Source organism: Micromonospora aridisoli (assembly GCF_056150025.1).
Genome location: NZ_JAXCFK010000001.1, coordinates 518358 through 631636, shown reverse-complemented (window position 1 = coordinate 631636; position 113279 = coordinate 518358). Strand labels below are relative to the sequence as shown.

At 71.7% G+C, this 113279-nt stretch carries 110 protein-coding genes and 1 pseudogene (2 of these 111 cut by a window edge); 40 read left to right on the top strand and 71 right to left on the bottom strand.

Annotation, left to right across the window (positions count from 1 at the left end; genetic code table 11):
- The 7 genes from SM447_RS02895 to SM447_RS02865 form a co-directional block, all read right to left on the bottom strand.
- Positions 1 to 1407, bottom strand: the 5' portion of a protein-coding gene (locus SM447_RS02895; RefSeq protein WP_474571119.1) for a permease family protein. The gene continues 252 nt to the left of window position 1, outside the view; 1407 of the gene's 1659 nt are visible here — the first part of the coding sequence; its start codon is at positions 1405 to 1407; its stop codon lies beyond the left edge, outside the window.
- 12 nt (positions 1408 to 1419) lie between these two features.
- Positions 1420 to 2112, bottom strand: coding sequence for a cysteine hydrolase family protein (locus SM447_RS02890; protein ID WP_474571118.1), 693 nt, complete (start codon positions 2110 to 2112; stop codon positions 1420 to 1422).
- 8 nt (positions 2113 to 2120) lie between these two features.
- Complete coding sequence (gene biuH, locus SM447_RS02885; protein WP_474571117.1) at positions 2121 to 2810, bottom strand: biuret amidohydrolase; 690 nt, start codon at positions 2808 to 2810, stop codon at positions 2121 to 2123.
- A gap of 18 nt (positions 2811 to 2828) precedes the next feature.
- On the bottom strand, positions 2829 to 4772 hold the full coding sequence (gene atzF, locus SM447_RS02880) for an allophanate hydrolase (RefSeq protein WP_474571116.1): 1944 nt from the start codon (positions 4770 to 4772) through the stop codon (positions 2829 to 2831).
- Positions 4773 to 4847: 75 nt separating this feature from the next.
- Complete coding sequence (locus SM447_RS02875; protein ID WP_474571115.1) at positions 4848 to 5513, bottom strand: GntR family transcriptional regulator; 666 nt, start codon at positions 5511 to 5513, stop codon at positions 4848 to 4850.
- A gap of 45 nt (positions 5514 to 5558) precedes the next feature.
- Positions 5559 to 7439: a DUF6311 domain-containing protein gene (locus tag SM447_RS02870; protein ID WP_474571114.1), complete on the bottom strand. Its 1881-nt coding sequence runs from the start codon at positions 7437 to 7439 to the stop codon at positions 5559 to 5561.
- On the bottom strand, positions 7439 to 9253 hold the full coding sequence (locus tag SM447_RS02865) for a DUF6311 domain-containing protein (RefSeq protein WP_474571256.1): 1815 nt from the start codon (positions 9251 to 9253) through the stop codon (positions 7439 to 7441). Before SM447_RS02865 ends, SM447_RS02870 begins: the two co-directional genes overlap by 1 nt.
- 443 nt (positions 9254 to 9696) lie before the next feature.
- On the opposite strand from SM447_RS02865, the gene SM447_RS02860 reads away from it, so the two are divergent.
- Positions 9697 to 10899 carry a hypothetical protein gene (locus SM447_RS02860; RefSeq protein ID WP_474571113.1) on the top strand — a complete coding sequence of 401 codons (1203 nt, stop codon included), beginning with the start codon at positions 9697 to 9699 and terminating at the stop codon, positions 10897 to 10899.
- Positions 10900 to 11025: 126 nt separating this feature from the next.
- Here SM447_RS02860 and dxs read toward each other — a convergent pair whose 3' ends face one another.
- From dxs to SM447_RS02845, 3 genes are all read right to left on the bottom strand, one after another.
- The gene (gene dxs, locus SM447_RS02855) at positions 11026 to 12978 is read right to left on the bottom strand and encodes a 1-deoxy-D-xylulose-5-phosphate synthase (RefSeq protein ID WP_474571112.1); all 1953 of its coding nucleotides are present in this window, start codon (positions 12976 to 12978) and stop codon (positions 11026 to 11028) included.
- 108 nt (positions 12979 to 13086) lie between these two features.
- Entirely contained in the window at positions 13087 to 14307 is a 1221-nt protein-coding gene (locus SM447_RS02850; RefSeq protein ID WP_474571255.1) for a class I SAM-dependent RNA methyltransferase, read from the bottom strand.
- 65 nt (positions 14308 to 14372) lie between these two features.
- Positions 14373 to 16430, bottom strand: coding sequence for an APC family permease (locus SM447_RS02845; protein ID WP_474571111.1), 2058 nt, complete (start codon positions 16428 to 16430; stop codon positions 14373 to 14375).
- 152 nt (positions 16431 to 16582) lie between these two features.
- On the opposite strand from SM447_RS02845, the gene SM447_RS02840 reads away from it, so the two are divergent.
- Complete coding sequence (locus SM447_RS02840) at positions 16583 to 17245, top strand: potassium channel family protein (RefSeq protein ID WP_474571110.1); 663 nt, start codon at positions 16583 to 16585, stop codon at positions 17243 to 17245.
- Positions 17246 to 17247: 2 nt separating this feature from the next.
- Positions 17248 to 17937, top strand: coding sequence for a potassium channel family protein (locus SM447_RS02835; protein ID WP_474571109.1), 690 nt, complete (start codon positions 17248 to 17250; stop codon positions 17935 to 17937).
- Positions 17938 to 18006: 69 nt separating this feature from the next.
- On the opposite strand, the gene SM447_RS02830 is transcribed toward SM447_RS02835, so the two are convergent.
- From SM447_RS02830 to dut, 4 genes are all read right to left on the bottom strand, one after another.
- Entirely contained in the window at positions 18007 to 18729 is a 723-nt protein-coding gene (locus SM447_RS02830) for a DUF3159 domain-containing protein (RefSeq protein ID WP_474571108.1), read from the bottom strand.
- 31 nt (positions 18730 to 18760) lie between these two features.
- Positions 18761 to 19141 (bottom strand): OB-fold nucleic acid binding domain-containing protein, encoded by a 381-nt coding sequence (locus SM447_RS02825; protein ID WP_474571107.1) that lies wholly within the window; start codon positions 19139 to 19141, stop codon positions 18761 to 18763.
- Positions 19142 to 19302: 161 nt separating this feature from the next.
- Positions 19303 to 19986 carry a DUF3710 domain-containing protein gene (locus SM447_RS02820; protein ID WP_474571106.1) on the bottom strand — a complete coding sequence of 228 codons (684 nt, stop codon included), beginning with the start codon at positions 19984 to 19986 and terminating at the stop codon, positions 19303 to 19305.
- Complete coding sequence (gene dut, locus SM447_RS02815) at positions 19983 to 20513, bottom strand: dUTP diphosphatase (RefSeq protein WP_474571105.1); 531 nt, start codon at positions 20511 to 20513, stop codon at positions 19983 to 19985. The genes SM447_RS02820 and dut overlap by 4 nt, the downstream gene beginning before the upstream one ends.
- Positions 20514 to 20590: 77 nt before the next feature.
- Here dut and SM447_RS02810 point away from each other — a divergent pair, with 77 nt between their 5' ends.
- Positions 20591 to 21091, top strand: a complete 501-nt coding sequence (locus tag SM447_RS02810) for a DUF3093 domain-containing protein (RefSeq protein ID WP_474571254.1) — start codon at positions 20591 to 20593, stop codon at positions 21089 to 21091.
- Positions 21092 to 21197: 106 nt separating this feature from the next.
- Here SM447_RS02810 and SM447_RS02805 read toward each other — a convergent pair whose 3' ends face one another.
- Positions 21198 to 21995: a hypothetical protein gene (locus tag SM447_RS02805; RefSeq protein WP_474571104.1), complete on the bottom strand. Its 798-nt coding sequence runs from the start codon at positions 21993 to 21995 to the stop codon at positions 21198 to 21200.
- 102 nt (positions 21996 to 22097) lie between these two features.
- Positions 22098 to 22394: a DUF4193 domain-containing protein gene (locus tag SM447_RS02800; RefSeq protein WP_007075406.1), complete on the bottom strand. Its 297-nt coding sequence runs from the start codon at positions 22392 to 22394 to the stop codon at positions 22098 to 22100.
- Between the two features lie 428 nt (positions 22395 to 22822).
- On the opposite strand from SM447_RS02800, the gene SM447_RS02795 reads away from it, so the two are divergent.
- Positions 22823 to 23338, top strand: coding sequence for a LytR C-terminal domain-containing protein (locus SM447_RS02795; protein ID WP_474571253.1), 516 nt, complete (start codon positions 22823 to 22825; stop codon positions 23336 to 23338).
- Between the two features lie 53 nt (positions 23339 to 23391).
- Here SM447_RS02795 and SM447_RS02790 read toward each other — a convergent pair whose 3' ends face one another.
- On the bottom strand, positions 23392 to 24213 hold the full coding sequence (locus SM447_RS02790) for an inositol monophosphatase family protein (protein WP_474571103.1): 822 nt from the start codon (positions 24211 to 24213) through the stop codon (positions 23392 to 23394).
- Positions 24214 to 24500: 287 nt separating this feature from the next.
- On the opposite strand from SM447_RS02790, the gene SM447_RS02785 reads away from it, so the two are divergent.
- The gene (locus SM447_RS02785; RefSeq protein WP_474571102.1) at positions 24501 to 26114 is read left to right on the top strand and encodes an RNA polymerase sigma factor; all 1614 of its coding nucleotides are present in this window, start codon (positions 24501 to 24503) and stop codon (positions 26112 to 26114) included.
- Between the two features lie 244 nt (positions 26115 to 26358).
- Positions 26359 to 26592 carry a DUF7455 domain-containing protein gene (locus SM447_RS02780; protein ID WP_145775696.1) on the top strand — a complete coding sequence of 78 codons (234 nt, stop codon included), beginning with the start codon at positions 26359 to 26361 and terminating at the stop codon, positions 26590 to 26592.
- A 214-nt stretch (positions 26593 to 26806) separates the two neighbouring features.
- On the opposite strand, the gene SM447_RS02775 is transcribed toward SM447_RS02780, so the two are convergent.
- The 3 genes from SM447_RS02775 to SM447_RS02765 all read right to left on the bottom strand — a co-directional run bounded on the left by SM447_RS02775 (position 26807) and on the right by SM447_RS02765 (position 29636).
- The gene (locus tag SM447_RS02775) at positions 26807 to 28534 is read right to left on the bottom strand and encodes a DEAD/DEAH box helicase (protein ID WP_474571101.1); all 1728 of its coding nucleotides are present in this window, start codon (positions 28532 to 28534) and stop codon (positions 26807 to 26809) included.
- Between the two features lie 190 nt (positions 28535 to 28724).
- Positions 28725 to 29378 carry a trimeric intracellular cation channel family protein gene (locus tag SM447_RS02770; RefSeq protein ID WP_474571100.1) on the bottom strand — a complete coding sequence of 218 codons (654 nt, stop codon included), beginning with the start codon at positions 29376 to 29378 and terminating at the stop codon, positions 28725 to 28727.
- Positions 29379 to 29417: 39 nt separating this feature from the next.
- Positions 29418 to 29636, bottom strand: coding sequence for a DUF3039 domain-containing protein (locus SM447_RS02765; RefSeq protein WP_474571099.1), 219 nt, complete (start codon positions 29634 to 29636; stop codon positions 29418 to 29420).
- Positions 29637 to 29724: 88 nt separating this feature from the next.
- Between SM447_RS02765 and SM447_RS02760 the strand changes: the two genes are divergently transcribed.
- Positions 29725 to 30660, top strand: coding sequence for a pseudouridine-5'-phosphate glycosidase (locus SM447_RS02760; protein WP_474571098.1), 936 nt, complete (start codon positions 29725 to 29727; stop codon positions 30658 to 30660).
- 100 nt (positions 30661 to 30760) lie between these two features.
- Positions 30761 to 31639 (top strand): carbohydrate kinase family protein, encoded by an 879-nt coding sequence (locus SM447_RS02755; RefSeq protein WP_474571252.1) that lies wholly within the window; start codon positions 30761 to 30763, stop codon positions 31637 to 31639.
- A gap of 17 nt (positions 31640 to 31656) precedes the next feature.
- Here the strand turns inward: SM447_RS02755 and SM447_RS02750 are convergent, their stop codons facing one another.
- Entirely contained in the window at positions 31657 to 32019 is a 363-nt protein-coding gene (locus SM447_RS02750) for a DUF3099 domain-containing protein (protein WP_474571097.1), read from the bottom strand.
- 110 nt (positions 32020 to 32129) lie between these two features.
- Between SM447_RS02750 and SM447_RS02745 the strand changes: the two genes are divergently transcribed.
- A complete protein-coding gene (locus SM447_RS02745; protein WP_474571096.1) occupies positions 32130 to 32429 on the top strand; it encodes a hypothetical protein in 300 nt (99 codons plus the stop codon).
- 2 nt (positions 32430 to 32431) lie between these two features.
- Entirely contained in the window at positions 32432 to 32743 is a 312-nt protein-coding gene (locus tag SM447_RS02740; protein ID WP_474571251.1) for a hypothetical protein, read from the top strand.
- Positions 32744 to 32789: 46 nt separating this feature from the next.
- Here SM447_RS02740 and SM447_RS02735 read toward each other — a convergent pair whose 3' ends face one another.
- Positions 32790 to 34019, bottom strand: coding sequence for a low temperature requirement protein A (locus tag SM447_RS02735; protein WP_474571095.1), 1230 nt, complete (start codon positions 34017 to 34019; stop codon positions 32790 to 32792).
- A 37-nt stretch (positions 34020 to 34056) separates the two neighbouring features.
- Complete coding sequence (locus tag SM447_RS02730) at positions 34057 to 34632, bottom strand: HhH-GPD-type base excision DNA repair protein (RefSeq protein WP_474571094.1); 576 nt, start codon at positions 34630 to 34632, stop codon at positions 34057 to 34059.
- Between the two features lie 119 nt (positions 34633 to 34751).
- Here SM447_RS02730 and SM447_RS02725 point away from each other — a divergent pair, with 119 nt between their 5' ends.
- The 3 genes from SM447_RS02725 (at position 34752) to SM447_RS02715 (ending at position 38489) form a co-directional block, all read left to right on the top strand.
- Complete coding sequence (locus SM447_RS02725; RefSeq protein ID WP_474571093.1) at positions 34752 to 35804, top strand: iron ABC transporter substrate-binding protein; 1053 nt, start codon at positions 34752 to 34754, stop codon at positions 35802 to 35804.
- Between the two features lie 62 nt (positions 35805 to 35866).
- The gene (locus SM447_RS02720; protein WP_474571250.1) at positions 35867 to 37402 is read left to right on the top strand and encodes an ABC transporter permease; all 1536 of its coding nucleotides are present in this window, start codon (positions 35867 to 35869) and stop codon (positions 37400 to 37402) included.
- Between the two features lie 13 nt (positions 37403 to 37415).
- Complete coding sequence (locus SM447_RS02715; RefSeq protein ID WP_474571092.1) at positions 37416 to 38489, top strand: ABC transporter ATP-binding protein; 1074 nt, start codon at positions 37416 to 37418, stop codon at positions 38487 to 38489.
- Between the two features lie 71 nt (positions 38490 to 38560).
- Here SM447_RS02715 and SM447_RS02710 read toward each other — a convergent pair whose 3' ends face one another.
- Positions 38561 to 39781, bottom strand: a complete 1221-nt coding sequence (locus tag SM447_RS02710; RefSeq protein ID WP_474571091.1) for a S8 family peptidase — start codon at positions 39779 to 39781, stop codon at positions 38561 to 38563.
- Positions 39782 to 39958: 177 nt separating this feature from the next.
- Here SM447_RS02710 and SM447_RS02705 point away from each other — a divergent pair, with 177 nt between their 5' ends.
- The 5 genes from SM447_RS02705 (at position 39959) to SM447_RS02685 (ending at position 43273) form a co-directional block, all read left to right on the top strand.
- Entirely contained in the window at positions 39959 to 41443 is a 1485-nt protein-coding gene (locus SM447_RS02705) for a DUF7782 domain-containing protein (protein ID WP_474571090.1), read from the top strand.
- Entirely contained in the window at positions 41443 to 41865 is a 423-nt protein-coding gene (gene dtd / locus SM447_RS02700; RefSeq protein WP_474571089.1) for a D-aminoacyl-tRNA deacylase, read from the top strand. The genes SM447_RS02705 and dtd overlap by 1 nt, the downstream gene beginning before the upstream one ends.
- A 78-nt stretch (positions 41866 to 41943) precedes the next feature.
- Positions 41944 to 42408, top strand: coding sequence for an SRPBCC family protein (locus SM447_RS02695; protein WP_474571088.1), 465 nt, complete (start codon positions 41944 to 41946; stop codon positions 42406 to 42408).
- The gene (locus SM447_RS02690) at positions 42405 to 42743 is read left to right on the top strand and encodes an ArsR/SmtB family transcription factor (RefSeq protein WP_474571087.1); all 339 of its coding nucleotides are present in this window, start codon (positions 42405 to 42407) and stop codon (positions 42741 to 42743) included. Before SM447_RS02695 ends, SM447_RS02690 begins: the two co-directional genes overlap by 4 nt.
- 89 nt (positions 42744 to 42832) lie before the next feature.
- Positions 42833 to 43273, top strand: coding sequence for an SRPBCC family protein (locus SM447_RS02685; protein ID WP_474571086.1), 441 nt, complete (start codon positions 42833 to 42835; stop codon positions 43271 to 43273).
- Positions 43274 to 43296: 23 nt separating this feature from the next.
- Here the strand turns inward: SM447_RS02685 and SM447_RS02680 are convergent, their stop codons facing one another.
- A complete protein-coding gene (locus SM447_RS02680; protein WP_474571085.1) occupies positions 43297 to 44085 on the bottom strand; it encodes a sporulation protein in 789 nt (262 codons plus the stop codon).
- A 267-nt stretch (positions 44086 to 44352) separates the two neighbouring features.
- Between SM447_RS02680 and sigB the strand changes: the two genes are divergently transcribed.
- The 4 genes from sigB to SM447_RS02660 all read left to right on the top strand — a co-directional run bounded on the left by sigB (position 44353) and on the right by SM447_RS02660 (position 46731).
- Positions 44353 to 45363 (top strand): RNA polymerase sigma factor SigB, encoded by a 1011-nt coding sequence (sigB, locus tag SM447_RS02675; RefSeq protein ID WP_474571084.1) that lies wholly within the window; start codon positions 44353 to 44355, stop codon positions 45361 to 45363.
- 116 nt (positions 45364 to 45479) lie between these two features.
- The gene (locus tag SM447_RS02670; RefSeq protein ID WP_474571083.1) at positions 45480 to 45839 is read left to right on the top strand and encodes an ArsR/SmtB family transcription factor; all 360 of its coding nucleotides are present in this window, start codon (positions 45480 to 45482) and stop codon (positions 45837 to 45839) included.
- Entirely contained in the window at positions 45836 to 46327 is a 492-nt protein-coding gene (locus SM447_RS02665; RefSeq protein ID WP_474571082.1) for an SRPBCC family protein, read from the top strand. The genes SM447_RS02670 and SM447_RS02665 overlap by 4 nt, the downstream gene beginning before the upstream one ends.
- The gene (locus tag SM447_RS02660; protein ID WP_363917280.1) at positions 46324 to 46731 is read left to right on the top strand and encodes a VOC family protein; all 408 of its coding nucleotides are present in this window, start codon (positions 46324 to 46326) and stop codon (positions 46729 to 46731) included. Before SM447_RS02665 ends, SM447_RS02660 begins: the two co-directional genes overlap by 4 nt.
- A gap of 69 nt (positions 46732 to 46800) precedes the next feature.
- Here the strand turns inward: SM447_RS02660 and SM447_RS02655 are convergent, their stop codons facing one another.
- The 3 genes from SM447_RS02655 to SM447_RS02645 all read right to left on the bottom strand — a co-directional run bounded on the left by SM447_RS02655 (position 46801) and on the right by SM447_RS02645 (position 51503).
- Positions 46801 to 49359, bottom strand: coding sequence for a bifunctional acetate--CoA ligase family protein/GNAT family N-acetyltransferase (locus SM447_RS02655; RefSeq protein WP_474571081.1), 2559 nt, complete (start codon positions 49357 to 49359; stop codon positions 46801 to 46803).
- A gap of 28 nt (positions 49360 to 49387) precedes the next feature.
- On the bottom strand, positions 49388 to 50569 hold the full coding sequence (locus tag SM447_RS02650; protein WP_474571080.1) for an acetoin utilization protein AcuC: 1182 nt from the start codon (positions 50567 to 50569) through the stop codon (positions 49388 to 49390).
- 70 nt (positions 50570 to 50639) lie between these two features.
- A complete protein-coding gene (locus tag SM447_RS02645; protein ID WP_474571079.1) occupies positions 50640 to 51503 on the bottom strand; it encodes a sulfurtransferase in 864 nt (287 codons plus the stop codon).
- A gap of 99 nt (positions 51504 to 51602) precedes the next feature.
- On the opposite strand from SM447_RS02645, the gene SM447_RS02640 reads away from it, so the two are divergent.
- A complete protein-coding gene (locus tag SM447_RS02640; RefSeq protein ID WP_474571078.1) occupies positions 51603 to 52292 on the top strand; it encodes an iron-dependent transcriptional repressor DtxR in 690 nt (229 codons plus the stop codon).
- A gap of 55 nt (positions 52293 to 52347) precedes the next feature.
- Here the strand turns inward: SM447_RS02640 and SM447_RS02635 are convergent, their stop codons facing one another.
- Positions 52348 to 52587 carry a DUF5522 domain-containing protein gene (locus SM447_RS02635; protein ID WP_474571077.1) on the bottom strand — a complete coding sequence of 80 codons (240 nt, stop codon included), beginning with the start codon at positions 52585 to 52587 and terminating at the stop codon, positions 52348 to 52350.
- Between the two features lie 94 nt (positions 52588 to 52681).
- Here SM447_RS02635 and SM447_RS02630 point away from each other — a divergent pair, with 94 nt between their 5' ends.
- Entirely contained in the window at positions 52682 to 53023 is a 342-nt protein-coding gene (locus tag SM447_RS02630; protein ID WP_474571249.1) for a YciI family protein, read from the top strand.
- Positions 53024 to 53109: 86 nt separating this feature from the next.
- Positions 53110 to 54291: an RNA polymerase sigma factor gene (locus SM447_RS02625; protein ID WP_474571248.1), complete on the top strand. Its 1182-nt coding sequence runs from the start codon at positions 53110 to 53112 to the stop codon at positions 54289 to 54291.
- An 86-nt stretch (positions 54292 to 54377) separates the two neighbouring features.
- Here SM447_RS02625 and SM447_RS02620 read toward each other — a convergent pair whose 3' ends face one another.
- Together SM447_RS02620 and SM447_RS02615 are read right to left on the bottom strand one after the other, a co-directional pair.
- On the bottom strand, positions 54378 to 55649 hold the full coding sequence (locus SM447_RS02620) for a BtrH N-terminal domain-containing protein (protein WP_474571076.1): 1272 nt from the start codon (positions 55647 to 55649) through the stop codon (positions 54378 to 54380).
- A 218-nt stretch (positions 55650 to 55867) separates the two neighbouring features.
- The gene (locus SM447_RS02615) at positions 55868 to 56851 is read right to left on the bottom strand and encodes a GlxA family transcriptional regulator (protein WP_474571075.1); all 984 of its coding nucleotides are present in this window, start codon (positions 56849 to 56851) and stop codon (positions 55868 to 55870) included.
- Positions 56852 to 56934: 83 nt separating this feature from the next.
- On the opposite strand from SM447_RS02615, the gene SM447_RS02610 reads away from it, so the two are divergent.
- Complete coding sequence (locus SM447_RS02610; RefSeq protein ID WP_474571074.1) at positions 56935 to 57354, top strand: DUF6010 family protein; 420 nt, start codon at positions 56935 to 56937, stop codon at positions 57352 to 57354.
- Here the strand turns inward: SM447_RS02610 and SM447_RS02605 are convergent.
- The 5 genes from SM447_RS02605 to nrdR form a co-directional block, all read right to left on the bottom strand.
- Positions 57338 to 58288 carry a DUF2332 family protein gene (locus tag SM447_RS02605; RefSeq protein WP_474571073.1) on the bottom strand — a complete coding sequence of 317 codons (951 nt, stop codon included), beginning with the start codon at positions 58286 to 58288 and terminating at the stop codon, positions 57338 to 57340. The two genes, SM447_RS02610 and SM447_RS02605, sit on opposite strands and share 17 nt — an antisense overlap.
- Before the next feature lie 57 nt (positions 58289 to 58345).
- On the bottom strand, positions 58346 to 58780 hold the full coding sequence (locus SM447_RS02600; RefSeq protein ID WP_474571072.1) for a PIN domain-containing protein: 435 nt from the start codon (positions 58778 to 58780) through the stop codon (positions 58346 to 58348).
- Entirely contained in the window at positions 58765 to 59172 is a 408-nt protein-coding gene (locus tag SM447_RS02595) for a hypothetical protein (RefSeq protein WP_474571071.1), read from the bottom strand. Before SM447_RS02595 ends, SM447_RS02600 begins: the two co-directional genes overlap by 16 nt.
- Positions 59173 to 59659: 487 nt before the next feature.
- Positions 59660 to 62536 (bottom strand): vitamin B12-dependent ribonucleotide reductase, encoded by a 2877-nt coding sequence (locus tag SM447_RS02590; RefSeq protein ID WP_474571070.1) that lies wholly within the window; start codon positions 62534 to 62536, stop codon positions 59660 to 59662.
- 66 nt (positions 62537 to 62602) lie between these two features.
- Positions 62603 to 63103 (bottom strand): transcriptional regulator NrdR, encoded by a 501-nt coding sequence (nrdR, locus tag SM447_RS02585; protein WP_474571069.1) that lies wholly within the window; start codon positions 63101 to 63103, stop codon positions 62603 to 62605.
- A gap of 550 nt (positions 63104 to 63653) precedes the next feature.
- On the opposite strand from nrdR, the gene lexA reads away from it, so the two are divergent.
- The gene (gene lexA / locus SM447_RS02580) at positions 63654 to 64436 is read left to right on the top strand and encodes a transcriptional repressor LexA (protein ID WP_474571068.1); all 783 of its coding nucleotides are present in this window, start codon (positions 63654 to 63656) and stop codon (positions 64434 to 64436) included.
- 30 nt (positions 64437 to 64466) lie between these two features.
- Here lexA and SM447_RS02575 read toward each other — a convergent pair whose 3' ends face one another.
- Together SM447_RS02575 and hflX are read right to left on the bottom strand one after the other, a co-directional pair.
- Entirely contained in the window at positions 64467 to 66176 is a 1710-nt protein-coding gene (locus SM447_RS02575; protein WP_474571067.1) for an SMP-30/gluconolactonase/LRE family protein, read from the bottom strand.
- A 51-nt stretch (positions 66177 to 66227) separates the two neighbouring features.
- A complete protein-coding gene (gene hflX, locus SM447_RS02570) occupies positions 66228 to 67676 on the bottom strand; it encodes a GTPase HflX (RefSeq protein ID WP_474571066.1) in 1449 nt (482 codons plus the stop codon).
- A gap of 175 nt (positions 67677 to 67851) precedes the next feature.
- On the opposite strand from hflX, the gene SM447_RS02565 reads away from it, so the two are divergent.
- Entirely contained in the window at positions 67852 to 69324 is a 1473-nt protein-coding gene (locus tag SM447_RS02565; protein WP_474571065.1) for an NAD-dependent malic enzyme, read from the top strand.
- Between the two features lie 46 nt (positions 69325 to 69370).
- Here SM447_RS02565 and dapF read toward each other — a convergent pair whose 3' ends face one another.
- The 4 genes from dapF to SM447_RS02545 all read right to left on the bottom strand — a co-directional run bounded on the left by dapF (position 69371) and on the right by SM447_RS02545 (position 72412).
- Complete coding sequence (gene dapF, locus SM447_RS02560) at positions 69371 to 70216, bottom strand: diaminopimelate epimerase (protein WP_474571064.1); 846 nt, start codon at positions 70214 to 70216, stop codon at positions 69371 to 69373.
- 7 nt (positions 70217 to 70223) lie between these two features.
- Positions 70224 to 71141 carry a tRNA (adenosine(37)-N6)-dimethylallyltransferase MiaA gene (miaA, locus tag SM447_RS02555; protein ID WP_474571063.1) on the bottom strand — a complete coding sequence of 306 codons (918 nt, stop codon included), beginning with the start codon at positions 71139 to 71141 and terminating at the stop codon, positions 70224 to 70226.
- Entirely contained in the window at positions 71138 to 71869 is a 732-nt protein-coding gene (locus SM447_RS02550) for a class III extradiol dioxygenase subunit B-like domain-containing protein (RefSeq protein WP_474571062.1), read from the bottom strand. The genes miaA and SM447_RS02550 overlap by 4 nt, the downstream gene beginning before the upstream one ends.
- Before the next feature lie 93 nt (positions 71870 to 71962).
- Positions 71963 to 72412, bottom strand: coding sequence for a hypothetical protein (locus SM447_RS02545; protein WP_474571061.1), 450 nt, complete (start codon positions 72410 to 72412; stop codon positions 71963 to 71965).
- A gap of 247 nt (positions 72413 to 72659) precedes the next feature.
- Here SM447_RS02545 and SM447_RS02540 point away from each other — a divergent pair, with 247 nt between their 5' ends.
- From SM447_RS02540 to SM447_RS02530, 3 genes and pseudogenes are all read left to right on the top strand, one after another.
- Positions 72660 to 73868, top strand: coding sequence for a DUF349 domain-containing protein (locus SM447_RS02540; protein ID WP_474571060.1), 1209 nt, complete (start codon positions 72660 to 72662; stop codon positions 73866 to 73868).
- 458 nt (positions 73869 to 74326) lie between these two features.
- A pseudogene (locus SM447_RS02535) lies at positions 74327 to 74653 on the top strand (RICIN domain-containing protein); the annotation flags it as partial.
- A gap of 33 nt (positions 74654 to 74686) precedes the next feature.
- Positions 74687 to 75592 (top strand): pectate lyase family protein, encoded by a 906-nt coding sequence (locus SM447_RS02530; RefSeq protein WP_474571247.1) that lies wholly within the window; start codon positions 74687 to 74689, stop codon positions 75590 to 75592.
- A 262-nt stretch (positions 75593 to 75854) separates the two neighbouring features.
- Here SM447_RS02530 and SM447_RS02525 read toward each other — a convergent pair whose 3' ends face one another.
- The 3 genes from SM447_RS02525 to SM447_RS02515 form a co-directional block, all read right to left on the bottom strand.
- Positions 75855 to 76220, bottom strand: a complete 366-nt coding sequence (locus SM447_RS02525; protein ID WP_474571059.1) for a hypothetical protein — start codon at positions 76218 to 76220, stop codon at positions 75855 to 75857.
- Positions 76221 to 76515: 295 nt separating this feature from the next.
- Positions 76516 to 77661: a helix-turn-helix domain-containing protein gene (locus SM447_RS02520; protein WP_474571058.1), complete on the bottom strand. Its 1146-nt coding sequence runs from the start codon at positions 77659 to 77661 to the stop codon at positions 76516 to 76518.
- A gap of 373 nt (positions 77662 to 78034) precedes the next feature.
- Positions 78035 to 78841 (bottom strand): GntR family transcriptional regulator, encoded by an 807-nt coding sequence (locus SM447_RS02515; RefSeq protein ID WP_474571057.1) that lies wholly within the window; start codon positions 78839 to 78841, stop codon positions 78035 to 78037.
- 222 nt (positions 78842 to 79063) lie between these two features.
- On the opposite strand from SM447_RS02515, the gene SM447_RS02510 reads away from it, so the two are divergent.
- Positions 79064 to 79252 (top strand): DUF397 domain-containing protein, encoded by a 189-nt coding sequence (locus tag SM447_RS02510; protein ID WP_474571056.1) that lies wholly within the window; start codon positions 79064 to 79066, stop codon positions 79250 to 79252.
- Positions 79253 to 79309: 57 nt separating this feature from the next.
- On the opposite strand, the gene SM447_RS02505 is transcribed toward SM447_RS02510, so the two are convergent.
- The 5 genes from SM447_RS02505 to miaB all read right to left on the bottom strand — a co-directional run bounded on the left by SM447_RS02505 (position 79310) and on the right by miaB (position 86040).
- Positions 79310 to 80518 carry a tetratricopeptide repeat protein gene (locus SM447_RS02505; protein WP_474571055.1) on the bottom strand — a complete coding sequence of 403 codons (1209 nt, stop codon included), beginning with the start codon at positions 80516 to 80518 and terminating at the stop codon, positions 79310 to 79312.
- Positions 80515 to 82782: a CHAT domain-containing protein gene (locus SM447_RS02500; protein ID WP_474571054.1), complete on the bottom strand. Its 2268-nt coding sequence runs from the start codon at positions 82780 to 82782 to the stop codon at positions 80515 to 80517. The genes SM447_RS02505 and SM447_RS02500 overlap by 4 nt, the downstream gene beginning before the upstream one ends.
- Positions 82775 to 83125 (bottom strand): hypothetical protein, encoded by a 351-nt coding sequence (locus SM447_RS02495; protein WP_474571053.1) that lies wholly within the window; start codon positions 83123 to 83125, stop codon positions 82775 to 82777. The genes SM447_RS02500 and SM447_RS02495 overlap by 8 nt, the downstream gene beginning before the upstream one ends.
- On the bottom strand, positions 83106 to 84374 hold the full coding sequence (locus tag SM447_RS02490) for a tetratricopeptide repeat protein (RefSeq protein WP_474571246.1): 1269 nt from the start codon (positions 84372 to 84374) through the stop codon (positions 83106 to 83108). The genes SM447_RS02495 and SM447_RS02490 overlap by 20 nt, the downstream gene beginning before the upstream one ends.
- A gap of 163 nt (positions 84375 to 84537) precedes the next feature.
- A complete protein-coding gene (gene miaB, locus SM447_RS02485; protein ID WP_474571052.1) occupies positions 84538 to 86040 on the bottom strand; it encodes a tRNA (N6-isopentenyl adenosine(37)-C2)-methylthiotransferase MiaB in 1503 nt (500 codons plus the stop codon).
- Positions 86041 to 86092: 52 nt separating this feature from the next.
- Between miaB and SM447_RS02480 the strand changes: the two genes are divergently transcribed.
- Complete coding sequence (locus tag SM447_RS02480; protein WP_474571051.1) at positions 86093 to 86311, top strand: DUF2277 domain-containing protein; 219 nt, start codon at positions 86093 to 86095, stop codon at positions 86309 to 86311.
- A 126-nt stretch (positions 86312 to 86437) separates the two neighbouring features.
- Here the strand turns inward: SM447_RS02480 and SM447_RS02475 are convergent, their stop codons facing one another.
- Both SM447_RS02475 and selD read right to left on the bottom strand, forming a co-directional pair.
- A complete protein-coding gene (locus tag SM447_RS02475; protein ID WP_357590439.1) occupies positions 86438 to 86917 on the bottom strand; it encodes a hypothetical protein in 480 nt (159 codons plus the stop codon).
- 218 nt (positions 86918 to 87135) lie between these two features.
- Complete coding sequence (gene selD, locus SM447_RS02470; RefSeq protein WP_474571050.1) at positions 87136 to 88125, bottom strand: selenide, water dikinase SelD; 990 nt, start codon at positions 88123 to 88125, stop codon at positions 87136 to 87138.
- Between the two features lie 187 nt (positions 88126 to 88312).
- On the opposite strand from selD, the gene SM447_RS02465 reads away from it, so the two are divergent.
- The 4 genes from SM447_RS02465 (at position 88313) to SM447_RS02450 (ending at position 91629) form a co-directional block, all read left to right on the top strand.
- Positions 88313 to 89059 carry an amino acid ABC transporter ATP-binding protein gene (locus SM447_RS02465; protein ID WP_474571049.1) on the top strand — a complete coding sequence of 249 codons (747 nt, stop codon included), beginning with the start codon at positions 88313 to 88315 and terminating at the stop codon, positions 89057 to 89059.
- A gap of 60 nt (positions 89060 to 89119) precedes the next feature.
- Positions 89120 to 89977 (top strand): glutamate ABC transporter substrate-binding protein, encoded by an 858-nt coding sequence (locus SM447_RS02460; protein ID WP_474571048.1) that lies wholly within the window; start codon positions 89120 to 89122, stop codon positions 89975 to 89977.
- An 81-nt stretch (positions 89978 to 90058) separates the two neighbouring features.
- A complete protein-coding gene (locus tag SM447_RS02455; RefSeq protein WP_474571047.1) occupies positions 90059 to 90733 on the top strand; it encodes an amino acid ABC transporter permease in 675 nt (224 codons plus the stop codon).
- A complete protein-coding gene (locus tag SM447_RS02450; RefSeq protein ID WP_474571046.1) occupies positions 90733 to 91629 on the top strand; it encodes an amino acid ABC transporter permease in 897 nt (298 codons plus the stop codon). The genes SM447_RS02455 and SM447_RS02450 overlap by 1 nt, the downstream gene beginning before the upstream one ends.
- 54 nt (positions 91630 to 91683) lie before the next feature.
- Here the strand turns inward: SM447_RS02450 and rny are convergent, their stop codons facing one another.
- The 9 genes from rny to SM447_RS02405 all read right to left on the bottom strand — a co-directional run bounded on the left by rny (position 91684) and on the right by SM447_RS02405 (position 101372).
- Positions 91684 to 93450 (bottom strand): ribonuclease Y, encoded by a 1767-nt coding sequence (rny, locus tag SM447_RS02445; RefSeq protein ID WP_474571045.1) that lies wholly within the window; start codon positions 93448 to 93450, stop codon positions 91684 to 91686.
- Positions 93447 to 93593, bottom strand: a complete 147-nt coding sequence (locus SM447_RS02440) for a hypothetical protein (RefSeq protein WP_474571044.1) — start codon at positions 93591 to 93593, stop codon at positions 93447 to 93449. The genes rny and SM447_RS02440 overlap by 4 nt, the downstream gene beginning before the upstream one ends.
- A 563-nt stretch (positions 93594 to 94156) precedes the next feature.
- Positions 94157 to 94891, bottom strand: coding sequence for a regulatory protein RecX (locus SM447_RS02435; protein ID WP_474571043.1), 735 nt, complete (start codon positions 94889 to 94891; stop codon positions 94157 to 94159).
- Positions 94892 to 94900: 9 nt separating this feature from the next.
- Positions 94901 to 95947 carry a recombinase RecA gene (recA, locus tag SM447_RS02430; protein WP_474571042.1) on the bottom strand — a complete coding sequence of 349 codons (1047 nt, stop codon included), beginning with the start codon at positions 95945 to 95947 and terminating at the stop codon, positions 94901 to 94903.
- 185 nt (positions 95948 to 96132) lie between these two features.
- Positions 96133 to 96333 (bottom strand): DUF3046 domain-containing protein, encoded by a 201-nt coding sequence (locus SM447_RS02425; RefSeq protein WP_474571041.1) that lies wholly within the window; start codon positions 96331 to 96333, stop codon positions 96133 to 96135.
- Between the two features lie 4 nt (positions 96334 to 96337).
- Positions 96338 to 97723, bottom strand: coding sequence for an MFS transporter (locus SM447_RS02420; protein ID WP_474571040.1), 1386 nt, complete (start codon positions 97721 to 97723; stop codon positions 96338 to 96340).
- Between the two features lie 66 nt (positions 97724 to 97789).
- Positions 97790 to 98929: an acyl-CoA dehydrogenase family protein gene (locus tag SM447_RS02415; RefSeq protein ID WP_474571039.1), complete on the bottom strand. Its 1140-nt coding sequence runs from the start codon at positions 98927 to 98929 to the stop codon at positions 97790 to 97792.
- Between the two features lie 186 nt (positions 98930 to 99115).
- Entirely contained in the window at positions 99116 to 99817 is a 702-nt protein-coding gene (locus SM447_RS02410) for a UdgX family uracil-DNA binding protein (protein WP_474571038.1), read from the bottom strand.
- 214 nt (positions 99818 to 100031) lie between these two features.
- A complete protein-coding gene (locus tag SM447_RS02405; RefSeq protein WP_474571037.1) occupies positions 100032 to 101372 on the bottom strand; it encodes an aminotransferase class I/II-fold pyridoxal phosphate-dependent enzyme in 1341 nt (446 codons plus the stop codon).
- Positions 101373 to 101406: 34 nt separating this feature from the next.
- On the opposite strand from SM447_RS02405, the gene SM447_RS02400 reads away from it, so the two are divergent.
- Positions 101407 to 102651: a bifunctional pyridoxamine 5'-phosphate oxidase family protein/GNAT family N-acetyltransferase gene (locus SM447_RS02400; RefSeq protein WP_474571036.1), complete on the top strand. Its 1245-nt coding sequence runs from the start codon at positions 101407 to 101409 to the stop codon at positions 102649 to 102651.
- Positions 102648 to 103310 carry a leucine efflux protein LeuE gene (leuE, locus tag SM447_RS02395; protein ID WP_474571035.1) on the top strand — a complete coding sequence of 221 codons (663 nt, stop codon included), beginning with the start codon at positions 102648 to 102650 and terminating at the stop codon, positions 103308 to 103310. The genes SM447_RS02400 and leuE overlap by 4 nt, the downstream gene beginning before the upstream one ends.
- A 48-nt stretch (positions 103311 to 103358) precedes the next feature.
- Here leuE and SM447_RS02390 read toward each other — a convergent pair whose 3' ends face one another.
- The 10 genes from SM447_RS02390 to SM447_RS02345 all read right to left on the bottom strand — a co-directional run.
- A complete protein-coding gene (locus tag SM447_RS02390) occupies positions 103359 to 104300 on the bottom strand; it encodes a sporulation protein (protein WP_474571034.1) in 942 nt (313 codons plus the stop codon).
- A gap of 9 nt (positions 104301 to 104309) precedes the next feature.
- Positions 104310 to 105377 carry a hemolysin family protein gene (locus tag SM447_RS02385; RefSeq protein ID WP_474571033.1) on the bottom strand — a complete coding sequence of 356 codons (1068 nt, stop codon included), beginning with the start codon at positions 105375 to 105377 and terminating at the stop codon, positions 104310 to 104312.
- Positions 105374 to 106726 (bottom strand): hemolysin family protein, encoded by a 1353-nt coding sequence (locus SM447_RS02380; protein ID WP_474571032.1) that lies wholly within the window; start codon positions 106724 to 106726, stop codon positions 105374 to 105376. Before SM447_RS02380 ends, SM447_RS02385 begins: the two co-directional genes overlap by 4 nt.
- Before the next feature lie 154 nt (positions 106727 to 106880).
- Entirely contained in the window at positions 106881 to 107216 is a 336-nt protein-coding gene (gene mnhG / locus SM447_RS02375) for a monovalent cation/H(+) antiporter subunit G (protein WP_474571031.1), read from the bottom strand.
- Positions 107213 to 107476, bottom strand: a complete 264-nt coding sequence (locus SM447_RS02370) for an MrpF/PhaF family protein (RefSeq protein ID WP_474571030.1) — start codon at positions 107474 to 107476, stop codon at positions 107213 to 107215. Before SM447_RS02370 ends, mnhG begins: the two co-directional genes overlap by 4 nt.
- Positions 107473 to 108057 (bottom strand): Na+/H+ antiporter subunit E, encoded by a 585-nt coding sequence (locus SM447_RS02365; protein WP_474571029.1) that lies wholly within the window; start codon positions 108055 to 108057, stop codon positions 107473 to 107475. The genes SM447_RS02370 and SM447_RS02365 overlap by 4 nt, the downstream gene beginning before the upstream one ends.
- Positions 108054 to 109556, bottom strand: a complete 1503-nt coding sequence (locus SM447_RS02360; RefSeq protein WP_474571028.1) for a Na+/H+ antiporter subunit D — start codon at positions 109554 to 109556, stop codon at positions 108054 to 108056. The genes SM447_RS02365 and SM447_RS02360 overlap by 4 nt, the downstream gene beginning before the upstream one ends.
- A gap of 37 nt (positions 109557 to 109593) precedes the next feature.
- Entirely contained in the window at positions 109594 to 110058 is a 465-nt protein-coding gene (locus tag SM447_RS02355; RefSeq protein WP_474571027.1) for a Na(+)/H(+) antiporter subunit C, read from the bottom strand.
- A complete protein-coding gene (locus SM447_RS02350; protein WP_474571026.1) occupies positions 110055 to 112889 on the bottom strand; it encodes a Na+/H+ antiporter subunit A in 2835 nt (944 codons plus the stop codon). The genes SM447_RS02355 and SM447_RS02350 overlap by 4 nt, the downstream gene beginning before the upstream one ends.
- Before the next feature lie 149 nt (positions 112890 to 113038).
- Positions 113039 to 113279 carry the 3' portion of a hypothetical protein gene (locus SM447_RS02345; protein ID WP_474571025.1) on the bottom strand. Its footprint extends 137 nt past the window's final position, so the window shows 241 of its 378 coding nt (coding positions 138-378); the start codon falls outside the window, past its right edge; its stop codon occupies positions 113039 to 113041.

Genomic DNA, 113279 nt, shown 5'->3' with positions numbered 1-113279 from the left:
GAACGCGAGCACCGCGCCCGAGGCGGCGAAGACGGCGGCCTGGACGAAGCGTTTGTCGATGATGAAGGCGACGATCGCACCGAGCACCAGACCGGCGAGGATGGCCCCCTCCCCGAGGATCCGCAGGCCGTCGTAGACGACCCCGGCGCCGGCCAGGGCCTCGTCGCCGACCTCGGCGGCGGTGGTGCCGGCCGCCGCCAGGGCGTTGTTCATCTGCCCGGTCGCCCACGCCGCGATGTTGGGTATCAGGGCCGCCACCACCGCCGCCGCATGCGCCCGGGGCGTCGCCTGGAACGCCTGGGCGCCGATCAGCAATCCGATGTAGAGCAGGATCGGCACGATCGCGGCGGTCGGGAAGATCGCACCGAGCAGCGAGAACATCCCCAGGAAGCAGAGCAGCGCGATGACGATCCCGGTCGCCATCGAGTAGCCGGTACGCCCACCGGCGGCCTTCCAACCGGGGTGACCGACGTAGACGGCCGGCGGGAACGGTGAGCCGAGCGCGGAGCCGATGACCGCGCCGGCCCCGTCGGCGAGCAGCACACTGCGTAGGTTGTAGTTGTCCCCGGCGGTGGCCGCGCTCTCCACGTTGGTCATCGCCTCGGTGAAGTTGTACACGCCGAGCGGGATCGCGGTCGCCAACAGCGGCGCCATGTCCGAGAGCCCACGCAGCAGCAGGTCGAGCTGGAAGGTGGGGAAGGCGAACGCGATGTCCCGGGCCGCAGCCGTGACGTCCGGCACCGACATGGCCCCGCCGAGCCAGCCGATCGCGGTGCCGAGCAGCAGGGCGGCCAACCCGATCGGGAAGTTGAACGGCAGCTTGACGTCGGTGAGCAGGCCGATCAGCAGCAGGGCCAGCACCGGCAGGGCGATCCAGGCCAGCCGCCACATCTGGCCGGCCGGGTTCATCGAGATGAACGTGATGGAGATGCCGGCGAGGGTGCCGAGCAGCGCCGCGCGTGGTGTGTAGCGGCGGATGTACGGGCCGACGAACGCGCCGATCAGCACGATCACGCCGATGATGAAGGCCCACGCCAGGCCCGCCTCCCAGGCGCGCACCGGGTCACCGGTGCTGAGGTAGATGGGCAGCATGATGACGAAGATGACGATGAACATGTGCGGCACGCTCGGCCCGTACGGCAGGGCGGTCACGTCCGAGCGGTTCTCCCGCCGCGCCAGCCGCCGGGCCAGGTGGGTGTAGTAGATGTTGCCCGCGACCAGGGCGATACCGAGCGCCGGCAGGATCGTGCCGAACACCTCCCGCTCGGGCAGGTTCACCACGAAGAGGCAGAGCCCGGTCAGGGTGAGCACGTTGACGAGGACGTTGACGCCGAAGCCGAAGAACGCGTTGGTGTCGCCACGCACCCAGTACGGCAGGGACACGGCGGAGGGTCGGGTGGTGACCATGGCTGCTCCCGATCAGGAGGAGGGCTGCAACACGGGGCTGGTCGGCAGCACGGCGAGCACGTCCGCCGAGTCGGCGACCCAACCGAAGATGCCGCCCTGGGCGGCGATCATGTCGAGTCCCACCCGGTGGAACTCCGGGAAGTAGGACCCGACGCAGTCGGCGAGCACGAGGCACTCGTACCCGCGGTCGTTGGCCTCCCGGACCGTGGTGTGCACACACACCTCGGTGGTGACCCCGGTGACCAGCAGGCTCTGGATCTTCCGCTCGCCGAGCAGGGCCGCCAGCCCGGTGGCGTGGAAGGCACCCTTGCCCGGCTTGTCGACGACCGGTTCGCCGGGCAGGGGTGCCAGCTCGTCGACGATGTCGTGGCCGTACTCGCCCCGGACGAGGATCCGGCCCTTGGGCCCGGGGTCACCGATCCGCTTGCTCGGCAGCCCCCGGTTGAGCTTGGCCGGCGGGCAGTCGGAGAGGTCGGGCAGGTGCCCCTCCCGGGTGTGCACCACGGTCAGTCCGGCGGCGCGGACGGCGGCCAGCAGCGCCGCCAGCGGCGCGATGGTCCGCCGCAGTTGCCCGACGTCGTTGCCCAGGCTCTCACCGAACCCGCCGGGTTCGAGGAAGTCGCGCTGCATGTCGATGACGAGCAGCGCGGTGGTCGCGGGATCGAAGGTGTACGGGAAGGGCCGCGCGGTGGCGACGGTCAACATGGCTCACCTCACCTGGTCGTGGCGGCGATGACGTCGTCGGAGGTGGCGACGCAGCCGAAGACGCCGCCCTGCATGGTCACCATGTGCAGCGCGGCGTCGTGGTTGTCCTTGTCGGTGGCTCCGGTGCAGTCGGAGAGGATCAGGCACTCGTAGCCCCGGTCGTTCGCCTCGCGCATCGTGGTGTGCACGCAGACGTCGGTGGTGATGCCGGTGAGGATCAGGTGGGTGATGCCCCGGGTACGCAGCACCAGGTCGAGGTTGGTGGCGTAGAAGGCGCCCTTGCCGGGTTTGTCGACGATCACCTCGCCGGGTGCCGGCGCGACCTCGGGCACGATCTCCCAGCCGGGCTCCCCCTTGACCAGGATCCGGCCGCACGGGCCGGCCGCGCCGATCTCCGCGCCGATCTGCGCCGACCGCCAGCGCTTGTTCGCCGGCAGGTCGGACAGGTCGGGGTCGTGACCCTCCCGGGTGTGCACGACCAGCATCCCGAGTGATCGGACGTGGTCCAGCAGCCGGGCGGTGGCCGGCAGGCCGGCGCGGGTGAGGCCGATGTCGTAGCCCATCGCGTCGACGTAGCCACCAGGCCCGCAGAAGTCGGTCTGCCAGTCGATGCAGAGCAGTGCGGTACGCGCGGTGTCGGCCGCGCCGTCGTACGGCCACGGGTAGGGGTTCGCCGTTACCGGCCCGATCCGGCCCATCCTCTCCTCCTCCGTCCGTCAACTTCGGTGTGCCGTGGCCCGGCGGTAGGCCCGCCAGCCGCCGGCGGCGCTGATGTCCTCGGCCCCCGATTCGACGGCGTACGCCTCGCAGAGGAAGCCGAGCACGTCCCGTCCGTCGTGCAGCCGCACCCAGCCCAGCGAGAGCGGGGCCGGCACCCCGACCAGCAGCTCACCGACGGCGGCCACCGGCAGCCGCCAGAGCTCGACCTCGATCGGGTGTCCGTCCGGGTCCTCGGGTGCGACCCGGACCAGGCCGGGCAGCCCGTCACCATCCGCCGTCTCCAGCCGGTAGAGCCGGTATCGCGGCGCGGTACGCGCGGCACCGGCGAGGGTGGCTCCCCGCTCGGTCAGCTCCGCGTTGCGGGACTCGCCGGTCAGGTGCCGCCCGACGACGGCGATCAGCACCCGCGCGGACGCGGGCGCCGGGTTGGTGGGTACCGTCGTCGGGCTGACGCCCGCCGTGGCCGGCGCCGCCGCGTAGTCGGAGGCGGGTGGATCGGTGGCGGGGCCGGCCTTGTCGGCGGCGGCGTCGGGAGCGGCTGGAAAGGTGGCGACGTCGATGGCCGCGGTGACCGCCGCTTCGGCGGTGGCCCGGGTCGCGGCGGTGAAGGCGGCGGCGATCCCGGCCAGGGTGGTGTCGCTGAACGCCGGGCCGAGCAGGGTCAGGCTCGCCGGCCGGCCCGCAGCGGTGAACCCGTTGGGCACGGTCACCGCCGCCAGGTCGAGCAGGTTGGCGAACTGGGTGTAGCGGCCGAGCGTGGTGTTGCGGCGGATCGGGTCCTCGGCAATCTCGTCGAGCGTGAACGTGGTGCCGACGGTGGGCACGACCAGCGCGTCGATGTCGCTCCACAGCCCGTCGACCCGGGCCCGTAGCTCGCGCAACCGGTGCTGGGCTCGGAAGACGTCGATCGCGTCGTAGCGCCGACCGGTCTCCAGCACGGTCCGGGTGACCGCCAGGACGGCCTCGGGGTGTTCCCGCAGGAAACCGTCGAGCGCGGCGAGCCGCTCAGCTACCCACGGCCCCTGGTAGAGCAGGTCCCCGGCCTCGAAGAAGCTGCGCACCGGCACCGTCCTGGTCTGACCGACCAGACCTCGCAGCGCCTGCACGCCGGCGGCGAACCGGACCGTCTGCCCGGCGTCGCCGAAGAACTCGAGGTCTTCTGCGCGGGGCACCCCGAGGCGTAGCGTCCCGGGCATGCGGGCCACGACCCGCTCCGCCGGCAGCGGACGCCCCCAGGGGTCGGCCGCCGAGACGCCACGCGCGGCGTGCAGCACCTCCACCGCATCGGCGACGTCGGTGGCGAAGACGGAGACGCAGTCGAGCGAGCGGCAGGCCGGCACCACCCCGGCCGTGCTGAGCAGGCCACGGCTGGGCTTGAGACCGACGATCCCGTTCAGCGCCGCCGGTACCCGACCCGAGCCGGCGGTGTCCGTACCCAGCGCGAAACTCACCTGGCCCGCGGCGACCGCGACCGCGGAGCCGGAACTGGAGCCACCGGCGATCAGCCCACCACCGAAGACGCTCTCACAACTGCCGTACGGGGACCGTGACCCGGTCAGTCCCGTGGCGAACTGGTCGAGGTTGGTCTTGCCGACGAGCAGCGCACCGGCGTCGAGCAGCCGGCGCACCACCGGGGCGTCCTCGGCGGCGGGGTACCCGAAGTCGGGACAGCCGGCCGTGGTGATCATGTCGGCGACGTCGATGTTGTCCTTGACCGCGAACGGGATCCCGTACAGCGACAGGGTGGCGGGGTCGGCGGTGGCCGCGAGCTGTTCGGCGCGGGCGAGCAGCCGCCCGGCCGGCACGGTGCTGATCCAGACCGGCCCGCCGTCGGCTCCCGCCAGTCCGGAGAGGACGCGTTCCGCAACGTCGACGGGGGTCAGGCCGCCGTTCCGGTACGCCGACCGCAGCTCCGCAACCGATCCGATCCGCTCTGGCATACAGTCGATTGTCGACTGTTCTGTTACGACGAACGACGCGGTACGTAACGACGCCATGACGGGCGGCGGGTGGGCCTACCCGAGATACGACCGGGCGCCGTGGTCGGACAGCACGGCGAGAACCACCTCCGGATCACCGGCGGCGACCGCTTCGAAGAGGCGCTCGTGCCGGTGGACCCCGTCGGCGGGACGCGCCGCCTCCGCCTCGCGGCGCAGGTTGATCGCCATGTAGAGCTGCAACTTCACCAGGATCGAGTCGTACACCGCGGAGAGCTGCCGGTTGCCGGCCAGCGCCACCAGCGCGACGTGGAACGCCCGGTGCGACTCGGCGACCGCCAGCCGGTCCCCGGTCCGGTTCGCCTCGCGCATCTGGTCCAGCGCCGCCCGCAGCCCGGCCAGGTCGCTCTCCCGCCGCACCGGGATCGCCGACCGCACCGCGAAACGTTCCAGCACGTCGCGCAGTTCGTACAGCTCCCGGACGTCGCGGTCCGACAGGGTGGCGACCCGAACCCCCCGGCGTGGCACATGCTCGACCAGGCCCCGCTGCGCCAGCAGCCGCAGTGCCTCGCGCAGCGGCGCCCGACTGATCCCGAGCCGTCGGGTCAGCTGCTCCTCCACCAGCCGTTCACCCGGGTCGCTCCGGCCGCTGAGGATCTCGCGGGTCAGCCGGGCGACGGCCAGCTCCACCAGACTGACACTCTCCAGCTCGCCCTCTGCCGGCGATGCGGCCACGTCGCTCACGCCGACGAGTCTGCCACCTGTCCCCGTGGCACCCTTTCGGACGCGTCAGCTCGCGAGTTGCCGGACGTCCCAGACGAGCGCGCCGTCGACCTCCCGGGGCGGACCGAGCAGGGCCTCGACCGTACGGCGCACCGGGTCGGCGTGGTGCAGTCCACCCTGGACCACCACGGCGGCGCGCCAGTGCCGCAGGTCGGTCGCCGCCTGCCGACGGTCGGCGTCGCTGATCGGCGGCACCTCGCCGGTGTCGGCCACCCGGCGCAGCAGCAGCGACGTGGGTCGGTCCGGCGCGCCCCAGCGCGCCGCCGGATCGTCCGGGGATCGGGGGCCGATGAAGAAGCCGCCCGGGGCGGTGAAGGCCAACCCGGTCCGGGCGGACCAGAGCATCGCCGGACTGCGACCCGCGTTGGTCACCGGCGGCACCGGCACCAGCGTCCGCCCCGGCGGCACGTACGCCCGCCAGGTCCCCTCCGCCACGAACGCCGGAACCGGCCAGCTCGGGACGGTGCGGATAGGTGTCGGCACCAGCGGCAGCAGCGCGGCGGCCACCGCGCCGGCCCACAGCAGCCGCACCGGCACCGCGTCCGGTTCCGCTGCGCCAACGGTGACCGGGTGCCGGCGTACCCGGTCCAGCGAGAGGGCGACCAGGATGCCCAGCACCGGTACGCACACCAGCGAGAACCGGGCCGGCACCACGTGGTCGAGCAGTGGCAGCTCGGCGATGAGCCGGTACGGTCCGGGCAGGTCGGTGAGCACGCCGTCGAGGCGTACCCGCGCACCGAGGGAGAGCAGGGCGAACACCACCCCGCAGGCGGCGAGTGCCCGGACCAACGGTCGCCGCCACAGCCAGATCGTGACGACCAGCGCCAGTACCAGCAGCCCCGGCCCGAAGAAGGAGTTCTCCTCGGTCGGGTTGGGTGCCAGCAGGCCGGGCAGGCGATGGTCGCCGAGGACGGTCTGCCGGGCCGTGGCGGTGAACGAGGCGACGTCCAGCTGATAGCCGTACGCATGGAACGGCATCCCCCGGTAGTGCCCGGGACCGAAGAACTGGAACCACAGCGGATAGGCCAGCAGGGCCACCGCCACCAGCGCGCCGACGGCGATCCGACCGGCCGTGGCCGGGGCCAGCCGGCGGGCGGTGGCCCGATCGGCCAGCGCGTACCCGAGGACGAAGACGCCAGCGGCCAGCGCCACGAAGAGCAGCAGTTCCTCACCGAGGAAGACCTGGTACGTCACGACCAGACCGAGCAGCACGCCCCGGCGCCACACGCGCGACCCGACGCCCGACCGTGCCCCGACGCCCCACCGTGCCCCGACGCCCAACCGTGCCCCGACGCCCGACGGTGCCCCGGCCGGCCCGGACCGGTCGGGCACGAACACCAGCGCCAGGATCACCGGCACCAGGAACTGGGCGGCCATGTGCAGGTGTGACCCGGCCTGGGCGACCATGCCGGGGGCGAAGCCGCAGACCACACCGCCCACCGCGGCGGCCGCCCGGGACCGCACCAGCCGGCGACGCAGCAGCACGTACCAGGCGGTGGCCGTGCCGGCGAGGCACCCGACCACCGCGACCCCGAACGCCACCTGGGAGCCGAAGAGCAGCGTCACCGGGGTCAACGGGACGCCCAGCCCGAGCACCGAGGTGTTGGCCATCAGGTTCACCCCGCCGGGCGCGTTCAGCGCGTCGCTCCACAGCGGGTTCTCCAGGCCGACCACGGCCCGGGCGGCGTGGGCCAGCATCCATTCGAAGAGGATCTGGTCGCCGGCCTGGTGGAAGAGCCGGTCCGGTCGACCCCACTGCCGGCTGGTCAGCCACGTCGCCAGCGCCAGGTAGCCGGCCACCACCGCCAGGTCCGGGGTACCCGCAAGAAGCCGCCCGCGACGGCGGTCGGTGACCTCGACTTCCCGCTCGGCCGTACCGACCGACATCAGGCCCGGCGGTCGGTGAGTGACCGTACGTCCCACACCCAGACGTCCAGTTCGAGCCGGGCCGGGCCGACCAGTTGCTCGACGGTCTGCCGCAGCGGCTCGGAGTGCGGCTGCCGGACCGGCAGCACCAGCACCGCCGCCCGCCAGTGCCGCAGTTCGTCCAGGGAACGGCGCCGCTGCCGGTCGTCCAGTTCGGGCGTACGACCGGTGGTGGCGACCTCCTCCAGCAGCTTCCCGACACCGCTGGGCCGGCCGCCGAAGCGGCCCGGGTCGCCGGTGTTGCCGTTGCGTGGGGCGAGGAAGTAGCCGCCGGGAATCTTGAAGTCGAGGTTGGTGGAGGCGGCCCAGCGCATGCCGTGGGTGTTCCCCATGCTCGGCACCGGGATCGGCACCAACGTCTGGTCCGGTCCGACGTAGGCGCGCCACCGGTCGGAGGTGATGAACTCCGGCACCGGCGGACGGGAGGTCATCGGCAACGGCATCGGGGTGATCGGCAGCAGCGCGAGCACCAGGCCGGCGACGGTGAGCGTGCGCACGGTCCGCTTGTCCATGGACAACGTGCGGGTCCGCTCGATGGCCAGGGCCAGCAGCACCGCCACCACCACGCTGGTGATCATTCCGAACCGCGTCGGCACCACCGCGTCCAGCAGCGGCAGCCGGACCAGCCATTCCCACGGGCCGACGACCAGTTCCCGGTCCCACCAGGTGATCCGCTCACCGAGGGAGAGGACCGTGTAGAAGACGGCGGTCGCGGCGAGTGCCCGGACCAGCACCTCCCGCCGCAACCAGAGGACGATGCCGACCGCGATCAACGCCAGGCTCCACCCGAAGAAGGCGTTCTCCTCCGAGTAGTTCGGGGCGAGGTTGACGTTGGCCCGCTGGTTGCCGCCGATGGTCGGCGAACCGGGGGCGAAGTACGCGGCGATGTCGTTGCCGTAGTCACGCACGGCGTCGCTGAGCCCGTGGTACGCCATCGGCCCGGCGAACTGGATGTACAGCGGGTACGCCAGCAGCGAACCAGCGATCACCGTGCAGGTGGCCAGCGCCTTGGCCAACGGCCGCCAGGCCGCCGACCAGAGCCCGGGCCGCTGGACGACCACCGCGATCAGGAAGATCCCGCAGCCCATCGCGGTGAAGAGCAGGATCTCCTCGTTGATGAACGCCTGCACGCTGACCAGCAGGGCCAGCACGGCACCGTCGCGGTACGGGCGGGTCGACCGGGTGATCACCATGACGCGCCAGACGATGAACGGCAGCAGGAACTGGCTGATGATGTTCGGGTGCCAGCTGGCGTGCGACAGCATCGCCGGCGAGAAGCCGCAGAACCAGCCGCCCACCACGGCGGCGAGCCGGTTGCTCACCACGTGCCGGGACAGCACGTAGTACCAGGCCGAGGCGGTTCCGGCGAGGCCGAGCGTCACCAGCAGCACGAAGGTCACGGCCGGCCCGAAGAGCAGGGTCACCGGCACCATCGGGATGCCCAGGGCGAGGATGGCCGTGTTGGCCATCAGGTTGACCCCGTCCGGGTAGTTGAACTGCTCGGTGAAGAACGGGAACTCCCCGTGCAGCACCACCCGCACCGAGTGGGCGAGGAAGAACTGCACCTGGGCCGGGTCGCTGCTGTAGAGCGAGGCCACCCGCCCGGCCGGGTCCACCCAGATCTGGCTGGTCACCCAGAGCGCGGTCAGCAGGAACCCGCCGAAGACCGCGAGATCGCGGCGACGGCGCGTCCAACGGAACCGGCGTCGGCGGGCCGGCGCGGCAACGCCGGTGTCGGTTCCCCGCGTACCGTCCGCCGGTCCGGCGTCGGTCAGCTGCCGGGTCGTCCCGGCCTCGGTCGCCGGGGCCTCGGTCGCGGGTGCCGGGGCCTCGGTCGCGGGTGCCGGGGCCTCGGTCGCGGGTGCCGGGGCCTCGGTCGCGGGTGCCGGGGCCTCGGTCGCGGGTGCCGCCCCGTCGACCGTCGGTGCCTCCGGCGCGGTCCGGACAGCACCGTTCCCCCCGTCACCCACGGTGACGACTTCGGACGGAGAGTCGGCGACGTCGGCAGATCTCGGCGGCGCGGCGGCGCGGGTCTCAGCAGGCGTCACAGTCGGCGGAGTCTACCCGAGTAGGGAAATAGCCCCAAAGTCGACGCGGTGTCCGCTGTGGTCGGTCCGCACCCGCGCGACGCAGCGTAAGGCGACACGAAGCGTCGCCGGGACATCTCGTACTATTGCCCTCCGACACGACAACGCGATCCGATCGGGGGGCGTGACAGGTGGCTCCAGCCCGCTGGCGCGGCTTCACCGCCACCGGCCTGTCCACCCTGCTGATCGCCGCCACCGCCTGCGGGCCGGTCGCCGACCGTCAGCCGCGGGACCTACGGGTCGGCTACGACAGCATGGACGGTTCGTTGACGGTCTGGCCGCCGCGCGGATCGCTGGCCGAGGACGCCGCGGCGACAGCCGCCGTGACCGAGGCGGTACTCGACTGGCGCTCGCCCGTGGACGATCGGGTGCACGTGCCCTCCTCCGGCATTCTCTTCTCCGGTGAGGTGGACGGCGTACCGTTGGCCCTGGTCGCCGCGTCGGTACCCGGCGAGGCCGCGTCCTGGCTGTTGCAACTCACCGGCGACGGTGACGGGTACGTGGTCAGCCACGCGACCGAGTACACCGATCCCGGTTACCTGGTCTACTCCGACGTGTTGCCGGTCCAGTCGCCCGACGGGCGGCGGTATCTGACCTCCGAACGGGTCCGGCGGCTGGTCGGGCCGAACGGCCGCGTCGTGCCCGGCGCCGACGGCCTGACCGATCCGGTCGAGGTGCCCCGGTGTCGGGCGGCGACCGTGACGGCCACCCTGCGCTCCACCGAGTCGCTGCCCCGGGGTCGGACCGCCGACCGGCTGCTCGACCTCGGCACCGGCACCGCCGCACCCCGCTATCCGCTGGTCCGCGACGAGAGCGGCTCCGGTCGGCGCGCCCTGACCGGGCTCGACACGTGCCTGCTGGCCGGCGAGGACGGTCCGTTCGGCAGCCTCCTGCGGCGCGTCGGCGACCGGGACGTCCCCCAGTCGGTACCGGCGTCCTGGCCGAAGGCGAAGCTGGCCGTGCGTACGCTCGGCGAGCTCACGCTCGACGACGGCGAGCCGGCGGGCGAGTTGGAGCAACTGACCTGGGAGAGCGCCGAGGGCACCATGAGCGCCGTGGTGTACCGGCCGGCCGGTGGCGGCCCGGTGGTGCTCTCCCCCGCCGACCGGACCAACCCGTTGCAGGTCTACGAGCTGCCGGTGCCGGATCGGCCGCTGGTCGTGCTGAGCTGGCGTGCCACCAAGGACACCACGCTGTCGGTGCCGCCGAACACGACCCGTCTGGTCGACCGCCCCGGCCTGGTGGTGGCCCCGCTCCCCGAGCGCCGCGAGACCTTCAGCCTCGCCGCCGACGAGAAGACCCACTACCGCTCCGCCGGCTCCCCCCGCCGCTGACCCCTCCCCTCCCCCTAGACCTCGTTGATCATGAGGTTGTTGTCCCGCCACGCCGGACGGAGCGACAACAACTTCATGATCAACGAGGCGGCACGGCGCGCGTGTGCGGCACCGGGTGGGGTGGGGTCAGTTGGGGGTGGGGGTGGTCTGGGGGACGAAGCGGGGCGGGTTGACCGCATCGGTGTCGAGGCGGGAGATCCAGCCGGTGACGTCGCGGGCCACGTCCTGGGCGGTCAGGCCGAGGTCGGCCAGGATCTGGCTGCGGGAGCCGTGCGGATGCCAGCCCGCCGGCACGCCCAGGTCGCGCAGCGGCACCCGGACATCCGCGTCGCGCATCGCCTGCGCGAGAGCGTCGCCGACCCCGCCGACCCGGACACCGTCCTCGACCGTGACCACCAGCCGATGCTCGGCGGCCAACTCGACCAGCTCCGCCGGCACCGGACGCACCCAGCGCGGGTCGACCACGGTCACCCCGTAGCCCTGCTCCGCGACCCGGGCGGCAACCTCCGTGCCGAGCTGGCCGAAGGCGCCCACGGCGACCAGCAGCACATCGGTACGCGCCGACTCCACCAGCACGTCGACCGGCCCGACCCGGCGTACGGCGGGCAGGTCGGCGGGGACCGCACCGGTGGGGAAGCGGACCACGGTCGGGCCGTCGTCGACGGCGACCGCCTCGCGCAGCTCCTCACGCAGCGTGGCGGCGTCCCGGGGCGCGGCGATCCGCAGGCCGGGCACCACCCCGAAGACCGACATGTCCCAGATGCCGTAGTGGCTCGGCCCGTCGGGACCGGTGATGCCGGCGCGGTCCAGCACGAAGGTGACCGGCAGCTTGTGCATCGCCACGTCCAGCAGGACCTGGTCGAAGGCCCGGTTCAGGAAGGTCGCGTAGACCGCCACCACCGGATGCAGCCCGCCGAGCGCCAGGCCGGCCGCCGAGGTGGCCGCGTGCTGCTCGGCGATGCCCACGTCGTAGGTGCGCTCCGGGTACTTGCGGGCCAGCTTCGCGATGCCGGTCGGCTCGGCCATCGCCGCGGTGATGCCCACCACGTCGGGCCGCTCGTCGGCGATCGCGACCAGCTCGTCGGCGAAGACGTGGGTCCACTTCAGCGACGGCGCAGCGGTCGACTTGCCGGTGGCGATGTCGAACGCGCCCGGACCGTGGAAGCAGTCCGCCTCGTCCTCCTCGGCGGGGCGGTAGCCGTAGCCCTTGCGGGTGACCGCGTGCACGATCACCGGGCCGCCGAAGTTCTTCGCCGCCCGCAGCGCCGTCTCGACGGCGGCGACGTCGTGCCCGTCGACCGGGCCGACGTACTTGATGCCCAGGTCCTCGAACATCGCCTGCGGTGCGACCGCGTCCTTGATGCCCTTCTTGACCGCGTGCAGCACCTCGTACATCGGCTTGCCGACCAGCGGGGTCGAGCCGAGGGCGTCCTTGACCGTGTCGAGGACCTTCTCGTAGCCGGGGTTCAGCCGCAGCGTGGAGAGGTGGTCGGCGAGACCGCCGATGGTCGGCGCGTACGAGCGGCCGTTGTCGTTGACCACGATGACCAGGGGGTTGCCGGTGGCCGCGATGTTGTTCAGCGCCTCCCAGCACATGCCGCCGGTCAGCGCGCCGTCACCGACCAGCGCGACGACGCTGCGCGACTCGCCGCGCAACGCGTACGCCTTGGCCAGCCCGTCGGCATACGACAGGGCGGTCGAGGCGTGCGAGTTCTCGATGATGTCGTGTTCGCTCTCGGCCTGGTTGGGGTAGCCGGAGAGCCCGCCGCGCTGCTTCAGCTGGTCGAAGCCCTCCTGCCGGCCGGTGAGGATCTTGTGAACGTACGCCTGGTGGCCGGTGTCGAAGAGCAGCCGGTCCCGGGGAGAGTCGAAGACCCGGTGCAGGGCGAGGGTGAGCTCCACCACGCCCAGGTTGGGCCCGATGTGCCCGCCGGTGCGCGACACCTTGGCGATCAGGAAGTCGCGGATCTCGGCGGCGAGGATGTCCAGCTCGGTGGCCGACATCCGCTTGACGTCCTGGGGACCCTGCACCGTGGCCAGCAGCCGGCCGTGGTTGGCCGTGTCCTCTTCAACACTCATGACCGCAGAGTCTATCGGCCCTCGCGCACCCCGCAGCCCGGGCGCGGCGACCAACGGGACTGAGCACCTGATCAGCCCCGCACCCGTGGCCGGCGTGGCGACCTGCGGTCAGGCCGGCGAGAATAGCCCGACCAGTTCCACGTGCCGGGTCATCGGAAACAGGTCGTACCCGCGCAGCGTCGTCAGCCGCCAGCCCAGCTCGGCGAAGACCCGCAGGTCCCGGGCGAACGCGGCGGGATCACAGGCCACGTACGCCACCGCCCGCGGCCCGGCGGCCACCACGTCGCGCACCACCCGGGCACCGGCGCCGGTCCGGGGCGGGTCGAGCACCACCACGTCGACCGGTCCGGTGACCCGGCGACGGGCCAGCGCGGTCTCCACCCGGGCGGCCACCACCTCGACGGTGGGCAGGTCGCGCAGGTTCTCCCGGGCCGCGGTCACGCCGTCGCCGGCCGCCTCGACCAGGGTGACCCGCCCACCCTCGCCGACCCGATCGGCCAGCGCGGCCGCGAACAACCCGGCACCGCCGTAGAGATCCCAGGCCCGCTCCCCCGGTCGCGGGTCGGTCAGCTCCAGTACCGCACCGACCAGGGTGTCCGCGGCGGCCGGGTGCACCTGCCAGAACGACGAGGCGGGCAGCACCCACTCCCGGCCGGCGGCCCGTTCCCGGACCCGCTCCGGGCCGCTGACCCGGCGGCTGGCCCCGGCCGCGACGGCGGTCACCGCCACGTCCCCGCCGGTGGTGGCGACGGCCTCCACCGCCTCGTCGTCCGGCCAACTGGCCCCGGTGGCGGCGAGCACCGGCAGCTCCTGGATGGCCGGGTGGGCGATCAGACACCGGTCGATCGGCACCACCTCGTTCGACCGGTGCTTCAGCAGCCCGGCACGGCCCGCCGCGTCGACCGCGTAGCGGACCCGGGACCGCCACCCGAGCGGTCCACCCGGCAACGCCACCACCCGTAGGCCCAGCGCGTCGCACTGGGTCTCGTCCAGGCCGCCGAGGCGGACGAGTTGCTCCCGCACCACCGCCGTCTTCCAGCTCAGCTGGGCGTCCGGGGCGACGTGCTGCAGGTCGCAGCCGCCGCAGCGGCCCGGTCGCGCGTACGGGCAGGGCGGGGTGACCCGCTCCGGGGCCGCCTCCAGCACGGTGACCGCGTCGGCCCGGACGAAGCCCCGGTGCACCTCGGTCACCTCGGCCAGCACCCGCTCACCGGGCAGCGCGTGCCGGACGAAGACCACCTGGCCGTCCACCCGGGCCACGCAGTGTCCCCCGGGGGCGACCGCCGCCACCGTCAACTCGACCCGCTCGGCCTCCTCCAGGCCGCTCATCGCCCCCACCTCGCCACGCTCGGCGTCACGAGGCACCACCGCCCTGCGCCGCACGACCCGCCCGCTCATCGCGGCTCCCCGTCCGCTCGCTCGCCGTCCAGCGGCGGCACGACGGGTGGCAGGGTGCCCCGCGGGGCGACCCGGGGGCCGCGGACGGGACCACGGGTGAGCGTGGCGTCCATCCGGTCCAGGTCCTTGCCGGCCGTCGAGGCGAGCTGCCACGGCACGCTGGTCACCATCACCCCCGGCTCGAACAGCAGCCGGCCCTTGAGCCGCAGCGCGCTCTGGTTGTGCAGCAGGTTCTCCCACCAGCGTCCCACCACGTACTCGGGGATGAAGACCGTGACCACGTCGCGCGGCGACTCCCGGCGGACCCCGGCCACGTAGTTCAGGATCGGGCGGGTGATCTCCCGGTACGGCGAGTCGATGACGGTCAGCGGGATCGGCACGCCCCGCCGTTCCCAGTCTGCCTGCAACTGCCGGGTGTCGTGGTCGTCGACGTTGACGGTCACCGCGGTGATCGTGTCCGGTCGGGTGGCCTGCGCGTACGCCACCGCCCGCAAGGCGGGTTGGTGCAGCTTGCTGACCAGCACGATGGCGTGGTTGCGGGCCGGCAGCACCGGCCGCCCCTCGTCGGGGGCCAGCTCCTCGGCCACCCGGTCGTAGTGCCGCCGGATGGCCAGCATCAGCACGTAGATCAGCCCCATCGCGACGAGGGCGATCCAGGCGCCGAGCAGGAACTTGGTGATCAGGACGATCACCAGCACCGCGGCGGTCATCGCCATGCCGAACGCGTTGATCGCCCGGGACCGCAGCATCCGGCGGCGCACCAACGGATCCCGCTCGGTCCGCAGCAGCCGGTTCCAGTGCCGGATCATCCCGGCCTGGGAGAGGGTGAACGAGACGAAGACACCCACGATGTAGAGCTGGATGAGCTTGGTCACCTCGGCCTGGAAACCGATGATCAGCAGGATCGCGAAGCCGGCCAGGAAGAGGATGCCGTTGGAGAAGGCGAGCCGGTCACCCCGGGTGTGCAGCTGGCGGGGCAGGTAGCGGTCCTGGGCGAGGATCGAGCCGAGCACCGGGAAGCCGGTGAAGGCCGTGTTGGCCGCCACGAACAGGATCGTGGCGGTCACTCCGACGACCAGGAACAGCAGTACCGAACCGGGCCCGAAGATCGTCTCACCGAGTTGGGCGGTGACCGTCTTCTGCACGTACCCGTCCGGGCCGGCGACGATCTGTAGCCCCGGATCCTCGACGAACTGCAGGCCGGTGAGCCGGGCCAGCCAGATGATGCCGACCAGCATGGTCACCGAGACCAGACCGAGCATCAGCAGAGTGGTGGCGGCGTTGCGACTCTTCGGTGCCTTGAACGCCGGCACCCCGTTGGAGATCGCCTCCACGCCGGTCAGCGCGGCGCAGCCGGAGGAGAAGCTACGCAGCAGCAGGAACGCCATCGCCCAGCCGGTGGTGTCGTGCCACTCGGCGGCGATGACCAGATCTGCGCTGGGGGCGCGCAGGTCCTCACCGAGCACGACGATCCGGACCAGGCCGGTGACGATCATGCCGATTATGACGATCATGAAGCCGTACGTCGGGATGGCGAACGCGCTGCCCGCCTCCTTGATCCCGCGCAGGTTGACCGCGGTCAACAGCACCACGGCGCAGACCGCGACGAGCACCTTGTGGGTCGCCACGAAGGGAATGACCGAGCCGAGGTTGGCCACCCCGGAGGCGACCGACACGGCGACGGTCAGCACGTAGTCCACCAGCAGCGCGCTGGCCACCCCCACCCCGGCGCGCGGACCGAGGTTCACCGTGGCCACCTCGTAGTCGCCGCCGCCGGACGGGTAGGCGTGCACGTTCTGCCGGTAGCTGGCGACCACGGTCAGCATGACCACGACCACGCCGAAGGCGACCCACGGCGAGAACACGAACGCCGAGGCGCCCGCGATGGAGAGCATCAGCAGGATCTCGTCCGGCGCGTACGCGACGCTGGACAGCGCGTCGGAGGCGAAGACGGGCAGGGCGATGCGCTTCGGCAGGAGGGTGTGCTTCAGCCGGTCGGACCGGAACGGCCGGCCGACGAGCAGCCGCTTCAGCAGGGAGGTGGATCGGGCCACAACGGCAAAGCGTACGACCACCGACGGCGGGCGCGTGGGGTGGCCGGCTGCGGGCGGCCCCGATGCCGGAGTACCGTCGGTCCCCGTCCGTGGCCCCGAGGTGGCAGGCTCGCAGGCGACGAGGCGCAGCGGTACGCATCGTGGGAGGCAGCGTGCATGTCGTGATCATGGGATGTGGCCGGGTCGGCTCGACCCTGGCCCACAACCTGGAGTCCCGGGGGCACTCGGTAGCGGTCATCGACCAGGACGCGGACGCCTTCCGCCGGCTACGGCCCGATTTCGCCGGCGTCACCGTCACCGGGGCCGGCTTCGACGGCGACGTGCTGCGCCAGGCCGGCATCGAGCGGGCGGACGCCTTCGCCGCCGTCTCCAGCGGCGACAACTCCAACATCATCTCGGCCCGGTTGGCCCGCGAGACCTTCGGCGTGAGCCGCGTGGCGGCCCGCATCTACGACCAGCGCCGCGCCCAGGTCTACGAGCGGCTGGGCATTCCCACCGTGGCCACCGTCCGGTGGACGGCCGATCGGATGTTGCGGCACCTGCTGCCCGAGGGCAACGTGGAGATCTTCCGCGACCCCACCAGCACCGTCTCGATCGTGGAGGTGCCGGTGCACAAGGAATGGATCGGCCGCCCGGTGCGCACCCTGGAGGAGGCGACCGGGGCCCGGGTGGCGTACCTGATCCGGTTCGGCATCGGCACGCTGCCCACCGCGTCCAGCGTGGTGCAGGAGGGTGACCAGCTCTTCATGCTGGTCACCGACGACATGGTGGCGACGGTCACGTCGGTGGCGGCAGCGCCGGAAGGGGGGCAGTGATCATGCGGGTTGCCATCGCGGGCGCCGGCAACGTGGGCCGCTCCATCGCCCAGGAGTTGATCGAGAACGGCCACCAGGTGATGCTGATCGAGCGCCAGCCACGGATGCTCCGGCCGGCCCGGGTGCCGGACGCGGAGTGGGTGCTGGCCGACGCCTGCGAGCTGACCAGCCTGGAGGAGGCCGAGCTGGCCGGCTGCGACGTGGTGGTCGCGGCCACCGGCGACGACAAGGTCAACCTCGTGGTCTCGCTGCTGGCCAAGACCGAGTTCGCCGTGCCCCGGGTGGTCGCCCGGGTCAACCGGGCCGAGAACGAGTGGCTGTTCACCGAGCAGTGGGGCGTCGACGTGGCGGTCAGCAAGCCACGGGTGATGGCCGCGCTGGTCGAGGAGGCGGTGACGGTCGGCGACCTGGTCCGCCTGATGACGTTCCGGCAGGGCGAGGCGAACCTGGTCGAGATCACGTTGCCGCCGACCGCGCCCTACGTCGGGCGTCCGCTGCGGGAGGTGCCGCTGCCCCGGGACTCCGCGCTGGTGGCGATCCTGCGCGGCAAGCGGGTCCTGGTGCCCAGCGCGGACGACCCGGTCGAGGCCGGCGACGAACTGGTCTTCGTCTGCACCGCCGAGGTCGAGGACGCCGTACGGGCGGTGATGCTCGGCGCGGACAGCGTCGAACGCACCCGCGAGTCACGCTGACCGCAGCACCCCGATCGATCACGGCGGGGCCACCCGGCCGAGCCGAGCAGATCACCGTCGGCGGCGGGTTCAGCTCGTCAGCGGCTCCGCGGAGCGCTCGCGGGTCACCCGCCGCACCGTCCAGACGGTGATCAGCAGCAGCAGCACGTACGGCGGGTAGCCCAGGACCAGCCGCGCCACCCCGAGCGCGGTCTCCATGTCCGCGGCGGCGGCCTCGTCGCCGAGCTGGTCGAACCGGCGGGCCGCGAGGTAGATGGCGGCCTGCACACCGACCTTGGCCAGCCACACCACCCCCCAGAGCACGGTCAGCCTGGTGAAGGTGCGGACCAGCCGGGGATCGTCGCGCCACTCGGCGCTGCCCTTGGCCACCAGCACCGACCAGATCCAGCCGACCAGCGGCTGCCGGATCGCCGCCGAGAGCAGCAGGGCCAGGCCGTAGCCGATGCCGTAGAGGATCCCCGGCAGGTAGAAGTCGCGCGCATCGCCCGTACGCCAGGCGATGGCGGCACCGATCCCGATGCCGAACAGCCCGTTGACCGCGTGCCGCACCGGCCGGCGCTGAGCCAACCGCAACCCGCCGATCAGCACCGCCACCGCCACCGAGGCGATCACGGCGGGCCGCAGCTCGCCGACGATGTTGGCGATCACGAAGACCACCACCGGGATGCTGGACTCGGCCAGCCCTCGCCAGCCCCCGAGCTGGTCGGCCATCTGCTCGGCGACGGTGGGCAACCGCTCCTCGTCCGCCGGCCCGATCTCCGGCTGGGTCGCCGGGTGCTGTCCGGTCGTCATCGCCCGCTGTCCATCCGCAACGCCCGCAAGTTCACTTCGACGGCTCCAGCTCGTAGTACGGGTTGTAGATCACCTTGCGGTCGTCGCGCACCGCGACCCTCCCCCGGGCCGTCAGGTGTCGTCCCGGCTCGATGCCGACGATGTGCCGCCGCCCGAGCCAGACCAGCATCACGACATCGCTGCCGTCGTAGAGCTCCGCCTCCAGCGCCGGCAGGTTCGTCCGGGGGGTGTAGACGACGGTACGCAGCCGGCCGCTGACCGACACCATCTGCCCCCGCGCACACTGTAGGACCGGCATCGCACCACAGCGGGCGCTCTCCCGCTGCAACTGCTGCGCCTCGATCTCGGCCTCGCTCGCGGTGAGCCGTCGCAGCATCCGCCGCAGCGAACCCCGACCCTCGTCGGTGGTCATGAGCTCCGCGTCACCCTCTCCACGCCGGCCGGTCGGTACCGGAACCACCGCCCGGCGACGCCGGACGGCACCCGCCAGCGTACGCCGGACAGGGCGTCTCCGGCGCACCGGAAACGCTCGCCCGGCCGCTGTCGCGGCGGAGCCCCGGCCCCACCGAGCGCTCAGCGGACGCCGGGCGCCGACGCCGCGTCGGCCCCTCCGGCGGCCGGGTCCGCCGTCGCCTGCTCACCCGCCTCGCGCGGCAGCCGCAGTGGCAGCGGCTCACGTACCGGCTTGGCCTCGGCTCCCCGGTCGACGACCAGCCCGTCCAGGCAGTGGGCCAGCGGGCCGGCGGCGGCGGGATCGGTGGCCGCCGCACCCTGGTACACCGCGCGGACCATCCAGCGCGGTCCGTCGACGCCGACGAACCGCAGGTCGGTCAGGCCGTCCTCGGTGCGTACCCGGGCGTGCAGCTCGGTGCCGTACTCGCCGGTGACCTCCTGCGCGGCGGCCCCGTCGGCGAGCAGGGACTGGCGGATCTCCTCGCGCACCTCGTCCCAGATGCCCTCGGAACGGGGGGCGGCGAAGACACCGAGCTGCAGGGCGCTCTGGCCGTGCACCAGCACGACCTGCTGGATCACCCCCTGCTGGTCGGCCTGCACCCGCACCTCGACCCCGGGCACCGCTGGGATCTGCAGGCTGCCCAGATCGAGCCGCTGCACCCCGGCCGGGGCCTCGGTGACGTCGTACGGGCCGCGCGCCGGCTCCGCCGGGGCCGGTACGGTGCCCTCGGCGGTGTCGGGCACGTCGAGGGCCCGCTCGTCACGGGCGTGCCGTCCCGCGGCCCGCTTTCGGGAGAAGATCACTGCGTCCAACCTCCGCTGTTCGCACTCACGGTGCCATCTCGTCCATCCGCGCCGTCCGTGGCCGGCGGCGGTACCAGTCCGGCGTGCCCGCCGGTGGAGCCGTGCCCACCGGTCCCCCGTCCGGACCCGGGCAACTCGGCCACCGGCTGGAAGACCGCCCGTTCCACCCGCTGCACAACCAGTTGCGCGATCCGGTCGCCCCGGGAGATCTTCACCGGCACGGCCCGGTCATGGTTGATCAGGTTGACCAGGATCTCACCCCGGTAGCCGGCGTCGACCGTACCGGGCGCGTTGAGCACCGTCACGCCGAGTCTGGCGGCGAGCCCCGATCGGGGGTGCACCAGGCCCACGTACCCCTCCGGCAGGGCGATCGCCACCCCGGTCGGCACCAGTGCCCGGCCGCCGGGTGGCAGTTCCACGTCGGCGGCCGCCACCAGGTCGGCACCGGCGTCACCGGGATGGGCGTACGCCGGCATCGGCAGCTCGGGGTCGAGCCGCCGGACCGGCACGGGCACCACGTCGGTCACGATGTCCCTCTTTCGTCCGTTCCGCTGGGGGTGACCCTGTCATCCTGCCCGGTACCCGGGCGTCGCCGCGCCGTACCCTGGCACGAGTGAGCCAGTCACCGTCTTCCTCGTCCGTCTCGACGGCCCCGGCCTACACCGAACGGCTGCGTCTGCCCTGGTGGTTGTGGCTCGCAGGGCTCGTCGCCGCGGCCCTGCTCGCCGTCGAGGTGTGGATGGGCGCCGCCGGTGTACGCGCCTGGCTGCCGTTCGCGGTGCTGCTGCCGGCAGCCGTGGCCGGGCTGGCGTGGCTGGGCCGAATCAGGGTCGCCGTGGTCGACGGCGAGCTGCGGGTCGACGACGCCCGGCTACCCGTCCGGTTCGTCGCCGACGCCGTCGCGCTGGACGCCGAGGGTCGGCGTGAGGTGCTCGGCGTCGGTGCCGACCCGCTGGCGTTCGTCGTCCAGCGACCGTGGATCCCCGGCGCGGTCCAGGTGGTGCTGGACGATCCGGCTGACCCCACACCGTTCTGGGTGGTCAGTTCCCGGCATCCGGTCGAGCTGGCCGACGCCCTGCTGGCCGCCCGCGACGCGGCGCGCTGACCGGACACTTCGACGGCGGCGCTGGCGGGCCGCCACCACGTCCGCCGGTCGAGCTGTCCCGACGCACCGGCGATCCGGGTGGCACCGGCTCCGACCCGACCGACGGTCAGGAGGAGCCGGGCAACGCGGGCGGGGCCGGTGGTACGCCGGGCAGGCCACGCCGTTGCCGGCGCAGATCGGCGCGGAGCTGGTCGGCCAGCGTCCGGGTGGCCCGCCGGTTCAGGTAACTCGCCACGGCCGCGCCGGTGAGGAAGGGGCCCAGCGTGGTCAGGTTGCGGCCGAAGCGCTTGAGCAGGGTGTCCCGCAGTTCGTGCCGGGCGGCAGTGCCCAGCACGGCACCCACGCCGACACCGGGCATCATCGGGTTGACCCCGCGCTGGTTGGCCCAGGCCTGCACCAGGGCGACCGTCCGTTCGGTGCCGCCGGCCGGCAGCGGTGCGCCGTAGATCTCGTGCAGCTCGCCGGTCAGCTTCAGCTCCACCGCCACCACCGCGACGGTCTCGGCGGCGAGCAGCACCGGGGCGGAGAGCAGGCTCGGCGTGACCGTCCACTGGACCGCCGAGGCGCCCCCGCCGGCCGCGCCGACTCCCGCCGTCGCCCGGGACGCGTTGCGGACCAGCCGGTCGGCCAACTCCTCGTCGTCCAACCCGGGAAAGTGCCGCCGCAGGGTGGCGAGGTCCCGGACGGGTACGTGGGGGGCGATCTCGGCGACCGTGTCCACCATCCAGCGCAGCGCGGCCTTCGGCTTGAACAGGTCGCCGATTCCCCGGGCGCGGGCCTGCCCCACCAGCCGGGCGAGCAGTTGACGTCGTTTTGCCGGCTCGATCTCGTCGGCGGTCAGCGCCGCGACCGTCGCCCCCAGCTCGCCCGTACCGTTCTCGGCACGCTCGTCGCGCTCGCTCATGAATAACGAGTCAACCAGGTTGGGCGGCGCGGCGCTCGCCGAGCCGGGCGGCGGCGACTCCACTCGGGAGTCGCCGCCGTGATCGTGGTCGTCGCCCTGCTGTCAGACGCACTCTCGGCAGATCAGCTCGCCGTTGCGCTCCACCGCCAACTGACTGCGGTGGTGCACCAGGAAGCAGCGGGCACAGCGGAACTCGTCCTGCTGCATCGGCAGCACCTTGACCGTCAGTTCCTCGTCAGCAAGGTCGGCACCGGGCAACTCGAAGCTCTCAGCCACTTCGGCCTCGTCGACGTCCACGGCGCCCGACTGCGAGTCGACGCGCCGGGCCTTGAGCTCTTCCAGGCTGTCCTCGCCGAGGTCGACCTCGTCGCGGCGCGGGGCGTCGTAGTCGGTGGCCATCGGTTTCACTCTCCCATTTCGATGTTGTCGCTTCCGGTTGTAACGCCGGACGACGCTGTTTCGGTTCCGCTGGCCGGCCACCGCTAGTGTCGGCCACCTGACCCGACGACCGCTCGGGCCAGACGCCAGAGGATCTCCCCGGCGAGCGCGGAACCCTACCCCCCCTTTGGGCGAGGCATGTATACCGCCCTCGTGGCTGAGATGTACGCCCCTGCACGGGAAGTTGTTCCCAATGTGACTCAGGCGACACGAAGATAGGGGTAGTACTACCCCGTTCTCCGATGGCGCGCCGGCATGTCGGACTGTTTCCACGCGACGGCCGGACACCCGTTAACCTCAGCGGCGTACCCGACGGCCGCCGGGACGGCCCGACCGACGGCCGCTGCCACCCACCATTGCCCGGGAGTGCCCTGATGAGCTTTGCGCGAGTGCGAGCACTCGTTGTCGTCGGCATGCTGGCGGTGGTCGCCCTGGTCTTCGTGGTCATCGCCCTGGTCAAGGACACCCAGGGTAACGCCGGTGTCGGCCAGGGTTGTCCCGATGACTGGCCGCGCGCCGACGTGACCCTGCGCGACCACAAGGATGTCAAGATCAACGTGCTCAACGGCACGGACCGTCCCGGCCTGGCCGCCAGCGTCGGAGACGACTTCCGGAACCGGGACTTCCAGGTGCAGAAGGAAGCCAGCCAGAAGAAAAAGATCGACGACGTGGCGGTCCTGCGTTACGGCCCGAAGGGAGTCGGCTCGGCCCACCTGCTGCGGGCGTACTTCCTCGGCAACGCCGAACTGGAGTACAACCCCAAGCGCGAGGACGACATCGTCGACGTGGTGCTGGGCACCAGCTTCCAGCAGTTGGCCACCATCACCGAGGTCAACCAGTCGCTGGGCGATCTCGGCGCACCGGTCGCCCCGCCCGGTTCCTGCCCGATGCCGGTCGACGACTGAGCATCCGACGGGCCGCTCGGCGGCTCGCCGACCGGCCGAGCCGCCGAGCGGTGTCAGGGACCGCCGGAGGCGTCCAGGGCGGCCAGGCGGTCGTGCAGCGCGTCGAACAGCGCCGGCGGGGCGGCGATGACCATCTCCGGCCCGGCGTCCGACCCCTTGAGCCCACCGACGCGCAGGCCGGCTTCGGTGGCCACCAGCGCGCCGGCCGCCTGGTCCCAGGCGGCCAGGCCCTTCTCGTAGTAGGCGTCGGCCCGCCCCTCGGCGACCAGGCAGAGATCAACGGCGGCGGCGCCGAGGCGGCGGATGTCGCGTACGTGCGAAATCAGCTCGGTCAGCACCCGGGCCTGATGGACCCGGCGGGCGGAGTCGTAACCGAAGCCGGTGATCACCAGCGCCTGACCGAGATCGGTCTCGGTGGAGCAGCGCAACCGCCGCCCCTCGCGCCAGGCGCCGCCGCCGACGGTCGCGGTCCACTCCTCGCCGGTGTGGAGGTTGCGTACCACGCCCGCCACCACCTGGCCGTCCACCTCCGCGGCGATCGACACCCCGCAGTGCGTCAGTCCGTACAGGTAGTTGACGGTGCCGTCGATCGGGTCCACGATCCACCGCACCCGGGCCCGGGGGCCGTCGTCGGGCGCCGCCGCGCCGTACTCCTCGCCCAGCACCGCGTCATGGGGCCGTAGCCGGCGCAGTTCGGCGGTGATCTGGCGCTCCACGGCCCGGTCGGCCGCGGTCACCACGTCGGTGACGGTGCTCTTGGTCGCCGCGACCGAGACGCCCTCGGTGCGCATCCGGTACGCGGTCGCCGCCGCGCCCCGCGCCACCTCGATCGCGATCTCCAGCAGTTGCGGCGGCGGTGGCGCCGAGCGCTCCATCTCCGTCCCCTTCCCGCACGGCCGGGTATCCGGGTTCCGCGCGGGTATCATCCTTACAAAGTCCAAAAGCGCACCGAATCGGCGGTCCCAACCGTCGATCAGCCGTGCGGCGCAGGATGGTCGCCGCAGACGGCGTTACAATTCACCCCTGCCCACGCGCCACGGACCGCCCGACAGCCGGCCGGCCCGGGACACGAGGGTTCCTCAACCACATCGCCCGGCGCGGTGCCCCACGCTGCGTCGGACGAACCCGGCCGTGCTCGCTCTTCGCCTCCGGAAGGTCATTCGTGACAGAACCCCGCCAGACCGGCGCCGACGTTCGCTCGCTCACCGACACCCTGATCGCCCACGCGCAGAGCGCCGGCGGCCAGCTCACGTCGGCCCAGCTCGCGCGCACCGTCGAGTCCGCCGAGGTGACTCCGGCCCAGGCCAAGAAGATCCTGCGGGCGCTCTCCGAGGCCGGGGTGACCGTCGTGGTCGACGGGTCGGCCAGCACCCGCCGACGGGTCGCCGCCGCCCGGTCCGCCACCCCCGCGTCCCGGGCCACCACCGCCAAGACCACCAAGAAGGCGGCCGCGCCCGCCCCGACGCAGGCACCCGCGGCCGAGGAGGCGCCAGCACCGGCCCCGCGGAAGGCGACCTCGCGCAAGGCGGCCGGCACCACCGCGGACGTGGCCGCGAAGGCCGCCGCGCCGGCCAAGAAGTCCACCCGGGCCACCAAGGCCACGGTGGCCGCCGCGACGGGTACGGCCAAGCCGGCCAAGGCGGCGGGCAAGGGCCCCGAGGGCGAAGCGGCCGAGGGCGAGGTCAACCCCGAGGAACTCGCCGCCGAGATCGAGGACGTGGTGGTCGAGGAGCCGGCGGAGCTGGCCCAGGCCGCCGCGGCCGACGCGGCGAGTTCCGCCACCGACAACGACTTCGAGTGGGACGACGAGGAGTCCGAGGCGCTCAAGCAGGCGCGCCGGGACGCCGAGCTGACCGCCTCGGCGGACTCGGTCCGGGCGTACCTGAAGCAGATCGGCAAGGTCCCGCTGCTCAACGCCGAGCAGGAGGTGGAGCTGGCCAAGCGGATCGAGGCCGGGCTCTACGCCGCGGAGCGTCTGCGGGCGGCCGACGAGGGCGAGGAGAAGCTCGCCCGGGACATGCAGCGCGACCTGCTCTGGATCTCCCGGGACGGCGAGCGCGCCAAGAACCACCTGTTGGAGGCGAACCTGCGCCTGGTCGTCTCGCTGGCCAAGCGGTACACCGGCCGCGGCATGGCCTTCCTCGACCTCATCCAGGAAGGCAACCTCGGCCTCATCCGCGCCGTCGAGAAGTTCGACTACACCAAGGGCTACAAGTTCTCCACCTACGCCACCTGGTGGATCCGCCAGGCCATCACCCGCGCCATGGCCGACCAGGCCCGCACCATCCGCATCCCGGTCCACATGGTCGAGGTGATCAACAAGCTGGGCCGGATCCAGCGGGAGCTGCTCCAGGACCTGGGCCGGGAGCCCACGCCGGAGGAGCTGGCCAAGGAGATGGACATCACACCGGAGAAGGTGCTGGAGATCCAGCAGTACGCCCGGGAGCCCATCTCGCTCGACCAGACCATCGGTGACGAGGGCGACAGCCAGCTCGGTGACTTCATCGAGGACTCGGAGGCGGTCGTCGCGGTCGACGCGGTCTCCTTCTCCCTGCTCCAAGACCAGCTCCAGCAGGTCCTCCAGACGTTGTCCGAGCGTGAGGCGGGTGTGGTACGTCTCCGGTTCGGGCTGACCGACGGCCAGCCGCGTACGCTTGACGAGATCGGTCAGGTCTACGGGGTGACCCGGGAGCGGATCCGGCAGATCGAGTCCAAGACGATGTCCAAGCTCCGGCACCCGTCCCGTTCCCAGGTGCTGCGCGACTACCTCGACTGATCAGGATCCGTCAACCGAACGTGCCGTTTTGATCACCTGGTGTGCAACGTCGGATGGTGATCAGGTGGTTGCACGATTGTGATCGTTGACGTGGCACCCTGGGGGCACGGCACACTGTCCGTGCCATGTGTGACCTCGGTCCCCCGCGGGCACACAGGGAAGGCGAGGCCCGCCAAGGGTGTTGCACGATAGGTGACCAAGACCGAAGAGAGTGTTCATCGGTGACGACCAGAGGAGGAAGGCGATGACCCCGACCCTCACGCCGCCGCCCGAGACGGTGAGCCCCCCGGCCGCCGATGAACGGTGCGACCGCTGCAATGCCGCCGGCAAGCTCCGGATCACCCTGGCGGGTGGCAGTGAGCTGGTGTTCTGTGGGCACCACGCCAACAAGTACGCCGAGGATCTAGTCAAGATCACCGTACGGTACGCGACGGACCCGGAGTTCAACTGGCGCGGCGCCGACCTGATGGCCAACTGAGGGCTCAGCGACCCCGACATAAGCCGGCCGGAGACATCCAGAGGATGTCTCCGGCCGGCTTTTTGCATCCCCCGCACACCGCTGACCGCTGCCCGCTGACCGCTGACCGCTGCGTTGATCATGAAGTTGTTGCCCTTGGCAAGCGTTTGCCCACCACAACAACTTCATGATCAACCGGGCGGGGAGGTGAACTCGGGGGCGGTGGGGTGAGGGGTTAGAGGGTTTGGACGGTGGCTATGCGTTCTTCGAGTTGTTCGATGGTGGCCTGGGCGCTGGGGGGGCCGCCGCAGATGCGGCGCAGCTCGGCGTGGATCTTGCCGTGCGGCTGGCCGGTACGGTGATGCTGGGCCGCGACCAGGGCGTTGAGCTGGCGGCGTAGTGCCACCCGCCGCTGGGCGGCGCTCATCGGCGCCGCTGGCGCGGCCGTGGGCGCAGCGGACCCCGCCCGCTCGGTCGCCCGACGTCGCTGGGCGGCCAGCTGATCGGCCTGCCGCTTGGCGAGCAGCGACGCCACCTGGTCCGGGGTGAGCAGTCCGGGCAGGCCCAGGTACTCCTCCTCCTCGGGGGTGCCGGCCTGCGCCGCCGTACCGAACGAGGCGCCGTCGAAGATCACCTGATCCAGTTCGGCGGTGGCGGAGAGCGCGGCGAAACGCTTCTCCAGTTCTCCGCTCGCCTGCTCGTCGCGCTGGGCTCGCTCCAGCAGATCGTCGTCGAAGCCCTCGCGGTCCTTCGGCTTGCCGAGCACGTGGTCCCGTTCGGCCTCCATCTCGCTGGCCAACCCGAGCAGGTGCGGCACGCTGGGCAGGAAGACCGACGCGGTCTCCCCCGGGCGACGGGCCCGGACGAACCGCCCGATCGCCTGCGCGAAGTACAGCGGGGTACTCGCGCTGGTCGCGTACACACCGACGGCCAACCGGGGGATGTCGACACCTTCGGACACCATCCGTACCGCGACCAGCCAGCGTTGCTCGGACGCCGCGAACGTCGCGATCCGGGCCGAAGCGCCCGCGTCGTCGGAGAGCACGACGGCCGCCTTCTCCCCCGTCACCTGCTCGATGAGCTTGGCGTACGAGCGGGCCGTCTGCTGGTCGCTGGCGATGACGAGCCCACCGGCGTCGGGCATGCCCGCCTCCCGCAGCACGGTCAGCCGGGCGTCAGCGGCCCGCAGCACCTGGGGCATCCAGTCGCCCGCCGGATCCAGGGCGGTACGCCAGGCCTGGGCGACGAGATCCTGCGTCATCGGCTCACCCAGCCGGGCCGCCAGTTCCTCCCCGGCGTTGGTGCGCCACCGGGTCTCCCCCGAGTACGCCAGGAACAGCACCGGCCGCACCACGCCGTCGCGCAGCGCGTCGCTGTAGCCGTAGACCGAGTCGGCCCGGGAACGCAGCAGGCCGTCGTCACCCCGCTCGTAGCTGACGAACGGGATGGGGTTGTCGTCGGACCGGAAGGGCGTACCGGTCAGCATCAGCCGGCGTACCGCGGGCTCGAAGGCCGCCTTCACCCCGTCACCCCAGGTACGCGAGTCACCGGCGTGGTGGATCTCGTCGAGGATGACCAGGGTCCGTCGGGTCATGGTGCGGCGGCGGTGCACGTGCGGCGCCATGCCGACCTGGGCGTAGGTGACCACGGCACCGTGGAAGTCCGCCGAGGAGTGCAGGTCGGCGTTGCGGAAGGCGGCGTCGAGCTGGATGCCCACCCGGGCCGCCGACTCCGCCCACTGGGTCTTCAGGTGCTCGGTCGGGGCCACCACGGTGACCGCCTCGACACTGCCGTCGGCGAGCAGCTCGGCGGCGATCCGCAGGGCGAAGGTGGTCTTCCCGGCCCCCGGGGTGGCGACCGCCGTGAAGTCCTCGGCGCGACGGCGCAGGTACTCCACCAGAGCCTTGCGCTGCCAGGCGCGCAGGGGCGGGAACGTCTCGAGCTCCGGCGTCCGGACTGCCACGCGTTCGCTCCTCTCCGGCCGCACGGTTCCCGGCCGCAGGCCGGCGGACCCGGGCCGAGGGGCACGGTGCCCGCCCCACGAAAATGCCTCCGCGCAGCCGAGCCGCGAAGGCCGACTCAGCATAACCAGGACCGGTCCCGGAGCCCACGCGACGCCACAGCGGCCACAGCGTGCCCTGCGCCACCATCGCTCACTCGGGCGAGAGCCCCGACCGGCCGGGGGGCGGCGGGCGCAGCGTCGCCACCGGCGCCGACCAGCGCCGCCGCAGCGCCACCAGGCGTACGCCGAAGACCAGGACCACGGCGGCGGTGAGCGGGACCGGCCCGGTGTAACCCAGGCCGTACAGCAGCACCACCACGATCGAACCGCCGAGCGACGCGACGGCGTAGATCTCCCGCCGCAGCACCACCGGGATCTCACCGGTGAGCAGGTCTCGCCCGAGTCCACCACCGATCGCGGTGAGCATGCCGATCAGGCAGGCGCCGACCGCCGGCACCTGGGCCTCGAGAGCCTTCAGCGTGCCGACGACGGTGAACAGGCCGAGCCCGGCCGCGTCCAGTACCAGAACGGTGGTACGCAGCCGGGCCAGTTGCGGGTGCAGCCAGAAGACGGCCGCCGCGGTCACGGCGGCGGCGGTCGCGTACCGCCAGTCGGCGAAGGCCAGCGGCGGAACCTCGTCGATGACCAGGTCCCGGACGATCCCGCCACCGAGGGCGGCCACGAAGCCGACGAAGACGACGCCGAAGAGGTCAAGTCGTTTGGCCACCGCCGCGGAGGCGCCCGAGGCGGCGAAGACCGCGACCCCGGCCAGGTCAGCCAGGAGAAGGGCGGTGGAGGTGGTCACCGCCGCAGGTTACGCGGGCCGTCGCGGGGGTCGCCCGGCTCAGTCCTGGTACGAGTCGTAGATCTCCTTGCACTTGGGGCAGACCGGCGAACCCGGCTTGGGCGTCTTCGTGACCGGAAACGTCTCCCCGCACAGCGCGACGACGAAGGTGCCCATGACGGCACTTTCGGCGATCTTTTCCTTCCGGACGTAGTGGAACATCTCCGGACCGGTGTCGGCGTCCTTCAGCTCGGGACGTTCGAGGACCTGTGTACTCACGTCTGCACCTCCGACCGACAAGTTTGGCAGGTCACCCTCACCCGGTCCACCTGAGGTGACCCGCGTGGCGGGCGTACGGTGAGCGATTGTGACCGACTTTCACCTTCGCTACGGCACCGAGGTGGCCCGGGCCCTGCGCGAGCAGGGTCCCGTGGTCGCCCTGGAGAGCACCATCGTCTCGCACGGGCTGCCCCGGCCGGACAATCTTCGGGTGGCCCGGCAGATCGAACAGGCCGTCCGGGAGGCCGGCGCCGTGCCCGCCACCATCGGCATGGTCGCCGGGGAGCTCGTGGTGGGCCTGGACGACGCCGAACTGACCCGACTGGCCACCGCCGACGGCGTGACCAAACTCTCCGTGCGTGACCTCGCGGTGGCCGCCGCGACCGGGGCGGACGGTGCCACCACCGTGGCCGCGACCAGCGCCGTGGCGGCGGCGGCGGGCATCGGCGTGTTCGCCACCGGTGGCCTGGGCGGGGTGCACCGCGAGGCGGCGCAGACCTTCGACGAGTCGGCCGACCTGGTCACCCTGGCGCGTACTCCGATAGCGGTGGTCTGTGCCGGGGTGAAGTCGATCCTCGACGTCGGAGCCACCCTGGAGCGTCTGGAGACCCTCGGGGTGGCCGTGGTCGGCTACCGCACCCGTCGGTTCCCGGGCTTCTTCATCACCGACGGCGGCTTCGACCTGGACTGGTCGGTCGACTCGCCCGAACTGGTCGCCGACGCCCTGGCCGCCCGCGAGCAGCACCGCGCGCACCGTGGCGGACTGATCGTGGCCAACCCGCTGCCCACCGACGAGCAGCTCGACCCGGACCTGCACGACCGCACGCTCGCCGAGGGTCTTGCGCTGCTCGAGCGCGACGGGGTGACCGGAAAGGCCGTCACGCCGTACCTGCTGGCTCACTTCCACTCCGCCACCGAGGGCGCCAGCCTGGCGGTCAATGTCCGGATCATCCTCCGCAACGCCGATCTCGCCGCCCGGATCGCGGTCGCCGCGGCCCGCCGCCGAGCCGACGCACCGGCGTGAGCGGGCGAAGCGAGGCGGCGGCGTGAGTGAGGCGGCCGGGCCGGGCGGCACCCCACCCCGCGCGGACGGCTCCCGGGACCGACCCCGGGGCGGCCGCGTCCTGGTCGTCGGTGACGTGGTCACCGACGTGGTGGCGGTGCTCGCCGGTCCGCTGGCCGCCGGCTCCGACACCCCGGCGACGATCCGGTCGACCGGGGGCGGGCAGGCGGCCAACACCGCGTCCTGGCTCGCCGCCCAGGGCGTACCGGTGACGCTGGTGGGCGCGGTCGGTGACGACGGCCCCGGACGTGACCGGGTGACGGAGTTGACCGCCGCCGGAGTCGACTGCGCGGTGGAGCGGGTCGTCGGGTCCGCCACCGGCACGGTGATCGTGCTGACGGCCGGCCACGAACGCACGATGATCACTGAGCGCGGTGCGAACGTGCGCCTGCGCCCCGGTCACGTCGACGCGGTCCTGGCCGGCACGCCGGACGCGACACATCTGCACCTGTCCGGGTACACCCTGCTGGACGCCGACTCCCGGCCAGCCGGCCTGCGGGCACTGGCCGGCGCCCGCGAGCGTGGCCTCACCACCAGTGTCGACGCGGCCTCGGCGGCGCCGCTGCGGGCGGTCGGGGCTGCGGCGTTCCTGACCTGGGTACGCGAGGTCGACCTGCTACTGGTGAACGTCGACGAGGCGACGGTGCTGGCCGGCGGACTCGAACCGGCGGCGCAGGGAAGGGCCCTCGTCGCCGCCGCCCGCCGCGTGGTGGTCAAGCGCGGCGGGCGCGGCGCGACCTGGGTGGATCGCGATGCCGCACTCGTCACCGTGCCCGCCCGCCGGGTGGCGGTGCGCGACGTGACCGGGGCGGGTGACGCCTTCGCGGCGGGCCTGCTGAACGCCTGGCTGGCCGGGGCGACCCCGCACGCCGCTCTGGCCCGGGCCACCGATCTCGGTGCCGCGGCGGTCGCTCAGGTGGGTGCCCGCCCGGCTCGCTGAACGCGGGCCCGGCGGGATCAGGGTTCAGCGTCGATGATCTTGTGTGGCCGCTCCTCGGCCGCGAGACTCAGCGGGGGTGGAGCCGCCTCGGTCGCCGAACGCGACGAGAATCGGTTGGCGAGGCGGTGGCGCTCCTTGGGAGGTCGGTCGTTGGCCAGCAGCACCGCCAGCCACGGGATGAGCACCATCCCCAGGGCGACCAGGGGCAGCCAGAGCCAGAGCAGGGGTGCCCGCACGCCGACCAGGATCGCGCCGACGATCACACAGACGACGCGGACGCCCATCATCACGACATAGCGCCGCTGCCGGCTGGTCAGTTGATCATCCTGGCTGCGCGAGGCGTCGGTGATGAGGATCGGCCGGTACGCCTGATGCTTCACCGTGGTACCTCCTCCGGAGGGGTCGCACCCCATCCTGTCACTCCGACCGGACCAGCGGCGAGAATCGTCGTCCCCGGGCTGGCGTGTTACGTACGTGGTACGCTGACCGGGTGGGCAGCAGGTTCAGCTTCACCGACGAGGCGCTGGCCAATCTGCGCGTCTACGACGTCACGCCGGGGGAAGTCTGGGAGGCGCTGCACAGCGGCCGGCGGGTCATCCGTCACCTCGGCGACGACGTGATGGTGGTCTACGCCGCCACCGCCCGCGGCCGTCGGGTGGCCGTGCTACTGGCCGAGGCCGACGGCACCGACAACGACTGGGACGTTCTCTCCGCCCGCGAGCTGAGCGACGTCGAGACCAAACGCTATGACGAGGCCGTGCGACGATCTCCGGAGACGAGGAGGCGGTGACGATGAACCGTCACGACGCGACCAAGCAGTTCCACAGCGGCGGCGACCGGTTCGCCGATCTGATCGACGAGAGTCAGGCGGTCGAGCTGCCCAGCCCCGACACCGAGACCCCGATGGTCAGCCGGTCGGTCCGCCTGCCGTTGGAGACGTACGAACGGGTACGGGCCGCCGCCGACGCCCGGGGCATCGGTGTGACCACGCTGATGCGGCAGTGGATCGAGGCCGGCCTGGCCGACCTGGACGACTCGGCCACCGTGTCGCTGGCCGACGTGCGACGGGCCATCGCCTCCCTCGCCCACCCGAGCGCCGCCTGACGAGCGCCGCCTGACGAGCGCCGCCTGACGAGCGCCGCCCACGGGATCAGGTCGGGAAGTTGCCCCCACCCGGTTCCATGCGACCCAGTGGAGAGGCCGAGGGCTCCATCGGCCGGTGCCGGCCGCGCAGCACGTCCACGACGACGACCACGGCCAACCAGGTGGCGACCACGGACAGCGCGAGCATCGGTGTCCCGAGCAGGAGCAGTGGCGCGGACCCGACCAGCGCCAGCACCACCAGCACCCGCGCCCGGGATATCCGGGCGAAGATCTCGTACTCGAAACGGATCCGCCCCGCCAGGAACAGGACCGGGCCGCCGACGACGAAGAGCAGCCAGGCCGGTTCGACCCGGTCGAACGGCTTCACGATCACCAACTCGTAGCCGACCCCGGTGAGCAGCACGCCGAGCACCATGACCAGGTGGGTGATGGACGTCGAAGCACCGAGTCGACCCGGCGTACGGGCCAGCCGCAGCGCCTCGGCGAGCAGGTGGCCGGCGCGGTGGAAGTAGATCCGCCAGAGCAACGCGGTGGTGAGGAAGGCGACCGTGAAGGCCGTCGCCGCCAGTCTCCCGTAGCCCTCGCCGCTGTAGGTGATGCCGATGACCAGGATCGTCTCGCCCAGCGCGATGAGGAAGATCTGCTGGTAGCGCTCGGCCATGTGCTCACCGGCGATCCGCCAGGCCGAGGCCGGTGCCCGGCCCAGCCCGGGCACCGGCCAGCCCAGCAGATATCCGACCATGTCGATGCTTATGGCCATGACCCACAGCCCGAACCGCATGCCGTCGAGCCCGACGGCACCTGCCAGCCAGAACACCCCCGATACGGCCGCCCACGCGGCGAGCCGCCACGGCACGGTACGGCGCGGATGGCGGCCCAGGACGGTGGCGATCAGCACGGGACGGCCGATCACCGCCGCCAGGTACGCCACCACGAACAGCAGTGCCCGCTCCTCGAACGCCCGGGGCAGGGTGACGGCCATCACCAGGCTGCAGAACATCGTCCCGACCACGACGAACTCGATCGTCAGAGCTTCCGGCTCATACCGGCTGGTGACCCAATTGATCAACGTCCAGACGTGCCAGATGACGAGGAAGAGGATCAGGGTCTCCAGGAAACCCATCACGGTCAGCCCGTGCTCGATCTCGTCGATGAAGCGCACCGACACCCGGGTCAGCGCGAAGACGAGCGCCAGGTCGAGGAAGAGCTCCAGGAAGGTGGCGCGCGACATGCCGGTCTCGCCGCGGAGTAGCGCACCGCCCCGCTGCGCCGCCATTGGCCGCCCCCATGCCGTCGTCGCCGGCGGCCCCGGTCTAGTCCTTGCCGGCCTTCGCCGCCGCCTTCATCTGCTGTTTGTACTCCCGGACCAGGCGCAGCGACTCGGCATCGGTGACATCGGCGACGGATCGGTGCGCGTCCGGGTCGCCGTAGTCGCCGGCCGCCTCCTGCCATCCCGGCGGTCGTACGCCGAACCGCTTGCCGAGCAGCGCGAGGAAGATCTGTGCCTTCTGCCGACCGAACCCGGGCAGAGCGGTGATCCGTCCGAGCAGTTCACGGCCGTCGGCCGGGTCGGCCCAGAGCCGGGCGGCGTCGCCGTCGCAGCGCTCGACCAGCACCCGGCACACCTCTTGCACGCGGGCCGCCATCGCCTTCGGAAACCGGTGCAGCGCCGGCGGCTCGGCGAAGATCGCCACCAGTGCGTCCGGGTCGAACTCGGCCAGCTCCCGGGCGTCCAGGTCGTGTCCGAGCCGCTGAACCAGGACGTACGGCGAGGAGAACGCCTTCTCCATCGAGACCTGCTGGTCCAGGACCATGCCGACCAGCAGGGCGAGCGGGCTGCGGGCCAGCAGCCGGTTCGCCTCCGGGTCGATGGGCAGCGCGAGCGTCATGCCCCCATCCTGCCCTTTCGCGGCCCGGTCGACGTGATCCGCCCCCTACCGCGATGGCGGGTGAGGTTAGCCTGTGCTAACTTCCGGTCGGTCGTTCCGACCTGGGGAAGGGTCTCACCGTGTCAGTCACCCGCCGCGCCACCGCGCTGCTCGCCGCCGGCCTGCTCACCGTGGGCCTGGCCGCCTGTGGATCCGACGGGGACGGTGACACCGATCCCGGCAAGCCGGACGACAAGCAGATCACCGTCTACAGCGGGCGCAACGAGCAGCTGGTCAAGCCGCTGTTGGAGAAGTTCACCGCGCAGACCGGCATCACGGTACGGCCGCGCTACGCCAGCACCGCGCAGCTCGCCGCCCAGCTGGTCGAGGAGGGCGACAAGTCACCGGCGGACGTGTTCTTCGCCCAGGACGCCGGTGCGCTGGGCACCGTCGCCAAGCGCGGGATGTTCAGCACGCTGCCCGAGGCCACCACGTCGAAGGTGCCGCAGACCTACCGGGCCAGCACCGGCCAGTGGGTCGGCGTGAGCGCCCGGGCGCGGGTACTGGCCTACAACCCCGACCTGGTCCCGGCCGACCAGTTGCCGAAGTCCGTCTTCGACCTGACCGACCCGGCCTGGAAGGGCAAGGTCGCCCTCGCCCCGACCAACGCCTCGTTCCAGGCGTTCGTCACCGCGATGCGGGTGCAGCACGGTGACGCCAGGGCCGAGGAGTTCCTGGCCGGGATCAAGGCCAACGACCCGCAGATCCGCGACGGCAACATCAAGATCATCGAGGACGTTAACAACGGCAGCGTCCCGGTCGGCCTCGCCAACCACTACTACCTGGGCGAGATCGCCAAGGAGCAGGGCACCACCCCGGAGAACCTCAAGGCCAAGCTGCACTTCTTCTCCGGCGGAGACACCGGCGCCCTGGTCAACGTGGCCGGCGTGGGGGTGCTCAACCGCTCCGCCAGCGACCCTGATGTGCAGCAGTTCCTGGACTTCCTGCTCGGCGAGGAGGCCCAGACGTACTTCGCCGAGCAGACCTTCGAGTACCCGGTGGTCGCCGGCGTGCCGGGTCCGGCGTACGTGCCGCCGCTGGCCGACCTGGCGGTGCCCGAGGTGGACCTGAACGACCTGGACACGCTGGAGGCCACCGTGACCATGATCAAGAATTCGGGGCTGGTCCCCTGACCGCTCCGCCAACCGTCGCAGGGCCGCCCCGCACCGCGGTGGCCCTGTCGGGCATCTCCGTCCTGCGACGGCTGGCCCCCCGGCCGGCGCTGCTCGCGGCCTCCACCGGCGCGGTGGCCGTCGCCCTGATCCCGCTGGTCTACCTCGCGGTACGCACCGCCGAGGCGGGGTGGGACCGGATCGTCGCGGAGCTGTGGACCGAGCGGGTCGGCCTGCTCGCCCTGCGCAGCCTCGGGCTGGCCACGGTGGTGACGGCGGCCTGCGTGCTGCTCGGGGTCGGCACCGCCTTCCTGGTCACCCGCACCGACCTGCCCGGACGTCGACTGTTCGCGATGCTGGCGGCGCTGCCCCTGGCGGTGCCCACCTACATCGCGGCGTTCGCCTGGGTCTCGACCGCGCCGCGGCTGGAGGGCTTCTGGCCGGCTGCGCTGGTGCTCACGCTCTGCTCCTACCCGTACGTGCTGCTGCCGGTGGCAGCCGCGCTGCGCGGCGCGGACCCCGCCCAGGAGGAGGTCTCCCGGTCGCTGGGGCGCAGCGGCTGGCGCACCTTCACCGCGGTGACGTTGCGGCAGATCCGACCCGCCACCGGCGCCGGGGCGCTGCTGGTCGCCCTCTACGTGCTCTCCGACTTCGGCGCGGTCTCCATCCTGCGCGCCGACACCTTCACCCGAGCCATCTTCGTCGCCTTCGACCTCGGCTTCGACCGCACCGGAGCGCTGGTGCTCTCCGGTGTGCTGGTCGCACTGACGGTGCTGCTGCTGGCCGGCGAGACCGCCACCCGCCGACGCGGTGCCCGGTACGCCCGACTCGGCGGCGCGCGCCGTCCGGCACCACGGGTGGCACTGGGGCCGGCACGCTGGCCCGCGGTGGCGGCCCTGGTCGGTGTCGCCGGGTTGGCCCTCGGCGTTCCGGCGGTCAGCCTGGGACGGCGGCTCGCCGCCGGGGTGTCCCGTCCGGGTGCGCTGGCCGAGGTGCTCACCGCGGCCGGGAACTCGCTGACCGTCTCGCTGGCCGGCGCCGCGTTGACCATGGCGCTGGCGCTGCCCCTCGGCCTGCTCGCGGCCCGCGCGCCGGGGCCGTTGACGACCACCCTCGACCGGCTGGCGTACCTCGGTCACGCACTGCCCGGTGTGGTGGTCGGACTCTCCCTCATCTTCTTCGGCATCAACGTGGCGTACCCGCTCTACCAGACCCGCTGGCTGCTGGCCCTGGCGTACGCGACGCTGTTCCTGCCGCTCGCGGTCGGTGCGGTGGCCGGCGCCGCCGCCCAGTCCCCCACCGGGCTGGAGGAGGTGGCCCGCTCCCTCGGTCGCGGACCGTGGACGGTCCTGCGGACGGTGACCCTGCCGCTGGTCCTGCCGGGCATCGGCGCGGGGGCCGCGCTGGTCTTCCTCACCGGGATGAAGGAGCTCCCCGCCACCCTGCTGCTACGCCCCACCGGAACGGACACCCTGGCCACCGAGCTGTGGACCAGTACGGCCGTCGGTGCGTACGCCGCCGCCGCGCCCTATGCCGCGCTGCTGGTGGCGATCTCGGCACTGCCCACCTGGCTGCTGGTCGCCCGCAGCGGGTTACTCGACAAGGAGAAGCAGCCATGAGCGGAAGGCCGTCATGAGCGAGGTCGTGGTCAGTGGCGTCATCAAGCGGTACGGACGGGTCACCGCCCTGGCCGGGGTGGACCTCGACGTGCCGTCGGGTCGGCTGACCGCCGTACTGGGCCCGTCCGGCTGCGGCAAGACCACCCTGCTGCGCTGCCTCGCCGGTTTCGAGCGGCTGGACGCCGGCGAGATCCGCATCGACGGCAAGCTGGTGGCCGGCGGGGGCCGGCATCTCCCGGCCCACCGCCGCCACATCGCGGTGGTGCCCCAGGAGGGCGCCCTCTTCCCCCATCTCAGCGTGGCAGACAACGTCGGCTACGGTCTCGACCGATCCGCCCGTCGGGTCGACCGGGTCGAGGAGGTGCTGGCCCTGGTCGGGCTAGCCGGATTCGGCGGCCGGATGCCGCACCAGCTCTCCGGCGGGCAGCAGCAGCGGGTGGCGGTGGCCCGTGCCCTGGCCCCCCGCCCGTCGGTGGTGCTGCTGGACGAGCCGTTCAGCGCCCTCGACGCGGGCCTGCGGGCCGCGCTGCGCCACGACGTACGTGAGGCGCTGCGCGCCGACGGCGCCACCGGTGTGCTGGTCACCCATGACCAGGGTGAGGCGCTGTCGGTGGCCGACCAGGTGGTGGTGCTGCGCGACGGGCGGGTGGTGCAGGCCGCCACACCGACCACCATCTACCGCGAGCCGGCCGACCCCTGGGTGGCGGACTTCGTCGGTGACGCGGTGCTGCTACCGGCCGTCGTCGAGGGGGGCGCCGCGCGGACCGCGCTGGGCGTCGTACCGGTCGCCGGTGCCGTGGCGGACGGTCCGGTCACCGTGCTGGTCCGCCCCGAACAGGTTCGCTTCACGGCCGGTCCGGGCGCGGTCCCCGCGACCGTCCTGCGACACGACTTCCACGGCCACGACGCGCTGGTCGGGCTCCGGCTGACCGACGGCACCCGGGTCACCGCCAGGATCCTCGACGGCGACGCCGCCGTGGCCCCTGGCGGTGAGGTGACGGTGCGCGTGGACGGTACGGCTCGGGCGTTCCCGGCGGACGCCGCTCCCGGCCGTCCGGCCGCACTGCCGGTGGACCTCGCCGGGTGAGACGGGCACCAACGTGAGGCGGCCCGGCGGATCGGGTCGAGCCGTCCGCCGGGCCGGTGCTCACGTCGAGGTCAGTTGACCACGAAGAGCAGGCGGTTCGGCGAGCCCGAGCCGGGGCTGGTCACCACGCCGGTGGTGGCGTTGTTGATCAGGTAGCTCTTGACCTGGGCCGGCGAGTAGGACGGGTTGGCACCGAGCACGAGGGCGGCGGCGCCGGCCACGTGCGGCGAGGCCATCGAGGTGCCGCTGATGGTGTTGGTCGCGGTGTTGCTGGTGTGCCAGGCCGACGAGATGCTCGAACCCGGGGCGAAGATGTGCACGCACGAGCCGTAGTTGGAGAACGAGGAGCGGGCGTCGGTGCTGGTGGTCGAACCGACGGTGATCGCGGTCGAGGTCCGGGCCGGTGAGTAGTTGCAGGCGTTGGCGTTGGAGTTGCCCGCCGCCACCGCGTAGCTGACGCCGGAGGCGATCGAGTTGGCCACCGCGTTGTCGATGGAGCTGCTGGCGCCGCCGCCGAGGCTCATGTTCGCCACGGCCGGCTTCACCGCGTTGGCGGTCACCCAGTTCACGCCGTTGACGACGCTGGTGGTGGTGCCGCCGCCGGAGCAGTTGAGCACCTTCACCGCGACCAGGCGGACACCCTTGGCCACACCGTAGGTCGAACCACCGACGGTGCCGGCGACGTGGGTGCCGTGGCCGTTGCAGTCGGTGTTGTTGCTGTCCACCGTGTTGGTGCCCCAGGTGGCCCGGCCGCCGAAGTCGTTGTGGCTGGTGCGGATGCCGGTGTCGATGATGTACGCCCGCACGTTCGAGGCGGTGTTCGGGTAGGTGTAGGTGGTGCTCAGCGGGCGGTTCCGCTGGTCGATGCGGTCCAGGCCCCAGGTCGCGTTGGTCTGGGTCGCCTGGAGGGTGATCACCTGGTCCTGCTCCACGTAGGCCACCGCCGGGTTGGCCGCGAGCCGGGCCGCCTGGGTCGCGTTCATCTTGGCCGCGAAACCGGTCAGCGCGGCGCTGTAGGTGCCGGAGACACTGCCCCCGTACCGCTTGACCAGGGCGCTGGCCCGGTCCGGCACGGCGGAGCGAGCGGTCGACGAACCGGCGGCACCGACGACGTCGGTGCGCAGCACGACCAGGTAGCTTCCGCTGACCGCGTTCGACACGCCGGCGCCACGGATCTCGCCGGTGGGTGCGGCTACCGCCGCGGTGGTGCCGGCCGCCGAGACGGCCGCCGCGGTGGCGACGACGGCGAGCGCCCGGATGAGCTGCCGTCGCGCGGTGGACCCTGAGGACATGGTGCCTCCCTTACCTGGGCGGCCGACCGGGCTTCTGGCCGGGCGGTCCGCACCCTGGACTGAGTTGGAGGAGATGCTAGCCTCAGATCGACGAATATGACAGAGATGCTCGTCGATAGATTTCAAATGTCACGGGCGGTGCTCTCCGGAGCCGACGCCACCAGGCAGGATGACGGTGTGGACGGACACGACATGCTGCTCTCCCCCGCCGGCGTCGAGGCGCTGCGGACCGCGCTGACCCGGGCCGGCTTCACCGCCAACGGCATCGCCGGGCGACTCGGCCCACAGGCGACCGGCGGAGTCGCTCGCAACGACTTCCGGGCCGCGCTGCGCGCCACCACCGACGGGGATCCGCTCGCCACCCTGATCCGGGTCTTCATCTGCGAGCAGACCGAGCCGGAGGCCGCCGTCGCCGCCGCGCTCGCGCCGTTGTCGCTCGCCGAGGCGCTCGACGCGGGGCTGGTCGAACGGCACGACGACGGCCTGCGGATGGGCCTGGACCTGGAGCCGTACGGCGATGAGTGGTGGGTGCTGGCGGACGTGCCGGCCAGCGCCCGCCCCGGCCGCCCGCTGCACGCCGAGCACGTCCTCGGCATCGGCGGGGCGACTCAGACGATGATCGGGGCCGCCGTGCGGCGGCCGGTGGACACCGCGCTCGACCTCGGCACCGGCTCGGGGGTACAGGCGCTGCACCTGGGCACCCACGCCCGGCGGGTCACCGCCACCGACGTGTCGCGGCGCGCGCTGCGCTTCGCCGCCACCACCGCCGCCCTCAACGGCCAGGACTGGGAACTGTTGCGGGGCGATCTGGTGGCCCCGGTCGCCGGCCGTCGTTTCGACCTGGTGGTGAGCAATCCGCCGTTCGTGGTCGGACCGGGCGTCACCACGCATGTCTACCGCGACTCCGGTCGGGTCGGCGACGCGATCGGCGCCGAACTGGCCGCCGCCGCACCCGGGCTGCTGACCGAGGGCGGCACCATGCAGTACCTCGCCAACTGGGTGCACGTGGCCGGCGAGGACTGGGGCGAACGGGTGGCTGGCTGGTTCGCCGGCACCGGCCTGGACGCCTGGGTGATCCAGCGCGAGGTCGCCGACCCGATGGCGTACGTCAACCTGTGGCTGACCGATGTCGGGGAGGCCGCCGACCCGCAGCGGATGGCCGACTGGCTCGACTGGTTCGACGCGCACAAGGTCGAGGCGATCGGTTTCGGCATCGTCTCGCTGCGTCGGGGTGGCCACGACGACCCGGTGCTGCGGGTGGAGGACCTGCGACAGCGGGTCCAGCCGCCGATGGGCGACCGGATCGCCACCTGGTTCGACCGGCAGGACTGGCTGCGCGGGCGCGACACCGACGGGCTGCTGGCGGCGCGCTACCGCGCCACCGACGGGCTCCAACTGCGGCAGGAGGCCACGATGGGCCCGGACGGCTGGGCGGTGGACCGGCAGGTCCTCACCATGCCCGAGGGACTGCGCTGGACCGAGGAGATCGACCCACTGGTGCTCGCCCTGGTGGGCGGGGCCGACGGACGGCTGCCGCTACGGGACCAGCTGGCACTGCTCGCCGTCGCCCACGACGTGGTCGCCGGGGAGCTGGCCGAGGCCGCCGGGCCGATCGTGGCGCATCTGGTCGAGCGGGGCTTCATCGAGCCGGTCGTCGCCTGATGCGGGCGGTGGTGCAGACCGTCGGTCGGGCCAGCGTGACCGTCGAGGGCGAGGTGATCGGCGCGATCTCCGACGGGCTGCTGGTGCTGCTCGGGGTGACCCACACCGACACCCCGGAGACCGCCCGGACGATGGCCCGCAAGGTGCACGAGCTACGCATCCTGGACGACGAGCGGTCGGCGACGGACGTCGCCGCGCCCATCCTCGTGGTCAGCCAGTTCACCCTCTACGGCGACGCCCGCAAGGGCCGCCGGCCGAGCTGGACCGCGGCGGCCCCGGCCGAGGTGGCCGAACCGCTGGTCGAGGAGGTGGTCCGAGCGCTGCGCCAGCGCGGCGCCACGGTCGAGACCGGCCGGTTCCGGGCCCACATGCTGGTGGAGAGCGTGAACGTCGGCCCGCGCACCATCCTCCTCGACCTATAGCGCAACCTATGGTTGCGCATACCGACCTGACCACCTAGAGTCATACGCAACCATTGGTTGCCAGTCTGGAGGGGTGCGATGGAGTACGGGAGCATCGAACGGGAGATCCACGTCGACGCCACGCCGGAGGTGGTCTACGAGGTCGTCACGGCGCCGGAACATCTGCGGCAGTGGTGGCCGGACGACGCGGATCTCGACCCGGTCCCCGGTGCCATTGGCTTCGTCTCCTTCGGCGACAGCTCGACGCCGAACGTGCACATCGAGCCGCTCACGGTGGTCGAGGCCGATCCGCCCCGCCGCTTCTCCTTCCGGTGGGTGTACGACGCCTCCGCCGTCGCGACGCCCACCAACTCGCTCCTGGTGACCTTCGAACTGGTTCCGTCGGGTGCGGGGACGCTGCTGCGGCTCACCGAGACGGGGTTCCGGGAGAAGGGCTGGGAGGCGGCCGTGCTCGAAGAGCACTACCGCGACCATGTCACCGGCTGGGACCACTTCCTGCCCCGTCTCGTCACGTACGTCGCCCGGCTGGTGTCGACCCGATGAGCGTCACCGTCGACGACGATCTCTGGTCGGCGGTCGGGGACCCGACCCGGCGACGGATGCTCGACCTGCTGCTGAGTGACGGCGGCGGCACGGCGACCACGCTGAGCGAGCAGTTGCCGGTCACCCGGCAGGCGGTCGCCAAGCATCTCGGCGTGCTCGATCGGGTCGGACTGGTCCACGGCACGCCGTCCGGACGCGAGCGCCGCTACGAGGTGGACGAGGCACAACTCGCTCGCGCGGTCGCCCAACTGTCGTCGGTCGGCGCCACCTGGGACGCCCGGCTCCGCCGGATCAAGCGCATCGCCGAGGCGATTCAGCGCAGCCAGCAGGGTTGAACCCACCCGAACGACCGTCGCCACAGCCGCGGTGACGGTGATGCAGCCTGCCCGGAAGCGGGCGATCTATCCGGAGATGAGGTATCGCAATGCTGGACATCCTGCACCGGATCGGCGTCCGGTCAACCCCCGACGACGTCTACGCCGCCCTGACCACGGTCGACGGGCTAGCCAACTGGTGGACGAGAGACACGGACGGCGACGGCGCGGTCGGAGGGGTGCTCCGGTTCCGGTTCGTGCCCGGTGGCTTCGACATGAAGGTCCTGGAGAGCCGGCCCGCCGAGCTGGTGCTCTGGGAGGTGGTCGACGGCCCCGAGGAGTGGATCGGCACCCGGGTCCGCTTCGAGCTGAAGCAGGAGGACGACTTCACGATCGTGCTGTTCCGCCACGAGGGCTGGCGCGAGCCGGTGGAGTTCATGTCCCACTGCAGCACCAAGTGGGCGACCTACCTGATGAGTCTCAAGCGGCTGGTCGAGACGGGTAAGGGTGAGCCCGCGCCGCACGACGTGCAGATCAGCAACTGGCACTGAGGTACGGCGCGGGCCTGCGGAGTTCAGCCGAAGAGGCCGCGGCGTTGCAGCGACTGACGCAGCCAGCCGTCGAGGTGGGCGGCCCAGTCGGTGTTGGCCGCCGAGGCGTGCTCGACGGCGAAGCGACCGAAGACGTCGCGGCCCTCGGTGAACAGCCCGCCCCGCTTGTCCAGTTCGAGCACCACCTGCACCTGTCGAGGGTCGGTGACGAAGGTGACCTCCAACTGCTTCATCGCGCCCGCGTACTGCGGGGCCGGGTAGAACTCGATCTCCTGGTAGAACGGCAGCGTCTGGTGGACGCCATAGATGTGCCCGCGCTCCACGTCGGCGCGCGCGAACCGGAAACCGAGCCGCAGCAGCGCCTCCAGCAGGCGTTCCTGGGTCGGCAGCGGGTGCACCGCCACCGCGTCCAGGTCACCCTTGTCGACGGCGCGGGCCACCTCCAGTTCGGTACGCAGACCCATGGTCATCCCGTGCAGGTGCTGCCCGTACAGCTCGGTGAGCGGGGTCTCCCACGGCACCTCGAACCGGAACGGGATGTCGTAGCGCTGCCCGGCCTCCAGCCGGAACGGGCCGGTGACCTGCTGCCGCTGGAACTCCTGGTTGGTGGCGTACTCGTTGTCGCCGCTCTCCACCTCCACCCGGGTGAGCAGCCCCAGGGCCACGTAGGACACGTCGACCCCATGGTCACCGCCGGTGACGGCGATGTTGCCCTCCAGCTGACCGCCCGGCCGGCAGTTCGGGTTCGCCAGCACCGTCTCCACCGACGGGCCACCGACTCCCATCGCCTGCATGAGCCGCTTGAAGACCACGATTGCCTCCGTCGTTCATCGCCCGCATCGGGGCGGGGTACGTCGGCCCGACGGCCGACCGCTGGCACGGTAACCGTCGCTGACAAGCCGCGCCGGCCGAACCGCCGGGACGCCGCCGCACCGAGTGCCGACTCAGCCGCTCGGAAGAACAGCTGTCGGTTCCCCGATCGCCTCACTCCCGTTTTACGCCGCGACCGCCAAGCTGTTTGTCACCGGCGCAATTGGCCGACGGACACGGCACGGACGTGGACACGGGGAGAGACAGAGATGGTCCAGCAGATGACGGAGCACAGGACGCACGCCGGCACCGAGGCGGAGCACGGCGTCGACACCCTGACCGACCTGGACGCCACCGACGAACGCGGCGTCTCCACCGACCTGGTCCGGGCGTACCTCAATGGAATCGGTCGGACGAAGCTGCTCACCGCCGTGCAGGAGGTGGACCTGGCGAAGCGGATCGAGGCCGGCCTGTTCGCCGAGGAGAAGCTGAACACCTGCACGCCGGTCTCCGAGGAGCTGCGCGCCGACCTGGAGCTGGTCGCGCGACAGGGCCGGACCGCCAAGAACCACCTGCTGGAGGCGAACCTGCGCCTGGTCGTCAGCATCGCCAAGCGGTACACCGGCCGTGGCATGGCCTTCCTCGACCTCATCCAGGAAGGCAACCTCGGCCTCATCCGCGCCGTCGAGAAGTTCGACTACACCAAGGGCTACAAGTTCTCCACCTACGCCACCTGGTGGATCCGCCAGGCCATCACCCGCGCCATGGCCGACCAGGCCCGCACCATCCGCATCCCCGTCCACATGGTCGAGCAGGTGAACCGGATGGTCCGCGCCCGGCGGGAGCTGGCGGTGTCGCTGGGGCGGGAGCCCTCGGTCGCCGAGGTGGCCCGCGCGCTCGACGTACCGGAGTTCCAGGTGATCGAACTGATCTCGTACGACCGGGAGCCGGTGAGTCTGGACCAGGCTGTCGGCGAGGACGGGGAGAGCGCCCTCGGTGACTTCGTGGCCGCCGTCGACCCCTCCGCCGGGCCGGGTGACGCCGCCACCCAGGGCGAACTGCGTAACGAGGTGAGCATCGTGCTGGCCACCCTCTCCCAGCGGGAGCAGGCGGTCATCCGGCTGCGGTTCGGCCTCGACGACGGTCGGCAGCGCACCCTGGACGAGGTCGGCCGGGAGTTCGGCCTCTCCCGCGAGCGGATCCGGCAGATCGAGAAGGTGACGCTGCTCAAGCTGCGGGCACCGGAGCGGGCGCAGCGACTGGAGGCGTACGCCTGCTGAGTTGAACCTCCACGCGTCGGCCCGGCGGTTCGCCGGGGCCGACGCGTGTCCGCTTGACGGCAGGCGCACCGACCCGGTAGAAACCTCTTGGTTATCAAACCGGAAGGTTATATGCCGTGCCCAGCAACCTGGATGCCACCTTCGCCGCCCTCGCCGATCCGACCCGGCGGGCCATTCTCGCCCGGCTGGCAGCCGGCGAGGCCACCGTCACCGAACTGGCCGCGCCCTTCCCGATGAGCCAGCCGGCGGTCTCCAAACACCTGCGCGTGTTGGAACGCGCCGGTCTGGTCAGCCGGGGCCGGGACGCCCAGCGACGCCCGTGCCGCCTCGAGGCCGCGCCGCTGCGGGAGGCCACCGCCTGGCTCGCCGCGTACCGCGACCACTGGGTCGAGCGCTTCCAGCGTCTGGACGCCCTCCTCGACGAACTGCGCTCGGTCGAGGAAGGTCACGGCACCGACGGCGGTGCGACACCGTGATCGACGACCATCTGGTGGTCGACACGCCAGGCGACCGGGAGATCGTGCTCAGCCGGGTCTTCGACGCCCCGGCGCGCCTCGTGTTCGCCGCCTTCACCCGCCCCGAGTTGCTCGTCCGCTGGTACGGCGCAGGCGGTTGGCAGTTGGTCGGGTGCGAGGTCGACCTGCGGGTGGGCGGGCGATGGCGGTTCGAGTCGCAGGGCCCGGACGGGCAACGGATGGTCCAGCGCGGGGTCTACCGGACGGTCGCCGCGCCACACGAACTCGTCTGCACCGAACGCTTCGACGACCAGTCGTATCCCGGCGAGACCCTGGTCCGCCACCGGTTCACCGAACTCGCCGGGCGGACCACCGTCACCACCACCCTGCGCTACGCCACCCCCGAGGGACGCGACACCGCCCTGCGGTACCCGATGGCCCGTGGGGTCACCGAAAGCTTCACCCGACTCGCCGAACTGCTCACGACGGAAACCGGAGGAAGAAGATGAACTGGACGCTGGAAGTGGTGGTCGTACCGGTCTCCGATGTGGACCGGGCCAAGGCGTTCTACGCCGACCAGCTCGGCTTCGCCGTCGACCACGACACGGTGATCGGCGACGACGTACGCATCGTGCAGCTGACCCCACCCGGTTCGGGCTGCTCGATCGTCATCGGCAAGGGCGCCGTGCCGCAGATGCCGCCGGGATCGCTGAAAGGGCTCCAACTCGTCGTGCCGGACCTCGCCAAGGCCCGCGCCGAGCTGCTCGAACGAGGCGTCGAGGTGAGCGAGATCCAGGTGCTCGGCGAGAATCCGCGACCGGTGCCGGACCCGCTGGACAACGTCGGCTTCGTCTTCTTCGCCGACCCCGACGGCAACGCCTGGGCGGTGCAGCAGATCTCCAGCCGAGCCTGATCGGCCGCCGCAAGGGGTGTTAAGAAGGGGCCCTTCCTATACACGAGGCGTTAAGAAGGGGCCCTTCCTTCACAGCCGGCGGGGGCCCGTGTCGGGGCGGGGCACGGCGGTGGAGCCGACCCGGACGTGCGCGTGCAGCACCGACAGGCCGTCCGGTCGGGCGAGCACGGGATTCAGCGTCAGCGCCCGCACCCGGGGCTGATCGTCGGCGAGTCGGCCGACCCGCAGCAGCAGGTCGGCCAGGGCGGCCCGGTCCACCGGCGCGGCGCCACGGTGACCGCGCAGCAGCGGCGCCGCGCGGGGCGCGTCGACCAGCTCGGCGGCGTCCCGGTCGGTCAACGGGACCGCCCGCCACGCCCGGTCGCCGAGCAGCTCGGTGGCGACCCCGCCGAGCCCGAACCCGACCACCGGCCCGAACGCCGGATCCTCGACCAGTTCCACGACGCAGGCCACGCCGGGCGGCACCATCGGCTGCACCAGGACATCCGCGCCGAAGGCCGACGCCAGCTCGGAACAGGCACGGCGCACGGCGGCGGCGTCGGGCAGGTCGAGGCGGACCGCACCGAGGTCGAGACGATGCCGCAGCCCCGGGGCGGCGGCCTTGAGCGCCACCGGGAAGCCGAGCCGCGCCGCCACCTCGACGGCCTCGTCCACCGAGGAGGCGGGCACCGACTTGACCACGTCGATGCCGTACGCGGCCAGCAACGCCGCCGCGTCCGTGTCGTCCGACCGCAGCGCCGCCTGCGCCGCCACCGGGTCCACGTCGGCCAGCTCGGGCAGCGTGCCGGACGGCCGGCGCAGCCACTGCGCGTACGCGGTGACCCGGCCCAACGCCCGGACCGCCTCCTCCGCGCTCGGGTACGACGGCATCCCGGCCGGCGCCCGGCCGACGAGGAACGTGGCCACCGCCGGTTTGCCGCCCGACAGCGCGGCGGGCACGGCGGCGGTGAAGTCGGCCTCGGTGCCGGTGAACTGGCCGGGCAGCGGCGGGGCGAAGAGCGCCACCAGCGCGTCGACGCCATCGTCGACGGCGGCCGCGGCCAGCGCCTCGGCGAACTCGGCGGCGCTGGCCCTCGGCCCGACGTCACGCGGGTAGCCGTCGGCGACGGTGAGCCCCTGGGCCGCGCAGGCGGTCGCCGCCAACCCGGTCAGCGCCGAGGAGTTGCCGACCACACCGACCCGGTCTCCGGCCGGCAGCGGCTGGTTGGCCAGCAGCACCCCGACGTCGAGCAGCTCGCTGACGGTGTCCACCCGGATCACCCCGGACTGGGCGAACAGGGCGCTGACGGCGGTGGCGTCCGGGCCGGCCGAGTCGCCCACGCCGGGCGGTCGCGCCGGCGAGGCCAGGGCCACCACCGGCTTGTCCCGGCCGATGCGCCGGGCCAGCCGGGCGAACTTGCGCGGGTTGCCGAAGGTCTCCAGATACAACATGATCACGTCGGTGGCCGGGTCGTCCTGCCAGTACTGCAACAGGTCGTTACCGGAGACGTCGGCCCGGTTGCCGGCCGAGACGAAGCTGGACAGGCCCAGTCCCCGCCGGTCCGCCTCGGCCAGCAGGGCCACGCCGAACGCGCCCGACTGACTGAAGATGCCGACCCGGCCGGGCACCGGCAGACGCGGGGCGAGGGTGGCGTTGAGGCGTACCTGCGGGTCGGTGTTGGCCACTCCCAGGCAGTTCGGGCCGATCACCCGCATGCCCGCCGCGTGGGCCGCCCGGACCAGGGCCCGCTGTGCGGCGGCACCCTCGACACCGGCCTCGGCGAAGCCGGCCGAGATGACGACCAGGCCGTGCACGCCGGCGGCCGCGGCGTCGGCGACCACATCCGCGGCGGCCTCCGGCGGCACCGCCACCACCGCCAGATCGACCGGCAGGCCGGCATCGGCGGCCGAGGGGTAGGCCGGCAGACCCGCCACCCGGGCGGCGCTCGGGTGCACCGGCACCACCGACCCGGTGAAGCCGCCGTCGCGCAGGTGGCCGAGGACCGCCGCGCCCACGCCCTGACCGGTGGCGCTGGCACCGTAGACGGCGACGCCACGCGGGGCGAGCAGTCGGGCGATGGACCGCGCCTCGGTGCGGTGCTCCCGCCCGCGCTGCACCTCCAGCGTCGTCTCGGTCGGCGCGATCGGGAAGCTCAGGTGCACCACCCCGTCGGCGAACTGCCGTTGGATCTGGTACCCGAAGTCGGCGAAGACCCGCAGCATCTGACCGTTGGCCGGGAGCACCTCGGCCACGAAGTTGACGATCCCCGCCCGGCGGGCGGCGTCGGCGAGATGCTCCATCAACACCGAACCGATGCCTCGCCCCTGGTAGGCGTCCTCGACCACGAAGGCCACCTCGGCGTCGGGAGACTGCGGACCGAGCCGTTCGTAGCGGCCCACCGCGACGATCCGGTCGCCGGCCAGCACCACGAACGCCTCCCGGTCGCGGTGGTCGACGTTGACGAAGCGGTGCAGGTCCCGCTCCGGGATGCGTGGGTACGGCGAGAAGTAGCGCAGGTAGCGGGTGCGCTCGGAGAACCGCGAGTGCATCGCGACGATCTCCGGCGCGTCCGACGGGTCGATCGGTCGCAACTGGACGGTGCTGCCGTCGCTGAGCAGCACATCCACGGCTTGTTCGGCAGTGGTCACCTCGGACGGCCCTCCCCGGCCGGCTCAGTCAGTCACGCGGATCGTGCGGGTCGAGACCGAGCAGCGGGAAGACCGCCTTCCGGGTCGCCGCGATCGCCCGATCCACCGGGTTGGGCTCCCCCGTGGGCTGCCACGGTTCGTACCCCGGGTCGACGTAGTCGGTCATCCGCAGCGGCACGTCGAACCCGGGACGGCGGGCCATGGCCAGTTCCCGCCAGGCCGGCGGGGTCAGCGTCGCCGGGTCCAGCGGTGCGCCGGTGGCCACCGCCAGCAGGTGCGTCCAGGCCCGGGGCACCACCTCGACCAGGGCGTACCCGCCACCGCCGGTGGCCACCCAGCGTCCGTCGCAGAGCTCGTCGGCGAGCGCCCGCAGCGCCAGGTAGGTGGCGCGCTGCCCGTCGACGGAGAGGTGCAGGTCGGCAAGGGGGTCGATGCGGTGCGCGTCGGCCCCGCACTGGCTGAACAGCAGTTGCGGACGGAACGCACGCAGCACCGACGGCACGACCGCGTGGAAGGCACGCTGCCAGTCGGCGTCGTCGGTGCCGGGCGGCAACGCGATGTTGACCGCGGTGCCCGCCGCCTTCGGGCCGCCGGTCTCGTCCGGGAACCCGGTGCCGGGAAACAGGGCGAGCGGGGTCTCGTGCAGGCTCACCGTCAGCACCCGCGGATCGTCCCAGAAGATCTGCTGCACCCCGTCGCCGTGGTGCACGTCGACGTCGACGTACGCGATGCGCTCGGCGCCCAGGTCGAGCAGCCGGGCGATGGCCACCGCCGGGTCGTTGTAGACACAGAACCCGGCGGCGCGGGCGGGCATGGCGTGGTGCAGGCCACCGGCCACGTTGACCGCTCGGCGGGCCGTGCCCCGCCACACCGCCTCGGCCGCGGTCACGCTCGCCCCGGCGACCAACGCGCTGGACTCGTGCATCCCGTCGAAGACGGGATTGTCCGAGGTGCCCAGACCGAAACCGGCGAAGAGCGGGTCGCGCGGCGCGATCCGGACCGCGTCCAGGTAGCGCGGGGCGTGCACCCGGGTGAGCAACGCGTCGTCGGCGGGGGTCGGCGGCACCAGGCGCACCCCGGGCCGGGCCAGGACGCCCAGTTCCCGGGCGAGCGCGATGGTCAGCTCCACCCGCACCGGATCGAGCGGGTGGTCACCGAGGTCGTAGGCGAGCAGCGACTCGTCCCACACCACCACCGTGTCGTCGGACATCTGCCCATGGTCGCATGCGGCCCACCCGAGCACCCGGCGGCCGGCCGCACGCAGTCAGGCGTCGGGCCAGTCAGGCGTCCGGCCGGTCAGGCGTCCGGCCGGTGGCCACCGGCCGGTCCGGGTCGGCGACCCAGTGGCTCCACGAGCCGACGTAGAGCGCGGCGTCCGGACGGCCGGCCAGGTGCAGCGCGAGCACCGCCTGGGCGGCGGTCACCCCCGAGCCGCAGTACGCACCGACCGGAGCCGCCTCGACCACTCCGGCGGTGGCGAAGCTGTCCCGCAGCGCCTCGGCGGTCGGGAAGCGCCCCTCGGCGACGTACTCGGGCGCGGGCAGGTTCACCGCGCCGGGAATGTGACCGGCGACCGGGTCGATCGGCTCGTGCTCACCCCGGTACCGCGGCGCGGCCCGCACGTCGAGCAGGACACCCTCGCCGGCCGCCAACCGCGCGGCCGCCGTGGCGTCCAGCACCGGCAGGGCTCCCGGGCGGAGGGTCACGTCACCGGGCACCGGGGTCGGTTGCTCCGTGCTGGTGGGCAGGCCGGCAGCCGTCCAGGCGGGGTAACCACCGTGCAGCAGCCGGACCGGCCGGTGCCCCGCCCAGCGCAACGTCCACCAGGCCCGGGCCGCCGACATCCCGTCGCCGCCGTCGTACACCACCACGGGATGACCGGCCCGTACGCCCGCGGCCCGCAGCGCCGATTCCAGGGCGACCGGGTCAGGAAGCGGGTGCCGCCCGGCCGGGCCGGGAGCGCCGCACAGCGCGGTGTCCAGGTCGACGAAGACGGCGCCCGGCAGGTGCCCCGCCAGGTAGTCGTCGCGCCCCGGCGGGCCGGCCAGCCGCCAGCGGACATCGAGCAGGGTGGGCGGGTCGACCCCGTCGAGTTCGGCGGCGAGCCGATCAACCTCGACCAGAAGATCCTCGGTAGCGGACATGGCCTTCAGTCAACACCACGAGTGACATGCCCGGCGGTTCGGCACCGGACGTCGAGGATGCGGCAGGGTACCATCGAGCACTGGAGGGCCGCTGACACCATGAAGTCTCACGACCTGGTCGATACGACCGAGATGTATCTGCGTACGATCCTCGAACTCGAGGAGGAGGGCGTGCCTCCGTTGCGCGCCCGGATCGCCGAACGGTTGCGCCAGAGCGGCCCTACCGTCAGCCAGACCGTCGCCCGGATGGAGCGCGACGGCCTGCTCACCGTCGAAGGTGACCGGCACCTCAGCCTCACCGAGCAGGGGCGCAGCACGGCCGTCTCGGTGATGCGCAAGCACCGGCTCGCCGAGCTGCTGCTGGTCAACGTGATCGGGATGCCCTACGAGGAGGCCCACGAGGAGGCCTGCCGTTGGGAGCACGTGATGAGCGACGCGGTCGAGAAGCGGGTCTACGACCTGCTCAACCGGCCGACCCGGTCGCCCTACGGCAACCCGATTCCGGGTCTGGAGGAGCTGGGTTCGCCGGGCCTGGCCGAGCCCGAGCCCAGCGACGGCGAGCGCAACCTGGCCTTCCCCGGGCTGGCCGGCAAGGTCGTCGTACGCCGGATCTGCGAGAGCGTGCAGACCGACGCCGAGGTGCTCCGGCAGCTGCACGCGGCCGGCGTCGACCCGGGTGCCACGGTGACCGTGGCGCAGGAGCGCGACGCCGTGTCGATCGACCGGTCCGGCGAGAGCGTCCGGCTGCCTCGCGAGATCGCCTCCCGGGTCTTCGTCGCCGCCGCCTGACTTCCGTGGCGCCTGCCGCCTCGCCCTTCGCCGGCACTGCCTCGCCGGCACTGCCTCAACTGACGTAGGGGCAGTGTCGGCAGCCCCGGCCGCAGCAGGTCCCTCGGCGAGCCAGAAAGCCCGCCGTGAGGACGAACAGCCCACTGCCCGGATCGAGGTAGCCGGCGTCCCCCGCCGCGAGGGCGGCGGTGTGCGCGGCGAGGATCCGCTGCCGGTCGGGGTGATCGGGCGACAACCGTGACGGGTGCGGCTCGGTCAGGGGCCGCGCCGCCAGGGGCCGTCGTTCTCCGCTCACCCCGGGCAGTCTAGGTTTTCCCCCGGCGCTGTCGTTTCGCACCGGGCCCCGCTCCTCGGTGGGGCTCAGGATGAACCCGTCAATGGAGGACACCGTGGCCCAGTACGCAGTCCTGATCTACTCGCCCGCGCCGGCCGACCCCATGGACCTCACGCCCGACTACGTCGCCCTGCTGGAGCGGTACCCCGCGCAGGTGGCGGAGCTGGGTGGGCAGATCGTGACGGGCTTCGCCCTGCAACCGAGCACCACCGCCACCGCGGTACGCGGCGACCTCGTCACCGACGGCCCGTTCATCGAGGCCAAGGAGGTCGTCGCCGGGTTCTTCGTCCTGGAGGCGCCCGACCTGGACACCGCATTGAAGATCGCCAAACTCAACCCGGCCACCATCCACGGAGGGGTGGAGGTCCGGCCCCTGTTCACGCCGCCCGCCGAGTGAGTGACGGCGAGCGCGCTTCCGGGCCGTCCTCGGCCGTGGAGGTCGAGCGGGCGGTGGCGGACGCGCATCGCCGCGAGTGGGCCTTCGTGCTCGCCGCCACCGCCCGCGTGGCCGGTGACTTCGATCTGGCCGAGGAGTCCGTCCAGGAGGCGTACCTGGCCGCGCTCGGCGCGTGGGCCCGGGACGGCGTACCGGACCGGCCCGGCGCCTGGCTGACCGCGACGGCCCGCCGCAAGGCCCTCGACGTGCTGCGCCGACGGCAGGTGTTGCGCGCGAAATTGCCCCTGCTCGTGGAGCCCGCCGAAACGGAGCCGGACATCCCCGACGAGGCCGCCGTGCCGGACGACCGGTTGCGCCTGGTCTTCACCTGCTGCCATCCGGCGCTGGCCCGGGAGGCCCAGGTGGCGCTCACCCTGCGCCTGGTCTGCGGCGTGAGCACCGGTGACATCGCCCACGCCTTCCTGGTCCCCGAACCGACGATGGCCGCACGGATCACCCGGGCCAAGAAGAAGATCGCCGCCGCCCGGATCCCCTACCGGGTACCCGAGGCCGCCGACCTGCCCGAACGGCTGGACTCGGTGCTCACCGTCGTACACCTGCTCCTCACCACCGGGCACACCGCACCCTCGGGTGGCGACCTGGTCCGCGGTGATCTCGTCGAGCGCGCGCTGCACCTGGCCCGGATGCTGGCCACCCTGATGCCCGACGAGCCGGAGGTGCGTGGTCTGCTCGCGCTGCTGCTGCTCACCGACGCCCGCCGGGCCACCCGCACCGACGCGGCGGGCCGGCTGCTGCGGCTGGAGGACCAGGACCGTTCCGCCTGGGACCGGGACGCCATCGGCGAGGGGCACCGCCTGGTGATGGAGGCGCTGCGCAGCGGACGGCCCGGTCGGTACGCGTTGCAGGCCGCGATCGCCTCGCTGCACGCCCACGCGCCCAGCTACGCCGCGACCGACTGGCCACAGATCGTCCAGCTCTACGACGCCTTGCTGGCCCGCTGGCCCTCACCGGTGGTCGCGTTGAACCGGGCGGTGGCCGTGTCGATGGTGGACGGACCGGCCCCGGCACTCGCCGAGGTCGACGCCCTCGCCCAGGACGCCCGACTGGCCGGCTACCACTACCTGCCGGCGATCCGCGCCGACCTGCTGCACCGACTCGGCCGCGACGCCGAGGCGGCCCAGGCCTACCGGATCGCTCTCGACCTGGTCGACAACGACGCCGAACGCGACTACCTCACCACCCGCCTGACCGAACTCCCCACCCCCTGACGGCTCCGCCCGCTGCCCGCCGATCATGCATCGCTGGTCGCCGAGACGATCGACGGCATGATCGACGGGCCTGGTGCCGGGGGAGGTCACCGCGTGAGCGACCGGACCGCCTTTCGCAGCTCGTCGACGGCGACCGCCTCAGTCTCGTAGGCCGTCTCGATCGCGGTGGCCAGAGCGGGGAAGTCAGGATCGACCGGTGGCCGCCGGTCGAGTTCGGCACGAGCGGCCCAGAACGCACCGGCCGCGGCCGAGCGCTCGCCGTCGCCCTGGTCGCCGAGCGTGACGGCCGCCGCGAGATCGGCGCTCAACTCGCGGAGCTGCAGGTAATCGGGCACGTCGGCGGGGAGCGCCGCCTCGGCCACCGCGTGCCAGGCCGCCGCCGCGTCGCGGAAGCGGTCCCCGCAGGCGGTGAGGTCCGGAGCGCGCAGCAGGGCGGCTGCCTCGTCGAGGAAGACGGCGTAGAGGTCACGCAGGTGCCCGCCGGTGGCACCCACCGGCGCCACGCCCTCCCAGATGGACAGCAACGCGCCGACCAGGCCCACACCGTCCGCGAAGACGGTCGGCCATCCCTTCGCCGCCCGGGGGTCGACGGTGGACCTGGCCCACTTGCGCCAGGCCGGCAGGGCGAACGAGGTCGAGGACCCCCCGAGGCCGGCGACGCAGTCACCGAGCCCGGCCAGCACGGCCGCCGCGAGGTCCGTGCCGCCCGGACCTTCGATCTCCCACAGACAGTTCCGGTACGAGCCGACGCGGGCCCGGGCACGATCGAGGCGGTCGCTGTCCACGGTGAGCGGACCGAGGTTCCGGTCATCGAGCCGGACCCCACCACCGGTGCGTGCGTACGCCACCACCTGGTGACCGCCAAAGCCGTCCAGGTGCTCGGGAAGATGCCAGTAGCCGACGAGCAGCCGGTCCGGCACCACGATCGCCGGGTGCCCGGCGTCGAGGGCGCCATTCAGCGCCGCCTGGGCCTTCCGCACCCCGCCGGTCCGCTCCACCCGGAACGGCACACCGAGCCGGGTCAGCGTCGTGTCGGTCCAGTCCAGGTAGTTCCACCGATGCCGGAAACCGAGCGTCAGCACGGCGGTGTCGTGCGCCGCGAACTCCCACAGGATGTAACCCGCACCGAGGCCGCCGCCGACTCCGAGCACCATCGCCTCGGAGATCTCGCGTCCGTGGTGGTGCAGCACGTTGGCGATGTTGGCGGTCTCCGGGTGGATACCGCCACGCAGCGCGTACCCGTGGTCGGTGTGCTCGCGACCGGAACCCACGATGTGCCGGCGGGCCTCGGCGTAGCGCTCGCCGGTCTTCGCCATGCGGGCACGGATGCGGGCCTTGAGATGCTTGTCGCTGGTCATGATGTCCTCGTCTGCGGCGCGTCGACCCGCCCGCCCCACGCCCGCGACGGTGCGACGGCCAGCAACCGGACATTCGCGAACCAGTCTCGTGCTCCCCCGAGGCCGTGGAACCCCTTGCCTCCGCGATCGCCCGGCAGCGTGGGCACCGGGTCTGGAGGTCGGGCGCGGGGGCGCGCCACACACACCCTACCGCAGCCGCCGCCCGCCCTCGCTCCTCGTCAGCCGGGCACGGCCCGCGACTCTGGCCGGCCCTCGCCGGAGTCGCGGGAGACGGGAGGTGGGAAGGTCGCCCGGTAGTCGCGAGGGCTGACGCCGACGAGTTGGCGGAAGCAGGCCCGGAAGGCGGTCGGCGAGGCGAAGCCGACCAGCTCGCCGATCCGCTCCACCGGCTGGTCGCTGCGCTCCAGCAGGTGCTGGGCCCGACGGACCCGGTGCCGGCTGAGCCACCGCATCGGCGTGGTGCCGGTCTGGTCGCGGAAGTGCCGGCTCAGCGACCTCGGGCTCATCGTCGCGTAGGCGGCGATCTCGGTCAGGGTGAGCGGACGATGCAGGTTGTCGGTCAGCCACGACAGCAGCGGTGCGAGGCTGTGCCCGGCCGGCGCAGGTGGCTCGTACGCGACGAACTGCGCCTGTCCCCCGGCCCGCTCCAGCGGCATCACGCAGCTACGGGCGGTCTCGGCGGCGACGGCGGCACCGTGGTCGCGGCGCACCACGTGCAGGCAGAGGTCGAGCCCGGCGGCGGCGCCGGCCGAGGTGAGTACCGGCGTGTCCTCGACGAACAGCACGTCCGGGTCGACCTGGACCGTCGGGTACCGGCGGGCCAGCTCGGCCGCGGCCGCCCAGTGGGTGGTGGCCCGCCGCCCGTCGAGCCGGCCGGCGGCGGCCAGCACGAAGGCGCCGGTGCAGATCGAGACCAGCCGGGCGGGGCTGTCGGCCAGCGCCGCGCGGACCGCCTCCGGCAGCGGCGCGTCCAGGTCGGCCATCCCCGGTACGACCACCGTGTCCGCCTCGGCGAGCGCGGACAGGCCGTACGGCACCCGCAGGCCGAGCGCACCGGCCCGGACCTCGTCGGTCGCCCCGCAGACCCGCACCTGGTACGCCGGCCTGCCGTCGGCCAGCCGGGCCCGGCCGAACACCTCGACCGGCACGGACAGGTCGAACGGGACCACACCGTCGTACGCGACGACCACCACCCGGTGCATCCGCCCATTCTGGCGCGAACCTGTCGGTCGATGGCTCGCCGACCCCTGCTAGACACCGCCGCCGGTACCTAGATTGGCCGCTCATGAACATCGTCGTGCCGCTGCTCATCGGCGTCCTCTACGTCTGCCTCAACTCGCTGATCCGGGAACCGCACCGCCGCCGCTTCAACGCCATCATGATCGCGGGGGCGGGGGCGGCGTACCTCAGCGGCGGCGGGCTCGGGGCGTGGGAGTTCCCGTTCGTGGCCGTGCTGGTCTACGTCGCGTTCCGAGGGCTGGAGTCGTGGCGGTGGATCGGTGTCGGTTGGCTGCTGCACACCGGCTGGGACGTCGTGCACCACCTGAAGGGCAATCCGATCATCCCCTTCGCCCACGACTCGTCGTTCGGCTGCGCGATCTGCGACCCGGTCATCGCGCTCTGGTGCCTGACCGGCGGCTGGTCGCTGCGGGACCTGCCCCACCTGCTGTCGGCAGGGCCCGTCGTCGCTACCCGAACCAGATGATCTCCTGCCCGTGCCCACGGGTCCAGGCCAGCGGCTGCCCGTCGAGCGCGAGCACGTTGAGGTGCGCGTCGCTCGGTGGCTGCGGCAGTCCGGCGTACGGCAGCACCGCCGGCCCCTCGTTGGCGATCCAGTGACCCGGCAGCCCGCGTACCAACTCGGCGAAGGCCGCCCGGCGCGGTGCCGGCACCAGGTAGAGCACGCTGGTGTGGAAGACCACCAGGGTGGCGTCGGCCGGCGCCTGTGCGGCCAGCGCCCGCAGGTCGTCGACCAGGTCGCCGCGGACCAGCAGCGGCGGGTCGGCGGCGGCGACGGCCGCCGCCGCCCGTAGTCGGTCTCGGCGATGCTCGTTCTCCGGCCAGATCAGGGCGTCGAGCCACGCCACGTCGGCCGGATCGGTCACGTCGAGCGGGTTCAGGTCCAGGCCGGCCCGCCACACCACCTCCGGCCGGTGGTCCGGCGGCGTCAGGTTCGTGGCCACACAGTCGAGCACCGGCTCCCCCGCACCGATCAGGTGGCCGTCGGGTGCGCTGCCGGCGTACCGGTAGGCGTACCGGTCCGGGTAGAGGCAGAGCCCGGCGGAGGCACCCACCTCCAGCAGCGCCAGCGGCTGCGGCAGCGCCGCCAGCAACGGCAGCAGTACGGCGCAGCGCCCGGCCTCGTTGGTCTGCGTGACCCGGGTACGGATCTCCGCCGCGACCGCCGCCCAGTTGGCCAAGGTGTAGTCGCGGAACGCGGCCGGTTCGTCCACCGGCCCACCGAGCAGGCGCACGACACCGAAGAGCAGATTCGGCTGCTGCTTGGCCTCCGGCAGGGTGCCGAGCAGGGCGAGCAGTTCGTCGTCGCGGGACACCGAGCGGGCCAGCCGCTCGTACGAGGCAGAGACCCCGCGCGCCTCGCGCTCGGCGAACCTGACGTAGCGCTGAGCGATCGTCATGGCCCGATCATCCCAACGGATGGCATGCCAAGGTCAAATGTCGGCCCGGGATCTGAGTCACACGTGGACCACGGCAACGCGCTGGTCCTTCGGCCGCTCCGGCTCCTCGACGAGCCTGTGCAGGTCGTCCGGGTCACTGGTCAGCAGCACCACGGGACGCGTCAATTCCAGAGCCGTCGCGGCCACCACGGCATCGGTGGCGCACCGATGACCCGACAGACCGGCTGCGCCGAGAAGCTCGCCCGCACGGCGACCAAGCTCCGCGCTCACCGGCTGCACGGTGATCCGGGACAGCACCCGGTGCACGGTAGCGTCGCGGGGCCCGCCTCGTAGCACTTCGGTCAGGGTCAGCGCGCTGACGATCACTCTGGCGCGGCGTTCATGGGCGGTCTGCAGGAAGGCTCGTACGCGCTGGTCTCCCGCCGCGAGCTTGACCAGCCCCTCGCAGTCGAGAACGAGTGCGCCACCCGCGCCCACTACACGTCGGGCCACGAGCGCCTCGCTTCGTCCAGGGCCTCGTCGGAGATCGGGCCGTGCTCCGCTTCGAGGAGCGTGGCGAGTTCCGCGAGGAGGTCCAGTTCAAGCTGCCGCGCAACCGCCTCGGTCACGTACTGACTGAACTCCCCACGCCCCACCCGCTGTTGCACGGCGGCGGTGAGATCTTCGGGCATCGACACGCTGACCTTGCGAGCCCGGCTCACCAGACGCAGCCGCCGACCCGATCTGGCGGACGGATCAACGAGAAGACGTGCCAGCGCGGCCCGGATCTCCGGAGACGCCGACTCGGGATCGTTGAGTGCGCCCGCCAGCTCCGATATGAGATGAGGCGTTGCCTCACCCTCACCCTCCGGCGTCGAGGGTGGCGGAAGCGGCTCTGCGGTCATCATCCGATGCTACCGCTGGTGGCAACCGGTTGATTCCCCGACACGCACCCGAGTTACGGAGCGCCCACCAAGGCGCTACCTTCAGGGATGGACTGCTATGTGTGTCGCAGCGAGGAGCGGTTCGACGCGCTGCCGCCCCGGGAACGCGTCGATGTCGACGAGCGCTGGCGGGTGGTGCACGCGTTCGACAGCCGGCTGCCCGGCTGGCTGGTGCTCGTACCCCGCCGGCACGTCACGTCGATCGCCGAACTGACCGACGCCGAGGCGTGGCCCGCGTGCCTTCGCCTACCTCAACGCGTCACCCGACGAACGTGTCCCCGAGGCCGACATGGACGCCCTCGCCATCGAGCTGCGCAGACACCTCGCCTGACGAGCGGGCTTGACCAATCTTGGTACGAAAGCGCCCCCGGGAGGGCAGTTTCGGTCCAAGATCCCGAGAGACGACAGAGCCCCGGGCGGGTGCCCGGGGCTCTGTCGTGTGCGCGGATCAGCTGCAGCCGCTGGTGGAGCCGCAGCCCTCGCAGACGTAGCAGCTACCGGCCGGGCGCATCTTCGTACCGCAGGTGAAGCAGAGCGGCGCGTCGGCGGCCTTGCCGATCACGGCCTCCAGCAGTTCGGTGCTGGAACCGACCGACGGTGCCGGCTTGACGGCGGCGACGTCGGAGAGTTCCTGGGCCGGCTGGGCGACCGGGCCGGCCTTCGGCTCCTCCGGCCTGGTCTCCACCGGGGCGGAGGCGGCCATCGCGGTCAGGTCCGTGCCGTTCGCCTCGGCCTCGGCCTCGGCGGCGAGCTGGGCGGCCCGCTCCTTGGCGGTGAAGATGCCCAGCTCGGCGCGGCGCTCGTACGGCAGGAAGTCCAACGCCAGGCGACGGAAGATGTAGTCCATCACCGAGGCGGCCATCCGCACGTCCGGGTCGTCGGTCATGCCGGCCGGCTCGAAGCGCATGTTGGTGAACTTGCTGACGTACGTCTCCAGCGGCACGCCGTACTGGAGGCCGATGGAGATGGCCACCGAGAAGGCGTCCATCACCCCGGCCAGGGTGGAGCCCTGCTTCGACATCTTGAGGAAGACCTCGCCGAGACCGTCGTCCGGGTACGACGAGGCGGTGAGGTAGCCCTCGGCACCGCCCACGGAGAAGGAGATGGTCTCGGACGGGCGCTTCTTCGGCAGCCGCTTGCGCACCGGGCGGTACTCGACGACCTTCTCCACCACCGGCTCGACGGCGGCGGTCGGCTCCGGCTCGGCGGTCTTCTTCTTCGCCGCCGACAGCGGCTGGCCGACCTTGCAGTTGTCCCGGTAGATCGCGAGGGCCTTGAGACCGAGCTTCCAACCCTCGAAGTAGATCTTCTCGACGTCCTCGACGGTGGCCTGCTCCGGCATGTTGACCGTCTTGGAGATGGCGCCGGAGATGAACGGCTGGACCGCCGCCATCATCCGCACGTGGCCCATCGGCGCGATGGAACGCTCGCCCATGGCGCAGTCGAAGACCGGGTAGTGCTCCGGCTTGAGGCCGGGGGCGTCCACCACGTGCCCCTGGTCGGCGATGTGCTCGACGATCGCCTCGACCTGCTCCTCCGGGTAGCCGAGGGAACGCAGGGCGCGCGGCACCGTCTGGTTGACGATCTGCATGGAGCCGCCGCCGACCAGCTTCTTGAACTTGACCAGCGCCAGGTCCGGCTCGACGCCGGTGGTGTCGCAGTCCATCATCAGGCCGATGGTGCCGGTCGGGGCGAGCACGCTGGCCTGGGAGTTCCGCCAGCCGTTCTTGTCACCGATCTTGTTGCCGAGGGTCCACTGCTTGGTGGCCTCGCGGACCACGGCGGTGGCCACCGTGCCGGACGGCTTGATCTCGTCGTTGGCGGCGGCGTGCTTGCGCATCACCCGCTTGTGCGGCTCCGCGTTACGGGCGTAGCCGTCGTAAGCGCCGACGATGCCGGCCAGCTCGGCCGAGCGACGGTACGCCGTGCCGGTCATCAGCGAGGTGATCGCGGCGGACAGCGAGCGGCCCTGCTCCGAGTCGTACGGCAGGCCGGAGGCCATCAGCAGGGCACCCAGGTTGGCGTACCCGATGCCGAGCTGCCGGTACGCCCGGGTGGTCTCGCCGATCTTCTCGGTCGGGAAGTCGGCGAAGCAGATCGAGATGTCCATCGCGGTGATGACCAGCTCGACGCTCTTGACGAACTTCTCCACCTCGAAGCCGCCGTCGGCGCGGAGGAACTTCATCAGGTTCAGCGAAGCCAGGTTGCACGAGGAGTTGTCCAGGTGCAGGTACTCCGAGCACGGGTTCGACGCGGTGATCCGGCCGGTCTCCGGGCAGGTGTGCCAGTCGTTGATGGTGTCGTCGTACTGCAGGCCGGGGTCGGCGCACTCCCAGGCGGCCTGGGAGATGGTGCGGAACAGCTTCTTGGCGTCGATCGTGTCGATCACCGCGCCGTCGAGCCGGCCACGCAGGTCGAAGCTGCCGCTGTTCTCCACCGCCGACATGAACTCGTCGGAGACCCGCACCGAGTTGTTGGCGTTCTGGTACTGCACGCTGACGATGTCGGCGCCGCCCAGGTCCATGTCGAACCCGGCGTCACGCAGCGCGCGGATCTTGTCTTCCTCGCGCGCCTTGGTGACCACGAACTCCTCGATGTCGGGGTGGTCGACGTCGAGGATCACCATCTTGGCCGCGCGCCGGGTGGCGCCGCCGGACTTGATGGTGCCGGCGCTGGCGTCCGCGCCGCGCATGAAGCTGACCGGCCCGGAGGCGGTGCCGCCGGAGGAGAGCAGTTCCCGGGAGGAGCGGATCCGGGACAGGTTGACCCCGGAGCCGGAGCCGCCCTTGAAGATCAGCCCCTCCTCCTTGTACCAGTCCAGGATGGAGTCCATCGAGTCATCAACGGCGAGGATGAAACAGGCGGACACCTGCTGCGGCGAGGGGGTGCCGACGTTGAACCAGACCGGGGAGTTGAAGCTGAACACCTGGTGCAGCAGCATCCAGGTCAGCTCGTGGGCGAAGACCTCGGCGTCGGCCGGGGAGGCGAAGTAGCCGTACTCCTCACCGGCGGTGCGGTAGGTGGTGACCACCCGGTCGATCAACTGCTTGAGCGACCACTCGCGTTCCGGGGTCCCCACCGCGCCCCGGAAGTACTTGGTGGTCACGATGTTGGCCGCGTTGACGCTCCAACTCTCCGGGAACTCCACCCCGCGCTGCTCGAAGTTGATCGAGCCGTCCCGCCAGTTCGTCATCACGACGTCGCGACGTTCCCAGGCGACCTCGTCGTACGGGTGCACCCCTGCGGTCGTCCAGACCCGCTCGACCTTGAGCCCTGCGCCCGCCTTGTTCCGTGACCTGCTTGTCGTCACACCGTCCCCCGGCATCTCATCCGCCCCCTCGTCCGCGCGGCCCCGCCGCGCGATCCGACTGTCACTACTGCTGAAAGAAACTCACTGCGCGTGGCCGGCCGCGCCGGCCGCCTCGGCACCGGCGCCCTCCCGGGCGCGCGCGGCGGCCCGCAACATCTCGATCTCCTGCTCGAAGTCGGCGAGCGAGTCGAACGACCGGTAGACGCTGGCGAACCGCAGGTAGGCGACCTCGTCCAGGTCCCGCAGTGGACCCAGGATGGCCAGCCCCACCTCGTGGCTGGGAATCTCGGCGGCCCCCTTGGCCCGGACGGTCTCCTCGACCCGCTGCGCCAGCAGCGCGATCGAGTCCTCGTCGACCGGCCGGCCCTGGCACGCCTTGCGTACCCCGCCGATGATCTTCGTCCGGCTGAACGGTTCGGTCACGCCGCTGCGCTTGACCACGGCGAGCACCGCCTCCTCGACGGTGGTGAACCGCTTGCCACACTCGGGGCAGGCCCGCCGCCGCCGGATCAACTGACCGTCGTCGGCCTCCCGCGAGTCGACCACCCGGGAGTCGGCGTGCCGGCAGTACGGGCACCGCATCGCCCCAACCTCCTCGATCGACCTCGGGTCCCCACCCGCCCTCCGGACACGCCCCAGTGGGCCGGAGCCATCCCCGCAGGATGGTCGCCAGCTCGACGGTCCGGAAGTGCGGTCGGTAGTCAAACCCAACCTGTAGGCAACTTACGCCCATGTGACTACTACATCTAGGGGTCGACCGTATGCCGCCGGCGATCCGAGGTCAAGTTGGCCGGCGTGTCCGGCGCGTCACCCGACAGCCCACCCGCACCACCCGTTCTGCGCAACCGGAGAGCCCAACGCGGACCAGCCGCACCGGTTACCGCCCGCCCCGCGAGAGCATCGACATTTCCTGGCGATCGAACAGACGTACTATTTATCAGTACGGGCCCGAAGTCGTGGTGGATTTCCGCATCGACACGCGGCTGAAGGTCGTACAGATGTTTGAAAAAGACCGATCTCACCTATACGGTCATGAACAACCGGAGGTGACCATGGTCGACCCACCGGTCAGCAGATCACCGCGCGCACCACGAGCCGCCGAGGCACCCAGCGCCGACCAGGGAGGACGGACGTGACCGAGGACCGGGCCAACCGGCCACAGAGCCCGCAGCAGAGCATCGAGGCGGGCCCGCCGGCCGCCCGACGCCGGAGCGTCACCCGCGCCCGCTCCGGCCAGCCGGCCGTGCGCCCGGTGACCCCGGTGGTCAGCAGCTTCCCCGACCCGGCGACGGTCGACCTGACCGCCCGGCAACGGCGCATCCTGGACTTCATCCGGACCTGGGTCGAGCGCCACGGCTACCCGCCGAGCGTGCGCGAGATCGGTGAGGCGGTCGGCCTCGTCTCTCCGTCGAGCGTCGCGTACCAGCTGAAGGAGCTGGAGAAGAAGGGCTTCCTGCGGCGTGATCCGAACCGGCCACGGGCGGTCGACGTCCGCTCCCCCAGCGACGTCGACGACGAGCTGAGCCGGTCCCAGCGGCCCACGCCGGCCTACGTGCCGATGCTGGGTCGCATCGCCGCAGGTGGGCCGATCCTCGCCGAGCAGTCGATGGAGGACGTCTTTCCGCTGCCTCGTGAGCTGGTCGGCGAGGGCGAGGTCTTCATGCTCCAGGTCAAGGGTGACTCGATGCTCGACGCGGCGATCTGCGACGGCGACTGGGTGGTGGTCCGGCAGCAGCCGACCGCGGACTCCGGTGAGATCGTCGCCGCGATGCTCGACGGCGAGGCGACCGTGAAGACCTACCGCCGACGCGACGGCCACGTCTGGCTGATGCCGCAGAATCCGGCATTCGACCCGATTCCCGGCGACGACGCCACCATCATGGGCCGGGTTGTCGCGGTGCTGCGCCGCATCTGATCGCGCAGCTCGACCGGTGCTGACCTTCGGTCAGTACCGGTCGCCCCGGTAGCCGTAGTTGCCGCCGCGCACCTGACCGTACGGCTCGCCGTCGTCCTCCCGGTAGCGGCCGGAGCGACGCCCCCGGTAGTCGGGCTCACTCGGGCCACCCCGCCGGGGTGGCTCCGCACGCCCTCCCCCACCAGGCTGGCCGCTGGCCCGCCCACCGCCAGCGCCGTAGACCCCGCCGCCGGGGCGTCCACCGCCACCGGCCGGTCGGCTACCGCCCGGCCGCGCGCCGTAGACCGGAGCACCCTCGCCGCCGGGCCGGCCGCCACCGCCACCGCCGCCGTAGACGCCACCACCGCCCGACGCCGGGCGGGCACCGTTGCCGGCGGCCGGTCGGCCACCCCCGTAGACACCGCCCGAACGGGCGCCACCCCCGGGCCGCTCGCCCGACGAACCGCCGTAGACCCCTCCGGACTGCGCCCCGCCGTACACCCCGCCGCGGCCCCGGTCCTGGGCCGGGCCGAACCCGTCGACCTTGCTGCCCGGACCGTCGTCATCGTCGCGGTTCCGACCGGCCGGTGCCGGACGCTTGCGGGCCCGCAGGATGCCGAAGATGCCCGCGCCGACCAGCAGGCTTCCGATCACCCCGACCGCGGCGATCAGGTACATGATGTCGTCCAGGTCCAACCCGTCGAGGAACGACTGTCCGGCGGACTTCTGCGCCGCTCCCGCGTCTCCGGCCAGGTTCTTCGGGCCCTCCGTGGAGGGGGTGTAGCTGAGGATGTCGACCGGGTCGTCGTCCTCCAGGTGGCCGGCATCGGAAACGGTCAGGAACGTCCTGCCGTCGGTCGAGTACGCGATCGCCTCGCCGAACGGGTCGGCCAGCGCGGTGACCCGGGGCGTGGTCGTGGTGAGGGCGGTGACGATGTCGCCGTTCTGGACGTCGTACTCGAAGGCGTCGGCGTAGGTGCGCAGGACCACCCGGGAACCGTCCGGAGAGCGGGCCGCGCCGGTGATCGCGACGCGACCGAAGGTGCTCAGCGGGTTCTCCGTGTCCGTCCTCGGCAGCGCGATGTCGCCGAGCTTCTTCATCGGCACCGGCTCTGTGTCACCGGTCTTGAGCGCCCCGTCCGGAGTGAAGATCTCGGCCTTGCCCGCCGTCACCTTGGTGATGATCAGGGGAAGCTTGTCGTCCCCGATCAGCAGCGCCTCCGCGTCGCGCGGCTTGCCGTCCGGGTAGGAGAGCCGGTGCAGTTTCGGCTGCGCGCTGCCGTTGATCGGCATGCTCCAGACCGCCACCCGCTCGCGGCGCTGCCGGCTGGTGACGTTGTCGCCGGTGTCGGCGATCCACAGCGTCTTGCCGTCCGGCGAGACGGCCAGATCCTCGGTGTCGAACGGGCCGCCACCGGAATAGGGCACCTCGCGGACGACCTGGCAGTCCTTGTTCAGGTAGAAGACCCGCTTGCGGTTGTCCTGCTCGGTGCTGTCGTTGATGACGATGTAGCCGTTCTTGGTCACCACCAGGCCGGACAGCTCACGCAGCCGCGAGTCGGTGACCGAGCACTGCTTCTTTCCCGCCGCCGTGACCGGCGACCCGACCACGGCCGGGGGTCCCACCGCCGTCAGCGGGGTCGCACCCTGCGCGGCCTTCGCGGGTGACGGACCAGGTGCGGCGAGAGCGGCACCGGTGACCGTCACGGTGGCCCCCAGCAGCCCGAGGGCAACCGTGACGGAGGAAACAGTGCGGAGCATGAAAGAAGTGTCGCATGCCGCAGATTTCCTTAGGGTGACGCGGCTCGGCGGTCACCGGGTGGTACGGACCGCCTGCGCGGCGTCGTCGTACGGGGCCAACTCGGCCGCCAGTGCCTCGTTGACCCGTACGTGCAGCATCGTCCCTTCCGCCAGGTGCGCGGTGCTGAGCACCTCGCCCTGCCGGTGCAGGCGGGCCACCAGGTCGCCTCGGTCGTACGGCAGCACCACGCGTACCTCGACCGCCGGACGGGGCAGCCGCCGCTCGATCGTCTCGCGCAGGTCGTCGATGCCGCGCCCACTGTGTGCCGAGACGAAGACCGCCTCCGGCCAGAGCCGCTTGAGCCGCAGCAGGGTCTCCTCGTCGGCCGCGTCGATCTTGTTGACCACCAGCAGCTCGGGCAGCCGGTCGGCACCGACCTCACCGAGCACCTCCCGGACGGCGCGGACCTGCTCCTCCGGGTCGGGGTGGGCACCGTCGACCACGTGCACGACCAGGTCCGCCTCGGCGACCTCCTCGAGCGTCGAGCGGAACGCCTCGACGATCTGGTGCGGCAGGTGCCGGACGAAGCCCACCGTGTCACTCAGCGTGTAGACCCGCCCGTCGGACGTGGTGGACCGGCGGGTGGTCGGGTCGAGGGTGGCGAAGAGCGCGTCCTCGACCAGCACACCCGCCCCGGTGAGGCGGTTCAGCAGGCTCGACTTGCCGGCGTTGGTGTAGCCGGCGATCGCGACCGCGGGTACCGCGTTGCGGGTACGGCGGGCGCGCTTGGTCTCGCGTACCGTCCGCATGGCCTTGATCTCCCGGCGGAGCCGGGCGATGCGGTGGCGGATGCGCCGCCGGTCGGTCTCCAGCTTCGTCTCACCCGGACCACGCACGCCGACCCCACCGCCGGCGCCGCCACCCCGGCCCGACCCACCGGTCTGCCGGGACAGCGTCTCACCCCAACCACGCAGGCGGGGCAGGAGGTATTCCAGCTGGGCCAGCTCGACCTGCGCCCGGCCCTCCTTGCTCTTGGCGTGCTGGGCGAAGATGTCGAGGATCAACGCGGTGCGGTCGACCACCTTGACCTTGGTGCGCTGCTCCAGGTTGCGCAGCTGCGACGGGGACAGCTCACCGTCGCAGATCACCGTGTCGGCACCGGCGGAGAGCACCACCGAGCCCAGGTCGTCGACCTTGCCGCGCCCGATGTAGGTCGCCGGGTCGGGGCGGTTGCGACGCTGGATGAGCCCTTCGAGCACCTGCGAGCCGGCGGTCTCCGCCAGCGCGGCCAGCTCGGTGAGGGAGTTCTCCGCGTCGACCTGGGTGCCCTCGGTCCAGACACCGACGAGGACCACCCGCTCCAGCCGGAGCTGTCGGTATTCGACCTCGGTGACGTCGGTCAGCTCGGTGGAGAGACCGGGGACCCGTCGCAGCGCCTGCCGTTCGGAGAGCTCGTACTCGCCGGTGGTGGTGTCGAGCTCGTCGTCGGGGATGGAAACGTAGGTCTCCTGGTCTCGCAAGCGATCTCTCCTGTCCGTTCTGTGCACGTACCGAGCAATCCTGACATGTGTCAACGCCCGCTGCACCTGGTATATGCCCACCTGCGAACCGGCGCGAGCGGGGGCGGGTGCCGGCGGCCCGAGACGGGCGAGTAGAAATGCGGACGAGCCGTTCAGCGCCGACGGAGGGACCTGCGTGGCCACCACCCGACTGCCCAGTGCCGGATTCTCGATCACGATCCGGATCGCCGTGCCCGCCGACGCCTCCTCGATCGGCCGGCTCACCACGTCGGTGGGTGAGGCCGGGGCGATCGTCACCGCGCTGGACGTGGTCGACTCCGATCCGACGAACGTGATCGTCGACCTGACCTGTGACACCGCCGACGCCGGCCACGCCGACCAGGTGGTCGACGCGCTCAGCGCGCTCGACGGCGTCGACGTCCGCAAGGTCTCCGACCGCACCTTCCTGCTGCACCTCGGCGGCAAGATCGAGGTGAGTCCGAAGGTCGCCCTCCGGAACCGGGACGAGCTGTCGCGGGCGTACACGCCGGGTGTCGCCCGCGTCTGCCAGGCGATCGCCGACAACCCCGCCGACGCCCGCCGGTTGACCATCAAGCGCAACACGGTCGCGGTGGTCAGCGACGGCTCGGCGGTGCTGGGGCTCGGCAACCTCGGTCCCGCCGCCTCACTGCCGGTGATGGAGGGCAAGGCCGCCCTGTTCAAGCGCTTCGGCGGGGTGGACGCCTGGCCGGTGGTGCTGGACACGCAGGACACCGACGAGATCGTCGCCATCGTCAAGGCCATCGCGCCCGCGTACGGCGGGATCAACCTGGAGGACATCGCCGCGCCGCGGTGCTTCGAGATCGAGGCCCGGCTGCGCGAGGCGCTGGACATCCCGGTCTTCCACGACGACCAGCACGGCACCGCGATCTGCGTCCTGGCCGCCCTGACCAACGCGCTGCGCGTCGTGGGCAAGCAGCTCGCGGACGTCCGGGTCGTGGTCTCCGGCGCCGGCGCGGCGGGCACCGCGATCATGAAACTGCTGTTGCGCCAGGGCGTCGGCGACATCATCGCGTACGACCGGCAGGGTGCCCTGCATCGCGGCCAGACCGACCTCAACCCGGCCTGGCGGTGGCTGGCCGAGAACACCAACCGGAACGGTTACTCCGGTGACCTGCCCGGTGCGCTGGCCGGGGCCGACGTCTTCATCGGGGTGAGCGCCCCGAACCTGCTCACCGGTGACGACATCGGCACGATGGCCAAGGACGCCATCGTCTTCGCGCTGGCGAACCCGGACCCGGAGGTCGACCCGCGCGAGGCGCGCAAGCACGCCGCGGTCGTCGCCACCGGCCGCTCCGACCAGCCGAATCAGATCAACAACGTGCTCGCCTTCCCGGGGGTCTTCCGGGGCATGCTCGACGCACACGCCGAGGAGTTCACCGAGGAGATGGCGATCGCCGCCGCCCGGGCCATCGCGGACGTGGTGGGCGAGGAAAAGATCAACCCGACGGTCATCGTGCCCAGCGTCTTCGACTCCCGGGTCGCTCCGGCGGTCGCCGCCGCCGTCCGCGCCGCCGCCCAGAACCCGGCCACCACCCCGCCACCCGCCGCCGACCCCGGCCCCGCCGACCTCCCCGAGATCGCCGCCACCGCCTCCGCCACCCCCTGACGAGGCCTCCCCACCGCCCCCACCCACACGTGTTGGGTGGGGAGGGTCAGGGGCGCAGGGTCGGGAGGGTGAGCTGGCCGGTGGCCACGAGGACGGCCGGGCCGGAGAGCCAGCAGGAGTTGGGCGTGACCGTCACGGTGAGGCGGCCGCCGGGGACGTCTACGGCGACGGTGCCGGTGTCCCGGCCGGCGTCGCGCAGGGCCACCGCCGCGACGGCGCAGGCGCCGGTGCCGCAGGACAGCGTCTCGGCGGAGCCACGCTCGTGGACGCGCATCAGCACGTGCGCGTCGACGCCGGCAACCGGAGCACCGGCGGTGATGAACTCGACGTTCACCCCGCTGGGGAAGAGCGTCGCGTCGACGTCCGGGGCCCTGGTCAGGTCCAGCCCGGCCAGGTCCAGCCCAGCGGGTACCGGGCAGACCAGGTGGGGGTTGCCGACGTCCACCGCCGTGCCGGGCAGGGTCAGTCCGCCCAGGGCGGCGGCGGAGGCGCCGTACAGCCGGGGGCGCCGGAGCTCGACGGCGATGGAGTCACCCTCGATCCGTGCCCGCACCACGCCGGCTCGGGTGGCCACCGGCAGTGCGTCGCCGGCAGGCACGGCCAGCCCGGTCTCCAGCAGGTACCGGACGAAGACGCGGGAGCCGTTGCCGCACATCTCGGCGAACGAGCCGTCGGAGTTCCAGTAGTCCATGAACCACTCGGCCTCCCGGGCCAGGCCGGCACCGTCGGCGTGCTTCGCGGCGCGGACCACGCGCAGCACCCCGTCGCCGCCGAGGCCACGCCGCCGGTCGCAGATCGCCGCCACCAGCTCCGGTGTCAGGTCGAGCGCGCCGTCCGGGTCGGGAAGGATGACGAAGTCGTTGCCGGTGCCGTGCCCCTTGGTGAACTCCACGCTCACATCATCGCGCAGCTTCGTCGAGGACCCGCATCGCGGCCGGGACAAGCCCCGGGTCGGCCGAGTCGAGCCAGTGCACCCGCGGGTCGCGCCGGAACCAGGAGCGCTGGCGACGGACGAAGCGGCGGGTGGCGCGGATCGTCTCGTCGTGCGCCTCGACCTCGGTCAGCTGCCCGCGCAGAAAACGCAGCACCTGCTGGTAGCCGAGCGCCCGGCTGGCCGTACGCCCTTCCGGCAGGCCGCGCTCGACCAGCTTCCGGGTCTCCGCGACCAGCCCGTCGTCCCACATCCGGTCGACCCGGACCGCGATCCGCTCGTCGAGCAGCGCGGTGTCCAGGTCCACGCCGATCTGCACCGCCGGGTAGTAGGGCGTGGGTTCGGGCAACGCCGCAGTGAACGGTCCACCGGTCAGCTCGATCACCTCCAGCGCGCGCACGATCCGCCGGCCGTTGCCGGGGAGGATCCCGGCCGCCGCGGCCGGATCGGCCTCGCGTAGGCGCGCGTACAGCGGCGCCGGCCCGAGGGCGGCCAGTTCGGTTTCCAGACGCTGTCGCAGCACGGGGTCGGTGCCAGGGAACTCGAACTGCTCCAGCACCGCCCGCACGTAGAGCCCGGACCCGCCGACCAGCAGCGGTACCCGGCCCCGGGCGAGGATGTCGTCCACCGCCGCCCGGGCCAGTCGCTGGTACTCCGCGACGCTGGCCGGTTCGGTGACCTCCCAGATGTCGAGCAGGTGATGCGGCACGCCGTCACGTTCGACGGCGGTGAGCTTCGCCGTGCCGATGTCCATGCCCCGGTAGAGCTGCATCGAGTCGGCGTTGACCACCTCGCCGTCGAGGGCGTGCGCCAAGGCGATGCTGAGGGCCGACTTGCCCGCCGCGGTCGGTCCGACCACCGCGACCACGGTCCCCGGGGCGGTCACGGCCGCTCCCAGGTCGCCACGAAGTAGGTCACGCCGTAGGGCGTGGCGTGGTAGGTCAGGTCACCGCGCCAGTCGCCGCCCGCCGCCCGTGCGGCACCGGCGAGCACCTGCCAGGGCGCCCGCCCGGCGGCCTTCAGCTGCGTCGACAGCCCAGGGTCGAGGCCGAGCAGAGCGTCGCGGTCGGCGTCGGCCAGGGCTCGGGCGACCGCCTCGTCGTACGCCTCGGCGCGCGGATCGGCGTAGCCGGGAGCCTTCTCGCCCCGGCAGGCAGACCCGTCCCCCATCACCAGCAGGGCCCACGGTTCGCTCGAACCGAGCCGGGCGCCGAGGTCGGCACAGGTCTCGACCGGTTCGTCGGCACCGACGGCGGTCATCCGCCAGCTGACTCCGCCGGCCTGGGCCGCCGGCCGGCGGCCGAGCAGCCAGGCACCGACGAGCAGGCTGAGCGGAAGTCCGTCGGTGCCGGCCCGATCGTCCGGCGGGCCACCGAGGCGCACCCGCAGCGGTATCCCCCAGGGCGCGAAGCTGCCCCGATAGGGGGGTTCGAGGTGGCCGCCGCGGTCACCGGCACCGACCACCACGACGCTGCCGGCACCGGAGGCGCACAGGCGGTCGACCGCCGCGTCGCAGGCGGCGCGCAGGTCGTCCAGCTCGGTGGCGGCCGCACCGGCGATCTCGGGAACGAGCAGCGGCGGGTGCGGGCAGACGGCGGCGGCGACCAGTGGCACGAGGCAACGGTAGCGGCCCGGTATCGCTGCGCCGCACGTGCCGCCCCGCAGGGGACGGAGCGTGCGGCGCAGCGGCTCGTGCCGGGGCGAGAGTCAGCCGGCCTGTCCGCCCCAGCCACCCTGGATCATGGTCTGGAACCGCCACTGTCCGCCGGTGCGGACCAGCAGGTCGGCGTAGCGCACCCGCTGGGTCGCCCCGTCGACGGTGAACTCGGCGTCGGTGAAGACCACCACCAGGCTGGCGGTGAGGAAGTACGGCGTGCGGCGGGACTCCATCGTCACGTCGCCGCCGGCGCCGAGCACGCCACGCATCATCTCCACGTACTCCGCCCGGGTGAGCTGCCGCGCGGAACCCTCGCCCGCGGCGTCGTCGGTGACGGTGTTGAGCGGGAACAGCGCCAGGTCGGCGGTCCCCTCGGCGTCACCGGCGGCGGCCAGGGCGTCGTACCGCTGGAACCAGTCGTCGAGGGCGGCCAGGTCCTCGGCGGTGGGAACGAACCCCGGGTCGGTCGGCGGCGTGAGGGTGCTGCGGGGCTGGGTCATCTGTCTCTCCTCGCCGGTGCCCGGCGCGGGCACCTCGATCGTACATTGTACCGTACGCCGTACGGCGAAATCCGGCACGCCGACCGGATGGCGCTGACAGGGGACTAGGACACCGTATGGTCACGGTCGGCGATAGGCGCTCGACGCGGACCGGGGCACACCTGTGACAATGCCCGGAGAAACTTGGCTGCGCGGTGGCGGCGCCGGGGAGTGTGCTCCCTGGGGCCGGGAGAACGAGGATGGGCACATGAGCGACTGGACTGCCTTCGGACGGGTGGACGCGGACGGCACCGTGTACGTCAAGACCGCCGAGGGCGAGCGGGTGGTCGGATCCTGGCAGGCGGGAGCACCGGAGGAAGGCCTGGCGCACTTCGCACGCCGCTTCGCGGATCTGGTGACCGAGGTGGACCTGACCGAGGCACGACTCAACTCGGGTGCGGCGGACGCCAACCACTCGCTCGCCACCATCCGACGGATTCGCGGCTCCCTCGCCGAGGCACACGTCGTCGGGGACATCGACGCGCTGGCGGCCCGACTCGACAAGCTCGCCACCGTGGCGGAGGAGAAGGCCGGCGAGGCCAAGGCCGCGAAGGAGGCCGCCCGCACCGAGGCCCTCGCCCGCAAGACCGCCCTGGTGGAGGAGGCCGAGAAGCTGGCGGCCGAGTCGACCGGCTGGAAGACCGCCGGGGACCGGCTCAAGGAGATCCTCGACGAGTGGAAGACCATCCGGGGGGTCGACAAGAAGACCGACGGTGAGCTGTGGAAGCGGTTCGCCGCCGCCCGGGACGGCTTCACCCGCCGTCGCGGTGCCCACTTCGCCTCCCTGGACGCCCAGCGCAAGCAGGCGCAGACGGTCAAGGAGGAGTTGGTCGCGGAGGCCGAGAAGGTAGCCGAGTCCACCGACTGGGCGGCGACGGCCAACCACCTCAAGAACCTGATGACCCAGTGGAAGGCCGCGCCGCGCGCCTCGAAGGAGGCCGAGCAGCGGCTCTGGGAGAGGTTCCGGGCCGCCCAGGATGCCTTCTTCAGCCGGCGCAGCGAGGTCTTCTCGGCTCGGGACAACGAGCAGCGGGCCAACCTGGAGCGCAAGCAGGCGTTGCTCGCCGAGGCCGAGGCGCTCGACGTCGACGGTGACCCGAAGGGCGCCCAGGCGAAACTGCGGGAGATCCAGGCGCAGTGGCACGAGGCCGGTCGGGTGCCGCGTGAAGCGGCCGCCGGGCTCGAGCGCCGGCTGCGCGCGGTCGACGAGAAGGTCCGCGAGGTGATGGACTCGGCGTGGCGCCGTACCAGCCGCGAGGACAACCCGCTGCTGGCCCAGATGCGTGCCCAGGTCGCCGAGGCCGAGGAGCGGCTGGCCCGAGCCCAGGCCGCGGGCGACACCCGCCGGATCAAGGAGGCCGAGCAGGCGCTCGCCTCGAAGCGCCAGTTCCTTCAGTTGGCCGAGCAGGCCGGCTGACCGTACGTCCCGATGCCCCTGGCTCCCCGCGGGAGCCGGGGGCATCGACGTTTCCCGCTGGTCACAGCGATGTTAACGTACGACATTTACATCGACGCCCATCTGTGATTACCTGGGAAAGCGCTTGCCCGCCCGTCGGGTGAGGCACGGGAGCCGTTCGAACCAATTCAAGGCAGGGCGCATCCAGCGACCGCCACGGCATCGCTGCCGCTGGGCACGGCAGCGTCCGATGTCGAGGCGATCCCTGCCGACCGAGATTCCCACCGATCCGAGGTTGAGGAGAATCGACCGTGCTCTCAATCGTCAAACGTCGTCTGACCGGACGGCTGGCGGCGCTGGCCGCGGTGGCCGTCGCGCTGCCCGCAGCGGCTGTCGCGGTGACCGTCACCCCCGCCGCCGCGGCGACCGTCGACACCGGCGCCTACTACGTGTTCGTCAACCGCAACAGCGGCAAGGCCATGGACCTGTGGAACTGGTCCACCGCCGACGGCGGCGAGATCCGGCAGTTCACCCGCGCCGACGGCAACAACCAGCAGTTCCAGTTCGTCGACGTGGGCAGCGGCTACTACCAGCTGCGCAACCGGCACTCCGGCAAGGTCGTCACGGTGCCGAACTCGAACGACGGCGTGCAGGTCACCCAGGTCACCGCGAGCAGCGACACCAAGCAGCACTTCCGGCTCGCGGACTCCGCCAACGGCGACGTCCGGTTCATCAACCGGCACAGCAACAAGGCGCTTGAGGTGTGGCAGTGGTCCACCGCCGACGGCGGCATGGTCTCGCAGTACGCCGACCTGGACGGTGCCAACCAGCGGTGGCAGTTGGTGCGCCTCGGCAGTGGCACCGTTCCTCCGCCCAACCCGGGTCCGCAGACCGGGCTGGTCGGCTGGGCCACCCAGAACGGCGGCACCACCGGCGGCGGCAGCGCCGGCACCACCACCGTCACCAGCGCCTCGGCCCTGACCAGCGCCCTCGGCTCCAGCAGCGCGGCGGTCATCCGGGTCTCCGGCACCATCAACTGCTCGGGCATGCTGCGGGTACGGTCCAACAAGACCATCCTCGGCAACGCGGGCGCCACCATCGCCGGCTGCGGTTTCACCATCAACGGTGACCGCAACGTCATCATCCGGAACCTGACCTTCCGGAACTGGGGCGACGACGCGATCAACGTGGAGCAGTCGGCCACCAACATCTGGATCGACCACAACACCTTCACCGCCGGCTACGACGGCGCGGTCGACATCAAGCGCGGCTCCGACTTCATCACCGTGTCCTGGAACCGGGTGTACGGCCACGACAAGTCGATGCTGCTCGGGCACAGCGACGACAACGCCAGCCAGGACGTCGGGCGGCTGCGGGTGTCCTACCACCACAACTGGTTCGACGGCAGCAACCAGCGCCACCCCCGGGTCCGCTTCGGCAACCCGGTGCACGTCTACAACAACTACTACAGCAACGTGCGCGGCTACGGCGTGGCGTCCACCATGAACGCGGGCGTCCTGGTCGAGGGCAACTACTTCGAGAACACCCCCGACCCGTTCCACCGGGGCGAGGGCAGCTCCGGCCCGGGCGCGCTGGTGGCCCGCAACAACCACTTCGTCAACTCGGGCAGCGGGCAGAGCGGCGGCAGCGTGGCCGGCATCCCCTACTCGTACACCCTGGACACGCCGAGCAACGTCAAGTCGATCGTGACGGGCGGCGCGGGCGCCGGCCGGATCTCGGTCTGACCCGCACGGTCAGAGCCTGTGTCGAAGTCCCCGGTCGAGCCGAGGCGGAGTCCAAACGGCGTCGCGCCAGGCGTCGCGCGAGCTCGTCGCAGGCCGGCCCGGGACTTCGACACAGGGCCCAGGGCTGCATGACGCGGCCGCAGCCGGGTTCCGCCGGGGGTGTCAGTGGTGGATCCTTTGCACTGCTTCACTCCGCGCAATGGTTTGCCGGCTCACCGTTGCGCGGCTGCCACCACGGCAGCGTAGAAGCCTAGATCGCCAGCTACTTCCGCTTCCCCAGCGTGGGTAGTCCGCCGCTGACGGTCTTTACCGAACTGGTTGATCCGTCCCTGCGCGCGCGGACCTTGCTCGGGTCTTCTCGGGGCATCTGGCCGGGGCGCTCCAGTTTGGTCGTGCCGGCGGCACGAAGCGCCTTGAGCTTGCGCGGGTCGGCCTTGCGCCTAGGTGCGGGCTGGGGGTCGGCACGGAAAAAACTCGGGTCGGTCGCGGGCAGACCGTAGTGCGGCCGGCAGAAGTGCTTGCCATTGACGACGACCGCGGATTGCTGCGAGCAGCCGCGGGTCTGGCAGCGGTTGTCGCGGGGAACTGGGACCTTCGCCCGTGCAGCCCGGTCGTCCACGGCTGCCACCCCCTATCCACAAGTTGCTGATCTTGTGCAACACAGGCTACGGCCGAACTCGGCTCCCGAGAAGACCTTGTCCGTCGAACTGGGCACCTTCAGCGGTTAGCGAGCGGGCGGCGCCGCAGCCGCCTCGCTGGCCGGCTAAATGTTGACCGCCGATTCGCTTCTTTTCTCGTGCGCGGTGGCCGCCGCTGCGATGAGACGCACCTACTGGCGACGGTGACCGCACGCGACGACGCCGGGCGCAGCGTTGCCCCCGCCACCGGCGGTGACCGGCAACCAGGCAGCGGGAACCGCCGCGTCAGCCGGTCAGGCCGACGAAGGTGGCCAGGCGCGCGACGTCGGCCGCCGCGGGTCCGCGTTGGATGACCTGGGCGAGGAGGGTACGGGCGGCCGGGCGGCTGCGGACCTCGGCGGGGGCGATGCGGTCGGCGTGCAGCAGGGCTCGTCCAGCCTGGGCGGGGTCGCCGGTGTCGAGGTAGGTGTGGGCGGCGTCGATGAGGTGGGCGGCGCGGTGTTCGAGCGGCAGCCGGCGCCAGCCGTCGCTGCGGATCGCTTGCACGTGGCGGTGGAGAGCCTCGGTGGTGTCGCCAAGGTGATGGGCGGCGAGGAAGCGGGCCACCTGGACGGCGGCGCGTCCGAAGCCGGTGTGGTGCGGCTCGCTGTCGCTGGTGTGTTGGCCGGCGAGGGCGGCAGCGTGGTCGAGCATGTCGTGGGCGTTGCGCCGGTCCCCGCTGCCGGCGGCGGCGAGTCCGGCCTGGAGGTACAGGGTTCCGCGTACGGAAGGGTCGTCTGCGGTGTCCGCTGCAGTGAGGGCGGTGGACAGCGCGAGGTTCTGGTGGTCGAGGGCGCGTAGCGCTTGCGCGACGGCGATCGTGGCGGTGGCGGTGAGGGTGGGACCACCGGCGGCGGTGGTGACGGCGCGGTCGGCGGCGAGCCAGGCCAGGTGGGGGTGGTCGAGTTTGATCAGCACGGCGGCGGTGACCCGGTAGGTGGATACCAGCAGGCTCCGGGTGCCGTGGGTGGCGTCGAGCAGGCCGGGTAGGGCGTCGAGCAGGTGCGGGTAGCGGGCGTGCTGGTAGGCCATCCAGGCGTACGCGACCTGCTGGCTGGCCTGCTGCGCCGTGATGGTGCGCCGGGGTCGGTCGTGGTAGCGGGCGAGAGCGGCGCGGACGGCGTCGACGCCATCGAGGCTGGGCGCGGTGGGTGGGGGTTGGCGGGGGCCGAGGAGGATCTCCGGGTCGAGGCGCAGCACGTCGGCGATCTCCCGGATGACCGAGTAGCGGTCGAGTCGGCGTACGCCACGCTCGATCTTGTCGACCCAGCTTTTCGACTTGCCGAGCCGGTCGGCGAAGGCCTGCTGGCTCATCCCTCGACGGGCCCGCAGCTCGGCCACGCGCCGTCCGATGGGTACGGAGTTGTGGTCGCGGCGGTGGGGACGGTTCATCGGTCCCCCCGCACCGGCGGCATGGCGTGAGTGGACGCCCCGCAGCGCGGACACCACCGCGACTTCACCCGAAACGCGAACAGCCCGGCCAGAAACCCCAGCAGCACCCCACCGAGCACCATCATTACCACCGCGACACCCACGAGCCCGCAGCTGCCGTCGAGCCACCGAGTCGGGCCACCGCTGGCGACCATAAGCACATCGGACGGAGGCGACCTGCGCCGGTTCGGCGTCGTGCATAGGAGGTAACGCGCATCTCAGATCCCTTCGGGAGTCGGGCTCCCACACCGGTACTCATTTGCCGTACGACCGGTGTGGAGTCATCCCTACAGGACCAAGCGTGACGGATTGTCAGCAGACAATCAAGGTCTCATCAGTCAATCTTTCCGGAATTACCCTCAGCGGGGAAGGCATACACCAGTTCGTACGTCTCGGCGTCGAGCACCATCAGCGAAACCTCGACGCAGCGGTCATCCGCATAGGCGTACCTGGTGATCTCGAAGACCAGACTCCCCTCTCGACGCAGACCCAAGCCGTCGCGCCCGCCCACCCCGTCAATCTCCTCCGGGGTAGGGGCGCGGCTGATGACCCGTTCCACGAACCTCGTCGGCCCGAATCCCTGCTCGGCCAATCGGGCGAACGTCCCGCCCGGCCCGGTGTCCGTGTGCTCGATGCGAGTGCCACGTGTCAAGTCTGTTGGCAGGTAGGCGGTGGCGAGTTGGACGCAGCGCCGGTCCCGCACATACCGGCGATACCTCGACAGCACCGCCTCGCCGGGCGGCACAGCGAGCGCCTCGGCAACATGCGTCGGCGGCACGACATCGCCCACCTCTATATCCACCGCCTTTGGCGGGTTCGCTGCGTCGTGTGCCTGGATCGACAGCCCGCGCCCCCATTGCTTCGGCGACAGGCGGCCGGGGGAGGTACGAGGGATTCGGCCAGCCCGGACGTAGCTGCCGGAACCGCGGCGCGACTCGATCAACCCTTCGGCGCGAAGGCGATCGATCGCATTCTCCGCGACGCCACGCGCCACACCCTCTTCGGTGGCAGCGAGCTCACGCAGCGTTGGAAGCTTGGCGCCAGCCTCGTAGCCCTTGACGCCCTCCCTGATCCTGCGCCTGAGTTCGGCGGCGAAGGTCTCGGCGCTGTGCTTCTTCGTCGGGTCGCTCGCGTTGTCCACCGGATCTCCAACTGTCGTCTGACAGCAGGCTACTTGCGACCCGTGTTGCGAAGCGAAGCGGGCGTCGGGGTCAAATGAATCCCACAGATTACCCTGCGACATCTCGACCGTCTACAGACAGTTTGTCCCTGGGTGGACGGCGTCGGCCGGCTTCGAGCACCAGGCTCGGCGTCGGGCTGGTCAGCTTGCCGGCCGAGTCGTTCGTCAAGGATCTGAGCGAGCATGGAGCGTAACGTCTGGCGCACGTCGAGCCGTTCCGGCAACAACGGCCAGTGCGTCGAGTTCCGAGACCGAGGCACCGCTATCGACGTACGCGACTCCAAGGCCCCTGCCGCCGGAACCCTGAGCTTCGCCCCTGCGGCCTGGGGCACCTTCGTCAGCGGCATCAAGACGGACGGTGCCCGCGCCTGAGCTGCGGCTGTCTGTGCCGTGTTCGCCGATCTCCACCGCCTGAGCGTCAACGGCGTTTCAACTCTGGTCGGGGTCCGGATCAGTTCGCTGAGCGGCGGCTTGTTCTTGGCGTAGTTGTTCGAGCATGGCGGTGTCGGATGCCAGGTCCGGGTGGCCTACTTGGCGGTCGAGGTCGACGACGACTTCGAGTTCGCCGATCGCCTCGTCGAGACGCCCTTCACCGCGATGGATCATCGCGATGTTGTACCTGGTGACGGCTTCGCCGGCACGGTCACCGACCTCCCACAGAATGGGTAGCGCCTGCTTGAGGTAGGTCAGAGCCTGCCGCCGATCCCCAAGCCCGTCATACACGCCGCCGATGTTGTTCAAGGTGACCGCCTCGCCAGCACGGTCCCCCACCTCCCGCCGGATGGGTAGCGCCTGCTTGAGGTAGGTCAGAGCCTGCCGCCGATCCCCAAGCCCGTCATACACGCCGCCGATGTTGTTCAGGGTGGTGGCCTCGCCAGCACGATCCCCCACCTCCCGCGCGATCGGAAGCGCCCGCTCGTAATAGGTCAGAGCCTGCCGCCAACCCCCAAGCCCGTCATACACGCCGCCGATGTTGTTCAAGGTGACCGCCTCGCCAGCACGATCCCCCACCTCCCGCAGGATGGGTAGCGCCTGCTCGTAGTACGCCAGAGCCTGCCGCCGATCCCCAAGCCCGGCGTACACGCGACCGATGTTGTTCAGGGTGGTGGCCTCGCCAGCACGCTCCCCCACCTCCCGCGCGATCGGAAGCGCCTGCTCGTAATAGGTCAGAGCCTGCCGCCGATCCCCAAGCCCGTAATACACGCCGCCGATGTTGTTCAGGGTCGCAGCCTCGCCAGCACGATCATTCGCCTCCCCCTGCTTGGGTAACGCCTGCTCGTAGTAGGTGAGAGCCCGCCGCCAATCCCCAAGCTCGGTGTAAACAAGACCGATGTTGCTCAGGGTGGCGGCTTCGTTGCCGTGGTGGTCGGCCTCGCGGTAAAGGAGCAGGGCCTGCTCGTAGTTTTCCAGGGCAGGCCGGGGCCGACCGGTGGAGGACTGGGCCCACCCCAGGTCATAGAAGGCGCCAGCGTCCGGGCCGAGGGTCAGGGTCGCGGTCGCGAGGGCCTCGGCATCCGCGAAGCGGGATCTGCGTAGCCACACCCTTGCCACCTGTTTCCCGACGTGTCGGGCAATCGCCGACTCCCGGCCCGCCACCGCCAGCCGGTGCACCTCCACCCATTGGGCGAGGGTGGTCATGACGTGGGCTCGGGCGTGGCGGGGTCGGTGATCCAGAGCTTGTAGAGGGATCGTGCGGCGGCGGCGCAGGCCTGGGTGTATTCGTCGTCGGTGAGGAGGGGGCGGATGAGCGGGCGCAGCACGTTGGAGACGTAGTAGCGGGGTTGGCGGGTTTCCGGGTCGGTGCCGTGTTCTATCAGGCCGAGTTGGACGGCGCGTTTCATGTGGTCGGCGGCGTCGGGGGGGTCGTGGACGGCGTAAACGGTGTCGGCGGGCACGGGCAGCTCGACGACGTTGACCTTGGCGAGCATCTTCCGCAGCTCGACGGGTTGGGAGTCCAGGAGGTTCTTGGCGAGGATGGTTTCCCGGCGGAATCGGTCGGCTTCGGCCTCGATGGCGGTGATGAGGCCATCGACGTCGAGCTCGGGGGCGGCGACGATCCGGTCCAGCCAGTCGAGCAGGCGAGGGTTGCCGGCCGCAGCCTCGATGGCGCGTTGGCGGATGTCGGAGTCGATTGGGGAGCCGGGGCGCAGGTTGGGCAGGTTCGCGAGTTTCTTGGCCTGCTCGATGTTGGTCAGCGTTTCGAGTGACTCGATGCGGATGCTGGCGCCGGCCGGTGGAGGGAAGCGGTAGCGGCTGGTGATGATGACCCGGCTGGGGCTACCGGTGTCGCAGATGGCTGTCAGCAGGGCCGGGAGAATGTCGGCCATCTCCGGGGACAGCACGTGCCCGCCGTCGCGTTCGTCGAGGTTGCCGTCCTCGAAGTCGTCGAACACGAACAGACAGGGAGTCTGCCCGAGAGGTCCGTCGACGTGCAGCAGGTGGCGCAGGCGGACCAGGAGGGGAGCCTCGGTGGTGTCGAGCAGCTTGGTCGCTTCGATCTGCTGCTCCATGGTCGGGAAGTCGATCTTGGTGGTGAGTTCCCGGAACTTGGGCAGGTCGACGCGGCCGTACCAGACGGCACGCTGGTGGGTCGGCATGCGTTCGAGCAGCCGGGAGGCGAGGCTACTCTTGCCGAGACCACCCATTCCGGCCAGGACCAGGCCCTCGGCCGCGCCGTCGCCACCGTGCGGTTGTTTGAGGGTACGCAGGCAGCGCTGGATGACCCGCCGTCGTCCGACGAACGCGGCGCGGGAGGCGACCCGGGACAGTTGGGTCTGCGGGTCCAGGAACTCCTGGTCGGCGGGGCGGATCTGGATCCGGGCGCGCCCTTTTTCGTGCAGGGGCGTGACCATGGGGGCGAGTGGGGATCTGTCGGCGTAGACGCGCAGCAGATGCCAGTCGCCGCGCTTGTTCGCGTACAGGTGCTGGCGGGCCTCGACCACGGCCCGGTCGATCGGCTGCCCGGCACCCAACGACTGGTAGAGCTTGGCGGCGAACTCGGTCGCGGAGACGTCACCGACCGGCAGCGCCCACCCCAACACGACCGGAGCTCCAGCGGCGACCAGGCTTTCACTCATCGACGGGAAAGCGCCGGAGTCGGGGGCGCTCCCGGTCAGGCAACCGGAAACGAAGACCAGGCGGGGCCAGCGACCGCCCATCGCTTGGGCGATCTGGTCAGCGGTGGCATCGGCGCGCCCACCGAACTCGTTCTCCATCAGGAAGACGGGTTGACCGTCCGCGCCGATCTCGGCGTGACCACTCAGGTGCAGGACGTCGAAGTATCCCGCGCTGTGGTCGAGACTGACGAAGCCAAGACCTTCCAGGGTGCCGCTTTCCTCCACCACCAGTTCGGCTCCGGTACGGGAGGTGGCAGCCAAGATGGCCGCTTCCTCGGCTTCGTAGCCGAGCACCGGCTCGACACCCTCCGGGGACGTGGCCATGAACAGCACCCGCAACGGCCGGTTCGCGGGCTTGACCTGATCCTTGAGCGCCGCGTTGGTGCCGATGGACCGCACCGGCAGCAGCGGCGCACTGGTAGAGACGGTCAGATACGAACCGTCTACGGCGAGCAACTCCCAGGGCAGATGCCGCAGCCGTTCCGCAGCGGTGATGCGCAGCGTGCTGCCCGGCGGACTGTCCAGGACCGGGGTCAGCCATCGCTCATCGCCGTCGAGAAAGTCAGCCAGCTTCGCGCCGAGATCACGTAGCTGCGGCGCGCCGAACACCTTCTGCGCGAACGCGTGCTGGCTGTAGTCGCGTTCCACCATCCCGATCAGCCTGTCAACAGCCGCCTTGTCCAGGCCACGGGTCTTCGGCGGACCGTCGCCGGTCGACAGGCGCAACTCCGCATAATCGGAGGTCTGCTCGAAGACCTCCAACTCGTACGTGCGCAGCTCAGCCATTGTGTTTTCCGCCCTCAGCTTGCCGCGATTCGACCTGCTGGAACGCGATCTCCAGCTCGCCACTGCTGACATCGGACAGCTTGACCCGGGTGCCGTCGCTGAGCAGGATTGTGACGCTGACGCCCTGCGGGCGGCGGGAGTGCCACCAGTCCCAGATCGTCTTGGCCGTGCCGACCCCGGCGAAAACCAGCCCGATGACGGCGATCACCAGCTCTGCGGAACGCCGCACCTCGACCGGTGACACCTCATCACCCGGCCCGGCCTTCGCGGCCAAAGCGCCGCGCAGTTCCGCAGCCCAACGCGCGGCATCCGACCCCGACACCTCAAGTACGGCAGTTCCCACCGTTATCCCTTCTTGCCTGCTCCAGCTCAACGAGGAACGCTCGCATGTGGTCCAAGTCGGGATGGCTCGTTTCCTCGGCCAGCGCTACCGCTCTTCGCTGGTACTCGACGGCATCATCCACCCGCTTCGATTGCAGCAGCAGGACGGCCATGTTGGAGCTCGCCGTGACCTCTAATCCGCGATCACCGACGATGCGGAGGATCTGCAGAACTTCATCTAACGCCTCCCTGGCTCTATCTAGATCGCCCTCCTGGAACTGAATTGAACTGATGTTGTTGAGGGTCACGGCTTCGCTGGCGCTGTCACCGACCTCCCGCTGGATTGATAGCGCCTGCTCGTAATAGGCCAGGGCCTGCCGCCAATCCCCAAGACCGTCGGACACGCTGCCGATGTTGTTCAGGGTGACAGCTTCGCCGGCACGGTCACCGACCTCCCGCCGAAGGGGTAACGCCTGCTCGTAATAGGTCAGCGCCTGCCGCCAATCCCCCAGACCGTCGTAGACGCCGCCGATGTTGTTCAGGGTGACAGCTTCGCCGGCACGGTCACCGACCTCCCGCCGAAGGCGTAACGCCTGCTCGTAATAGGTCAGCGCCTGCCGCCAATCCCCCAGACCGCCGTACACGCCGCCGATGTTGTTCAAGGTCGTGGCCTCACCAGGACGGTCACCCACCTCCCGCGCAATCGGTAACGTCTGCTCGAAATACGCCAAAGCCTGCCGCCGATCCCCCAACCCGCGATACACGAGACCAATGTTGTTCAAGGTCGTGGCCTCACCAGCATGGTCACCCACCTCCCGCGCAATCGGCAGCGCCTGCTCGAAATACGCCAAAGCCTGCCGCCGATCCCCCAACCCGTCATACACGCCACCGATGTTGCTCAGGGTGGCGGCTTCGTTGCCGTGGTCATCGGCCGCGCGGTACAAGCGCAGGGCCTGCTCGTAGCTGTCCAGAGCCTGCCGGGGCCGCCCGGTGGCAGATTGAGCCCACCCCAGGTCATAGAAGGCACCGGCATCCGGGCCCAGGGTCAGGGTCGCGGCCGCGAGGGCCTCGACATCCGCGAACCGTGACGTACGCAGCCACACCCTCGCCACATGGCGCCCGACGCGCCGGGCGATCACCGGCTCCCCGCCAACCACCGCCAGCCGGTGCACCTCCACCCACTGCGCAACCGTGGCAGCCGACCATGAGCGAGTCAAAAGATCCTCCACACCGGCCAGCACGATACGGCTGGCAACGATCCGGAAGACCACAACGACCAAGATCTGACACCGCAGAACAGGTCGGCACCGTCGAAATAGGACGCGCGGTGACGTGGAGGCCGCAGCGGGTTCGACCACGACGGCTACCGGCGGATCCAGGCGAGGATGACCGCCTGCCTGTGGGCGCTCAAGCCTGGAGGCAGACCGACCCAGCTCAGGGCGAGACGGCGCAGCCGGTCGTCGGCTCGGGCACCGTGGCCGGCGCGCCGATTGTCGGCAGCCCGAGCAACACCCCGGGGGTACGTGGCGAACGCCCCGCCTCGGCCGCGTCGCCGGCCTGGGTCCGCCGGTGCGACAGCGGCGCACCGTCGGCGTTGAGGTGGTGCGGTGCCGCGTAGGTGACCGTGGTCTGCACGATGTCGCCCGGCCGGATCGACCCGGCGAACGAACCGGCGTCGAAGTGCACCAGGCGGCCGTCGCGGGCGCGGCCGGACATTCGGCCGGTGCGCTCGTCCTTGCGGCCCTCACCCACGGCGACCAGCACCTCGACCGTCTCACCGACGAGTTTCTTGTTCTCCGCCCAGGTGATCTCCTCGACGCAGGCGATCAGCCGCTCGTACCGCTCCTGCACGACCTGCTTGGGCAGTTGGCCGTCCATGGTCGCGGCCGGGGTGCCGGGCCGCTTCGAGTACTGGAAGGTGAAGGCGGAGGCGAACCGGGCCTCGCGGACCACATCGAGGGTGCGCTCGAAGTCCGCCTCGGTCTCGCCGGGGAAGCCGACGATGATGTCCGTGGTGATGGCCGCGTCCGGCATCGCCGCGCGGACCTTCTCGATGATCCCCAGGTACTTCTCCGCCCGGTACGAACGGCGCATCGCCCGCAGCACCTGGTCGGAGCCGGACTGCAACGGCATGTGCAGCGAGTGGCAGACGTTGGGCGTCTCGGCCATCGCGGCGATCACGTCGTCGGTGAAGTCCTTCGGGTGCGGGCTGGTGAACCGCACCCGCTCCAGCCCGTCGATCTCGCCGCAGGCGCGCAGCAACTTGCCGAAGGCGTACCGGTCGCCGAACTCGACGCCGTAGGAGTTGACGTTCTGCCCGAGCAGGGTCACTTCCAGCACGCCCTCGTCGACAAGCGCCCGCACCTCGCTGAGGATGTCGCCGGGGCGGCGGTCCTTCTCCTTGCCGCGCAGCGACGGCACGATGCAGAAGGTGCAGGTGTTGTTGCAGCCCACCGAGATCGACACCCAGCCGGCGTACGTCGACTCGCGGCGGGTCGGCAGCGTCGACGGGAAGACGTCGAGGGCTTCGAGGATCTCCACCTCGGCGGCGGCGTTGTGCCGGGCCCGCTCCAGCAGCACCGGCAGCGAGCCGATGTTGTGGGTGCCGAAGACCACGTCGACCCAGGGCGCCCGGCGGACGATGTCGCCACGGTCCTTCTGGGCGAGGCAACCACCGACGGCGATCTGCATCCCCGGGTGCCGGTTCTTGACCGGCCGCAGGTGACCGAGGTTGCCGTACAGTCGGTTGTCCGCGTTCTCGCGGACCGCGCAGGTGTTGAACACCACCACGTCGGGGGTGTCGTCGGCCTCGCCCGCGCGGACGTAACCCGCCTGCTCCAGCAGGCCGGAAATGCGCTCGGAGTCGTGCACGTTCATCTGGCAGCCGTAGGTGCGCACCTGATAGGTGCGCGGGCCGCCCGCCGCTGCGGTAGTCATGACGAGCACAGCGTATCCGGGCCCGAGGGATCGGACGGAACGAGGAGGAGCCATGTGCCGCAGCATCAAGACCCTGCGTGAGCCGTACACCCCGAAGGTCACCGACGCGGACGTGCGGGCCGCGGCGTTGCAGTACGTCCGGAAGATCTCCGGGTTCCGGGCCCCGGCGGCACACAACGCCGAGGCGTTCGACACCGCGGTGGCCGCCGTCGCCGCCGCCACCCGCACCCTGCTCGACGAGCTGGTCGTCCGCGGCGCACGCCAGGCGTGAAGGAAGGGCCCCTTGTTAACGCCTGCGGTAGAGGAAGGGCCCCTTGTTAACGCCCTAGCTGGGAGGCCTGTTAAGAAGGGGCCCCTGCTATACGTCAGGCGTTAAAAAGGGGCCCTTCCTTACACCTCAGGCGGCGGCGAGGGCGGGGTTGACGGAGTCGGGGGCCCAGCGGGAGCGGTGGCACCGCGACCAGCCCCGGCAGCGCGGGTCGGCCTCGGTGCAGAGCCGCCGGTCGCTGAGCACCTCACCGTCGTCGGTCTCCCGCACGTCGAAGTGGACCGGGCGGATGCTGCCGTCGGGAGCGACCAGCAGGTGCCGGGTGTCGTCGAGCGTGTCGTCACGCAGCAGGCAGTTGCGGCCGAGCAACCGGGCCAGCGCCGCGATGCTGGGCAGTTCGGGAAGCCCGTCCGGTACGCCGTAGCAGTCCACGATCGTGGCGAACTCCCCCGGCGCCTGCCAGACGTCGCAGACCACCGCGTACGTCGGCAGCCGGAGCGGATCCGCCACCGCCAGCGGCATCACCACCCGACCGAGCGCGTCGGCCAGCGCCGGGTAGACCTCCACCGGTCGTACCTGGTCGATTCTCCAGTTCCACAGCTCGGTCATGCCGTCTCCTCGCTGTGCTCGTCCCCACCGGCCTCGGGATCGGGCCTTACAGACGATGGTGGGGGGCATTTGCCCCCAGCCGGGGGCAAGTTACCGGTCTGTGACCATTCTGGCCTAAATTTCCCCGAGCCTCATCGCTCCAGGTAGCGGGAAGATGACAGTTTATCGGGTATGGTGCGCGCTCCTGCGCAACGGCACGCGGGCCCGGGCCACTCCGCTCAGCGCAGCACGATCCGGTGCTCGCCCCGGGGCAGCAGCTCACCGATCACCGGGGCGCCCGGCACCTCCCCGGCCACCAACAGCCCGCCGGAGGTCTGCGCGTCGGCCAGCAACAGCCGGTCCTCCTCACCCGCCGCACCGAAGTCGGTCCACGGGGTCACCCACTCCAGGTTGCGGCGGGAGCCGCCGCTGACGTACCCGTCACGGACCGCCTCGCGGGCACCGGCCAGGTACGGCACCCGGGCGATGTCGATCGCCACGGTCACCCGACTCGCCCGGGCCAGTTTCGCGGCATGGCCGAGCAGACCGAATCCGGTCACGTCGGTGCCGCAGCGCACCCCGGCCGCCACCGCCGCCCGCGCGCCGTCCCGGTTCAGCGTGGTCATCGCCGCCACCGCCGCCGGAAAGTTCTCGCCGGTGGCCTTGTGCCGGGTGTTGAGCACGCCGACGCCGAGCGGCTTGGTCAACGACAGCGGCAGCCCGGCCCGCCCGGCGTCGAGGGTGATCAACTCGTCCGGCCGGACCAGCCCGGTCACGGCCAGCCCGTACTTCGGGCCGTCGTCGTCGACGCTGTGCCCGCCGGCCAGATGGCAGCCGGCCGCGCGGGCCACGTCCAGGCCGCCGCGCAGCACCTCCCGCGCCAGTTCCAGCGGCAGCAGCTCACGCGGCCAGCAGAGCAGGTTGAGCGCGACCAGCGGGCTACCGCCCATCGCGTACACGTCGGAGAGCGCGTTGGTGGCGGCGATCCGACCCCAGTCGTACGCGTCGTCGACCACCGGGGTGAAGAAATCGGCGGTGGTCACCAGGCCGGTGCGCTCGTCCAGCCGGACCACCGCGGCGTCGTCGCCGTGATCGAGCCCGACGAGCAGGTCAGCGGCGCCGGAGGCCGGGCCGAGGCCGGCCACCATCGCCTCCAGCTCGCCGGGTGGGATCTTGCACGCACACCCGCCGCCCCGGGCGTACCGGGTCAGCCGCACGGCCTCGGTCATCCCTTCATGATCTCCGTCACCCGGGTCGGACGCCACGGCGCGGAGCAAATTCGGACTCCGGAACCGGATCGCCGATGGTGTTACCGCTCCGTGACCATCTGAGTTGTGTTCCGCCACGTCACCCCGCCTACAGTGGCCGCTACCGGGGGTCGACCGACTCCCGAGAGCGACGAGGAGGACAGACGACGTGGCGACGGGCGAACCGCTCATCGTGCTGGACTCGGTCAACAAGTGGTTCGGGCCGTTGCACGTGCTGGACGACGTCTCACTGTCGGTGGGGCGGGGCGAGGTGGTCGTGGTGATCGGCCCGTCCGGCTCCGGCAAGTCGACCCTGTGCCGCACCATCAACCGGCTGGAGCCGATCAACTCCGGCACCATCACCTTCGACGGGCAGGCGCTGCCGGCCGAGGGCAAGGCCCTGGCCAAGCTGCGCAGCGAGGTCGGCATGGTGTTCCAGTCGTTCAACCTCTTCGCGCACAAGACCATCCTGGAGAACGTCACCCTCGGACCGGTCAAGGTCCGCAAGGAGAAGCCGGCAGCGGCCCGCGAGCGCGGTCTGGCCCTGCTCGACCGGGTCGGCATCGCCAACCAGGCCGAGAAGTACCCGGCCCAGCTCTCCGGCGGCCAGCAGCAGCGCGCCGCGATCGCCCGCGCGCTGGCCATGCAGCCCAAGGCGATGCTCTTCGACGAGCCGACCAGCGCGCTGGACCCGGAGATGGTCGGCGAGGTGCTGGACGTGATGACCTCGCTAGCCCGCGACGGCATGACCATGGTCGTGGTCACCCACGAGATGGGCTTCGCGCGGCACGCCGCCAACCGGGTCATCTTCATGGCCGACGGCAAGCTCGTCGAGGATGCCGCTCCGACGGAGTTCTTCGCGAACCCGCGCAGCGAGCGGGCCAAGGACTTCCTCTCCAAAATCCTCACCCACTAGGCGTCCGGTAGTGGAGCGGGCCGTGACCCGGCAGGCTCCAGTCGAAGAAGGAGAACAGGTATGCGAATGAAGCGGATGGCGGCGATCGCCGCGGTTGCCGGCCTCGCGGTCACGATGACCGCCTGCGGCGGCGACGGCGACGAGGGCACGGGCGCCGGCGGGGTCGTCGGCAAGGCCGAGAGCCAGAAGAAGCTGGTCATCGGCGTCAAGGCCGACCAGCCCGGCCTGGGCCTGCAGACCGGCAGCCAGTACGAGGGCTTCGACATCGAGATCGGGAAGATCATCGCCAAGGGCCTCGGCGTCGAGGAGAGCGGCATCGAGTGGAAGACCACCGTGTCGGCCAACCGGGAGCCCTTCATCGAGCAGGGCACGGTCGACCTCGTGGTGGCCACCTACACCATCAACGACGAGCGCAAGCAGAAGATCAACTTCGCCGGCCCGTACTACATCGCCGGCCAGGACCTGCTGGTCAAGTCGGACTCCACGCTCACCGGCCCGGACCAGCTGGCCGGTAAGACGGTCTGCTCGGTGACCGGCTCGACCCCGGCCAAGCGGATCCAGGAGAACTACCCGGACGCCAAGCTGCAGCAGTTCGACGCGTACTCCAAGTGCCTTCCGCTGCTGGAGAACGGCCAGGTCGACGCGGTGACCACCGACGACATCATCCTCGCCGGCTACGCCGCGCAGGACCAGTACGCCGGCAAGTTCAAGGTCGTCGGCAGCACCTTCTCCGACGAGCCGTACGGCATCGGCCTGAAGAAGGACGACACCGCCGGCTGCGAGAAGGTCAACGAGATTCTCAAGGCCGCCGCCGAGGACGGCAGCTACAAGGCCGCCTGGGACGCCACCCTGGGCAAGAGCGGCACCCCCGCGCCCGAGCTGGACACCACCAAGCTGACCCACTGCGGCGCAGTCTGACCGGTACCGGAGCCGGCACCCCGTGCGGGTGCCGGCTCCGGCCTGTCACCGGCCGCCGCCACGTGCCCCGGGAGCCGAAGCATGCACGTATTCACTGATCCGGACAACTTCGAGGCGTACCTGTCGGGTTTCCTCTGGATCCTCAAGCTGACCGGTGCGTCAGCGGTCTGCGCGCTGGTGATCGGCGTACTGCTGGCCGCGATGCGGGTCTCCCCCGTACCCGTGCTGCGCGGCTTCGGCGCGGCCTGGGTCAACATCTTCCGTAACACGCCGCTGACGCTGGTCATCTTCTTCTGCTACTTCGGCGTCTACGCCACCCTGGGCCTGAGCCTGTCGCAGGACCTGAACCTGAACATCTACTGGCTCGGCGTGATCGGCCTGTCGACCTACACCGCCGCCTTCGTCTGCGAGGCGATCCGCTCGGGCATCAACACGGTGCCGACCGGCCAGGCCGAGGCAGCCCGGGCGATCGGGCTCTCCTTCGCCCAGACGCTACGGATCGTGGTACTGCCACAGGCGGCACGCTCGGTGGTCGCGCCCTTCGGCAGCATCCTGATCGCACTCTGCAAGAACGCCACCATCGTCGGCACCATCGGGTTGATGGAGTCCTCGAACGTCATGAAGGACCTGATCAACTTCAACGGTGACGCCGTCATCGTGATCTTCCTGGTCTTCGCCGGCACGTTCGCCGCGCTGCTCATCCCCACCGGCTACTTCTTCGGCTGGCTGGCCAACCGTCTGGCGGTGAAGCGCTGATGAGCACCAGCAACGTCCTCTACGACCACCCCGGCCCCCGGGCCAAGGTACGCAACGCGATGTTCAGCGTCCTCTTCGGCATCGCGCTGCTCGGCCTGCTGTACTGGATCTACACCAAGTTCGACCAGGCCAACCAGTGGGAAGCCCGGCTGTGGGAACCGTTCACCCGGTCGACCACCTGGACGCAGTTCATCCTGCCGGGCCTGTGGGCAACCCTGAAGGCGGCCGGCGTCGGCATGGTGCTCTCGCTCGCCTTCGGCGTCGTCTTCGCCTTCGGCCGGCTCTCCGACCACAAGTGGGTCAGCGTGCCGGCCGGCATGGTGGTGGAGTTCTTCCGCGCCGTACCGCTGCTGCTGATGATCTTCTTCATCTTCTACGGCGTGCCGTTCCTCATTCAGGGTCCGGTGACCGCCTTCTGGGCCGTGGTGATCGGCCTGACCCTCTACAACGGTTCGGTGCTGGCCGAGGCGTTCCGGGCCGGCATCCGGGCCGTCCCCGGCGGGCAGTCCGAGGCGGCGTACGCGGTCGGCATGCGCAAGAACCAGGTGATGCGGCTGATCCTGCTCCCGCAGGCCGCCCGGGCCATGCTGCCGATCATCGTCAGCCAACTGGTGGTGCTGCTCAAGGACACCGCGCTCGGCTACATCGTGGCCTACCCGGAGCTGCTCCAGCGCGGCGTCAACGACCTCGCCGCCAACTACGGCAACATCATCGCCTGCGCGATCGTGGCCGCCGTGATCTATATCGTGATCAACTCGCTGCTCACCTGGTTCGCCGGTTGGCTGGACCGGCGCACCCGCGTCCGCGCCTTCCGGATGCCGAGGCAGACCGGCCCGGTCGCCCCCGCCAACGCCGCACCCGGCGGTGACGGCACCATCGTCGAACCGCAGGGCTGAGCCCGACAACGAAGGCGGCGCCGGCCATCAGGCCGGCGCCGCTTTTCTACCGAGTCAGCGGGCGATCTCGGTGACCCGGGACTCGCGGACCACCGTCACCCGGATCTGACCCGGATAGGTCAGCTCCTCCTCGACCTGCTTCGCCACGTCCCGGGCCAGCACCGCCGCGCCGATGTCGTCGACGTCGTCGGGCTTGACCATCACCCGGATCTCCCGGCCCGCCTGCATGGCGAAGACCTTCTCCACGCCCTGCTTGCCGGCCGCGATCTCCTCGATGCGTTCCAGCCGCTTGACGTACGCCTCCAGGCTCTCCCGCCGGGCCCCCGGCCGGCCGCCGGAGCAGGCGTCCGACGCCTGGGTGAGCACCGCCTCCACGGTCTGCGGCGGCACCTCGTTGTGGTGCGCCTCGATGGCGTGGACCACGTCCTCGCTCTCGCCGTACTTGCGGGCCACGTCCGCACCGATGATGGCGTGGCTGCCCTCCACCTCGTGCGTCAGCGCCTTGCCGATGTCGTGCAGGAACGCCGACCGCTTGATCAACGGCACGTCCAGGCGCAGCTCGGCGGCCATCACACCGGCGATGTGCGCGGTCTCCACAAGGTGCTTGAGCACGTTCTGCCCGTACGAGGTGCGGTACCGCAACCGGCCCAGCAGCGTGACCAGCTCCGGGTGGATCTCGGTGATGCCGACCTCCACCAGGGCGTCCTCGGCGGCCCGGTGGCAGAGCTGGTCCACCTCCTGCCGGGCCAGCTCGTGCACCTCCTCGATCCGGTGCGGGTGGATCCGGCCGTCGAGCACCAGCTTCTCCAAGGTGAGCCGGCCGACCTCCCGACGCACCGGGTCGAAGCACGACAGCAGGACGGCCTCGGGCGTGTCGTCGATGATCAGATTGACCCCGGTGACCGACTCGAAGGCCCGGATGTTGCGGCCCTCCCGGCCGATGATCCGCCCCTTCATCTCGTCGCCCGGCAGATGCAGCACACTCACCACGCTCTCGGCGGTCTGCTCGCTGGCCACCCGCTGGATGGCGTCGACCACGATGTGCCGGGCCCGCTGCTCGGCGGTGGATCTGGCGTCAGACTCGATGTCCCGGACCAGCAGGGCGGCCTCCCGCTTCGCCTGGACCTCGATCGCCTCCACCAGCTCGGCACGGGCCGCGTCGGCGGTCAACCCGGCCACCCGCTCCAGCTCCCGCCGGCGCTGGTTCTCCGCCTCGGCGAGCTCGGCCTCCCGCTCGGCCAGCGCCGCCTCGCGGGCGGCCAGGGCGGCATTCGCCGCGGTCAACTGGCGTTCCCGTTCGGCGAGCCGCTCCACCTCCTCGGTGTGCAGCCGCTCCCGCTCGTCCATCCGGGTCGCCCGCCGCTCCACCTCGGCGGCCTGCTCCCGGGTGGTCGCGGCGAGCACCGCCACCTCCCGCTCGCCGCTGCGCCGGGCCGCGGTCCGCAGCTGCTCGGCATCCGCCTCGGCCTGCTTGTGCGCCCGTTCGAGCACCGTGTCCGCCTCGGCGCGAGCGTCGTCGAGCACCCGACGTGCCTCCGCGCGGGCGGCCTTCGCCTCGGCCTTGGCCGCCGCCGCCTCGGTGCGGGCCGCCGCCGCCGCGGACTTCGCCACGTCGATGGTGCTGTTCGCCTCGTCGGCGGCGGTACGCAGCGCGGCCAGGGACTGCTCCTGGCGGTCCTTCTCCGCGACGTACGCCGGATCCTCCGGCATTGGACGCGCCTGCAAGCTCCGCAACAACCGCAGCCCGAGGAAGACGGCGCCGAGCACCACGAGTGTCAACACCAGCACGGCCGCCAGGAGCGCGACATCGAAGGCGCTCATACGGCGGCCCCGTCACGTCCGTCGCGGACCTGTGCGGCCTGAGCCGGCGACACCGGGTGCCGACCCGGCGACCCCGAACTCTGCTCACCGTCGTCGGTCGCCCCCGGCTCCGCCGCGCCGGGAGCGCCCGGCCCCCCGCTCATGCCGGCGCTCCGCTCCGTCGCGCGCCGCCAGCGGGCAGCGCCGGACGGGGCCTGAAGGTCGGCTCGCTCCGCTCGCTCATGCCGGGACTCCGGTGAACCTCTGCCGCCTCGCCATGGCGCGCCTCCCCTGAACCGTCGCGCCGCAACAGCCTGCCGGGTGGGCATGCTCCTGCGACTCTGGACGCCCGACCGGAGCGCATGGCCGTGGGGTGGCTTCCTCCGCCGACGTCCCTGGGGCCGTCGGCGGGCCGGGTGCACTGTCACGTAAGCCCGGACCGGCCTGTCCGGAGCTGACGTACGCGGCCGATGTGCCGGCCAAAGTGATGCTGTGTTGTTACGGGATCTATGTTGTGCGCTTAGCCTGCGCTGGTCGGGCAATGTGAGCCTTTATGGCGAGGCTAGGTCTCAACCGGCCTCCGGTCAAGAAGTCATGATCAAACCACCCGGACGGAGAGAAGTTAACCAGTCACCCTCCGGCGATGAATACTCGGACGCCAGTGGGCAAAAAAGACGAACAAGCACCCTCGAGTTGACTCATCGGGGCTGGTCACGCCGACGAGGCGTCAGCGGTCGATCTCGCCCTCGGCGTCTGCGAGCGCGTCGGCGTCGATCTGCTCGGCGAACTCGGCCGCCTCGGCGCTCTGCGCGGCGATCGCGTCCTTCACCGCCCGGATCGCCACGCCGGCCGGGTAGCCCTTGCGGGCCAACATGCCGACCAGCCGCCGGAACACCGCGTCCGGCTCACCCCGCGCGGTGCGCAGCTTCCGCTCCACCAGGGCACGCGCGGTCTCCGCCTCGGTGGCCTCGTCCAGCTCGCCCAACGCCTCGCTGGCCGTGTCGCCGTCCACGCCGCGCTGCCGCAACTCGTTGGCCAGCGCCCGGCGGGCCAGCCCACGGCCGGCGTGCCGGCTGCTCACCCAGGCCCGGGCGAACGCGGCGTCGTCGATGATGCCGACCTCGTCGTACCGGTCGAGGACCTGGTCGGCGGTCTCCTCGGAGATGCCCCGCCGAGCCAACGCGGCGGTCAACTCGGCGCGGGTACGCGGACGCACCGCGAGCTGCCGCAGACAGATCTCCCGGGCCACCTCGGCCTCGTCGCGAGGGGCGGAGGGTACGCCGCCGCGTGCCGAGGCACCGCGCCGGCGGGCGTCGTCCCGGGCGCTGCCCGACGCCGGGTCACCCGGGTCGGACCCGTCCCCGGCGGCGCGGCGGCCTCGCCGGGGACGCGGTGTGGCGTCGCCCGCGCGGGACGGGCTGGCATCCCAGCCCCGCCCCGTGCGGGCACGTCGTCCTGCCACAGGTCAGGATCAGAAGTCGACCGGCGGCAGCTCCGGGCCACCGGCGGCGTCGCCCGCGCCGACCCCGACGCCGAGCTTCTCCAGGATCTTCTTCTCGATCTCGGCGGCCACGTCCGGGTTCTCCCGGAGGAACTCGCGGGCCTTCTCCTTGCCCTGGCCGAGCTGGTCGCCCTCGTAGGTGTACCAGGCACCGGACTTGCGGATGATCGACTGCTCGACGCCGACGTCGATCAGCGAGCCCTCGCGGGAGATGCCCTTGCCGTACATGATGTCGAACTCGGCCTGCTTGAACGGGGCCGCGACCTTGTTCTTCACGACCTTGACCCGGGTGCGGTTACCGACCACGTCGGTGCCGTCCTTCAGGCTCTCGATGCGCCGCACGTCGAGCCGGACCGAGGCGTAGAACTTCAACGCCCGCCCACCCGTGGTCGTCTCGGGACTGCCGAACATGACCCCGATCTTCTCGCGGAGCTGGTTGATGAAGATCGCGGTGGTGCCGGTGTTGTTGAGCACACCGGTGATCTTCCGCAGCGCCTGGCTCATCAGCCGGGCCTGCAGACCCACGTGGCTGTCGCCCATCTCGCCCTCGATCTCGGCGCGCGGCACCAGCGCGGCGACCGAGTCGATCACGATGATGTCGATCGCACCGGAGCGGACCAGCATGTCCGCGATCTCCAGCGCCTGCTCGCCGGTGTCCGGCTGGGAGACCAGCAGGGCGTCGGTGTCGACACCGAGGGCCTTGGCGTACTCCGGGTCGAGTGCGTGCTCGGCGTCGATGAAGGCGGCGATGCCGCCGGACCGCTGGGCGTTCGCCACCGCGTGCAGGGCGACCGTGGTCTTACCGCTGCTCTCCGGGCCGTACACCTCGACGACCCGGCCACGGGGCAGACCGCCCACGCCGAGCGCCACGTCGAGCGCGATGGAACCGGTGGGAATGACCGAGGTCTGGATGACCGGCCGCTCCCCTAGGCGCATCACCGAGCCCTTGCCGAACTGCTTGTCGATCTGAGCGAGAGCAAGGTCGAGCGCCTTCTCCCGGTCAGGTCCTGCCGCCATCGTTGCCACCCCTGCCTTCGCCGGCGTCTTTCCTGAGCTTCGCGTCACGCGGGACACGCTAGGCGCTGGGTCCGACAGAAAACCAGCCGACGGGCCGTGGCCTGTGGACGAGCACCCCGCTGTGGACAATAGCCGAACAGGTGTACGAGTCGGCAAGGGACACGCGGAAGTAACGAATCGGATGCTCAGCGTAGCCGGGCGGGAACCCGGTCGGGATAGGCGGCGACCACCGCGCGCCACACCACGTGCGTCTCCGTGCCGGCCGCGAGGGCCTGCTCGATGGTCCGCCCGCCGAGCTCCGACAGCACCTGGTCGCTGGCGATGCTGGCCGCGTACGCCGGCCCGAACGCCTCGGCCAGGCGCGCCCAGAAGTCGGTCAGCCGCACGTGATCAGTCCTCCTTGTCCGGTGCACCCACCGGCCGCAACGCTAGCGCCAGCAGGGGCGCCACCGCGACCGCGGCGAGCAGGGTCAGCACCGGATAACCCGCCAGTTGCATGACAAACCCGCTCAGCGCTCCGGCCAACGCCCCGGCCAGCCCCATGAGCAGGTCGGACAGGCCCTGCGCGCCGGGCCGCACCGCGTCCGGCACCGATTCCGACAGCAGGGTGGAACCGGCGACCATGGTCGCCGACCAGCCGAGCCCGAGCAGGATGAGCCCGACGGTGAGCCGGGGGGTGTGGTGCCCGGCGGTCCCGGCGACCGCGCAGGCGGCCAGCAGCGTACCGATCCCACCGATGATGACCGGGCGCCGGCCGAGCCGGTCGGTGAGCCAGCCGACCACCGGCGCCAGCGCGTACATGCCGGCGATGTGCAGGCTCAGCACCAGGCCGACGACCGGCAGCACCTCGTCGACGGCGTAGTACTCCCGCAGGTGCACCGGGGTCATCGCCATCACCGCGACCATCACCAGGTGGCCCACGGCCACGGCGGCGACGCCGAGCCGGGCGGCGGGTCGGGCGCGTACCACCGACCAGGCGGCACGCATGCCCGCGCCGCGCCGGGCCGGCGGCGGTGCGGCGACCGGCTCGGCCGCCGCCGGAACCGTGCCGGGCGGGGCAGGCTCGGGCGCGGTCGACGCCGGTGCGGCGATGGGTGCCGAGGCCGGCTCGGGTTCGCCGGCACGGGCCGCCGCGAGTCGGCGGGCGGTGAGCAGTGGGTCGGGCCGCAACCACAGCAGCAGTACGCCGGCGGCGAGCACGAACGCGACGGCGCTGAACGCGAACGGGCCGGACAACGCCGGCAGTCCCCAACCGCTGGTGGTGCGGTCGGCGAGCGCGGCGAAGTTCGGGGCGGCCACCGCGCCGATGGTGGTGGCCCAGACGATCAGCGAGAGCTGCCGGGCGCGACGGTCCGGTTCGGCGAGGTCCACCGCGGCGTAACGGGCCTGGAGGTTGGCGGCGGAGCCGCCGCCGAAGAGCAGCATGCCGAGGAAGAGCAGCGGGACCGACCGGGTCGCCGCGGCGAGCACCACCAGCACCCCGCCCAGCGCGCCGACGCCGTACGCGAAGGCCAGGCCGGGTCGGCGGCCGCGCCCGGTGATGATCCGGGTGACCGGGATGGCGAGCAGGGCGGCACCGATCACGGCGGCGCTCTGCGCCAGACCGGCCACGGCGGTGCCGGCGATCTCGGCGGCCAGCAGCGCGCCGACGGCGATGCCGATGGTCACCCCGATGCCGCCGACGACCTGGGTGGTGAAGAGCAGGCGCAGGGTACGCCGCTGGATCGGCGCGACGTCCGGGTGCGCCGGCAGTGGGGTCGTCAGGTCAGTGGCCAACGGAGACTCCTCGGCAAGGGGTGCCCATCCTTTCGCACCGGCCGGCCGGGCGGCAGCCCGGTTTCGTCACAGCCCCAGGCCGCGGCCGATGATCTCCTTCATGATCTCCGTGGTGCCGCCGTAGATGGTCTGCACCCGGCTGTCCAGCCAGGCCCGTGCCACCGGGTACTCCAGCATGAAACCGTACCCACCGTGCAGTTGCACGCACCGGTCGGCGACCCGGTTCTGCAGCTCGGTGGTCCACCACTTCGCCTTGGCCGCGTCGGTCACCGACAGCCGGCCGGCGTTGAACTCGGCGACGCAGTGGTTGACGAAGGTCCGCGCGATGGTGACCTCGGTGTCCAGCTCGGCGAGAAGGAAGCGGTTGTGCTGGAACTTCCCGATCGGCCGGCCGAACGCCTCCCGGGTGCGCGCGTGGTCGAGGGTGAGGGCCAGCAGCCGCTCCGCGGCGGCGACCGCGGCGACCGCGATACTGAGCCGTTCCCGGGGCAGGTTGGCCATCAGGTGGTAGAAGCCGTGGTTCTCGGTGCCGATGAGGTTCTCCGCCGGCACCCGGCAGTCGTCGAAGAAGAGTTCGGCCGTGTCGTTGGCCTTCAACCCGACCTTCGCCAGGCGACGGCCCCGGGTGAAACCGTCGGTTCCGGTCTCCACCACGATCAGGCTCACGCCGTGGGCACCCTCGTCGGCGGTACGGGCGACCACGATCACCAGGTCGGCCAGTTCTCCGTTGGTGATGAACGTCTTCTGCCCGTTGAGCACGTAGCTGTCGCCGTCGCGCGCGGCGGTGGTGCGTACGCCGGCCAGGTCCGAGCCGGCCCCGGGTTCGCTCATCGCGATGGCGGTGACCAGGTCGCCGGAGCAGAACCGGGGCAGCCAGCGCTTGCGCTGCTCCTCGGTGGTCAGCTCGGTCAGGTACGGCGCCACCACGTCGTTGTGCAGGCCGAAGCCGAGCCCGGAGCAGCCGGCGTTGACGATCTCCTCGACGAGGACCGCGTTGTACCGGAAGTCGCGCTGCCCGCCACCGCCGTAGCTCTGGTCGACGTCCGGGCCGAGCAGCCCGGCGGCGCCGGCCTTGCGCCACACCTCCCGATCGACGATGCCGTCGGCCTCCCAGCGTTCGTGGTGCGGCACCGCCTCCCGGTTCAGGAACGTGCGGCACAGCTCCCGGAACTCGTCGTGGTCACGGTCGTAGAGATGCTGCTGCATGCCGGCAAGTGTGGCACCGTCCGCGACCTCGGCGGGTGGTCGGCCCGGCGCGCGTGGTCGGCCCGGCGCGCGTGGTCGGCCCGGCGCGCGTGGTCGGCCCGGCGCGCGTGGTCGGCCCGGCGCGCGTGGTCGGCGCGGCGCGCGTGGTCGGCGCGGCGCGTGGTGGTTGAGGGTGAGGGCGGCAGGTCAGCCGGCGAGGGCGCGGGCGACCACGGTGAGGTCGGCGACCAGCCCGTCGTACGCGACGTCCTGGTTGTCGGCACGTAGCACGGCGGAGGGATGGATGGTGGCCAGCAGTCGGGCCGGCGGCGCGTCCGTGGTCCCTCCGGCGTTGTCGACCGGTACCCGCTGGAAGTCCTCGGGGTGTTGCGCGGCGGCCGGCCAGGGCAGCAGTTCACCGCGCTGGCGGGTGACCCGGAAGGCCGGCCCGAGCAGGGCCTTGGCGGCGGTCGCCCCGAGCACCACGACCACTTCCGGGTTCAGCTGGGCGAACTCGGCGACCAACCAGGGCCGGCAGGCGGTGATGTGCACCCGGTCGGGGGTCTGGTGGATCCGCCGCTTGCCGCGCAGCTCGAAGCGGAAGTGTTTGACCGCGTTGGTGAGGTAGATGTGTCCCGGGTCGAGCCCGGCGTCGTCGACCGCCTTGCGGAGCAGCCGGCCGGCGGGGCCCACGAAGGGCAGCCCCTTCTGGTCCTCCATGTCACCGGGCTGTTCACCGACGAAAACCACCCGGGCGCTGGCGTCGCCCCGACCGAAGACGGTCTGGGAGGCGTCCCGGTACAGCTCGCAGCCTCGACAGCCGGTGGCGGCGGCGCGCAGTTCGTCGAGCGTTCCGGCCTGCGGCGGGATGAACTGCTGGGCGCCTGGTGCGGTCTCGGTCTCGGCCATGGCGACTGTTATATACCCGTTGGCGGCACGATGCCCGGCTGGTCCAGGAGTCCCACCTCGCGCGTGTGCCCTCTCTGCCGCCTGTCTCGTACCGCGGACCTGCGCCAAGGCAGCAACTTCGGGGAAACTGCTGCCTCACCCCCGCGCCCACCCAACAACTTCGGGGAAAGTGCTGCCTCACCACCGCGCCCGGTGCGCGGGGGCGAGGGGGCGGTCAGGCGGTGAAGCCGGGTGGAGGGGTGGGGCGGGCGGCGCGGAGGATCGTCTCGGCGAGTGCGGGGATCTCCTCCTCGTTCAGGTCGCTGACGGTGATGCGCAGCCCCGGCGGGCCGGCGATCCGGTAGAGCGCGCCCGGCGCGACCGCCCAGCCGGCGTCGCGCAGGGCGGTCAGCGCGCTGGTCTCGTCGTCCACCGGCACCCAGACGTTGATGCCGGTGCGTCCGTGGGCGGGCAGGCCCCGGGCGGTCAGGGCGGCGACCAGGGCCGCGCGGCGCCGTTCGTAGCTTTCCGCCGCCCGGTCGACCAGGGCGGTCACCTCCGGGTCGTGCCAGAGGGACAGCACGAGCCGTTGCAGCACGGTGGAGACCCAGCCGGCGCCGATCCGGATCCGGCCGGCCACCCGGGCCACCGTGGTCTCGTCCCCAGCCAGTACGGCCAGCCGCAGGTCGGGGCCGAAGGGCTTGCTGACCGAGCGGAGGAAGGCCCAGTGGGTGGTCGCGCCGGCGAGCGGATGCAGCGGTACGCGGGCCAGCTCGGCGGCGTGGTCGTCCTCGATCAGCAGCAGGTCGGCGCGTCCGGCGAGCAGGGTGCGCAGGGCGTCGGCCCGGTTGGCGGAGATCGCCGCGCCGGTGGGGTTCTGGGCCCGGCTGGTCACGATCAGCGCTCGCGCACCGGCGGCGAGCGCGGCGGCGACTCCCGCGACGATCGGCCCGTCGTCGTCGATCGGCACCCCGATCGGCCGCAGCCCGAGGGCGGCGACGAGGTCGAGCAGGGCGGCCCAGCCGGGGTCCTCCACGGCGACCGCGTCGCCGTGCCGCAGGTGGGCGCCGAGCAGGCGTTCGATGCCGTCCAGGGCACCGCCGGTGAGGGCCAGCCCGGCGGCCGGCACCCCGTCGGCGGCCAGCCGCGCCCCGGCCACCTCGGCCATCTCGGGCAGCACACCGAGGTCGGGGTAGCCCACCGGGTCGGCGGCGGCACCGGCGAGGGCGGACAGGTGCCGACGCAGCGGGGGCAGCAGTCGCAGGTCGGGCTCGCCTCGGGACAGGTCGCGCAGGCCGGGTGCGGGCGGCGGGTGCAGGGCGGCCCGACGGGCGGCGACGGGTGGTCGGGGGCGTACCCGGGTGCCGTGCCGGCCGGCGGTGACGATGAGTCCGCGACGACGCAGGTCGGCGTAGGCGCGGGAGACGGTGGCCGGGCTGACGGCCAGTTCGGCGGCGAGTGTGCGAACCGGTGGCAGTGGGTCGCCGGGGGTGAGGGCGGCGTCGCGGATGCCGGACTCGATGCTGGCCGAAATATCGACGGCCGTCGCACCGGTCACCTGATAGCGTGCTGACACAAAGATGGGATTGTACTAGAACAAAGGTGGAAGCATGTACCCGCAGACCACCCGCACCACGGCCAGCCGCTCACGGGAGCGGATGAGCTACGACCGGGTCGCCGCGCACGCCGTGCTCGACGAGGCGTACCACTGCGCGCTCGGGTTCACCGTGGACGGTGAACCCCGCGTGCTGCCCACGCTCCACGTACGTGTCGGCGACACGCTCTACCTGCACGGCTCCACCGGTAGCCGACCGCTGCTCGCCGCCCGCGCCGACGGCCTGCCGGTCTGCGTGGCCGTCACCCTGCTCGACGGGCTGGTCTACGGCCGCTCCCAGTTCCACCACAGCGCCAACTACCGGTCGGTGGTCGCGCACGGCACCGCCCACCTGGTCACCGACCCAGGCGAGAAGGCCGAGGTGCTGACCGCCCTGGTGGAGAAGGTGGGTGCCGGCCGCGCGGCGGACAGCCGTCCGCCGAACCGGCGGGAGCTGGCCGAGACCGCCGTGCTGGCGCTGCCGCTGACGGAGGTGTCGCTGCGCACCCGCAGCGGCGGGGTACGCGACGAGCCGACCGACCTCGACCTGGCGCACTGGGCCGGGGTGGTGCCGCTGCGACTGACTCCCGGAGCGCCGGAGCCCGACGTCGGGGTCACCAGGCCGGTGCCGTCCTACCTGCGGCCGGCCCCGTCGCCCTGGCACGAGCCGGCGGCGCTGCGCGGCGACCATGTGCTGCTGGAGCCGCTGGACCTGAGCCACACCGACGACTTGTACGCCGCGACCGCCGACCCGGAGGTCTGGCGGCACCTGAGCCGGCCGCTGCCGAACGGACCGGGACAGCTGCGGGACGTGATCGTTGCGGCCCTGGCCGAGCAGCACCGGCTGGAACGGGTCGCCTGGGCGCAGCGCTGCGCGGTCACCGGTGCGGTGGTCGGCACCACCTCGTACTACGAGATCGACCCGGAGCGCCGGTCGGTGGCGATCGGGCACACCGCGCTCGGCCGGCCCTGGTGGCGTACCGGGATCAACACCGAGGCGAAGCTGCTGCTGCTCGCCCGCGCCTTCGACGAGTTGGGCGCGGTCCGGGTGGTCTGGCACACCGACATCCGCAACGAACGCTCGCAGCGCGCGATCGAACGGCTCGGCGCCCGCCGGGAGGGGGTGCTGCGGATGCACCGGTTGCGCCCGGACGGCTCGTGGCGAGACACCGTGCAGTATTCGATGACCGTCGACGAGTGGCCGAACGCACAGGTCAGCCTGCGGGAAAGGCTTCGCGCGAGGGCCTCCTCGGCCCGATGATGTCGGACGTGCTGGGGATCACCGACATCTGGACGTACGTGCTGGGCACCGTGGCCATCGTGCTGCTGCCCGGACCCAACTCGCTGTTCGTCCTCTCCACCGCCGCGCGACGCGGGGTCGGCGTGGGCTACCAGGCGGCGAGCGGGGTCTGGGTCGGCGACGCGGTACTCATGTTCCTCTCCGCGGCTGGGGTGGCGTCGCTGCTCAAGGCGTACCCGCCGATCTTCCTCGTGATCAAGTACGCGGGTGCCGCGTACCTGGGCTATGTGGGGTTGACCATGCTGCGCGGAGCGTGGCGGCGCTGGCGGGACCGCAACGACCCGAGCACGCCGCGGCTGATCGACGCCGCGGAGCCGGCGTCGACGCGCAGCCCGTTCCGCAAGGCGCTGGTGATCAGCCTGCTGAACCCGAAGGCGATCCTGTTCTTCGTCTCGTTCTTCATCCAGTTCGTCGACCCGACCTATCCCTGGCCCGCGCTGTCGTTCCTGCTGCTCGGTCTGATCGCCCAGGTGACCAGCGCGCTCTACCTGACCGCGCTGATCTTCGCGGGCACGTTCCTGGCCGCCCAGTTCAGCCGGCGTCGCCGGCTGGCCGCCGGCGCGACCACCGCCGTGGGCGCCCTCTTCCTCGGCTTCGGCCTCAAGCTCGCCCAGGGCTGAGGAGCGGCGCGGCGCACCGGGTGAGCTGAGCCCACTGCGGTGCCGGCGTCACGTGCCGCCACCACCACCGCCGCCGCCGCCCTCACCGCCACCGACACCGGCGCCGCCCGCGTCGCCGCCGTAACCGGAGCCGGGTGGCAGCGGCCGATCGGGCGGGCGACTGACGTGGGCCGACTCGTTGATGGTGGCCGACCAGTCGGCGTGCGCCGCCGCGGCGGCGTGCCGGTTGATCGTCTCGCGCAGCCAGCCGTCCACGGTGCTCACCCAGTCTCGCCGGTCGGCACCGACGTGCCAGATCCGGAATCGGCTGATGCTGGTGTGGGTGATCCCGGCCAGCGCCAGCCGCCGGTCGCACCAGAGGATCACCTCGAGACCGGCGGAGTTGGCCACGAAGATCACCTCCAGCTCGGTGATCGGCCCCGCATACAGCGGACCGGCCCAGAAGCCCCACCGCTGGTGCAGGGGCAGGGTCTGCTCCACGCCGGGCAGCCGACCGTCGACCAGCCCGGCCTGACGGACGCTGAAGCCGAGCGTGCCCAGGGCGGCCAGCACGTGCTGCTGGGTGGGCAGTGGGTGGACGAAGACCGGCACCATGGCGCCCTGGTCCAGAGTGGGCTCGATCGCCACCTCCGTACGCAGTCCCATCCGCAGGCTGAGCAGCGGCACCCCGCCGTACGTGGTCACCGGCGTCTCCCACGGCACGGGGAACTCGAAGGGGATCGACCGGGCCCGTCCGGCCCGGAGCACCAGGGCGTCGGCCACCTCGGCCTGGTGGAACTGCACCAGCCGGCGGGGTTCCTGCGGATCGTCCGGCTCGACCGTGCTGACCAGGCCGAGCCGGACGTGCAACACCGGCACGTCGACGGAGCCGGCGATGAGGTTCACCCGCCCCGGCAGTCGCAGGCCGGGACGGGTGCTCGGGTTGGCCAGCGCGGTCTGCACCGTCAGGCCCGTTCCGCCCGATTCCGGTGACACCCCCGTCAGCCGCACCCGTTGCCCCTATCTGAGCCGGCGCACCGCGCGCGGGATGGGGTCGGTCTCGTCGTCGAACTCCCCGATGACCTCCTCCAGCAGGTCTTCAAGGGCGACGAAGCCGACCGGCCGGGTCGGACCACCACCGTTGCTGACCAGCGCGAGTTGCGACTGGCGGGCCCGCATCACGGACACCGCCTCGGTCACGGTGGCGGTGTCCGGAAGGGTGATGGCGTCGTTCATCAGGTCGGCCGCGACGGCGTCCGGTCGGGCGGCGGTGGCCCGCACCGCCTCTCGCACGTGCACCAGGCCGCAGACGTCACCGGCGACGTCCAGCACCGCCAGCCGGGACCGGCCGCTGTCCCGGCTGACCTGCTCGATGCGGCCCACCGGGTCCTCCCGGCGCACGGTCACCATCCGGTCGAACGGCTCCATCACCTGGGCGACCGTCGTGCCCTGCAACTCCAGCATGCTGGTGAGCAGTTCGTGCTGGGCGGCGCCGAGCAGTCCGTGTTCGCGGGACTGCTCCAGCAGCATCCGCAGTTCGTCGGGGCCGTGCACCTGGGCCAACTGATCCTGCGGGTTGACCTTCACCAGCCGCAGCATCGCGTTGGCCACCGCGTTGAGCACCGACAGCACCGGCCGGGCGACCCGGGCGAAGGCCCGGAACGGCAGGGCCAGCAGCAACGCGGAGCGCTCCGGGTGCGTGATCGCCCAGGACTTCGGCGCCATCTCGCCGACCACCAGGTGCAGGAAGGTGACCAGGCTCAGGGCGAAGATCAGCGCGATCACATGACTGGCGCCGTAGGGCAGGCCGACGGCGTGCAGCAGCGGGCCGACCAGCCGCTCGATGGCCGGCTCGGCCAACGCACCCAGACCGAGCGTGCACAGCGTGATACCGAGCTGCGCACCGGCGAGCATCAGCGACAGCTCCCGTACGCCGTCGAGGGCGGCCCGGGCGGCTCGACCGCCGCCGGCCGCCGCCTGTTCCAGCCGGTACCGCTTGCTCGCCACCAGGGCGAACTCAGCGGCGACGAAGAAGCCGTTGAGCGCCAGCAGGACCACCGAGGTGATCAGCGCGAACCCGGTGCTCATGCCGACACCTCCTCACGTCCGCCGGTGACCTGGAGACGGACCGAGTCGGCCACGTGCCGGTCGACCGCGAGCACCTCGACCAGGGCGCGCGGTGCGACCCGGCCGTTGTCCCCGTCGGCCGGCAGGCTGATCTCCAGCCGGTCACCGACCTCCGGCACCCGGCCCAGTTCCCGCATGACCAGCCCGGAGAGGGTGTCGTACTCGGGGCCCTCGGGCAGGGCGATGCCGGTGCTGTCGGCCACCTCGTCGATGCGCCAGCGGGCGGGTACCACCCAGGAGCCGTCATCCTGGCGAGCCGGGGCCCGCTCCGGCGGATCGTCCTCGTCCAGGATCGGGCCGACCAGCTCCTCGGCGATGTCCTCCAGCGTGATCACGCCGGCGAAGCCGCCGTACTCGTCGACCACGCAGGCCAACTGACGGTGCCCCGAGCGGAGCCGGTCCAGCACCGTGGGCAGCGGCAGCGTCTCCGGCACCAGCAGCGGCGGTACGGCCACCGCGCTGACCATGGTGGTGGCGCGCTCGGCCGGTGGTACCCGGAGCACGTCCGCGATGCCGATCACGCCGACCAGGTCGTCGACGCCCTCCGCGCCGCGTACCGGGAAGCGCGAGCGGCCGGTGTCCAGCAGCTCGACCACCCGGCTGATCGGCTCGTACGCCCGCACGGTGTGCACGTCGACCCGGGGCACCATGGCCTCACCGGCGGTGAGTTGCCGGAAGTCGAGACCCCGGTCCAGCAGTTCCGACATCTCCGCGTCGAGGTGCCCCTCCAGCCGCGATTCGGCGATGATCTGTTCCAGGTCCTCCGGGGTGGCACCGCTGGGCAGCTCCTCGATCGGTTCGATACCGACCCGCCGCAGCAGCCGCACCGCGGACTTGTCGAAGAGCTTGATCAGCGGACCGGCGATGGCCAGGTAGATCAGGGTGGACCGGGCCAACGCCCGGGCCACCGGTTCGGGGCGGGCGATGGCCATGTTCTTCGGGGCCAGCTCGCCGAGGACCATCTGCACCACGGTGGCGAGGACCAGCGCCAGCGCGACTGACAGCGGCAGGCTGACCCGGGTGGAGACGCCGGCCACGCCGAGCAGCTCGGCCAGGCCGGCGCCGAGGTACGGCTGGGCGACGTAACCGACCAGCAGGGCGGTCACGGTGATGCCGAGCTGCGCACCGGAGAGCATGAACGACAGCCGTCCGGTGACCTCCAGGGCCCGGGCGGACGCCTGGTCGCCCTCGGCGGCGCGCTGCTTGAGCTTGCCGCGGTCGACCGCGACGTAGCCGAACTCCTGCGCGACGAAGTAACCCGTCGCGACGGTCAAGAAGACGATCAGAAGAAGACCGACGAGGATCAACACGGGAGGCTCAGGGCTCCCGGGGCCGTCGGTGCGTGGGGATGCCGGGGCCTACCCGGCTGGCTACTGCTGCCCTCCTGGGCAGAGGAGTCGATCATGCGGTCATTCTACCGGCGCGGAAGCGGGGCTCGCCCGATGTGCCGGGACAACCCGAGCGTCAGCGGTCGGCGAGTTCGTCGGCGTCGAGCAGGTCCCGGTTCACCCGCCCAGCGCGGTACGCGGCCCGACCGATCATCTGCGCGGCGACCGGGGCGGTGGCCAGTTGGAACGCCCCGACCAGGACGATCATGCCGAGATCGGACGGGCTGCGCAGGCGCAGGCCCACGCCCAACAGCAGCAGCAGCACGCCCAGCACCTGCGGCTTGGTGGCCGCGTGCATCCGACTCAGCGTGTCCGGGAAACGCAGCACCCCGATGGCGGCGGCCAGGCTCAGCAGCGCGCCGGAGACCAGGCTGACGGCGCCGAGCCAGTCGGCGACGACGCCCGGCGTCACGGCCGGTCCCGGACGGCGAACCGGACCAGCGACACGGAGCCGACGAAGCCGAGCAGGGCGAGCACCACCAGCACCGGCAGTGTGGTGGCGTGGCGATTGACCGCCGCCTCCGCGCCGACGGCGCCGACCATGGTGGCGAGCAACATGTCGGCGGCGACGACCCGGTCCAGCAGCGACGGGCCACGGTAGAGCCGGAGCAGGGCGAGCAACGCGGTCACCGACAGCAGGCTGGTGAGGACGACGGCGAGGAAGACGGTCACGGGGACTCCTTGTCAGCGGGGCCGCTACGCACCCGGCGCAGTTCGGCGTCGGAGCCGATCGCCTCGACGATCCGTCGCTCCACGGTCCGGACCTGGTCACGGCTGCCCGCGAGGGCGGCGGGTCCGCGCACGTCGAGCACGTGCACGAAGAGGATTCCGGCGTCCCGGTCCACCTCGACGATCAACGTGCCCGGCACCAGGGAGAGCACCTCGGCGGTGAGGGCCAGGTTGAGATCGGTGGGTACCCGCAGTTGCACGCCGATGATGGCCGAACGCGGGGTGAAGCCGGGCTGCACCGCGATGCGGGCGACGTGGGCGCTGGCCCGGACCAGTTCGACGACGAACCGGCCGCCGAACACCAGCAGACGCCACGGCCGGAGCCGGCCGTCGAAGCTCACCGGAGGCAGTGGGAAGAAGAGCAGCACCACGGCCGCGGCCAGCAGCCCGCCCACCAGGTTGCCCCAGGTGAACTCCCCCCAGAACAGGTTCCAGACCAGCACCAGCCAGCCGTAGGCGATCAGCTGGTCACGCCATCGGCCCACCCGGCTCCGCCGGTTGGACGCGGCGGTCGGGGCGGTCATGACGCTCCGCCGGGCAGCACGGCGCGCACGTACGGGGTGCGTTCGATCAGGTCCGCCGCTGCCTGGCCGGTCAAGTCGAACAGCGGAGCCGCCACCACGGTCAGCCCCACCCCGAGCGCCACCAGGGCGACCGTGGCACCCACCATCAGCGTCGGCAGCGGTGCGGTCGGGGCGACCGTCTCGCAGGGCGAGCGCCAGAAGGCGATGTTCCACACCCGGCTCGCCACGTAGAGGGTGAGCAGGCTGGTCACGGTGCCGACGGCCACCAGCGTCCAGGGCAGCGGCCCGCCCGCGGCGACACCGGCCTGGAGCAGGCCGAGCTTGCCCAGGAAGCCGGAGAACGGCGGGATGCCCGCCAGGTTCATCGCCGAGATGAAGAAGAGCACGCCCACCAGGGGCGCCAGCCGGGCGAGCCCGCCGAGGCGGCGCAGATCGGTGCTGCCGGCCCGTTGCTCGACCAGTCCGGAGATCAGGAAGAGAGTGGTCTGGATCGTGATGTGATGGACCACGTAGAAGATGGCACCGACCAGCCCGGCGACCGTGCTGAGCCCCACCCCGAAGATCATGTAGCCGATGTGACTGACCAGTGTGAACGACAGCACCCGCTTCATGTCCGACTGGGCCACCGCACCGAGGATGCCGACCAGCATGGTGAGGCCGGCCGCCACCATCAGCAGCTCCCCGGCCTGCTGCCCCGGGAAGAGCAGGGTCTGGGTCCGGATGATCGCGTACACGCCGACCTTGGTGAGCAGGCCGGCGAAGACCGCGGTGACCGGTGCGGGAGCGGTCGGATAGCTGTCCGGAAGCCACGCCGACAACGGGAAGACGGCCGCCTTGATGCCGAAGGCCAGCAGCAGCATCAGCTGCAGACTCAGGCGGATGCCGTCCGGCAGCGCGTCCAGCCGCGCGGTGAGCTGAGCCAGGTTGAGCGTGCCGGTGGCCGCGTAGACCAGGCCCACCGAGGTCAGGAAGATCATCGACGCCAGGATGTTGACCACGACGTAGGTGGAGCCGGTGCGGATGCGTGGCGGGGTGCCGTTGAGGGTGATCAGGACGAAGCTCGCGGCGAGCAGCATCTCGAAGCCGACGAAGAGATTGAACAGGTCACCGGCGAGGAACGCGTTGCACACACCGGCGGTCAGCACCAGGTAGGTCGGGTGGAAGATGACCACCGGAGACGTCTCGCCGACCTCCGCCTGGCCCTGCCCGATGGAGTAGAGCAGCACGCAGAGGGTCACCGCCGAGCTGACCACCAGCATCAGCGCGGCCAACTGGTCGGCCACCAGCACGATGCCCACCGGTGCCGGCCAGCCGCCGATCTGCACCACCAGCGGTCCGTGCCGGTACGCCTGCACCAGCAGCACCACGGCCGCCACCAGGCTGGTGCTCAGGCAACCGACGCTGACCGCACGCTGCGCCCACGGTCGGCTGCCCAGCAGCAGGGTCAGCGCGGCGCCCAGCAGCGGCAGCACCACCGGCAGCGGCACGATGGCGCTCATCGTCGCCTCCGGTTCGGCCTCGCCCGCGCGTACCGGCTCATCCCGGACCCTCCTCGCGGTGCGGAGACGGGGCGTCGATCTGCTGAGGGTCGGCGACCGCCGGCTCGCCGGCCAGGTCGGCGGCCGAGACCTCCCGGTGCGCGGCCCGGCGGACGATCTGCCGGTCCTCGACGTCGTCGGGGACCTCGTCGTCGCCGGTCAGGTACCAACTGCGGTAGCTGATCGCCAGCAGGAAGGCGGTGAAGCCGAAGGTGATCACGATGGCGGTGAGCACCATGGCCTGGGGCAGCGCGTCGCTCATCGCCGCCTCGTCGCCGACACCGACCACCGGCGGCTCACCCGCCCGGCCGCCGAAGACGATCAGCAGGTTGACGCCGTTGCCGATCAGGATGACGCCGAGCAGGATCCGGCTCAGGCTGCGTTCCAGCAGCAGGCTGACGCCGCAGCCGACGAGCACACCGATCGTGACGAAGGAGACCAGGTTCGCTCCGGCGGTCCTCATCGCGCCTCCCGCCGTTGCCCGGCCAGCCCGCCGCCGGCTCCGCCCCCCGCCTCGATGTGCCGGTCCACCTCGGCGCCGAGGCTGCGCAGCACGTCCAGCGCCAGACCGATCACCACCAGGTACACACCGATGTCGAAGAAGAGCGACGTGACCAGGTAGAAGTGGCCGATCAGCGGCAGCCAGAGGTCGATCGTCGTGCTCTTCAGCACGGTGCCGCCGGCGACCAGGGAGACCACGCCGCTGCCGACCGACAGCAACAGTCCGACGCCGAGCACCGTGCCGGCACCGATCGGTGCCGCCTCGACCAGTTCGTACCGGCCACCGGCGAGATAGCGCATGGTCAGCGCCAGGCTGGCCACCAGCCCACCGGCGAAGCCACCGCCGGGCGCGTTGTGGCCGGAGAAGAGGAGGTAGAGGGAGAAGAGCACCGCGGTGTGCGAGATCAGTCGGGTGACCACCTCCAGCACGATCGAGCGTTGTCGCTCGGTCAGCGTGGCCCCGCCACGCAGCCAGACCGGCCGGCCGGCCGGCGCCTCGTCCCCGGCGACCTCCCGCCGGCGGGGACGGGGCCCGGTGCGGGACTGATGGAAGATCAGGCTCGCCACCCCGGTGGCGGCGGCCACCAGCACCGCCACCTCGCCCAGGGTGTCCCAGGCACGGATGTCCACCAGGGTCACGTTGACCACGTTGCGGCCGTGCCCCTCCTCGACCGCCAGGTGGGGGAAGTCCTCGGAGATGGAGCGGGCCTGCCGAGCCGCCGCGGCACCGACGGCCAGCGCGGCCACCGTCGTGCCGACCACCACCCCGATCGTCCGCCGGATCAGGCGGCTGCGCCGCAACGGCCGCATCGAGAACCGCTCGGGCAGCCGACGCAGCACCAGCACGAAGATCGCGATGGTCATGGTCTCCACGAGGAACTGCGTCAGCGCCAGGTCGGGCGCGCCGTAGAGCACGAACAGCATGGCGGTGCCGTAGCCGGTCATGCCGACCAGCAGCATCGCGGTCAGCCGCCGGGTGGCACCCACGGCGAGCACGGCGGCGACGCAGACCACGAGCAGCACCACCGGCTGCGCGGGGGTGGCCCACAGGTCCAGCGACCGCGCCCAGGGTCGGGTGAGGAACACCGCCCCGCCCGGCAGCGCGGCCAGCACGATCAGCACCACGCCGAGGTACTGCGGCAGCGATCCCCGCTGGGTGACGCTGGTGACATCCACCGCGAGCCGGTCGAAACGGTGGACCACCCACTCGTAGCCCCGCTGGCCGCTGATCGGCCACCGCAGCCGGGTCAGCACCGGAGCCAGCGGGCCACGCAGCGCGAACAGCGCCGTCCCGCCGGCCAGGGCCAGCATGGACAGGCCGAGCGCCGGGGTGAGGCCGTGCCACAACGCCAGGTGCTTCCCGACGGTGCCGAAGAGTTCGGGGTACGGGCGGAGCAGATGATCCAGCACTCCCGCGGCCGGGCCCGCGACGAGCCCGACGACGGCCAGCAGGGCCGGTGGCAGCAGCAGCGTCGGCGCGATTCGCCCCAGGTCGGTGTCGGTGGCGCCGGGACGGGTGGCGAAGGCTCCCCAGATAAACCTGATGCTGTACGCGACCGTCAGCACGGTGCCGGCGACCAGGACGGTGAGGACCAGCGGTTGCTCGGCGAAGGCGGCGAACACGGCCTCCTTGGCGACGAAGCCGAGCAGTGGCGGCAGGCCGGCCATCGAGGCGGCAGCGAGGACGGCCACGCCGGTCAGCACCGGTGCGGTGCGGCGCAGGCCGGACAGCTCGCGCAGGTCCCGGGTGCCGGCACCGTGGTCGATCACGCCGACGACGAGGAACAGGGCCGCCTTGAACAGCGCGTGCGCCAGCAGCATGGCGACGCCCGCGAGGGCGGCGTCCGCGGTGCCCGCCCCGATGACCACCGTCAGCAGCCCGAGCTGGCTGACCGTGCCGTGTGCCAGCAGCAGCTTCAGGTCGGTCTGTCGCAGCGCCGCCCAACCGCCCACCACCATGGTGGCCAGGCCGGCGATCACCACCACCGGCCGCCACGGGCCGACCGCGGCGAGCAGTGGGGCGAGCAGGCCGAGCAGGTAGACGCCGGCCTTCACCATCGCGGCCGCGTGCAGATACGCGCTGACCGGCGTCGGTGCGGCCATCGCCACCGGCAGCCACGAGGTGAACGGAAGCACCGCCGACTTCGACAGCGCACCGAGCAGGATCAGCAACACCGCGACGACCAGGAAGCCCCCGCCGGGCAGCGGCTGCTGCACCAACTCCGACCAGCGGTAGGTGCCGGCGCGGTGGCCGAGCATGATGAACCCGACCAGCATGGCCAGGCCCCCGAGGGTGGTCACGGTCAGTGCCTGGGCCGCCGCCCAACGGCTCGACCTCCGCTCGGTGCTGTGCCCGATCAGCAGGTACGAAAAGACCGTGGTCAGCTCCCAGCAGACGTAGAGCAGCAGCAGGTCGTCGGCGAGGACCAACCCGAGCATCGCCCCGGCGAAGGCGACCATCACGCCCGCGAACCGCGAGTTGCCGAGCGCGTCGGGCGGGAAGTACCGGGCGCTGTAGCCGAGCACCAGCGCGCCCACGCCACCGACCAGCAGGGTCATCAGCCAGGACAGGGTGGTCATCCGCAGGGCCAGGTCCAGCCCCAGTTCCGAGATCCACGGGTACGTCTCGACCACCGCACCGCCGTGGGTCACGTCGGGTGTGCGTACCAGCGCCCAGCCGAAGGCGGACGCCGGCACCAGCGCCAGCAGGTAGCAGGCACGCGGACCCCACCGGCGGACCAACGGTGGCGCCACGACGGCCGCCACGAGGTGCAGGATCAGCAGTACGAGCACGCGCGCTCCCGGTCGAGGTGGCCGCGACGCCCCTGCGGGGGTGGGGGCGCCTAGCAGCGATCAGACGACAGTTCAGCGCAGTATGGGTGCTTTTCCCGAAATGAATACACTTTCGCCGTCATTGCGGCGGAACATGGGGAAAGACCGAATCAGCTGTGCGCGGCGACGTCCGGCGCGGCGGTCCCGCCGCGACCCGCACGTCCCTCGACGACCAGGTCCGGCCGGCCCAGCTGCGCGGCGGCCCGGTTGACCAGTCGCTGCGCGGCGGCCAGGGAGCGCACCGACAACAGCCGGCCCCGGCTCTCGCGGCGCAGGACGAAGTAGTGCACGGCGGCCCGCACCTGGGCCCGGTCGGCCGCGCTGGCCTGCGCGGTGGAGACGATCAGCTCC

Bases quoted from the DNA above. Each gene is read 5' to 3' on its own strand.
- SM447_RS02780 (WP_145775696.1), top strand. From the start codon at position 26,359: ATGACCCCGACCCTCACGCCGCCGCCCGAGACGGTGAGCCCCCCGGCC.
- SM447_RS02520 (WP_474571058.1), bottom strand. From the start codon at position 77,661: ATGAACCGTCCCCACCGCCGCGACCACAACTCCGTACCCATCGGACGG.
- SM447_RS02385 (WP_474571033.1), bottom strand. From the start codon at position 105,377: ATGAGCACCGGGTTCGCGCTGATCACCTCGGTGGTCCTGCTGGCGCTC.
- SM447_RS02870 (WP_474571114.1), bottom strand. From the start codon at position 7,439: ATGTCGGTCGGTACGGCCGAGCGGGAAGTCGAGGTCACCGACCGCCGT.
- dxs (WP_474571112.1), bottom strand. From the start codon at position 12,978: ATGAGTGTTGAAGAGGACACGGCCAACCACGGCCGGCTGCTGGCCACG.
- SM447_RS02695 (WP_474571088.1), top strand. From the start codon at position 41,944: ATGGAGTACGGGAGCATCGAACGGGAGATCCACGTCGACGCCACGCCG.
- SM447_RS02545 (WP_474571061.1), bottom strand. From the start codon at position 72,412: ATGACCCAGCCCCGCAGCACCCTCACGCCGCCGACCGACCCGGGGTTC.
- SM447_RS02830 (WP_474571108.1), bottom strand. From the start codon at position 18,729: ATGACGACCGGACAGCACCCGGCGACCCAGCCGGAGATCGGGCCGGCG.
- SM447_RS02800 (WP_007075406.1), bottom strand. From the start codon at position 22,394: ATGGCCACCGACTACGACGCCCCGCGCCGCGACGAGGTCGACCTCGGC.
- SM447_RS02360 (WP_474571028.1), bottom strand. From the start codon at position 109,556: ATGAGCGCCATCGTGCCGCTGCCGGTGGTGCTGCCGCTGCTGGGCGCC.
- SM447_RS02790 (WP_474571103.1), bottom strand. From the start codon at position 24,213: ATGGAGCGCTCGGCGCCACCGCCGCCGCAACTGCTGGAGATCGCGATC.
- SM447_RS02455 (WP_474571047.1), top strand. From the start codon at position 90,059: ATGCACGTATTCACTGATCCGGACAACTTCGAGGCGTACCTGTCGGGT.
- miaB (WP_474571052.1), bottom strand. From the start codon at position 86,040: ATGACTACCGCAGCGGCGGGCGGCCCGCGCACCTATCAGGTGCGCACC.
- SM447_RS02660 (WP_363917280.1), top strand. From the start codon at position 46,324: ATGAACTGGACGCTGGAAGTGGTGGTCGTACCGGTCTCCGATGTGGAC.
- SM447_RS02610 (WP_474571074.1), top strand. From the start codon at position 56,935: ATGAACATCGTCGTGCCGCTGCTCATCGGCGTCCTCTACGTCTGCCTC.
- SM447_RS02690 (WP_474571087.1), top strand. From the start codon at position 42,405: ATGAGCGTCACCGTCGACGACGATCTCTGGTCGGCGGTCGGGGACCCG.
- leuE (WP_474571035.1), top strand. From the start codon at position 102,648: ATGATGTCGGACGTGCTGGGGATCACCGACATCTGGACGTACGTGCTG.
- nrdR (WP_474571069.1), bottom strand. From the start codon at position 63,103: ATGCGGTGCCCGTACTGCCGGCACGCCGACTCCCGGGTGGTCGACTCG.
- SM447_RS02615 (WP_474571075.1), bottom strand. From the start codon at position 56,851: ATGCACCGGGTGGTGGTCGTCGCGTACGACGGTGTGGTCCCGTTCGAC.
- SM447_RS02650 (WP_474571080.1), bottom strand. From the start codon at position 50,569: ATGTCCGACGACACGGTGGTGGTGTGGGACGAGTCGCTGCTCGCCTAC.
- SM447_RS02480 (WP_474571051.1), top strand. From the start codon at position 86,093: ATGTGCCGCAGCATCAAGACCCTGCGTGAGCCGTACACCCCGAAGGTC.
- SM447_RS02575 (WP_474571067.1), bottom strand. From the start codon at position 66,176: ATGCTCCGCACTGTTTCCTCCGTCACGGTTGCCCTCGGGCTGCTGGGG.
- atzF (WP_474571116.1), bottom strand. From the start codon at position 4,772: ATGCCAGAGCGGATCGGATCGGTTGCGGAGCTGCGGTCGGCGTACCGG.
- SM447_RS02735 (WP_474571095.1), bottom strand. From the start codon at position 34,019: ATGGCGGCGCAGCGGGGCGGTGCGCTACTCCGCGGCGAGACCGGCATG.
- SM447_RS02460 (WP_474571048.1), top strand. From the start codon at position 89,120: ATGCGAATGAAGCGGATGGCGGCGATCGCCGCGGTTGCCGGCCTCGCG.
- SM447_RS02400 (WP_474571036.1), top strand. From the start codon at position 101,407: ATGTACCCGCAGACCACCCGCACCACGGCCAGCCGCTCACGGGAGCGG.
- SM447_RS02500 (WP_474571054.1), bottom strand. From the start codon at position 82,782: ATGGCTGAGCTGCGCACGTACGAGTTGGAGGTCTTCGAGCAGACCTCC.
- SM447_RS02620 (WP_474571076.1), bottom strand. From the start codon at position 55,649: ATGACCAGCGACAAGCATCTCAAGGCCCGCATCCGTGCCCGCATGGCG.
- SM447_RS02365 (WP_474571029.1), bottom strand. From the start codon at position 108,057: ATGACCGCCCCGACCGCCGCGTCCAACCGGCGGAGCCGGGTGGGCCGA.
- selD (WP_474571050.1), bottom strand. From the start codon at position 88,125: ATGACCGAGGCCGTGCGGCTGACCCGGTACGCCCGGGGCGGCGGGTGT.
- sigB (WP_474571084.1), top strand. From the start codon at position 44,353: ATGGTCCAGCAGATGACGGAGCACAGGACGCACGCCGGCACCGAGGCG.
- SM447_RS02710 (WP_474571091.1), bottom strand. From the start codon at position 39,781: ATGTCCTCAGGGTCCACCGCGCGACGGCAGCTCATCCGGGCGCTCGCC.
- SM447_RS02595 (WP_474571071.1), bottom strand. From the start codon at position 59,172: ATGACCGCAGAGCCGCTTCCGCCACCCTCGACGCCGGAGGGTGAGGGT.
- SM447_RS02505 (WP_474571055.1), bottom strand. From the start codon at position 80,518: ATGACCACCCTCGCCCAATGGGTGGAGGTGCACCGGCTGGCGGTGGCG.
- SM447_RS02645 (WP_474571079.1), bottom strand. From the start codon at position 51,503: ATGTCCGCTACCGAGGATCTTCTGGTCGAGGTTGATCGGCTCGCCGCC.
- SM447_RS02740 (WP_474571251.1), top strand. From the start codon at position 32,432: ATGAACCGTCACGACGCGACCAAGCAGTTCCACAGCGGCGGCGACCGG.
- SM447_RS02590 (WP_474571070.1), bottom strand. From the start codon at position 62,536: ATGCCGGGGGACGGTGTGACGACAAGCAGGTCACGGAACAAGGCGGGC.
- SM447_RS02355 (WP_474571027.1), bottom strand. From the start codon at position 110,058: ATGAGGACCGCCGGAGCGAACCTGGTCTCCTTCGTCACGATCGGTGTG.
- SM447_RS02475 (WP_357590439.1), bottom strand. From the start codon at position 86,917: ATGACCGAGCTGTGGAACTGGAGAATCGACCAGGTACGACCGGTGGAG.
- SM447_RS02440 (WP_474571044.1), bottom strand. From the start codon at position 93,593: ATGAGCGGGGGGCCGGGCGCTCCCGGCGCGGCGGAGCCGGGGGCGACC.
- SM447_RS02825 (WP_474571107.1), bottom strand. From the start codon at position 19,141: ATGACCACCGACGAGGGTCGGGGTTCGCTGCGGCGGATGCTGCGACGG.
- SM447_RS02890 (WP_474571118.1), bottom strand. From the start codon at position 2,112: ATGTTGACCGTCGCCACCGCGCGGCCCTTCCCGTACACCTTCGATCCC.
- SM447_RS02415 (WP_474571039.1), bottom strand. From the start codon at position 98,929: ATGCAGCAGCATCTCTACGACCGTGACCACGACGAGTTCCGGGAGCTG.
- rny (WP_474571045.1), bottom strand. From the start codon at position 93,450: ATGAGCGCCTTCGATGTCGCGCTCCTGGCGGCCGTGCTGGTGTTGACA.
- SM447_RS02805 (WP_474571104.1), bottom strand. From the start codon at position 21,995: ATGAGCGAGCGCGACGAGCGTGCCGAGAACGGTACGGGCGAGCTGGGG.
- SM447_RS02715 (WP_474571092.1), top strand. From the start codon at position 37,416: ATGAGCGAGGTCGTGGTCAGTGGCGTCATCAAGCGGTACGGACGGGTC.
- SM447_RS02730 (WP_474571094.1), bottom strand. From the start codon at position 34,632: ATGACGCTCGCGCTGCCCATCGACCCGGAGGCGAACCGGCTGCTGGCC.
- SM447_RS02835 (WP_474571109.1), top strand. From the start codon at position 17,248: ATGCGGGTTGCCATCGCGGGCGCCGGCAACGTGGGCCGCTCCATCGCC.
- biuH (WP_474571117.1), bottom strand. From the start codon at position 2,810: ATGGGCCGGATCGGGCCGGTAACGGCGAACCCCTACCCGTGGCCGTAC.
- SM447_RS02850 (WP_474571255.1), bottom strand. From the start codon at position 14,307: ATGAGCGGCCTGGAGGAGGCCGAGCGGGTCGAGTTGACGGTGGCGGCG.
- SM447_RS02510 (WP_474571056.1), top strand. From the start codon at position 79,064: ATGGAGCGTAACGTCTGGCGCACGTCGAGCCGTTCCGGCAACAACGGC.
- SM447_RS02640 (WP_474571078.1), top strand. From the start codon at position 51,603: ATGAAGTCTCACGACCTGGTCGATACGACCGAGATGTATCTGCGTACG.
- SM447_RS02450 (WP_474571046.1), top strand. From the start codon at position 90,733: ATGAGCACCAGCAACGTCCTCTACGACCACCCCGGCCCCCGGGCCAAG.
- SM447_RS02540 (WP_474571060.1), top strand. From the start codon at position 72,660: ATGAGCGACTGGACTGCCTTCGGACGGGTGGACGCGGACGGCACCGTG.
- recA (WP_474571042.1), bottom strand. From the start codon at position 95,947: ATGGCGGCAGGACCTGACCGGGAGAAGGCGCTCGACCTTGCTCTCGCT.
- SM447_RS02410 (WP_474571038.1), bottom strand. From the start codon at position 99,817: ATGGCCGAGACCGAGACCGCACCAGGCGCCCAGCAGTTCATCCCGCCG.
- SM447_RS02605 (WP_474571073.1), bottom strand. From the start codon at position 58,288: ATGACGATCGCTCAGCGCTACGTCAGGTTCGCCGAGCGCGAGGCGCGC.
- SM447_RS02685 (WP_474571086.1), top strand. From the start codon at position 42,833: ATGCTGGACATCCTGCACCGGATCGGCGTCCGGTCAACCCCCGACGAC.
- dtd (WP_474571089.1), top strand. From the start codon at position 41,443: ATGCGGGCGGTGGTGCAGACCGTCGGTCGGGCCAGCGTGACCGTCGAG.